We start from the raw sequence: 115,343 nt of genomic DNA, 5'->3' as shown, positions 1-115,343 counted from the left end.
GTGATCGAGAAGCCGTTTGGGTATAACCTGGAATCGGCCGAAGAACTTAACGAGCAGATCCGTCAGGTGTTCAAGGAAGAGGAGATCTACCGGATCGACCACTACCTGGGCAAGGAAATGGTGCAGAACATCGAAGTGATCCGGTTTGCGAATGCCTTTTTTGAACCGCTGTGGAACAACAAGCATATTGCCAATATCCAGATTACTCTTGGCGAGACCGTGGGGGTAGAAGAGCGCGGAGGATACTACGATCATGCCGGCGCTTTACGGGATATGGGCCAGAATCATATTTTGCAGCTGCTTACAATGATTGCTATGGAGCCGCCGAGCCGTTTGCTGGCTGAAGATATCCGGGATGAGAAGGTTAAGGTCCTGCGGTCGCTGCGTCCGTACGCTTCATCCGAGGAAGTTCGCGAGAACGTCGTTCGTGGCCAATATACCCAAGGCTTGCACAAAGGCAAGACGCTTCCGGCTTACCGCCAGGAGGATAAGGTTGATCCTGAATCCAATACGGAGACGTATTTCGCGGCTCGGGTGTTTGTGGACAATTTCCGTTGGGCGGGTGTTCCTTTCTATATCCGTACCGGCAAACGCCTGCCTGTGAAGACCACCGAGGTGGTTGTAGAATTCAAGGGAATGCCAACCAATGTTTATTTAGGTCAAAAGCATAAACTGGAGCCGAATTTGCTGGTTATCCGCGTGAATCCGATGGAAGGCATTTATGTGAAGATCAATGCCAAGAAGCCGGGATCGGAATCGGAAATCCAACCGCTGGCTATGGATTTCTGCCAGAGCTGCATGATTGGCATCAACTCGCCGGAAGCTTACGAGCGCCTGCTTCATGATGCTGCACGCGGAGATTCCACCTATTTCACCCGTTGGGATGAAGTGTCGTCTGCCTGGACGTTCGTCGACCGGATTGCGAAAGCATGGAAGGAAGAAGCCGGTGATCTGGCCTCTTATCCGGCAGGGTCATGGGGGCCGGTAGAAGCGGATCAAATGCTTGCGAAGGAAGGCTTCCACTGGTGGCCGGTGAATGGACAGGAAGAAGACAATGTGGTGTGGCGCGTGAACAGCTAAGCACATATAGATGAACCATAATCGCCCTGCAGCGGCTGCAGGGCGATTTTTGCTGTGGGCACAGGCTGGTGGAGTCTTGCGGGACGGAAAGTATATTTTTGAGAATCCGTATTTATGTAGATAATAAGTGCCGGATTTTGCTATACTGAGAAGGATGCTTTTACTTGAAGCGGAGCCGGGCAGGCCTAAGGGTCTGAACTATTTTAGGAATGAAGGGAAATTATACAATGAGCTATGCACCGATTTGATAAAAGACATGTCGACTGAAGCTGAAGGATTAATTTATAGATGAAGGGATATGTCTAATGAATAAAGCACTGGATCAGAAGCTGCAACAGGAAGTGAATCGCCGCAGAACCTTTGCCATCATTTCCCACCCGGATGCGGGTAAAACAACCTTGACAGAGAAGCTGCTGCTGTTCGGCGGAGCGATACGTCTGGCGGGCACGGTAAAAGCCCGTAAAGCAAGCAAACATGCTACAAGTGACTGGATGGAAATTGAGAAACAGCGCGGAATCTCCGTTACTTCCTCAGTCATGCAGTTCGATTATCAGGATCACCGGGTAAATATTCTGGATACCCCCGGTCACCAGGATTTCAGTGAGGACACCTACCGTACGCTGACTGCCGCGGATAGCGCAGTCATGCTGATTGACGTTGCCAAAGGGGTGGAGACCCAGACGATCAAGCTGTTCCAGGTCTGTGCCAAACGCGGTATACCGATCTTTACATTCATTAACAAGCTGGACCGTGAAGGTCAAAGTCCGTTTGATCTGATGGAGGAGCTGGAGAATGTGCTGGGTATCCGCTCGGTACCTATGAACTGGCCTATCGGCAGCGGACGTGAGCTCTGCGGCGTGTATGACCGGATGAAGAACCAGGTGGAGCTGTTCCAGGGCGATGACCACACCGTAATCAAGGTGCAGAAGGTTGAAGGCTACCGCGACCCGATAATCCGGGAGATGGCTGGAGAATATCTGCATGACCAGCTGTGCCAGGACCTGGAGCTGCTGGATGTGGCCGGCGATCCTTTTGACTACGATAAGGTGCTGCGCGGAGAGCTAACTCCTGTATTCTTCGGCAGTGCGATCAACAATTTCGGCGTACAGACCTTCCTGGACAACTTCCTGGATCTGGCACCGAAACCGGAGCCGCGCCGCAGTACGATAGGTATGGTAGAACCGATGAATGAGAAATTTACAGGGTATGTGTTCAAGATTCAAGCCAATATGAACCCGGCCCACCGTGACCGGATTGCTTTTCTGCGGATCGTGTCGGGTAAGTTCGAACGCGGCATGAGCGTGAAGCATGTCCGGGCAGGCAAAGACATTAAGCTGTCCCAGCCGCAGCAGTTTCTGGCACAGGACAGGGATATTGTCGAAGAGGCTTTCCCTGGTGATATTATCGGGCTCTTTGATCCGGGTATCTTCCGGATCGGGGATACGCTGAGCCAGGCGGGAGAGATGGAATTCGATGAATTGCCGACGTTCTCTCCGGAGATTTTTTCCAAAGTAAGCATTAAAAACGCATTGAAATCAAAGCAGTTCCAGAAAGGGATCGACCAGCTTACGGAAGAGGGCATGATTCAGGTGTTCCGCACGGCAAGCTTTGATGACACCATTCTGGGTGTTGTCGGTCAGCTCCAGTTCGAGGTGTTTGAATACCGCATGAAAGGCGAATATGGGGTGGATGTGCAGCTGCAGCGCATGAACTACCAATTCGCACGCTGGTTCGTGGACGAGAATAAGCCGGACCCGAGCAAGTTCCGGATCAACTCTACGCTGGTAACTGACAAAAAGGGCAACTACGTAGTGCTATTCGAGAATGAATACGCGATGCGTACGGCCATGGAGAAGAATCCGACAGCCAAATTCCTGGAAACTGCTCCTTAAGTTAACTAGCCGGGATACCCGGCGTATATATGAGTAAACGGTAAAACCTCCGCTCCCAACGTGCTGATGCATGAAGGAGGGCGGAGGTTTTTGAATAGACGATAAGTTGCTCCTGGCCTGGTTCTCCTGTGATTTAGGAGGTGATGGAGCCTGGGTTAATGGACTTCAACTGCTCATGCAGCAGGGTAACCAAGTTGTCCTGTTTGGCAGAGTCCAGGTGCTTCCAGATGATCTCGAACACCGCTCCGAGGCCCGGAAGCGCCGCTTCGGGTCCATCAACGGAACCCTCAATCATATGACGCAAATCGGCTTCGGACTGGCCATGCACCTTGTGAATAATCGCCTGGCGCAAATCGATGGTAACCGGCATGTTATACCTCCTTGGATTGGGCTGCGCTTTTTGCGCAAATGATTTTCTTTGTTAAGGTGCCCTGCAGGAGGAGTGGAAATTCAAGTTTTTGAGCCCATATGATATACTGTTTGAGATGTAAATTGCTTGCGGGAGGTACATAGTTATGGCCAAAAAACAATATGCCGTCATTGGTATGGGGCGTTTCGGGTCAAGCGTAGCCAAAGCGCTCAGCGGCATGGGGTTTGATGTGCTGGCAATTGATGCGGACGAGCAGCGGACACAGGAGATGTCGAGCATTGTAACCCATGCCGTATCTGCGGATTCGACGGATGAGGAAGCACTGCGTGCGCTTGGTATCCGGAATTTTGATGTAGTTGTCGTGGCAATTGGGGAAGATATTCAAGCCAGTATATTGACTACTTTGATTCTAAAGGACCTCGGGGTGCCGGCGATTCTGGTTAAAGCCAAAAGTGAGCTGCACGGCAAGGTGTTAAGCAAAATTGGTGCGGACAAGGTGATTTATCCTGAACGGGATATGGGTATGCGGGTGGCGCATCATTTGGCTTCTCCGAACATTCTTGATTATATAGAGCTGTCACCGGATTACAGCATCCTGGACATGAAGGTCTCCGGCCCGATGGTGGGCAAGAACCTGCAGGAGCTGAATATCCGGGCCAGATTCGGCTGCAACGTGATGGCGATCCGCCAAGGGGATGAGATGAACATTTCGCCCCGCCCCGAGGACCGGCTGATGGAAGGGGAAGTCCTCGTCATTGTAGGCCGGAAGGACAACCTGACGAAGCTGGAGATGGCTTACCCGTAGGAGCATCCCGCGGGTGCTGGTGGATTCTGATATACTTATTGCCGCCAAGGCAACGAAAGGTAGGACCTTTATGGAAATTATGTCTCCGCAAAATACACGGGTTAAGGAATGGGCCGGACTGCAGGAGAAAAAACACCGTGACAAAACCCGGAAATATATCGTTGAAGGTATTCATTTGGTGCAGGAGGCACTGCAAGCTGAAGCGGACGTGGAATGTCTGGCATATGACCTGGATAAAGGCATGCCTGCCGAGCTTAAGGGACTGCTTCAGGCTGTGCAAGGCATGGAGGTCATCGGCGTATCTGCAGCGGTCATTGCCAAATGCAGCAGCACTGGCACGCCGCAGCCGGTGTTCGCCATTGTCCGCAAGGATGAGCAGGGTGTGGAGACGATCCTGGCGCAGAAGGACAGTCTTGTTGTCGTGCTGGACGGCTTGCAGGACCCCGGCAATGTAGGCACAATTATCCGCAGCGCCGATGCTGCAGGAGCAGCCGGAGTCATTCTTGGACAAGGCTGCGCCGACCTGTACAACCCCAAGACCATCCGTTCCACCATGGGCTCGATGTTCCATCTCCCGGTAGTGGAGGGGGATCTGCGTGAGATCCTGCCGCAGGCCCGCGAACGCGGGGCTCTGCTGGTGAGTACTTCGCTGCAAGGCGAGGAGTCCTGCTATGAGCACGATTTTCATGGCAGCCAGTGGCTGCTGATCGGCAGCGAAGGCAAGGGCATCTCGCCGGAAACGGCGCAGATGGTCGATAAAAGCATCATCATCCCGATGGCCGGCCGGGCCGAGTCGCTGAACGCGGCGATGGCGGCGACGATTTTGTTGTTTGAGGGGATGCGGCAGCGGGGGTATCCACAGCAAATAAACCCATCCCACTGTGAGTTGTAATTCACTTTGGCACCGTTTGTAATTTAGTTTGGCACTGATTTGGAACGTAGTTTTGGCACAAGAATATCAGTCCTGATGACAAGAAAACCTTGATATATCAGGACTTTTTTTATAATCCTCACTTTACAAGGCGGAATTGCTCTGGCAACTATGACATTTATAGAGTGAATGATTCTAGAGTAGTTATGATTAAATTTGATCCACGAAAATCTGAATTCGCTTTTCTAATAAGATCTAGGTCGATGCTTCAAACAATTGCTTTACATATGATTGCTAGGCATCTTTCACCGGAGCGAACAGTCAGTCTGCATCGGTCTATAACTTATTATTCATAAGCAAAAGATTTTCTAATGGATGAAACGCGCAAGTAAAATCTCAGTCTATTACTTTTTTTCTTTGCACAATTAAAGCAGAACGCATCGGGCACCGATTAAAGGGGTGTTTATTTCTCTGATCATTCCTATTCTAACAGCAACTCGCGCAGAGGACGTTCGGGCAGTGGGTTCACAAATACCGCAGCAAAATCGTCATCGACTAAAGAGGCCCGGCATGTTTGAAGAAGAATGCTAATTTATCATTAATACGTAACCGCCAGGCAGTCACCAAACTGCCTGGCGGTTTTTTTTAAATCTAGTCAGCCCTCACGAAAATTCCACCCCCTAAAGTGCAGTATTTCCAAAGTCCAAGGGGGCGAAGGCCGAAAAAACCGGTGCTATAATGGCATTACCAACAGAAAGAAAGGGGCATGACCCATGAATTCCGGCAACAACAATCTGTCACTGCCGCATCCTTTACAGCTAATATTCCAGCGCTTCTTCTTCGGCAAAAGCATGAAAGGTAGGCTGGGCGCATGAGCAAGCTGTCCACAGAATCCAGGCTGGCCGGCGCATCAAGGCCTGTGGAGCAGCAGCTTCAAGGTGAAGGGCTTGTCAGCCAGCTGCCTCATAAAGGGGTAAGTGTGCGTGAAGTGAATGAGAAGCGTATCCGATATGTACGATATCCGGATGGCGATTGGAACGATGCTGGTTTACAATGGTGTACCTTTCATGACGGATAGTGATTACAACAAGCTTGTAACGATTGAAGAGCAGTACGAAAAAGCAGCTTCGGGAGGTGATCTGCTATTATGCTTGAAACATAATGGAATATTTCACAGTCTATCAATAATCTGGCATGGAATGGTGAAGCGGTTCACATTATTGACCAACACTGGGGGTTGATCGACAGCATGCGGTAAATATTCGTTTCGAATCGTAGCAACGATATTGTGAACGATCACCGGATGCTGCTAGAGGCTTTGAAAAACCGGGATGCGGAAGCTGCCGCTAACATCACAAGAAATCATGTGTCCAAGGCCAATATTAGGATGCGGCGGTCAGAAGTGGATCGTGCAAGCTACGAAGATTGGATTAGAAATAACTGCTTAAATACGACATGTTTCTTAGGGGTGTGGAGATGAAAATAACTGGTATTAATACGTTTGTCGTCGATTGTTACCGTACTAACTTCGTATTCGTCAAAATTGATACCGATGAAGGTATTACCGGGATTGGCGAGGCAACGCTGGAGTATAAAGAGAAGGCTGTAGTTGGAGCCATAGAAGAGTTAAAGCGTTATCTGATCGGTAAGAGCCCGCTGGATATTGAGGCTCATTACCATAATATCTACCGGGATGCTTACTGGCGGGGGGGGGCCGTTCTGATGTCTGCGCTTAGCGCAGTGGAGATGGCGATGTGGGACATCAACGGCAAATCGCTGGGGGTCCCTGTTCATAGGCTGCTGGGAGGCAAGGTTCATGAGAAGGTAAAGGTGTATGCCAATGGGTGGTTTGCCGGAGCAACGTGTGTGGAGGATTTTGGAATTAAAGCTAAGGAAGCGTTGAAACGTGGATTCAAGGGATTGAAGTGGGACCCTTTTGGCAAAGCATTTATGACCATCTCGAACGAGGAATTGGACAACGCCCTTAAATGTATCGGAATTGTGCGGGAAGCTGTCGGTAATGATATCGATTTGTTCATTGAGGGTCATGGCCGTTTCAATGTACCCACTGCGATCAAGATAGCTCAGGAAATTCAGTCCTTCAAGCCCGTGTGGTTCGAAGAACCGATTCCACCCGATAATTTGGATGCCATGGTTGAGGTAAGAATGAAATCCCCGGTAGCAATCGCAGGAGGGGAAAGATTATTCACCAGGCAAGCGTTCATCGAAGTATTCAATCGGAAGGCGCTGGATTTTGTGCAACCGGATATCAGTCATGCCGGCGGAATCATGGAATGTCGCAAGATTGCTGCTTGGGCTGAAGCGAACTACATACCATTTGCCCCGCATAACCCAAGCGGCCCCATCGCGAATGCGGCTACCTTGCAACTGGCTGCCTGCACGCCCAACTTTTTTTATCTGGAAATTATGGCAAGCGATGTGCCCTGGCGCAAGGACATTACGAATGAGCAGCTGCATTTCGCAGATGGCTACATGACGATACCTGATAAGCCAGGGTTAGGCATTGAGTTGAATGAAGATGCAGTCCTTGAGCATCCTTATGCACCGCATGATCTGAGACATTATAACGGGCAGCTCATCCATATTCGGCCTCAAGCAGCAGAAACTTATTTTTGAGTAAGCAAAGAAACCGGGGTGAAGAGAAAGATGTTTGATTTATCCGGAAAAGTAGTTCTGGTGACAGGATCATCGAGAGGTCTCGGACGCGGGATAATTCTGGGTATGGCTAAAGCCGGTGCCAATGTGATTATCAATGACCTTGAGGTGACGGAACATGCCATTCAGCTTGTTGATCAGGTCAAGGCATTAGGACGGGATGCCATCGCGATTCAAGCAGATGTCAGTCAAGAGGATGCAGTCCGAAGATTGTTTCATATGGCGATACAGAAGTATGGCCGCCTCGACGTACTGGTCAATAATGCGGGCACCTCCAGAGCAGAAGAAATTGGTGAAACATCGCTGCACAGCTGGAATGAAATTATCGGCAACAACTTGACGAGTACGTTCTTGTGCTCGAAATATGCTATGGACATTATGATGCCGCAAAAAAGCGGCAGGATTATTTCCATCAGTTCGGTTGTGGGGCATCAAGGAGCTATCTATGGTCATGTTCATTATGCTGCCAGCAAAAGCGGACAGATGGGATTCACGAAAACGCTCGCCCGCACGGCGGCCCCTTATGGCATTACAGTAAATGCGATCGCTCCCGGTATTATCGGAACCGAATTACTGTTTCAAACGCATGGGCCTGAGAAAGTACAGAAGTTAACGGAATCCGTACCTCTGGGCTTAGGAAAGCCTGAAGACGTTGCAGCGGCAGCGGTATTCTTGGCCAGCGAAGAAGCCCACTATCTAACCGGAGTTGTCCTGGATGTAAACGGCGGGCTTTATTTAAGATAAGGAAAGGACGGAGTGAGGATAATGACTCTATCGATTCAGGCAGGAAAATTGCAATTTGCTGTCGATCTGCAGGGGCGTTTTGGAAGCTGGTCGGCAGAGGGGCTCCCTTTGCGCGAAACTGCGGGAGCGGACTTTTGGAGAATTCAGTTGGACAATGGGGAGTTTCGCGATATGTCTGTCTGCTCAAGCCAGCAGAGCGGAACCGTAAGCGAGATTGAAAATGGATTGGTTATCCAATACCAGCAACTCGAAGCGGAGGACGGTCATATATATCCTGTACGGTTCCAAGTGCAGATCGTGGCAGTCGGAGACCAATTGCATTTCTCCTATAAGGTCATTAATCAAAGTGAAGCTAGAGTGAACGAGGTCAAGCTTCCGTTCGTAGATTTATCCGTCATAGGAGATGAAGAGCGCGCACGCGATGTCTTGTATCGCAGTGAGGGTCATGGGCACCGGCTTGTTGATCCTTGGACGGCCATTGACAAGGCACACAGTGAATACATGTTCAGCGATAACCATGAAATCTGGCTCGATATGACCTATCCGAGCTTCAGCAGCATGGCTTGGTTCGGTGTACAGAGCGGATCGCATTTTCTCTATGTAGGGCGGCATGATGATTGCTTCACGTCTTGCGTTCTGGCTGCCGGAATAGGACCCCGCAACAGTGACCCGCGTTTTCTTCTCGCTGTTTCTCAGTTTCCATTGGTGAAAGCCGGAGAAGAGGTGGGGTCGCCTGTCTCTGTAGTTGCTTTTGTTCCCGGTGATTGGCGGCAGGGTTCAGCCATTTATAGACAATGGGCAAATGGCTGGTTCAGCGAGCCCCAGAAGCCCGCATGGGTACAAGAGCTTCGTGGCTGGCAGCGAATCATCATGAAGCATCAGTTCGGCAAAATATATTTTCGATATGATGATCTGCCGCGAGTTTACGAGGAAGGCAAAGCGGTTGGCGTAGAAATGATCCTGCTCTTCGGCTGGTGGAAGGGCGGCTTCGATAACGGTTACCCCGTATATGAGCCAGATCCTGCACTTGGTGGAGAAGAAGGGCTCAAAGCTGCCATCGCAGAAGTACAGCGGCGGGGGGGACGCGTTGCTTTGTACACCAACGGGGTGCTAATCGATGTAAAGTCCGACTATTACAAGGAGACAGGGTACCGGATTTGTCGCAAGAATATTGATGACGTGGAGTACAGGGAGCATTACAAATTCAGCAATGATGGTATGCTGCTGCGCAATTTTGGTTACAAGAGCTTCGTTTCCGCCTGTCAGGCTACTGATGAGTGGAACGAGCAGCTTATCAAGGTCGGTCAACAGAAGCTTAGCTATAATCCGGACTCTATTTTCTACGACCAGATTGCCGGACATTTTCCTCTTCTTTGCTTTGACGCCTCCCATCATCACGGAAATCGGGGGGATAACGAAACGGTTTGGCGGCGGCATAACTTGAAGCAAATGCGTGAGCTATGCGAGGGTGATAAAGCTCTTGGCTCGGAATTTGTCGTCGACTGCTATGCTCCGTTCTTGGATTTCCATCATAGCTGCGGGTATGCCGCCTTCAAAGACGAGGATTCTTTCCCCGAGCTTTATCGGCAGACCTTTCCGGAGACAATTATGTCTAATCGGTTCATTCATGATGAGAGAAGTGATTTTAAGCGGCAGCTTAACTTCGCGTTTGTGTACGGGTATCGGTTTGACATCGCGATTTTCCGCAGCCGGGCAACGGTAACGGAGGTAGAGGCTTATGCCCGCCATATTCAGGGGTTGATCGCTTTACGCGAAAGCTACGCCGAATTTTTTTATCATGGCACTTTCTCACTGGACACGGATATGGAGCTGCCTGAGGGAATCATCAAGACGGAATTCGTTCATAAGGCAGGAAGGCTTCTTGTATTCTGGAATGATTCCATGGAGGAAAAGCAGCTTACTTACCAAAGCCGGATGATTCGGTTGGCTGCGAATGAATTGCTATGTGAGATCGTGAAGTAAGCCACCAATGCCAAGCCGCCAAGCGGTCCGCACGGACTGATTGGCGGCTTTTTTAATATATGTTTTACGCTATACTTTATCCTTATATTTCTCGCAGAAACGGATGCCGTCCTTTGTTAAGGACGGCAAAGCCGTTTCTTCTTGCATATTAACTTGAATCCGCTGTGAGGGGAGAAAATTCACCTCGTATTATGCAGTATATCTAAAGTTTAAGGGGGCGAAGGCGCAAAAAGCCGGTGCTATAATAGCGGTACCAACAGGAAGAAAGGGGAAATATCCATGAAATCCGGCGAAAAACAGTCGATTTCTGCACCGCCGTTTCCATTAAAGCGCTTCTCCCTAAGCTATGAAATGAAAGGGGGCAGAGAGAATGAGCAAGCTGGCCGCTGAATCCGAATTGGCCGTTCCTTCCCTGAACCCGGGGAACCGGCGCTCCTTCAAACGTTTCCTCCGAAAATATGGCCCCGCCTATCTGATGCTTCTGCTGCCCGTCTGCTTCTTCACCGTTTTTTCGCTGTATCCCATCGGGTGGGCATTGAAGTATGTGTTCTACTACTATGACGGCGTAAGACCGGAGCGGTTCACCGGGCTCGCCAATCTCCACCGGCTGATGGAGGATCAGATCTACTGGTCCAGTCTCTGGAAGCAGGGGCTGTTCTCCCTGAAAATATTCATCGAGCTTCCTCTGGCGTTTGTCCTTGCGTTGTTCCTGTATTCGCACCTGCGGGGCAGAAATATCTTCCGGGCGATGTTCGTAATGCCTTATATTTTGCCGGGCTCGACAATGGCCCTGGTGATGTACATCTTGCTGAATCCCTATAACGGCGGGCTTAATCAGCTGCTGCTGAAGCTCCACCTGATTGATCAGCCGATTCAATTTTTGTCGGGCGGCTGGACGGCATTTGCCAGCGGGATGGTGATGGATGCCTGGCAGAACTTCGGGATCAACATGCTGTTCTTCCTGGTCGGATTAACCAGCATTCCGAAGGATGTCTATGAAAGCGCCGACATGGACGGGGCCACGGGCTGGAAACGGATGCGGTATATCTCGATTCCGATGATGGGCCGGATTCTGCAGATGATTCTCTTCCTTTCGATTCTCGGTACGCTGAAATCGATGGGCCCCTTCCTCGTTCTGACTAACGGCGGACCCAACAATGCTACGGAATTGACGTTCCTGTATATTTTCCACCAGTTCTTTGGGGGCGATGCCGGCAGCAACTACGGGTATGGCGCAACGGTGGCGGTGGTCACCGCACTGATGCTGGTCGTCATCTCCATGGGGTATTTCAGACTGACCAAAAAAATGGACTATCATGAATGAGGAGGGGGCAAGATGAAGCAATTATTGCAGGGGCTGAAATACATCTTTTTGCTGGCGGCCGCGTTTTTGACGCTTGTGCCGGTATTGTATGTATTCTTTTATTCCTTTAAATCGAATCAGGAGCTGATTACCGGAGGCAGCCTGTTCCCGAAAGTGTGGACGTGGTCCAATTATTCCGAAGTGTGGCAGAAGCTCGATTTCTCGCTCTATTTTTATAACTCGGTCATTTTTGCAGTGGTAAGCTCAGGGATGTCGGTGGTCATGGGGGCCATGGCCGGCTATGTATTCGCCAGAACGCAGTTTCCCGGCAAACGCCTGCTGTCGATGCTGATTATCGGCGTCATGTTCGTCAGTCTCGGACCCATGACACTGTACCCGAAATTTAAGCTCGCGGTGGATTGGGGATTAACGGACAGTATTTACACGATTCCGCTCGTTGCCCTGTACGGTTTGGGGGCCAGTGTATTCCTGTACGAAGGTTTTGTTAAATCTCTTGGCCAGGACATGGACGAGGCTGGTATTATGGATGGAGCAGGCTACTTCACGCGATTCTTCCGTTTGACCCTGCCTTTGATGGCGCCGATTACGGCGACTTTCTTCTTATTGGAATTTATAGCAGAATGGAACAATTATATCCTGCCGCTAGTGATGAGCATCGGGAATCCCGATACGAAAACGCTGACCGTAGGGGTAGTTGAACTGCGCAATACAGGAACCGGAGCCGCCGCATGGAATCTGCTGCTGGCCGGATCGATGATTTCCGTGATTCCGGTATTGACTGTATTTCTTGTACTCAACCGGCAGATTGTCGGAGGACTCGCACAGGGGGCTGTAAAGGGCTGACAGATTGGGGGATGGGTATGTACAAGGTGTTGATTGTGGACGATGAGCATTTCATTCGGGAGAGACTGGTTACAATGATCCCTTGGGAAGAGTATGATCTGGAGGTTGCCGGTGTGGCGGAGGATGGGACGAACGCCCTGGAGCTGATGGCGCAGATTTCGCCAGATATTGTTATCAGCGACATCCGGATGCCGGATATGACGGGACTTGAGATGATTTCGAGGGCTGTCCTTCATCATCCCGATATCCGGTATATCATTCTCAGCGCCTACGGCGAGTTTGATTATGCCCGCCGGGCGCTGCAGCTCGGCGTGACCGATTATTTGCTGAAGCCGACCAGGCCGGAGGAGCTGCTGCAGGTTCTGCTGAAACAGGTCGATTATCTGGTGCAGCTGAAGGTGCAAAGGCAGCGTGTAAGGCGCAATCAATATTATGAGGAATCGATCCGTTCCCAGTATATCCAGGAGCTGATCCTCGGGAACCATCCGGGCTACGATTGGCAGGAGGAATGCGCCCATGTCGGGCTGGAATGGATGCTGAAAGGCGAGCTGAGGCTGTTTCTGGTGACGCTGGAAGGGCATATGACGATTGATAAAAGCGCTCAATTTGCCGTGCAGAATGTAATGCATGAGTTGTTGTCCGCCTATGAGGATATTTGCACGATCCGCCTGTCCTTCGGCAAATGGTTGCTGACCGTCGGGGGAAGCCGGACGGAGGAGGAGCTGATTGCCCTGGCAAGGCAGCTGTATGAGTGCATCGACCGGTTCACCAAAAAGAAGGTGCATATCATGATCTCCGAAACGGGCCAAAGCCCGCTTGAGCTGTCCAGACTGTTCTGGGAAACTGAGAAGATGATGGAGTATATGGGCGGCGATACGGAGGAGCCGATCCGCTTCCTGCTGCCGTCCAGCCGTGAGCTGGCCTATATGCAGTGGACCAAGTCGATGGCCGAGCTGATCCAGTGGATGGTGAAGGGGGAGACGGAGCAGGTGGTCCGCTGGCTGAACCAGCTGACGGTCTCATTTCTGGAATGGGAGCTTGGAGCCGCCCGGCGCTGGTGCTTCGAGTGGCTGACAACGATCAGGGAGCATGTCCAGACCGGAGGGGACAACGTCCTTCCGGATACGGAGGACCTGAAGATGCGCATTGCCGGACAGAACAAGATCAAGGATCTGCTGCAATTTTTCACCCATGAAATTCATCATTTGATCCACCGGCGGCACGGAAAAGGCGCGCACCGTCTGATTCGGATTGTGCTTGAGCGGATTGACCAGCAATATGGCCAGGATATTCAACTGACGACCGTTGCCGAGGAGCTTGGGATTTCGCCTGTATACCTGAGTGAGCTGTTCAAGCAGCAGACGGGGATTACGTTCCGGACGCATCTGCTTCAGGTCCGTATGGCCGCCGCGCTCAATCTATTGAAGGACCCGACACTCAAGGTGTACGAGGTGTCCTACAAGGTCGGGTATAACAAGGTGGAGCATTTTGTGAAGCTGTTCAAAAAAGAGTACGGCATGACTCCCTCCGAGTACCGGGGGGCTCTTGTATGAGAAGACAGCGCCTGCCGTTCCACCGTTTCCACCACAAGCTTTTTTTGATGATCCTGCTGCTGACTCTGGCTCCGATCCTGATTGTCGGGGCCGTGAACATCTTCGTCACCTCCAATCTGTTCACCCGTCAGCTGGAGGAAAGCTCGGACATGATCTTGTCGCGCACAGCCGCCCCGTTCGAACAACTGTATCAGGAGTTCGAAATGACGGAGCGGCTGTTTTTGCATGATGAAGAGCTGGTCCAGGCTTTTTTTAATACCTCGGAAAATTCCGTTATCCGCCAGACGGCGGTAGCCAACCGCCTGCTCCAGTACCTCACGAACATTAAGTATATCAACGCGGACTTCCGCATTTCTTTCCTGCTGCCGGATGAGCATTATTTGTCCCATTACGGTCTTCCGGTAAAAGCCGACCCCGAGTTTATTGAAGGTCTTTCTTTGGACCAGGGCGCGCTGGAGCAGGTGTATAGATTGTCCGGGAAAGATTCAGCGGATGAATTTACCTGGATTGTGCCAATCGGCAGCATTACCCACCATCAGCTGTACGGCAGCATGCTTATTTCTGTTCCCTACAGCTCCATAAAGGCCTTGCTAGGTGAGCCGCTGGAATCCGGGCAGCGACAGTATCTGCTCGCCGACAATGCCTTCGAAGGAGATGTGTTTGTCGGATATCAGGGCACGGAAGAGAATGCCGGGCTTCGCTCCGGCCTCTTGCTGGCAGCGGGAGAACCGGGCAGTCAAGCGGACTACAGCTATACCGAAGGCGAAAACTATTACTCCACGCGGCATGTCGGGGAGAACTGGACACTGCTTGGCATTGTGCCCCGCAAGCATGTGCTGTTTCCGCTCTATAAGGTCTATCAATGGACCGCCGGGGTGATGGGGCTGCTGCTGCTGGTGTCCACGATGGTATCGAGCCGCCTGGCCCACAATTTCTCCCGGCCGATTGAGCGGCTGGCTTCCCTTGTCGTGCGCAAGAAGAGTTATGGTGCCCATTTGAATATTCCGCCTTTGGTGCGGGGGGATGAAATCGGCATCCTGTATGACGGGATCCGCGAGCTGCTGATGGAAATCCGTGAGGAGCAGATTTTGAAGCGGGAATATCATCTGCGTCTGCTGCAGTATCAGATTAATCCCCATTTCCTGTACAACAGCCTGGATACGATTAACTGGAAGGCGCTTGAGCACAGGGACCGCGAGCTTACCGGCATGATCGAATATTTGACCGGCTTTCTCCGTGCGGGGCTGGATGGCCATGACGTGGTCACACTGGAGCAGGAGCTGAAGCATTTGAACAATTATATCGGCATGCAGCAGATCCGCTACAAAGAACAGTTCGCCATCACTGTAGAGATGGAGCCGGAGCTACTTCAGCAGACAATAGTTAAGATTTCCCTGCAGCCCCTGGTGGAGAATGCCATTATGCACGGAATGAGCCGTCAGGCAGGCGGGAACCGCATTGAAATCAAGGGTAGGCGGACAGGCGAAGACACCTACAGTATCGGGGTATTCGACAATGGACAGCTGCTGGATCTGCCGAAGGTGCAGCGCCTGCTCAGCGAGCGGGAGCCTGACCCTACGTCCTTCGGCATCCGCAATGTTCATGAACGCATCCGGCTGTATTTCGGTGAGGCCTATGGACTTCAGGTCAAACCGCTGGAGGATGGGAAATGCTTCGAATTGTTGATTCCATTTACAGAAAATGGAGTCAATCTGGCGGAAACGGATCCACCGCCGTCTGTATTTTGAAAAAGAAAGCGTTTTTGTTCAGTAAATATGAATTCCGAGGGGTTAGCTGGCCTCCTATTCCTTTTTATAATCAGGTTGTAATCAAAACAAAATAAGGGGTTGAAGAATTTGAGTGAAAAAAAAAGGAGTAAGCAGGGGATTCTGGCCGCGGCAGCAATGCTTCTGGTCCTGATGACCGGATGCTCTAACAATGGTGACGCTAGCTCGTCGGCAAACAGTAATACCACCGCACCCAAAGAAAAAGTATCGATCGAGGTATGGGTCAACTCGCGGCATGACCTGGAAGTGCGGGAAAGACTAGTCAAAAAATTCAATGAAACCAACCCTGACAATATCGAGATCAACTATAAAGTGTTCGCGGACAATTATGAGGAGCAGCTGAAGCTGGCGCTGAACGCCGGGAATCTGCCGGACATCGCCTATAATATTACCACCGATCTGGTGAATGCCGAATATCCGCTGGATTTGAACCCGCTGATTACGCCGGAAATTCGGGACCGCTTTGATGAATCCGCTCTCACGGTTCCGCCAAGCGCCAAAAACGGGGAACTGGACTATATCTTTGAGAATGTCACCACCTTCAAGCTGATCTACAACAAGGACCTGTTCAAGGCCTCGGGACTGGATCCGGAGAAACCACCGGCCACCTGGCAGGAAATGAGTGAATATGCCAAGCAAATTACGGCCAGTGGAGGCGGGCAGAAGTTTGGGCTTGGACTGCCTGTGAAGCAGACGGTATTCTGGAGATATTATGCGATTTATCCGGCGGCTGTCTCCGGCGACATCAATGGGCGTGATGGCTGGAATGCGGTAACCGGTAAATATGATTTCTCGCCGTTCGCCAAGTATGTGAAATGGTGGATTGATGTGAACAAGGAAGGAAGTGTCTTCCCGGGTGTCGGTACCTACGATAATGACATGATCCGTGCCCAGTTCGCGGAAGGAAATATCGGCATGCTGTCAGCGGCTACCTGGGATATCGGGGTGTTTAACGACCAATTCCCGGCCAAAATCGACTGGGCGGTTGCCGACTTTCCGACCTGGGACGGCAAAGTGCTGGGCGGCCCCGCTTATGAGACGGCCAGCGGCTTCAGCATCAACAAAAACTCGAAGCACCTGGAAGAAGCCAAGAAAGCGTGGGAATTCCTCATCTCTGATGAAATGTTCGTAGAGCTGGCCAAAAAAGGCCTCGGCTCCTTCACCAACCTTGCCGCTCAGGACAAAGCGATTCAACCGACTGACCGCAAAGGAGTGGACGGTTTCGTGATTGACGACAAATCCGTGGATTACCCGAGGGCTCCTCGCCTTGATTATTCGGTAGTGAATCCTCCGCTCAAGGTAGGCTCGCTGGATGTCAGCAAATCGGCTGTAGTGTACGATGTGATGAACCAGCTGTTCATGAGCAGCAAGGAACTGCCGGACATTGAGAAGCAGCTGGAGGAACTGGGCGATGCCTTCAATAAATTGGCTGAAGCCAATGTCGAAGCCGGAACGATTGATCTGGCCAAATACCAGAAGCCGGATTTTAAACCGCTGAAGCCTTAAGGGCTCGGCAAGGATGTGCCCCGGTCTGCTTACAGCGTAGGCAGACCGGGGCGGCTGTCAATCCGGGCCAAACGATCTTTAGCGAGGAGACATTCTGTGATGAGCATATCTGTAATGGAAAAGATACTGGAGCATAAGCTGGTTGCAATTCTGCGGGGAATTGACGCGGTGGCCATTGTGCCTGTAGTGGAGGCTCTGGTCGAAGGAGGAATCCGGCTGCTGGAAATTCCGTTCAACCAGCGGGGCGCAGCGGAAGCAAACGGTGCTTCGGCTATTATCGCCCAACTGTCCCGCCGCTTTGGGGGAAGCCTGTGCATCGGAGCGGGGACTGATTTCGGTTCCCGGAGCGGCGACACCGAGCGAGATGGCCGAGGCTTACAGCTATGGCACGGATCTCGTCAAGCTGTTTCCTGCCGGTGATCTGGGAATCGGCTACATGAAGTCCGTGCTGGCTCCGCTGAATCATATTCCGGTGATGGCTGTGGGCGGTGTGGACGAAGGCAATCTGCAGGACTGGCTGGGAGCCGGGGCTTCGGCTGTCGGAGCAAGACTGGTGCAGGAGAAATGGGTTAGCGAAGGCAACTACGAAGCGTTGGCTGCTCTGGCCCGGAACTATGTAGGCAGGACAAGGCAGACGGGGCAGGAAGAGAAATGAACATGAATGCTGAAAAGGATCGTTCACTGGAGCCGCCGGAAATTGTGCGGAGTCCGGGGAGTGAATATTTGAAGGAGAACAGGCAGTGGCAGGGAATCCCCGGGATTGAGGCGGTCCGTCCTGTCGGCGATCGTCAGGAAGGCGGATATGATCCTGGCGGGTGCAGGTGAAGGGGACTTCCTATACGCAACGAAGGATTGCGCCGAGTTGGCGAAGCATTTTCACCAGGACGGCCTGTCCCTTGCAGAAGCTGTAACCAGAGGCTGTGCGGTCGGACGATGGTGAATGGTGATATCGAAGGGCTGCCTGACCGTCTAGCCTTAACCTCCTTTCTTCAATCATCGCTTGAAGATGAGGTACAGCGCTATACAGTTTGCGAGGAGTGGTGATATGAGTACAGAGACAGGCATTCTTACAGGTATTCTTAATGAACAGGATTACTATCGAATCGTCTATGGCGGCTGGCTTGGCAAAAATATCGGCGGAACGCTGGGGGCTCCGGTAGAAGGCCGCAAAGAGCTGCTTCAGCTCGACTTCTACCCGGAGCTACCGGATGGACCGCTGGAGAACGACGATCTGGATCTACAGCTGGTGTGGCTGCATGCGCTGGAGCAGTATGGGCCGGGCATCACGGCGCGGCAGCTGGCGCGGGAATGGGTGGACCATATTTTTTTTCCGTTTGATGAATACGGCTATGCGTTGACCAATATGCGCAGAGGGCTTATGCCCCCGCTCGCCGGAAGCTTCAACAATCCCTTCAACAACTGCATGGGTTCGCCGATCCGCTCCGAAATCTGGGCTATGGTTGCTCCCGGAATGCCGGAGGTGGCTGCACGTTATGCCTACGAAGATGCGATTACGGACCATGCAGGCGGCGAGGGCGTATACGGGGAAATGTTCTTCGCCGCGCTGGAGAGCGCTGTATTCTTCGAGAAGGACAGGGATGCGCTGATCGCCATCGGCATGAAGTTCATTCCTGCGGACTGCCGCACTGCGCTGGCGGTTACAGATTTATTGCGCTGGCACCGGGAAGGCCGGGACTGGCTGACAGCACGCGAGCTGATTCTTCTGCATCACGGGCACCCTAATTTTACGGATGCGCCGCAAAATATCGCCTTTACCCTGCTGGGCTGGCTGTATGGCGAGGATTTCGAGGATGCCATTCTGAAAGCCGTGAACTGCGGCTATGATACGGACTGCACGGCGGCTACGCTGGCCTCCATACTGGGGATGATTATCGGACCGGAGGGCCTGCCCGCCAAATGGGTGGACCCTGTGGGCAACCGGGTCGTGGTCAGTCCGCCGATCAACGGTTTTCCGCATCCGGCTACGCTGGATGAATTGACCCGCAGAACCATTGCGGTTGGCAAGCAGGTGCTGGCCCATGCCGGTTCGCGGATTTCAGTCCTGCCAGAGGCCGCAACCCGGTTGATCCCTGAGGAGGAAGTCGGCGATTCCTTTAAAGAGCTATGGAGACGTGATCCCAACGTGGATATCCGCCTTCTGCCTGAAGGCTCCCAGAAGCATGCACTGCTGCAACTGGAGATCCGTTATGAAGACAATGACCCTTCTATCGGTGCAGGCTGCCGGAAGGAGCTGGAGTTCACGATTACTAACAGGACTGACGTTTCTCTGAACTTCCGCCTGGCCCTGCAGCTTCCGCAGGAGTGGCAGGGACCGGACGGAGAAACAATCACGCTGGCGGCAGGGGAAACACATATCTGGGAGGCGGCGGTCACCGCATCAAGCGGGCTGAAGGAATCCGCCTACCCCCTGCAGCTTCAACTGACCAGGCTGCATAACCATGTGGAATGGGCGGTATTTCATACATCGTTCACTCTGGTGCGGGGCCAGGGCTGGCGTGTCTCCGGTCCGGGAAGTTCGGAAAGTCAGCCTCTCTGGAACTCCGGGAATCGACTGCTGCTTGACGAAGCCATTGCTTCAGAGTCCGAGGGCTGGTATCTTGGCCGGACGATCCTGCGTAATCCGCTGGACCGCAAGGTCTGCCTGGCTGTCGCGGCCCCGGGAGCCGTCCGGTTGAAGCTGGACGGAAAGACCATTCTGGACTCCCCCGGAGCTGAGGATTGGCTGCCCTCCTATCATCGGGGAGCGGAGGGGCAGCGGATTGAGCTGCTGCTGACTGCCGGGGATCATCAGCTTGAGGTAGAAGCACTTCGGGGGGAGCAACCGCTGGAACTCTATGTGCTGCTGGTAGCGCCTACCGAAACCGAGGAGCCGGGATTTTGCTATAATCTGAATGATCTGCTGCTGGATCTGCCGGCTGGGGAATGAAATTTGTAAGATAAAAACCAGCTAATAGTATGTCAAGTCAAGCTTTTGGATACCCATGACAAAATAAACCTCCACCAAATGTGCAGATGCAGATGCTGAGAAAGTCATTGTCTTAGAATCAGATAGTCGAAAACACATAGTCACGGTTTGTGTCAATTTATGATCTGAAAAATAACGTCTTGTGCCAGGAGTCGTTACAGATTGTGCCAAAGCCACGTTACAGAATCGCCTGAAAAGGCTCTTTTAGTGCCAAAGTGAATTACAACTCACATCCATATTTCAAATTCCCGTCCCTGAATAAAAATAACTGTCTCTAATTGACCAAAGACTGGAACATGGTTGTCTTATCCAGTCTTTTTCCCATGTTTGCAGAAGCAGGAACGAGAGAGGTTAGAGAGAATAGTAGGATTATAGGAAAAATAAGGATGAAGGTGTATCCAGAAAAGGGAGTGAATGTTGTATGGGAATTGTAAAGTCACCAGGCGGATCCATCTATCCTTACGCTTACAAAGGTGGTGAAATTCATTGTCTGAAGTATGGAAGTTTCTTTGATAAACATGAGGCATTGTATGCACTGATGAAGGCAGAAGAAGATTTTATTATAAGTACAAATAGAAAGCTGAGGATATGGGTCGACTTCTATGAAACCAGATTAACCGATCAGATATGGATTGAATTTATGGAAAGTATGAACCGCTTGAAGGACCATATACGTAAGCTAGCCATCGTCGGCTTTTCCATTCGTCAGAAATGGTCGCTTAGAAAAGTATGCAGGCAGTTAAATGTAAAGTCTAACCTGCCCATAATAAAATTTTTTGATGATCCGGAAGATGCAAAAGCTTGGCTTGTAAGTGAATAATAACGTTTGTGCCAGGTGAGGGATTCATGATTGCAGGGCGGGGAAGATTCATAACAAAGACGGAAAAATTTCCGATTCGATCAGCTACGGCAATGATCCTTTTCCGCCTAAGGGAGGAGCTGCCCAGGATATAATTGCTCAAAAAATAAAGACTCCGCCTGAGCAGCAGGCGGAGTCTTCGTGGTCATTAGTCTGAAGCATCCTTAAACCTCGATAATGATCGGAAGGATCATCGGTCTCCGTTTGGTTCGCTCGTACAGGAATTTCCCCAAGGTGTCCTTGAGAGTCTGCTTCATGATACTCCATTGCCCCAGATCGGCCGGACTCAACTTCAGCAGGGTTGCCGTTACAAGCTGATTGATTTCTTCCATCAACGATTCGGAATTTCGCACGTATACGAATCCTCTGGAGATCGTATCCGGCTCATTCAGCATTTTACCATCCGTTTGGTTCAAGGTGATTACAGTAATCAGAATCCCGTCTGCCGACAGCTGGCGCCGGTCGCGGAGCACAACATTGCCGATGTCGCCAATGCCGAGGCCATCCACAAGCGTTTGTCCGGACGGAACCCGGCCGGATTGACGCACTTTGCCTGCGCTGGACTCCACAATATCCCCATTCTTCAGGATGAAGATGTTATCACGTTCGACTCCAACGTCCTCCGCCAATTGGCTGTGATGATGCAGCATACGGTATTCTCCGTGAATCGGAATGAAGTACTCAGGTTTCATCAAGGTCAGCATCAATTTTAATTCCTCTTGGCTGCCATGTCCCGAGACATGCAGTTCACTGCGGGAACCATAGATCACCCTTGCTCCCAAAATGTAGAGGTTATCTACAATTTTGGACACATTGCGTTCGTTGCCGGGAATCGCATTGGCTGCGATAAGAACGGTATCTCCAGCGTTAATCTGCAGCTGTCTGTGACTTGCGTTGGCCAAACGGGATAAGGCAGCCATGGGCTCGCCTTGACTTCCGGTGCACAGTACAGCAATTTTGTCAGAGTCAAGCTTGGCAGCCTCCGCAGGCTCAACCAGCATTCCATCGGGGATGTTCAGATAACCCAATTCCTGGGCTACCCCGACTACATTTACCATACTCCGGCCCAGTAAGGTGAGCTTGCGGCCGGTATGCTGGGCGGCATCCACGATTTGCTGCAATCGGTGGACATTCGAAGCAAAGGTAGAGACAAAAATCCGCTGGTCAGCCTTAAAGAATGCTTCCTCCATATGGGCGCCGACAAGCTTTTCCGAAGGGGTGAAGCCGGGGCGTTCGGCATTTGTACTTTCCGACAGCAGGAACTTCACTCCTTTTTTGCCGATCTCGGCCATCTTGTGAATGTCCGGGTATTGCCTGTTGACCGGGGTCATGTCAAACTTGAAGTCTCCTGTGTGAACAACGGTTCCCTCAGGCGTATCGAATACGATGCCCAGGCAGTCCGGTATGCTGTGGTTGGTATTGAAGAAGGTAGCTGTGATCGAGCCCAGCTCAAGGGTGGACTCTGCGTTAATGCAGTGCAGGCTGGTTTGCCGCAGAAGCCCATGCTCCTTTAGTTTGTTCTCAATCAACCCGATCGTTAAGCGGGAGGCATAGACCGGGAGGTTCAACTGTTTCAGCAGATAAGGAATGCCTCCAATATGATCCTCGTGCCCGTGCGTAACAACCAGTGCTCTAACTTTGTCTATATTATTCAGTAAATAGGTAACATCGGGAATGATTAAATCAATGCCCAGCAGGCTTTCATCGGGGAATTTGGAACCGCAGTCAATAACGATAATATCATTGGCATATTGCAGAAAATACATGTTTTTGCCGATTTCATGAACGCCGCCCAATGCCGCAATCGACAGGCGCTGTCCTGACATGTTCATAGAAGACCCTCCTTATTCGATTCCCCTATATTATGTATGGGTGCCCAATAAATTATCCGTATTTAACTTTATAAGTTCAATCTATATAGGATTATTTTCCTAGGAATTAACCTTAGTTAATTCTCTAGTCTGTCGAAATTTGATATATTTAAATTGAACTTATTTGAGGAAGGAGATTGATCCTTATGGTACCTATCCCGCCAAGCATTAAGAGAGACGGAGGCTCACGTCTGCAGAAAATGAGCATTCTGGAGCAGCTCAAAGTAAACGAGCAAATCAGAATGGCATCCGCTAAGTAAGCCGTAAGCCCTGACCCTAGCGTATGGGGTTCAGGGCCTATTTTTGCTGTGCAGTCTTTTACCAAAGGAGCTTTCCTCTAATGAATATCTACTGTTCCGTCTGTTTGACGGGCTTTTACCATGAAAAATATATCACCTTGCTGCTGGAGCACTACAATGATTTGAAGCTGCCCTACTCCTTTCCGGTGGCGCTCAGTTATATATCCAGTCCGGTCCTCCTGGGAAAAGAGGCCATTTTGGTTTTTGATGAAGAAGAGGATGAACCGATCGGTGCCGCAGGGTATATTCACGGAACGGGCCCCGGCGATTATTTGGATACAGATATCATTCAGATTCAGGCGGTGTTCCTGAAGCCTGCCTATAGAAAAACACGCGTGTTCCTGCAGCTGCTGCAATTTATCCTGCAGTATATGGAGCAATCCGAATCCAAAGTAACTGAGATCCGGTTTTGGATTCCCGCAGGCGGGGAGCTGAGCCGGCTGTGCGCGAAGCTGGGGGAGCGGGTGGACCAGTCAGAAACCGGCTTGGGGCAGGTAGAGGAGTACCGTGCCCAATACAGCAGCCTTTATGACTATGTGTTGACTTTGCGCACAAGCGGGGAGGCGGGAATCCGATGAAGATCGAATATGATTTTGGCGGCAGCGGAGAGAATTTAGCGGAGTTCTCCTTATACTTTATCCGGCACCGGAAAGCCTTCAGCCGCAATTTCACTCTGGAGAAAGCCCTGCTCCATTTATTGGAGACGCTCTCCGTGTCGGAGCTTTTGCTGCTGCGGGATGAACAGAGGGCAATTGTGGGTTATGCCAGCTTTCGGCGTCAGCAGCTGGACGGCCAGCCGGATCCCCAGGGTGAGGTTGCTTTTGTGGATTCGGTAGTGCTTGAGGAGGACCACCGCAGCAGCCGGGTGTTCGTGCGGAGCTTCAGGGAGCTGGTCCGATACATGCTGGAGAATTACCGCGGCGTACAATTTTTTCAATTTCATGCCCTGGCAGACCAACCTTATTTGAACCGGTTATACGGGAAATTCGCCGAGATCACGGGACAAGCCGAAGGAATACACGGACCGGAGAACATCTACACGGTTGATATAGCTAAACTTCATTCTTATCTGACAAGCTTTAAGTAGGCAACTAGGGCAGCAGTTGCAGCGCTTGGCGGGCTGGTCCTTCTGGTATATAGTAAAAGGGCCGTATTCCAAGCAGAGGAGAGATCAGCGAATGAAAGCATTAATCCTGGCTGCAGGTTATGCGACCCGGCTGTATCCATTGACCAGGCATACCCCCAAGCCGCTGCTGCCGATTCAAGGCAACCGGACGATACTGGATTTAATGCTGGACCGGCTGGAGGCGCTGGAGGAAATAACGGAAATTCTCATCGTGACGAATGACCGGTTCTTTCAGGCTTTTGAGCAGTGGTTAGCCAAACGAAGCAGCAGACTCCCGATCCGTATTATCAATGACGGTACTTCCTCGGTGGAGGGACGGCTGGGTGCGGTGGGAGATATAGCGTTTGTGATTGAGCGCGAGCAGCTTGACGATGACCTGCTTGTGCTGGCCGGTGACAATGTGCTTGGCTTCAGTCTTGCGGGGTATCTGCGTTATTTTCATACGGTAGAAAAAGACTGCATCCTGGTCCGGCCTGTCGACAGCCTGGAGGAATTGAGAAGCGTTGGCGTAGTAGAGCTGGACGGGGAGAGCCGGGTTATTTCCTTTGAAGAGAAACCCCGGGAACCGAAGACGAACATTGGGGTGTTCGCGTTATACCTTTATAAACGGACTACACTGCCGTTATTCTCCCGCTACCTTAGCGAAGGCGGCAACCCGGATGCCCCGAGTTATTTTCCAGAGTGGCTGCATTCCCACAAGGAGATCAGGGCTTATTTCAGTGAAGGCAGCATTTATGATGTCGGCACCCCTGAAGCGTATGCGGAGATAAGAGCCTTACTGGAAAACGAAAAACAACAGGATAAAGACTGGTAAGGGAAACAGGGCAGGCCCGTCATAAGCGGGTCTGCCCTGTTTCTGTTTAAGTGGTGTCGCCTTTAATCAAGGTAACATCAACGGTAGTGTTGTTCACATGCGGGTCGTCTTCCTCTGCTTCAATCATTTGAATGAGAGTGTTGGTCAACATGCTGCCGATGCGGTCACTGGGCTGCATGATGGTAGTCAGTTTGGGATTTTGGAGCATGCGTGTAAAGCTGTGATTGTCATAGCCGATGATTTTGAGCTGTTCCGGCACCTGCAGCCCTTGCTGCTGCGCGTAAATATACAGAGCGTAGGCGACAATATCATTACTGCAGAATATCCCGTCATATTTATGCAGTTCCTCCGGCGAGAGCTTTTCGGTGATGAAAGACCAGAAATAATCAAAGGTGAGCTTGTTATGGGCACCCTCGATAATATCATAGGCCACGCCGTACTTCATGCAGGTGATCACAAAAGCATCGCGGCGGCGGTTAGACAGAATATCTAGATCCAGCGGGCCCGAAATGTGCAGCAGCCGCTTGCAGCCCGACTGGATCAGATGCTCCGTAGCAAGCTCTCCGCCCCTGAAGTTATCCGATCCCACGCATGGAATATTCGGTGATATAAAGCGGTCAAAGGACACGATTGGAAAAGTAACCTTCTTGTAGCTCTCGATATTCATCGTATGGCTGCACATTATAATACCATCCACCTGATTCTGGCGGAGCATGCTGATATAGTTGGCTTCTTTCTCAGGATCTTCAAGAGAGTTGCAGATGAGCAGCTTATAATTCTTCTCATTGGCTCTCATTTCCACATACTTGATCAGATCGGAGAAAAAAGGATGGTTGGAATCGGGAACAATGATTCCGATGAAATAGGATTGGCTTCTCTGCAGCGCTCTGGCAATCTGATTGGGATGATAATCAATGGCTTCCATAGCCTTTTCTACTTTGCGGCGGGTTTCCTTGCTGATATATCCCCGGTTGTTCATTACTCTGGAGACCGTTGCCACCGACACTCCGGCCTCTTTGGCTACATCTTTAATACTGGCCATGCCCTCATCCTCGTTTCGTTAGAACTAAATATATATTCGCTATTAAGGATTTATTGTCCTGTAACACAATAATACAATGTGATAACGTTACCACAAAATTTATGTAATAACATCATAATATTATCACAATACCCTATATAAAAAGTAATATGTTATATGAAAACGTTTGACATATAAATGCGATGGTAATAAAATGAAACATGTTCATAGACATAAGGATTGTGCATGAGGGGATAACCTTCTTTCAGCCTAAGCCTTATGAAGCCAGAGTGTACAGTTTGATATAGAGGGGACATTCATCCATGCAGATTAAAAATGAAGCGATGCTAATTACCTATGCGGACAGCTTGGGCAGTAATTTGAAAGAATTGAATCAAGTGCTGGATAAACATTTGAAGGGCGTTATTGGCGGAGTTCATTTATTGCCGTTTTACCCTTCCTCGGGTGACCGGGGGTTTGCGCCTATGGACTATACGAAGGTGGACCCTGCTTTTGGCGGATGGGCGGAAGTGGAAGAGATGAGCAGCAAATTCTATATGATGTATGATTTTATGATTAATCATATTTCGCGGCAGTCTCCTTATTTTCAGGATTTCCTGGAGAAAAAGGACGATTCGAAATATGCAGATTTGTTCATCCGCTACAAGGATTTCTGGCCGGGGGGCGAGCCGACTGCCGAAGATGTGGACCTGATCTATAAACGCAAGCCGCGTGCGCCTTATGTTGAAGTTGAGTTCAAAGACGGTTCCAGTGAAAAAGTATGGTGTACCTTCGATGAGCAGCAGATCGATCTGGATGTGACTACGGAAACAACCCTAAGCTTTATCCGGGATAATCTAAAGTTCCTGGCTGAAAAAGGGGCTTCGATCATCCGGCTGGATGCCTTTGCTTATGCTAATAAAAAGATCGGGACCAACTGCTTTTTCGTGGAGCCGGAGATTTGGGACATGCTGAAATATTCGGAGCAAATGGTGGAGCCTTACGGCGTAACTGTGCTGCCGGAGATCCATGAGCATTACAGCATCCAGTTGAAGATTGCCGGGCAGGATTATTATGTGTATGATTTTGCACTGCCGATGTTGGTGCTGCATGCCTTATTCAGCGGGAAAACACACCGGCTGGCGCATTGGCTGGAGATTTGTCCGAGACGGCAGTTCACAACACTCGATACACATGACGGCATCGGCGTGGTGGATGTGAAGGATCTGCTGTCGGATGAAGAGGCGGAGATGACACGCGAAAGCCTGTATAGCCAGGGAGCGAATGTCAAGAAAATCTATAGTACGGAAGCTTATAATAATCTGGATATCTATCAAATCAACTGCACCTATTATTCGGCTCTCGGCAATGACGACCAGGCTTATCTGCTGGCACGGGCAATTCAGTGCTTCGCACCGGGCATTCCGCAGATTTATTATGTAGGCCTGCTGGCCGGGGAGAATGATATAGAGCTGCTTGAGCGCACTAAGGAAGGGCGCAATATTAACCGCCATTACTATTCTGCTCAAGAAATTGAAGCCGAGGTGGAGCGCCCGGTGGTTCAGGAGCTGTTCCAGTTGCTGAGATTCAGAAACAACTGTCCGGCTTTTGACGGAGATATTCATGTGGATCAAATGAATGAGAATGAACTCGTAATCACTTGGAACAAAGACGGCCATGAAGCTAAGCTGGAAGCCAATTTGGCGACCAAGGTTTTTACAGTTCTTGAAAGAGAGAACGGAGCAGAGTGGAAAAAACATTTCTAAGCTGCGAATGATGCGAAACGTAAAATGTACCTTATCACAGGCTGTTCAGGGCGAGCTGGTTTCCTTAGCGGGAATCCAGCGTCTGAACGGCCTGTTTTGTTGAATGGTGGCTGGGATTTAACGACACACAGATTGACCCCACTCTGCTATAGGGAAATCCGCCCGCTAAATCCTCAGACGGCTCCCTTTCAGCCCAAATAGGGGGAATCACACCCGTTAATCTCTCCAAAACACCCCAATTCACGCCTTTCCATTAAATTAACGGGTGGTTTTCCCGGTAACAATCCGGGCACAACCCCTATTTCATAGTTAGCGGGTCTCATTCCCTTTCGATGCTCGCGCTCGATCTCCTGCGAGAGATCTCTAGCCTGTCAGGTTAAAGAATCTGACGTTTATAGGCGGCGGGGGTAACCCCGGTGATCTTTTTGAATACCCGGTAAAAATGAGGCAGGCTCTCAAAGCCGCATAACACGGCGATACTGCTGACATTGCTGTCGGTCTGGCGCAGCAGCTCCTTAGCTTGGATGATCCGCTTGGTGGTGATATAGGTGGTTACATTCATCCCGGTTAATTGTTTAAAGACCCGGCTGAAATGGGCGGCGCTTACCGCCGCTTGCCTGGACAGGGACGCGAGTCCAATATCCCCGAACAGATGGCCATCGATGTCCCGCAAGGTCTGCTGCATCCAGAGCGGTCCATAGTCCGAGCTGGCCGGCTCCGGCTGATGTTCCGGGTCAGTCTCGCGGATGAGCCCGAACAGGATGTATTGGAGATGCAGGGTGACCGCATGGCGGTAGCCGCTGCGCTTGTCCAACATCTCCCGCTGAATCTGCTGCATATGCTGCTCCAGATCGTTCCGGAAGGCGGGCGGACATATGAGTTTATAGCTTTTACGCCGTTTGCTCTCTCTAAACGGGTGAAGATACGTGAATGTATCCCCGATGTAAGAAGGCCGGACAAACGACGGGTCAAAGAAAATAGCCGTGGACGTAACCGGGCGGACCCTATCTGGGAATGCGCGGTGAATGGTATCCTCCGGAATGATGAACAAGTCCCCCGGATGCATGTCATATAGCTTTTGGTCAATAAAAAATTTGCCTGTCCCGCGATAGACATAAATCAGCTCGCACCAGTCATGCAAATGATGGGGGAGCTCCTCCTGGGATTGTTTGGTGTCCTTGTAGACCATATCAAACGGGAATGTGGCGTCGGAATGAAACGGCTTGCGAAAAGGCTCCATAAGGGTGCTCCTCCCGTAATTTTCTTTAAAAATCATAGCAAATATCAAAAAAGAGTACAATCCTGCAGTAATAAGTTATTTTAATCTTTAATATTGCTGTTAATATAAAAGTACAAAGTATTCCCCCTATGGGCAGCTTAGCGAAGGAGGCTGGGAATTTGCGTATTGATTCACATCAGCATTACTGGAAAATCGCCAGGGGAGATTACGGGTGGATCACTCCGGAATTGCCGGTGCTGTACCGTGACTTTTTGCCGGAGCACTTGGAGCCCCATCTGGCCCGGCATGGGCTGGATGGAACAATAGTCGTTCAGGCAGCTCCGACACTTGCCGAGACGGAATTTATTCTGTCCCTCAGCGAGCAGACAACGAGTATCTGCGGGGTGGTGGGCTGGATTGATCTGGCGGCCCCGTCGTATCGGGAGCAATATGCCGCATTCAGCAAGCATCCCAAATTCATGGGTGTGCGCATAATGATTCAGGATATGAAGAACGCAGGCGATCTGTTGGAGCCGCCATTCATGGAAGCGTTTCACTGGATGGAGGAGCAGGGGATTGCTGTGGATGTGCTGGTTACTGCAGAGCAATTGGATGTGGTGGTGGAGCTGCTGGAACGTGTGCCCCGGCTGCACTGTGTCATTGACCATATAGCCAAGCCGCAGATTGCCGCGGGAATCATGGAACCTTGGCAGAGCCTGATTGCGGCCATAGCTGCGCATTCCGGCGTATATTGCAAGCTCTCCGGCATGGTGACCGAAGCGGAGCATCACGGGTGGAGGACAAGCGATTTTATGCTCTACATCCGCCATGTGATTGAGTGTTTTGGCCCAGAGCGGGTCATGTTCGGCAGTGACTGGCCGGTATGTCTGCTGTCGGCAAGTTATGCTGAAGTGGTGGATGTGCTGCAGCAGTGTCTGCCCGAAGGGTATACGGAAGAGGAGCAGGAGCGGTTATTCGGGCGCAATGCCATCGATTTCTATAGACTGCAAGACAGACTGGGCAGAAATGGAGCTGAAAAAGCATGAGTAAACCAGTACCGGAGCAGCATTTGAACCTCTCCATTTTGAAGGGCGGGAAAAGACAGAGTGCGGAACACATCCGGCAGAACCCGGTAAAAATCCTGCAAATCGGGGAAGGGAACTTTTTGCGCGGCTTTTTTGACTGGATGATTAACGAGTGCTGCAAACAGGAGAATTACCAGGGAAGTATTGCTGTCAGCCAGCCCCGGCCATCGGGAAGCGCAAAGCTGGCTAAGCTTAAGGAACAGGATGGGCTCTATACCCAGATCACCCGCGGACTGGAACAGGGCAAGCCGGTGGAACGTTCGGAGGTGATTCCGGTCATTTCCAGAACGATTGATCCGTATACGGAATGGGAGGAGTGGCTCAGCTTAGGTGTGAGCTCTGAGCTCCAGGTAATCGTCTCGAATACGACCGAAGCCGGTTTGCGTTACCACCCGGAGGAGCTGCAGGAAGGCATACCCGTATTATCTTTTCCCGGCAAGCTGGCGGTTCTGCTGTATAGACGGTTTCAGGCCGTGGCAGGTGACCCGGGCAAAGGCCTGCTGATCCTGCCGCTGGAGCTGCTGGAACGCAACGGAGATGAACTCAAGCGCCTTGTGCTGCAATACAGCCGGGACTGGAGGTTCCCGGAGGATTTTATCCAGTGGGTGGAGCGGCATAACCGGTTCCTCAATAGTCTGGTGGACCGGATTGTCACCGGATATCCGGAGGAAGAAGCGGAGGCCTGGTTCGCGGAGCTTGGTTACCGTGACCGGATGCTGAATGCGGCGGAGCCTTATCACTTCTGGGCCATTGAAGGGGAGCCGGAGCTGGATGAGCAGCTGCCGTTAAGGAAGTCGGGGCTGAATGTGCACTGGGTGCAGGATCTGAAGCCTTATCAGCTGCGAAAGGTTCGGATTCTGAATGGAGCCCATACCTTGATGACTCCGCTGGCTCTGCTGCATGGCCTGGGACATGTCCGTGAAGTGATGGAGCATTCTGAATTCCGCGCCTTTACAACCGGAGCTGTGGAACAGGAGATTATTCCGGTGATGGGGATGGACGCCGGGGAGCTGTTGCATTACGCGGAAAGTGTCTACGAGCGCTTCAGCAACCCGTTCATCCGTCATAATCTGGCCGATATCGCCATGAACAGCCTGTCCAAATTCAGGGTCAGACTGCTGCCTTCTCTTGAGGCCTATGTGGAGCAAGGCAAGGGTCTGCCTGAACGCCTGGTTCAGAGTTTGGGTGGACTGCTGCGTTACTGCAGAGTACGTGAGACAGAAGGAAGATATGAAGGAACTACGCTGCGCGGTGAACCGTACCAGGTGCGTGATGATCCGGCGCTGCTGGGGATTTGCGCAGAGGCATGGGAGGCCGGGGGAATGGAAGAGCGTTTGCTGGCAGACACGGTGGACCGCCTGCTCTGCAATGAAGACCTGTGGGGCCGGGATCTGACTCTGGTGGAGGGATTGGCCGGGAAAGTAACGGCTTATCTTGAAGAACTCGACAGACATTAGGAATGAAGGAGTGTGGTGACTGATGAAATACAGACCGCTGGGCGCAACCGGCCTGGATGTCTCTGTGCTGAGCTTCGGCGCTTCTTCGCTGGGCTCCGTATTCAGGGACATAAATGAAGCGGAGGGCATCCGTACGGTCCATACCGCTGTAGCACAGGGAATTAACTACATTGATGTTTCACCCTATTATGGATTGACCCAAGCCGAAACCGTACTCGGCAAAGCTATAAAAGACCTGCCCCGGGACCAGTTTCTGCTGTCAACCAAAGCGGGCCGGACCGGGGCGGATGAGTTCAATTATTCGGCAGGTCATATTGAGGCGAGCCTTGCGGCCAGCCTGAAGCGGCTGGAGACGGATTATGTGGATATTTTGCTGCTGCATGACATGGAGTTTGTGCCGTTTGAGCAGGTGATAGAAGAAGCGATCCCGGCGTTGTACCGGCTGAAGGAGCAGGGCAAGGCCAGGTTCGTCGGGGTATCCGGCCTGCCGCTGCATATCTTTGAGCAGACACTGGCGAAGACCGATCTGGACGTCATTCTCTCCTACTGCCATTATTCGCTGAACGATACGTCACTCCTGAAGCTGCTGCCGCTGCTGCATGACAAAAAGGTGGGCCTTGTGAACGCCTCCCCGATCTCGATGGGACAACTCAGCACCCGGCCTGTAGCGGAGTGGCATCCGGCACCGGAGGCGGTGAAGTTGGCCTGTAAACAAGCAGCCGCACACTGTGCCGCCAAAGGGGAGGATCTTTCCAAGCTGGCCATACAATTCTCTGTCGCCAATGAGCAGATTCCGACAACGCTGGTCAGCACAGGCAGTGTGGTGAATATTACCAACAACATTGCCTGGACGGATGAACCGCTGAATGAGGAGCTTTTGCAGGAGGTGCTGGAGATTCTGGAGCCGATTCACAATCTTACCTGGCCAAGCGGAAGACCGGAATACAATTTGCACTTGAAGTAATTTGAGGACAAAAGGAGGGTATGGCGTGAAAAGTATTGTGTGCGATGAACCCGAGCATTTGCGGTTCCAGGAGATCGATGAACCTGTGCTGACACAAGGAACGGCCGTGGTCCGGGTCCGGCGCATCGGGATTTGCGGGACCGACCTGCACGCCTATAAGGGGAAGCAGCCTTTTTTTAGCTATCCGCGAATTCTCGGGCATGAGCTGGCCGGGATCATTGAAGAAATGGATGAGAAGGGAACGGGCGGGACGGGCTTGCAGGTGGGCGATCAGGTGAGCATTATTCCTTATATGCACTGCGGCACCTGTATTGCCTGCCGCAACGGAAAAACCAACTGCTGTACCGGCATGCAGGTGTTCGGCGTACACATTGACGGGGGGATGAGAGAGCGGATATGCGTTCCGCTGAGCCATCTCATCAAGACGAAGGGTCTTACGCTGGATCAGACTGTACTGCTGGAGCCGCTAAGTATCGGGATGCATGCGATCCGCCGTTCAGAGCTGCGCGCGGGTGAGGTGGTGCTGGTGATCGGGGCCGGGCCGATTGGCCTGGGGGTGATGGCTTTTGCCAAGCAGCAGGGGGCTACCGTGATCGCCATGGATGTGAATGAAGAACGGCTGCAGTTTTGTAAGTCCTGGGCAGGGGTTGATCATACCGTGAATGCGCGGCTGGAAGCCTACGAACAAATCTTGGCGCTTACGGGCGGTGATCTTCCGGTAATCGTATATGATGCTACCGGGAACCAGAGCTCCATGACGGACGCCTTCCGTTATGTGGGACATGGCGGCAAGCTGGTCTATGTGGGGCTGGTACGCGAGAATATTTCTTTTAATGATCCGGAATTTCATAAACGGGAAATGACGCTGCTTGGCAGCCGGAATGCCGTCCTGGAAGACTTTGAGAAGGTGATGGCGGCACTGCGAAGCGGGGCGGTTGATGTTAAGCCGTATATCACACACCGCGTGCCGTTTGAAGAGATGATCGCCCATTTTGACCGCTGGCTGCTGCCGGAAGAGAGGGTCATCAAAGCTGTGGTGGAACTGTAACGGCATTAGCCGCCGGTCCCCTCCAAAGTTTCGGGGAAAATAACTTTAGTAAGTATCGGAACCGGGAAGTGCCGTGCTAAACTGCTCATGAAGTAGACTTCATACATAAGGGGCGGGAAACATGGTGCATCTTAGGGTCTGCAAGCAGAAAGAGGATATCGAATTATACACTCATTATATGCTGAGCAACAAGGCCAGACTGCATCCGGGTATGGATCATAGACTCATGTTCTTGTTGCTGAGCGCCCAGTTTCAGCATGGGGAGATGCTGATCGCCCTGAATGAGGATCACCGGGTAGTCGGCGCCGCAGGTTATTGCTACGGGACGGCAGACCAGCATTTTGCCAATAAAGAAACGGTCATGGTGGATAGGGTATATCTTGATGAGGACCGCAGGGGAAGCCGGCTGTTCGTACAAGGTCTTCAGGTATTGGCGGGGCTGCTGGAGCAGTCCCCGGTGCAGGTAACCAACATCCAGTTCTATATTCCTGAGCAGGATATGCGGCTATGCCGGTTATGCGACCGGTTTGCCAACAGGGTTCTGAAGCTGAGAACGCCTGCGGGGGTGGATGTATTGTATCTGGCTACGCCAGAGTCCTTATCCTCTTATAGCCGGACGCTGGTCGGTTCTCCATAAAGCTGCAGTGTCCACCTAACTAAATTGACAAGCAGCCAGCCCTCCGGTGATTGGGGGCTGGCTGCTTGTGTTTCTCCAGTTTGATTATATCTGTGAAACTCCTTATGATATTCCTAGGGCAGGCCCTCACCGAACGGCCGTGTTGGGGAACGTTGATATTTGGGAGGGGTGGAGAGATGGCCTGGAGAGGCAGAACGTTAATGATTACGGGGTTGGTTCTTGTGCTGCTGCTGTTGTCAGGTTGCGCAAAAGGAACGGCTCAGGTTACAGTGAACAACAATGGAAGTATAGACATCGCTGCGAATGTCCATCTGAATGCCAAAGCCGAGTCGCTGCTGGGCGGACGAATCGATGAGCTGCTGACGGACAGGCTTCAGCAGAAAGGAATCGAGCTGCAAAAGACACAGGACGGCAAAGCTGCGGATTATCAAATCATGAAGTCCTATGCGTCCATAGAAGAAATAAAGGCATTGTCCGGAAACTGGGATATTGTAAACTCCAGAGTCAAGACCACGGATTCTTTGTTTTATACCAAATATGATATCGAAACCCAGTTGAAAATAAACGCCTATACCGACCAAATCATTGAAAGCATCGGTTCGTTAAGCATACCGGAATCACTTGTCCGGATGCTGATAAACAGTTTTAGCTTTGACTTTAAGCTAACCTTGCCTTTCGATCTGTACGGGGCTAACAACGCAGCGGAGCAGGATGGGCGGACGTTGACCTGGCATATTGCACTGGCCGGTACAGAACCGGTTCAGTTGGTAGTATATGTCCCGCAGATCCGGAATATTGCAATTGCCGGAGGATTGGTGATCCTGGTTCTAACGGTCGCTGCAGTCTTTTGGGCCAGAAGCAGAAGAAGCAAAAAGCGGAAGGGGTAACGTCAAAAGGGGATTCGGCACTTCGCAAACCCGGCCCATTTCTCACCATGGGATGTAGCGGCACGGGTTGCGCTGTGCAGATTAGATTTGTTATAATTAGTACCAAGTACTAATACTAGATACTAAACATGAGGGGTGAAGGAAATGACAGGTGCAAAAATTACAGCCATCGGCTCTTATGTCCCGCTGCAAAAAATGACCAACGCGGATCTGGAACAAATGGTAGAGACAAATGATGAATGGATTGTGCAGCGGACCGGCATCAAGGAACGCCGGATCAGCCGCCCCAACGAATTCACCAGTGATCTGTGCGTTTCCGCTGTGCAGGATTTGATGAAACGTTACGATAAATCGGTCCACGATGTAGACATGGTTCTTGTGGCTACCAGTACGCCTGACTTAACATTTCCCTCAGTAGCCTCTTTAATACAACACCGTCTGGGCATTCCGTTGACGGCTGGAGCTATGGATCTGAACGCAGCTTGTGCGGGCTTCGTCTATGCTCTGCATACAGCCCATAGTTATGTGGCCTCTGGTCTACACCGCAAGGTGCTGGTCTTGGGGGCAGATACGATCTCCAAGATTACCGATTATACAGACCGCAGTACCTGTATTCTGTTCGGTGACGGCGCCGGTGCTGTATTGGTGGAGAGCGATGAGCTGTCCACAGGGTTCTTTGGTTACCACCTGGGCAGCGACGGCGGCGGCGGGCATCATGTGTACCGTACCGCCTTGTCCAGCCGAATCGAGGAGCTGGAGCTGCTGGACACCAAGCTGCTGGTGCAGAACGGCAGAGAAGTATTCCGCTGGGCAGTGCGGACGGTCCCGCAAGGCGTTCAGCGCCTCCTGGACCAGGCTGGTGTCAGCCTGGCACAAGTGGACTGGTTCATCCCCCACAGTGCCAACCTGCGGATTATTGAACCGATCTGCGAACGCTTGAACTATCCGATGGAGCAAGCCTTGTACAGTCTTGTCAACTTCGGGAATACTTCGGCGGCAACAATTCCGCTGGCGCTTGATCTCGGTGTCCGGGAAGGCAAGGTGCAGAACGGCCAGCGGATACTGATGTACGGATTCGGCGCGGGGTTGACCCATGCCGGACAGCTGGTCCAGCTGGATTTGGCTCCCCAGGTATCAGAATCTACGCCGCTGTAAACCGATCCCGAAAACGTTATCGGATCAAGTGGCTTCAGATTCGGGACATGTGCCCAGCTGCAATTTACGGATGCTTGCGGCTGCCGCAGGATTCGCGGACAACGAGGGCTGGCTCTACCACAAAGGACCCGCCTTCGGATTGGTTGTTAATGAGATCGAACAGCATATGGGCGGCGAGAACACCAAGCCGCTCTTTATTCTGGCGGATGGTGGTAAGTGTAGGGGTGGTGTATTTGCAGGCTTCGATATCATCGCAGCCGACAAGCGCGATATCCTCGGGAATCCGCAGGCCATGCTCCTTCAGTGCGCGGATGGCGCCAAGAGCCAGCAGATCGGAAGCGGCAAAGACCGCCTTGGGCAGAGGCCCGGATGCGATCAAGCGCTGCATAGCCTCGTACCCGCTGGGCTCAAAGAAGTCTTCGCCATGCACGAACCATTGCTCATTGACCGTCAGGCCAAAGCCTTCAATTGCCTTGATATACCCTGCTTCACGCAGATTGGAGATATCCGAATCAGCCGTACTCCCGATAAAGCCGAGCTCCCTGTAACCAAGCAGATAGAAATGCTCCACAACCTTGGAGGAGATCTGGTAATTATCGGACATCACATATCCGGATTTCTTGCCCTTCAGCTCAAGATCCACGCCAATACAAGGAATGCTGCTCATGTCCAGCTCGCGGATCGCCGACTCCATCTTCTGGCCGGATATAATGACACATCCATCCACATGAAAATGCAGGCAACGCGAAAAATAGTCACCGCTGCTCAGAAACTTCTCGTTGGAAAAGAAAATAAGATCATATCCGAGCACCCCCATCTGCTTCTTGAAAGAGTTCAGCACCTCCACAAAAAAAGGATGTGTAAAGTCCACATTCAGCTCACCCGCAAAAATAACGCCGATCAGGCTGGACTTCTTGGTAGCCAGCGTTTTGGCCGAATTGGACGGGGAGTATCCGGTCTGTTCGATGATCTCCAGTACTCTTTGTTTCGTTTTTTCGGAAACATCGCTATAGTTATTCATAATTTTCGAAACGGTCGATACCGACACGCCTGCCATCTCGGCAATCATTTTGATATTCAGCTGCAATGGAAAGCCACCCTCCGGTTAAAGTGAAATCTGGGGGAAACGCTGCAATACAGCGGTTTTTTAAGAAAAAGAACAAGAATAAAGACGGGAAACCCAGTTACTTTCAAGTTTATTCTTATTAGTAAAGCAAGTCAAACAGAATCGAAACCGGTTTCTTTACTATAGCTTCATTACGAAAACAACGAAATAGGTAAGGCAGGTTCAGAACGATAAGAAATGGAATAAACCAAAAGACGCTGGCGTCCTCAGTAAAGGAGCCGGCGTCTTTTTATTAACAAATATCAGGTGGGATCGTGTGGCGGAGCGTGGACTTATGTTTCTTTGGGAATAAAGTCGAAAATGGTGCCGTTCTCCAGCGTTTCAATCAATCTCAGCAGCCAACGGTAGTATTTCACCGCTTCTTCAATCTTGTGCTCATCGTTGCTCAGCAGCTGGGTCAGTCCTTCAACGGCACTGTATTCTTCCTTCAGGCCTCTGATCTCGTTCAGTGATTTGGTTAATGCGTTCATATTGCCTTCAACGGCTTTCCTCCATTTAATAGAGAAATAGTCGCTGAAATTCTGATGCCAGTCCGGTACCACCTCGAACAGATCCTTGCGAGTGCCTTTTCCCCAAACTTTATCAATCATCTTCAGATCAAGCAGGGTTCGAACTCCGGTACTCATGGATGTCTTGCTCATTCCCATGGTTTTGCTAAGCTCGTCCAGCGTGACCGGTCCTTGATTAAAATACATATAACCATATAAATGCCCAATGGATAAGGTGATGCCGTACAAATCCATGTTTTTGCCGATGGAGTCGATAACACGCTCTCGGGCTTTGCTGATTTTCTCAATTTGCTCGGGCGCAAGCCCTTCTAGATCATTCATGGTGCCCCTCCTGAGGAATAGACTTGAAAGACTGTAAACCTCTATTGTGTATTGTAATCAAATCCTACGCCATAAGTAAAGAATTCGTCTGTAAAGGAATATGGCGTTAAACAGAGCATGCTATACATAAAGTTTGTAAAGTTAAAACTGTACACTAAATTTTATCCGAATTTGGTGTTTGCATAGTTTTTCGTAACTCCGTTAAAATATTACGAGTGAGCTAACCCGTGGACATATCGGGAGAAGGAGGTCGGAACATGTCTATTATAGAGGTCAAACAACTAACCAAAGTATTCGGTCATGATACCGGACGCGCGCTTCCATTATTAGAACAAGGGTGGTCCAAAGAGAAAATCGCCCAGGAAGTTAAACTGACGGTAGGCGTGAACAAAGCTGAATTCAGTATTGAAGAAGGGGAAATATTCGTGATTATGGGACTGTCGGGCAGCGGGAAATCAACTCTGGTTCGTCTGTTGAACCGTTTGATTGAACCTACTGCGGGGCAAGTCCTTTTTAAAGGAAAGGACGTCGTGAAGATGAATGCCGAGCAGCTGCGGCAGTTCCGGCGCAAGAACATCGGTATGGTGTTCCAGAAGTTCGCTCTGTTCCCGCACCGTACGGTGCTGGCGAATGCAGAGTATGGGCTTGAGGTGCAGGGTGTAGAGAAAGAGACAAGAACCCGGCGTGCCATGGAAGCATTAGAGCTTGTAGGGCTGAAAGGGTGGGAGAATTCCCGTCCCGATGAGCTGAGCGGAGGCATGCAGCAACGTGTCGGGCTGGCTCGGGGACTTGCCAATGATCCGGATATACTGCTGATGGATGAGGCCTTCAGTGCGCTTGATCCGCTGATCCGCAAAGATATGCAGCAGGAGCTGTTGGAGCTGCAGTCCCGTGTGAAGAAAACCATTGTATTCATTACGCATGATCTGGATGAAGCGCTGCGCATTGGAGACCGGATTGCATTGATGAAGGACGGAGTCATTGTCCAGATCGGCACACCGGAAGAAATCCTGATCCAGCCTGCGAACAAGTATGTGGAGCGCTTCGTGGAGGATGTGGATTTGTCAAAGGTGTTGACCGCCTCACATGTTATGCGCAAGCCGGAATTGGTCAGACCTGAGCGCGGTCCCCGCGTAGCACTTCAACTGATGCGCGACAGTGGAGTATCCAGTCTGTATGTAGTGGATAAAGAAACGAAGCTGCAAGGTGTCATCACCGCTGAAGATGCTTTACTGGCGCTGAAAGAAAACAAAACAATTCTGGATGTCCTGCGGCGGGAAATTCCGCGTGTGACACCCGATACCTTGTTAAATGATCTGTTCGAGCTGATGTCGGAGACGCATTTGCCGGTAGCGGTCGTTGATGAGTCGGATCGATTGAAAGGCATTGTCATTAAAGGAGCCGTTCTTTCTGCCCTCGCCGGCAATGCGGTACCGGAAGGAGGAGCGAACTGATGGATATCCCAAAACTGCCATTAGGCCGCGGGGTTGAATGGTTGGAGAACTGGTTGACCACGTATTTTGGCCCGGTGTTTAAATTTATCTTGAATGTGATCAGCGGTATGGTGGAAGGCATCGAAACAATACTTACCGTTCCGCCTACGCTGGTGCTTATCGTTATTATTGCCGCTCTTGCTTACTGGATCGGCAAATGGCGCATGGCATTGTTCGCAGTGATTGGCCTGCTGCTAATTGATAACCTGGGTCTTTGGAACCCGTCGATGCAGTCGCTGGCACTCGTCCTGACCGCCTCGATCCTGGCTGTCATCATTGGGGTGCCGATCGGTATTTTATGTGCCCAAAGCAATGGCGTTAAAAATACAGTAACCCCGATTTTGGACTTTATGCAGACGATGCCCGCATTTGTGTATCTGCTGCCCGCGGTATCTTTTTTCTCGCTCGGTGTAGTCCCGGGTGTTATTGCCTCTATTATATTTGCAATTCCGCCTACGATTCGGCTGACTAACCTGGGCATTCGCCAGGTTTCCTCTGAGCTGGTGGAAGCTGCGGATGCTTTCGGTTCGACGCCAACGCAGAAGCTGATCAAGCTGCAACTGCCCATTGCGATGCCTACGATTATGGCCGGTGTGAACCAGACGATTATGCTGTCCCTGTCAATGGTCGTCATCTCCTCCATGATTGGTGCGCAAGGTGTCGGAGCACTTGTCTACCGCGCGGTATCCCAGGCTAAGACCGGAGCCGGCTTTGAAGCGGGGATTGCCATCGTTATTATTGCGATCTTGCTGGACCGTTTGACGCAAAATGCTTTGAAACCCAAAAAACGATAGGAGTGTTTGAATGAATAAGATGAAAAAAGGAATCAGTTTGTTGCTGCTTGTAGTGCTTGCCATTGCGGTTGCCGGGTGTTCCGGTTCCTCTGGCAATAAAGATACGGTGAAGTTGGCTTACGTGGCCTGGGATTCGGAAATCGCCAGCAGCTATGTGGTTAAGGAAGTCCTGGAATCGAAGCTTGGGGCTTCTGTGGAGATGCTTCAGGTCGATGCAGGCCCGATGTGGGCAGGCGTTGCTGACGGCAGTGCGGATGGTATGGTGGCCGCTTGGCTGCCAAGCACGCATGCCTCGTATCTCGAGAAATACGGGAATGAAGTCGAAGATCTGGGCGCTAATTTAGAGGGTACCAAGATTGGCTTGGCTGTTCCAGCCTACATGAACATGACTTCGATTGAAGATCTGACGAAGGCGGAGAACGGTACTGCGCTGGATCACAAAATTATAGGTATTGAGCCGGGAGCCGGCATTATGATGGCTACGGAAAAAGCGTTGGAGCAATATGCGCTGAGTGATTACACCCTGGTGGAAAGCTCTTCGGCCGCTATGGCGCAGGAGCTGCAAAAAGCGTATGACAACAACGAATCCATCGTGGTAACCGGCTGGACTCCACACTGGATGTTCGCCAATATGGATCTCAAATATTTGGAAGACCCCAAGAATGTATACGGCGGGGATGAACAGATCCATACTATGGTTCGTAAAGGGCTGAAGGAAGATATGCCGAAGGTATACAAGTTCCTGGATCAGTTCGAGTGGACACCGGAAGAGATGGCTGAAGTTATGGTGAAAATCCAAGGCGGAGCTTCGCCGGAAGAAGCGGCCAAGACTTGGGTGGAAGCGAACCAAGACAAGGTTAATACTTGGATTGCAGGTACTGAGTAAGAACAGTTGATTATTTTCTAACCATTTTACAGTAGATTTAAAAATGTGTTATGATGGAGTAAATATGGATACAGAACTGTAACTTATAAATGTTGGACTGTTTCCTAACATGAACACTTATAAACCCTTTTCATTTAATAAACACCCCGTAAGGGGTGTTTTTCTTGAAAATAAAAGTTGTTGACTTATGGTTTATGCGGGGAAAGAGCAGGCAGGTGCTGCGAGGAGTCCCAGAGAGGAGACTGCACCATGACAGAATTGATTAATTCATGGATTGATTGGCTGCTGCAAACACTTGGCCTTAGCGGCCCTTATATTCTGTTTGCCACAATCCCGCTCGCCCTGCTGCAAAGCTTGTTTGGATTCTTCCCTTTTGCCATATTGATCGTACTTCATGTCTCCGTATTTGATGTTATGGGAGGGATGCTGATCAGCTGGCTGGCTTGTAATCTGGGCGGAATTGCAGTGTTTATTCTGGCGCGGAGATTCTTCATGGACTGGTTCGACCGCAAATGGGGGAACAAGCTGAACCGGTATGACAAATGGCAGCGTTATATTAACCGGTATGGCATCTGGACCATCGTGCTGCTGCGCACGATTCCGATTATCCCCAACAATGTGATCAACCTGATGTCGGCGGTTTCACCGCTGTCCGTCTCCTCCTTTATCTGGGGCACGATTCTCGGCAACCTGTCCTATATCTGGCTTTTTGGAACAATCGGCTCGACACTTATAGTCCCGCGGGAGGAATGGAACGGTTTCCTGGCGTGGTATGCCGTATTTATTGTTGTACTCCTTGCCATTTTCATCCGCAGGCATTGGGACCATCTGCAGGAAGACAAACACAAGCGGTTGGGTTCCTGATTATATTCAGTCATGCAAGAACGTGTTCACGGTTAAGTTCTGCCGGTGGAAACGTTCTTCTTTTTTGTGTCCGTCCTGAATACCTTTATACAAGTGAAGGCGGCTTGGACGCCGCTGTAAGGCAGGAGGGACATTCATAATGGGCAGAATTAAAAAATGGGGCAGCCGCAAGCTGAGAGTACCGGACTTGGGGCGTTGGCGGCTGCCCAGAATAAGCGGGGAGCGCCATGTCCGGCCCGCTGGCCGAAGCGCCGGGTTCAAAGCCAAACCGGGGAAGACGGCCGCCCGGCCGCAGCAGGGAGCTTATTTTGCGGCCAAACGAAGCCGAACGCCTCTGCGGCTGTTCAGGGGAGGAGCAAGCGGGAAAGCCGCTTTGGCCGGAGAGCCGAGAAAACCCCGCAGCCGCCGCAGGTTCTGGCTGGTCTTTACGCTGGTAATGATTCTGCTGTTACTTCAGGGGGTGCGTTATGTAGAAAAGCATCTGAAGCCGCCAATTGTTCATTTGGCGCAGATCCGGGTGAAGCAGATTGCCACAGAATCCATTAATAAAGCCATTACCTCCCAAGTTGTGGATGGTGGAAATGCGGAAGAATTGATTGACTGGAAGACCGACAGCGGCGGCAAAATATCGGGCTTCATGCTAAATTACAGTGAGCATATGCGGATTACTTCACAAGCGGCAGAAGTGATTCAATCCACCTTGCAGGAGCTTCACAACCAGACTGAACGTATTCCCCTGGGCCAGGCGCTGGGCAGTCCGCTTATTGCCTCCTTCGGCCCCGATATTCCGATCAAAATCGAACCGCAGGGCGCCGTCAAGGTTGAACTGAATACCCGTCAGCAAAATGCCGGAATCAATATGATTCTGGTCGAGGTATACATCCATATTGTGACGGAGGTAGCTGTGGTCATTCCGTTTGATATAGAGCCGCAGGTGGTGGATACAGAAATTCCTGTATCGTATCTGATGGTTGTAGGCGATGTCCCGATGTACTATTACGACAACCAAGGCCAGCCTGTAGGAGAGAACGGTGCCAATGCACCGGGGATTGCGATTCCTGGACCTGCTGCAGGCGGGACGAAAGTGGAAGCTCCGCCTCTTCCGAGCGGTGATCCTGCAGGAAATGATGAGACTTCGGGCAACGGCGAGCTTCGAGAGGCTCCGGACTCCGGGGATACGCAAAACGTACCTGCGGAGGAGAATGCGGATAGCGGCAAGGCTGAGAACGGTACGCCTTAGTGTTCTTCTGGATTGGATTTCCTTAATATAGTAAAATCCAAGGTAAAACTAAAGGTTGGGAGGTCTATTCCTCCCGAATAGGAGGTTTTGCTGTGGATGTACGAAGGCAGGCGGGATATGTTATCCTTCTGCTGGTTATGCTGACAGGTTGTGATTCCGCTCTGCCGGAACAAACTGCCACGTCTGACCGGCCGCCGGTGCAGGAAGAGACGGTAAGCCAGCAGGAAGAAGCTGTCCGCTCCGCGCTAAGGGAAACCTTGAACCTTTCGTTTAGAATCTTCGATGCGATGGAACAGAAGGATTATGACTATTTACAATCTGTGGCAAGTACCGGTGTCACCATAAACAAAGATCAGAATATCATCAGCCACCGTTATGGTGACCAGATCATTGAGGTGAATTTCCTGAAAGATCTCCATCTTGGCAATCTGGAATACCGGTTCTATGACTTGGATGAGACGGGAACGAAGATGGAATTGGGATTTGCGGTACTCCGGGAATCCGCCAGCGAGGTCTACTTGAAATTTGTGCAGGGGGCAGAGGGCTGGTTGCTGGCTGGGATGATTACGAATTAGGGAAGAAGACCGCCAGGAAATTGGCGGTCTTTTTGGCGGTCAGGGGATGCTGCGGAACGTCTTGGGCGGTATGTGGTATATCACGGAGACAGACACAACTGACCAAAGGGGAGCATCTTGCGGAAATCAGGGAGATGCTGTTGACTGATTAGATTGTTAATCTTACAGTTCCCTGGTTTGAAGAGCTTCGCTCCAGAGTGCAAATTGTTATTCCAGGTAAAAGTTGACTACCCGGTACCATTGATTGTAATTTATCCCGCAGCAATTAACCTGTCGGTTTCTCTCCTGGAGCAAAAGACCGTTTCATTTATATATTTATTAATCTCATGCTGAATTTAAAAAACATCTGATTTTAGCGTTCAAAATCAGATGTTACTTAAAGGTATAAGTATCGCACTAGAATAAGTTACTTACCGCTACCGCCTTTGCTTGCGCCACTGCTCTTGGCACCAGCCGATATCCTTTAGCTGTTTGACCTGGAGTTATATTGCCTTTCGCAGGTTTCAACGGCTTTGCTGTATTGTTCCAGCGTGACCAGTCTTTACTGCCGGTTCTTTCTATCTTACGATTAGCTTGAGTATAATGTTAAGAAATAAACCAAACTTTCAAGATTTACTTTTCCTTCCATATACAAAATACAATATAACGGCAGATATGATCATCAAAATGACGGAATACACCAAAGTCAATGCTTTTGTGTCAGCCACAGCCTGTGCGTCTGTACTGTTTTTGATAACAATACCAAGGGGCTGATACAAAGGATGGTAAAGGAACACAGTAAGGTCATAATCAGCCAATATGCCATTGAAATTCAAGGCAAGCACTGCTAAAGTTGACGGGAGTATGATGGGCAGCAATACTTTTCTAAATGTATAAAAGGGTTTGGCCCCTAAATTTTTCGCTGCATCTTCAAGATTATTGTCTAAACTGAAAAAGGACGCTTTAACCATTCGAAGTGTAAAAGGAATGTGTATGATCACATAAGCAAGGAATAACATCCATACCGTTCCAACCAAAACGGTATTTCCAATTAACATTTTCGGTGTACTATAAGTTACGATTAGACCGATTGCTATTAATGTCGATGGCAGCATCCACGGGATGAGTAGAGAATACTCAAGGAAATTCGTCCATTTGTTCTTATATTTATGCAAAATTCGGGATGCAGTTAAAGCCAGGGCTACAACTGCTATTGATGCTCCTGCTGCATATAGGATACTGACCAAATAAGGTTTAAACGCGGCCATGCTGGAGAACACCTGAATATAATTATCGAAGGTGAATCTGCTAATATTCAGGGTTGCTGTAGATATACTTTGTGCATCGGTAAATGAAAAAATGACAATAAGCAGGACCGGAATGATATAGATTAAAAACAGGAAGTACGCTATCAAATGTACAGCAATATTACCGATTTTACTATTGATTTTTTGCTTAACAAGCACTGATTTCACTTTGGATACGGATATGAAATTCCCGTTTTTTTCGAACCTGATCATAATAGTCAATAAAACCAAAGTTGAAAGTCCAAGAATGAGTGCCAGAAGCGCCGCTAAATCTCTGGAAGCAAGACTTTTGGAAAAAGTAAGGATCATGGGTGTAATGGTCTGGAATTCTGTTCCGCCTAGAATCAGAGGAGCCGATGTTGCCGCCAGCCCTGTTAAAAAAAGGAGTATCGTTAACGCAAACATCGTTGGTTTTAATACCGGCAGAACCACACGCCAAAGAATATAAAAGGTAGAACCACCCATATTTTTTGCGGCTTCCACCGTTTGAAAATCTATTTTACGGATGGCATTACTTAGAAAGAGGACATGATTGGACGTACAGGCAAAAGTCATGACAAACAAAACGGCCCAGTATCCGTGAAACCATGTTGTATCAAAAGAAGGAAACAGATTCGCAAACAGCTTTGTCATATACCCGCTTTCACCATAAACAAACTTGTACCCGGACACTAACACAACACCGCTGTAGATAAGCGTTGTAAAATAACCAAGTCTTAATATTTTCGCACCTTTAATATCAAAATAATCCACGATTAGAACTAAAGCAACCCCTACAATGTTAACTGTAACCATAAGCGATATTGCTAATATAAAACTATTGTATAAACTCCTCATCGCGCGGTCGGATGATAACAGCTTGTTTACGGCTTCAAATGAGAAATTCCCATCGCTAAAAAAGATTTCATAGTAAACATTAATATTCGGATAAATCAGAAAGGTAATTACAAACCAGGCAATCAGACCATATAAAATAAAAGCTGATCCGTTGACCGGCGAACCAGCGGTTCTTATTTTTGTTGCTTTCAACCTACCTCCCTCCTTCCTTAGTATTGCAGAATATCGTTCGCATTTATATAAAAGTCAATTTCGTCACCCACCTTGTTATCATCAAACCCGTTATCTTTCTCAATGGTCTTTAGACATCCTCCTCCAGCAACTTCAATTAAATACTTTGTATACAGTCCATAAAATTCTTGATCCACTATTTTCCCCTTTAATTGAACAACATCTTTATGCTGAGGCAAGGCAGACAGACTCACTTTTTCATTTCGAATGTACGCTGTTTTGTAAGGATCGATGAAATTCTTTAATTGACTGTTTTGAATCACTTCCGCATCGATTTTGTTTATATCCCCGATGAAGTTACACACAAACTCCGATTGTGATCGATTATAGATTTCTTGTGGTGTACCGACTTGTTCAACTATTCCATTGTTAAATACAGCAATGCGGTCGGACAATGTTAAGGCTTCTTCCTGATCATGTGTCACATAAATGGTCGTAATTCCAAACTTCTTCTGCAGGTTCTTTAACTCATTACGCAGTTGTACTCTTAACTGGGCATCCAGATTGGATAAAGGCTCATCCAAAGCGAGAATACTCGGCTTTAATACAAGTGCCCTTGCAATGGCAACCCGTTGTTGCTGTCCACCGGATAACTCAGACACTTTTTTGCTGAGCTGGGCTTCTTTTAAATCCACTTTCTGGGCAATGTCCCTAACTTCCCGATCTATTTCGGATTTCGAGATTTTTTTAACCCGTAATCCAAAAGCAATATTCTCGTATACGTTTAGAGTAGGAAAAAGGGCATAGCTTTGAAACACCATGCTAATCCCCCTATTTTCGATGGACACATCCGTGATATCTCTGTCACTCAACAAAATCTGTCCGCTCGAAGGTTTAATAAAGCCAACCAAGCTGCGGAGGATGGTTGTTTTGCCGCAGCCTGAAGGACCCAAAAAGGTGAAAAACTCCCCTTTTTTGATGTTAAGATTCAGATTTTTTATCGCATGAAAATCACCGAATTTAATTTGTATATCCTTAAATGTAATCATATATGCTCCCTATTTCATAATTTGCAGTTCAATCTTCTCTACCCAATCTCCGATATGATCGGCAATAAATCCCCATTCCAAGGCTTGCGCTTTAAGTGATGAGTAGAGTTCCCTCACTGCGTCATTTGCTTGTGCGACAGCTTTCGTATTTGCTGGCATACTGTTGAACTGTGCAGCGAATTTCCCTTGAACCTCTGAGGAGCCGATCCACTCGATGAATCTTTCTGCTGTTTCCATTTTCTTCGTCCCGTTAATAATCGCCGCCTGTTCTACAATCATAGGAACTCCAACTTCAGGACTAACCGTTCCTGCTTTCACGCCATATTGCTCTTCTTTTGCGTCCAGCGTACCGGAAACGACAGTTCCAAGCGGTGTTTTGCCGCTTGCGAGATTTGCATAGAAATCTTCACCTTCGATGGCTCCAACACCATTGTCATACAATTTCTTGATTTCATCCCAACCGGCTTGTGAAATCCCATACTCACCTTTTTCATCTCTGTATCTGGTGAGGATACCTGCTACTACAAGTCGCGGGGTAACTTGACCAAGAAGAGTAGGAGCCTCATATTTACCGTGAAATTCAGGATTGTTATATAAATCCGTCCAGTCTTTCGGCGCAGTTTCTGCTGTGTAACTCGTTGGGTTGTATCCTAAGAGAATAGCTTGTTTAACAAGACCATGATAATATCCTTCAGGATCGTTTAAGCCTTCTTCAACTTCGCCAGCCCATGCCGGAACATATTTCACAAGGACATTTTCTTTCTTCAAGCTTTCATACAGCATGTTGTTGAGTCCAAATACGACGTCAGCAACCGGATTGCTCTTCTCGGCGATTAAGCGAGCCGTTGCATCAGCACCGCCTGCTCCAACAAGCTCGATTTCAAATCCGGCAGCTTTCGCTTGCTCGATTAACCACTCGCCTCGGCCGTCCGAATTTGCGTTCGTATATATGATAAGCTTTTCATTCTTAACGGGTTCATTCGCTGCTGGTTCATCTGCCGCCGAAGATTCAGGTTTTGCCGTATTGGCAGTATTATTGCCTCCGCAAGCCGTTACGATTAACCCTAATGTGATCGTTAGCAGAATCAAGTTCAATATTTTTCTCATAATTATTTGCTCCTCTGTATTCCCAATTTATTAAAACTCTACCACAGCCGTTACCGGAAAATGATCGGAAGGATACCTTCCATCAAAGCTGTCAACAACGGTTCTCGTCTTTAGGACATTTACATGCCGGCTCGCAAAAATATAGTCAATTTCCTTTAAATCTTCCCATGCAATACTGTAATCAAAGCCTGTAAAGGTACCGGTGGGCCCATAGTGTGCTGCGTTCGCAGCTTGTCTAGCATTTTGTAATATTCCAGTAATCACCTGATAGCATCTTTCTTCCGGGAAAGCATTAAAGTCTCCTGCCAGCACGACAGGCACATTAGAAGCATGCTCTTCAATCCAATCCTTAAGGAGCTGCACACTCTTAAATCTTGCTTCCTCACTCACGTGGTCCAAATGCGTGTTTAAGAATACAAATACCTTGCCGTTCCGGATGTCTTTTAACCTGACCCAGGTGCATATACGCTTACAATCGGAATTCCATGATTTCGAGGAATAATCAGGTGTTAAGGATAACCAAAAAGTACCGCCATCTTCTTTTTCAAACCTGTCCTTTTTATAAAGGACAGGTACATGCTCGCTAACGTTATCATTCTCTCGTCCAATGCCTTCGTAACTATATTCAGATAGTCTTGAAATATCCTCCAGCTGATTGCCGCAAACTTCTTGTAATCCTGCAACATCCCAAGAATAATACGACATCATTTCGAGAAAATGCTTTTTTCGGTAACCCCAAGCGTTTTCTTGATCAGCAGGATTATCAAAACGCACATTAACAGTGGCCAAACTATAGGATATTAGGTCCAATAAAATAACTCCCCCTCTGAGTTCTTTACAATCTGCTATCACTTCAACGTTAAATGAGCGATTTCTTTCTCTCTATTTCAACGCTTATATAAAAATACCTTACAAACATATTCCCTATGTTATCGGCAAGTAAATAAACATATATATTTATTTTCTACTGGAATTTATCAAAATGTAGTTAAGAACAAACGGATAAAAAAACCTCCCTGCGGTAGGGAGGTTCATACTTGGACTCATGTTGCAGTTGTCCTTTCTGGAAAGACGGCTACATATCTACCAGGACGCTTGAATCCCAAAAGCTTGGCGGCACCACCAACAATATGATCGGAAAAGGGCAGTCCGGATGATACGTTCAATGCTTCATTCACCGATTTAAGGAGCAAGCTGCCGGGTTATTCCTGTGTCGATAAATTCACCGATTTCCTCTTCCTGGACAAGGGAGAGCAACGTGCGGATAATAGCCTCACCCCAAGTTTGCTCGTTCTGCGAAATCACACACCAGAGTTTAAAACGGAGGCCCCCTGACAGGAGAAAAATTGTCTCCAACGGCATGGCGTCCGTTTTTCCACACATATAAATAGAGGCAGCGCAAGCAAGGGCAGGGAATACACTGTACATAAAGGAAATGAGCGCAGCTTTGATTATTATGTAAACGTTATCAACGGATGAGGGGATGATGACTTTGGTAAAACGGGGGGCGGCCGATGATATTGATTCTGCTGCTTGCAGGCTGCTGGAGTGGAGATAACGGGCCAGTGAAGACTTCTTCTTCACCTTCCGTTCCGCCGGATGTCTTGCTCAAATCTGAGATTCCGGTCGTTCCGCCTCCGTCCAAATCCTATGTGCTGGGGTTCTCCCAGCTCGGCTCGGAAAGCACATGGAGAGAAGCTAACACTTCTTCCATCGTAGAAGCCGCTGAAGAGGCGGGTATTTCCCTGATGATGAGAAATGCGGAGCAGTCGCAGAAGAAACAGTTCGAGGCCATTCGTTTCTTTATCCGGAACAACGTGGATGTAATCGCCATTGCGCCTGTCGTTCAGTACGGGTGGGAGCCCATTCTTAAGGAAGTGAAGCAGGCTGGTATTCCTGTTATCATTCTGGACCGCTCTGTCAATGTGAAAGACAGCTCGCTTTATGTCACCTTTATCGGCTCAGATTTTTATGAAGAAGGCGTCAAGGCGGCCAAATACATGCTGGATAAAATGCGCCATCGAACGGGTACGGTAAAAATTGCGGAGCTTCAGGGTACGGTTGGATCTACGCCGTCGATCGACCGCGGACGCGGCTTCCGCGAGACGATCGGCACAGCGCCGGACTTTCAGGTCAGCCTAAGCCAAGTTGCCGATTTCACGGTGGCGAAGGGGAGAAAGGTGATGAGTCAATTTTTGGAGCTGCCCCGGGAAGAATGGCCCCAGGTGCTTTTTTCGCATAACGATGATATGGCGATTGGAGCCGTAGAAGCCATTGAAGAGGCCGGACTTAGGCCCGGCGAAGATCTTGTTATCATTTCCATAGATGGGACCCGCCGTGCTTTCGAACAAATGAAAGAGGGGAAGATCAATGCCGTGGTCGAATGCAATCCGCTTCTGGGGCCCTTGCTGATGCAAGCAACCAATGAAATTATGGCTGGCCGGACACTCCCCAAACAGATGGTCCCGGAAGAAGACATCTTCACGCAAGAGATTGCCTCTGATGAAGTGGAGAAACGCAAATATTAATGGATAGGTAATATGGACCGTTATCGAAAGGGGCTGTACCCGAGTAACCTGAGAATATTGGGGCTGAACTCTCCCGTCTCTATGGGCATCTGTAACAGCGTTAACGCGAGATTTCGCACGTTTCCCGGGTTGTAGCAGAAAAAGCCCAAGTGGAAGGCAAAAATGCCTTAGGTTGAGCAGTTGTAGCGGAAAAAGTCCAAGTGGAAGGCAAAAATGCCTTAGGATGAGCAGTTGTGGCGGAAAAAGCCCAAGTGGAAGGCAAAAATGCCTTAGGATGAGCAATTGTAGCGGAAAAAGCCCAAGTGGAAGGCAAAAATGCCTTAGGATGAGCGGCTGTGGCGGAAAAAGCCCAAGTGAAGGCAAAAATGCCTTAGGTTGAGCGGCTATAGCGGAGATCAAAATTATCTCAACCGGACCGGTGTTGTGATTCCTCCAGAAGTGTGTGTGGTGCAAAGGTTTTCCATTCGCGTTGAGTCTAAGTGGAAGGCTCAGCGTTTCTGCAATATTGTCCTGTAGTGAACCTTGGCCTTATAGGGCTGAGGTTTATTTTGCGTGAAAAAAGAAATATAGTGGAAGTAAGGGATAAAAAGACAGGGGCTTGGCATTCTAGATCTAAGATGAAAGGAGGAGGATACGATGGACAGCTGTCTGTTCATACACGGCTTTACCGGTGGGGAGCATGAGATTTCACCCTTGTCACGATTTATGGAGCAGCACCATTACCGCTCGCGGACCTTTACACTGAAGGGACATGGGGGAAGCAAGGATGACTTGCGCAATTCCGACCGGCATGACTGGCAGCGCAGTGCGGAAGATGAATTGATGGAGCTGCTCCGCACGGAGGATGGGGTACACTTGATAGGATTTTCTACCGGGGCTTTAATTGCATCCCATTTGTCCGTGCATTATAAACCCCGGATCAAGTCGCTCACCCTGCTGTCCACTCCTGTCTTTCCGCTTAATCCGCTGGAGATTGTCAAGACACTCAGCAGTAAGGCGATGCTAAGAAATTACTGGAGGAAATTTGGCTCAACACCTCCCAAAGCTACCTGGGAGTTCCGGCGGCTTGTGCGGGAGAGCTTTGAGGTGTATCCGTTGATTGAGACGCCTACCTTGATTGTCCAAGGGCAGCGTGACCATCTGGTGCAGACCAAAAGTGCGAAGTATTTGCAGCGGACCATCAAGGCTCCGAATAAACGGGTTATGCTGATAGAGGGCAGCGGTCATATGGTTTGTCATTGTGAAGACAAAGACCGGATCATGAATGAAGTACTGCAGTTTATTCAGAATGCGGGAAGCAGATAACGGACCATCGAATCCGATAAGCAAGGCTCTTTCGTCAATGAAGGCGGCGGAGCCTTTTTTAGCGTGGGAAAAGCTCTAATTTGCAGGTTGACAATACATAAGAACCATGGTAATTTTTAGTAGGGAAACCGGTTTCCCGACTGTTTTTGTTAGTTCACCCTATTCTGATTCATCGATGTTCTTCGGCCGACACATGTGTCCACTCCGCTTTTAATTCATTCAGTCCATCCAATCTTCATTTCGTTGCCAGCCTTTACAGAGAATCACCACGCTATCGCCAGGACTAGCCCTTCACTACCGTCATTGCTTTGTAAGAACAGTAAGGCAGGAACATGAACAGTTTTGAATGCGCTTTATTTAAGAGAGGGAGATGAGGAATGAAACGTAAAAAATGGCTTGCGCCCCTTCTGATCACATCAATGATTCTTTCAATTGCCATCCAATTATTTGTAGCTGCCCCACAAACGGTTCAAGCAGCCAGTATCGGAACCGTTAACGAGAACGACACCATCTATCAGATTATGGTTGACCGCTTCCATGACGGAGATTCCTCGAATAATGCTACGGGGACCGCTATCCGGTATGGGGAGACTTCGGAAGAGGATTTTCGTTATATGAAAGGCGGGGACTGGCAGGGGGTTATCGATAAACTCCCCTACATCCACAATATGGGCTACACCGCCATCTGGATTTCTCCGGTCGCTGAACCGCAGGTAACCAGCCGGGACAATAACGGAACGGGGAAAAATACCGCCTACCACGGGTATAACGTCAAGGATCCGAATAAAGCGAATCCTTATTTTGGAACCAAGGAAAAGCTGAAGGAGCTGGTAGACGCTGCCCATGCGCTTGGCATTAAGGTCGTCATTGATGTGGTTCCGAACCATATCGGCGATTATATGCTGGGGACCCAGACTTATTATGATATTCCCAGCCTGCAGCCGGCCGCTCCGTTTAACAATCCGGCGTGGTACCACCATAACGGGGATATTAACTGGAGTCTCGCGGATGGCAGATATGACCAGTGGGCACAGGATTACATGGAGAACCATGATTTGGCCGGGCTGGATGATATCGATTTTGATGTGCCTGCGGCCAAAGCTGCAATATTCGGTTCCATTAAGAATTGGTTCGACTATACGGGAGCCGATGGCGCACGTGTGGATGCGGCCAAGCTGATGAAGCCGACGGATATCGGAGAGCTGCAAAATCTGCTCGGCGTGAACACCTTTGGCGAGAACTTTGACGGCAATGCCGAATTTGTCTCGCGTTGGGTCGGTCAGAACAAGGAGTGGGGGATGCTGGACTTCCCGTTGTTCTTCTCCGTGCTGAACAGCTTTGCCTATGGGCAATCTTTTGAATCTACTGTCAAAAGCACATTGGCCCAGGACTCCTACTATAACGGGAATGCGGGCCATATGGTCACCTTTATCGACAATCATGACCGCAACCGCTTCCTGACCGAAGCAGGCGGGAGTGTAGCCAAGCTCCAGAATGCGTTAACCTTTATCTTTACCGTGCGCGGCACGCCTGTTGTGTTTCAGGGGACGGAACAGAACAAAGGCAACGGCAACGGACAAATTATCACCGGCGGCATTGCCGATACCTGGAACCGGTGGTCGATGGTGAAGCGCGATGCAAACGGCAACGTGCAGGAGAATTATTTTAAGGAGGATACAAGCACTTATCAATACGTAGCGAAGCTGAACACCATCCGCAAAAATTTCGCCGCCCTGCGCACAGGCACCCAGCGTGAAATGTGGTCCGCGCAGAATCTGTATGCCTTCTCCCGCCGGATTGACAGCGGCACGAATGTCGGACAGGAGGTCATCTCCGTGTTCAGCAATGCTTCCGGCGGTACGCAGACGGTAACCATCCCACTGCGTGCGGAGAGCACACTTACGGCAGGAACAGTGCTGGTTAATCAGTTGAACACCTCGGATACGGTAACCGTACAGGCCGGCGGTGTAACCGGCAAGCAGATCACAGTAAGCGTAGGGGCCAATGCGGCTAAAATCTATGCCAAACAGCCTCAGATCACGGACACTGAAGCGCCGACAGTACCTTCCAATGTTACGGCTGTAGTGCAAAATGCATCCAGTGCACTGATCAGCTGGACCGCCTCCACCGACAACGTGGGCGTGACCGGATATGAAGTGTATCGCAATGGTGTAAAGGTTGGAACGACGGCTTCCACTTCTTACACCGACACCGGGTTATTAGGCAGTACAACTTACAGCTACACGGTAAAAGCTCTGGATGCCGCCGGCAACCTGTCGCTCCTCAGCGCCGCCGCTGCGATAATTACACCGGCAGGCAACAGTGTGACGATCTACTATAAACAAGGTTATGTTACGCCTTATATTCATTACCGTCCGGTGGGCGGTACCTGGACGACTTCGCCCGGAGTGGCCATCCCGGCTTCGGAAGTCGCAGGTTATAACAAGATCACCATCAACATCGGTTCAGCCACCCAGCTTGAAGCCTGCTTCAATAATGGCGGCAGTACCTGGGACAGCAACGGCGGCAGCAATTATCTGTTCGGCACCGGCACCTGGACCTACACGCCAACGGGCAACATCACCTCGGGTGGCCCGGTAACGCCAACGGCCTCACCGACTGCTACGCCAACGCCGACAGTAGCCCCAACGGCAACACCGACGGTAGCACCAACACCAACACCGACGGTAGCGCCGACACCAACGGCTACAGTAGCGCCGACGCCAACACCAACGGTGGCGCCAACGCCAACGCCGATTGGGAATACGGCCACGATCTACTACAAGAATTCCGCCTTTGGCAGCTCCTATATCCATTACAAGCTGGATGGAGCCACAACCTGGACTACAACACCGGGTGTACCTATGACTGCCTCCGCTTTCAGCGGATACAGCACAGCCACAGTTGAATTGGGCAGTGCAAGCGGACTGACCGCAGCCTTTAACAATGGGGCCGGCACGTGGGACAACAATGGCGGCAGTAATTATCATTTTGACGGCGGCACCTGGAGTCTGGTGAACAGCAGCATCAGTGCCGGAGAGCCGCAGGCCGACAGTGTTACGTTCAGGGTGAACGTCCCCGCTACGACACCAAGCAGCGGTCCGGTCTATCTGACCGGCTCGTTCAACAGCTGGAATGCGGCAGATGCCGCGTACCAGCTGACGAAAGGAAGCGACGGCGTATATTCGATTACGCTGAATCTCCCGGCAGGAACAGCCGTTCAATACAAGGTGACGCGCGGCACCTGGGCTTCAGTGGAGAGCACTTCAAACGGGGCAGACATTGCCAACCGTACGCTGACCCCCTCCGGCGGGGCACAGACCGTGAGTCTGACGGTGTTGCGCTGGAAGGATCAATAACTATACATTCGGGGAGTGTCAGGAGGATCTGAACACTCCCCGAGTATTAAATAACGACAAAACTACCACTGTCATGAAATCGAAAGGGGTTGAGGATTGCCGTGCATCCTTCCGGTCAATGGCGTAAAATTGCCGCCTCCTTGCTAAGTCTCTTCCTGCTTGCACAGACAACGGCTACTTTAGTCTCGGCAGATATTGCCGCAACGCATGTCTATCATAACCATATGCCGAATTTCTGGGCCTATTATGATGTGAACGCCTACAATTCAGCCGCTGTAGGCAGCCCGATCCGCTACACGTATGACGGGGATGTCATTCAGCTGAAGCAGAGTCCGCCGCCCTTATACCCCTATTATTTACCGAACGGTTCCCCGATGCCGCACGACGATCTGGTCTCGTATTATTCGCACCATGCCAAGACCGGCGCTTATCTAAGCTGGCCCTGGAGCGTAGCGAATACGCTGCGCAGCAACCATCCGCAGGCGCAGATGCATGTTACAATGTCCGGCTCTGTCGTGAATAATGTCAATAATATCATTCAACGCGGCAACATCAGCGGGTACAACAATCCTGCCTGGGGAACTCCCTGGAAGTCAGCCTATAATTCGCTTAAGACCAGCAATGGGAAAAACACCATGGATATGGTCCATTTCTCGGGCCACCATACCATGGGGCCGCTGGTGGGGAACGATTATCTGCTGAAGGATATGATCAATCATGGAGCTACGCTGGCTCAGCCGTATTTTTTGGGGAATGATTATAAGTCTTCCAAAGGTTTCTTCCCTACGGAACTGGGATTCTCCGAACGTATCATTCCGGTACTGGAGAAGCTGGGGATTCAGTGGTCGGTCATCGGCAACAATCATTTCTCCCGCACGCTGAAGGACTATCCGCTGCTGAACAGCCCCGGAGCGGATACCATGGTCTCCCCGCCCAACCGGAGTGATCTGCAGAATGTCAGTACCGCCGGCTCCTGGGTCAGTGAATCCATGTTCAATGAACAGCAGGTGGTGCATAACAAATATCCGTTTGCTTCGACCGCCCACTGGGTCCGTTATGTAGACCCGGGCACCGGCGCGGAATCGAAGGTGGTAGGTGTTCCGGTCGCCCAGGCCGAATCGTGGAAAGAGGGGTATCTGGGTGAGGTCAAAGCTGATGCGCTGAAGCCGTTTGAGAATCTGGTGGCGCAAAAACAAATTTTTGTGGTCGCCCATGACGGGGATAATTCCTCCGGCCGTGCCGGTTCTGAGGAGACTTGGCGTAATGCGGGAAATGTGACGTATGCCGACAGCGGCGTGACCGGGATGGGAATTGATGAGTATCTGAAGAGCAACACTCCGGCCGCTTCGGACGTAGTGCATGTACAGGATGGTTCCTGGATTGATACCCGCGACTCCTCTTCTGATCCGACCTGGTATCATTGGCATTTGCCGTTTGGGATATGGAAAGGGCAATTTGCTGCTTTTAATCAGGTGAATGGCACCACTTTGGCCCCGAAAAAAAACCTCTCGGGGATCGAAGACGGCATGACCGTTTCTTTTGAAAAAGGCTACCATTATCTGGAACGGAATTTTGCCCTGCTTCAGGCATCCTTGAACTATGCTCAAACCGCCGAGCAAATCTGGCTGGATGATCATCCCAACCACTGGAAGCCGACTACGGCGCTGGATAAAGAAATCACGTTTGACGGCAATCAGCTGAATCCTTGGATGCTGTCTTTTCCGGTGAAAGGCAATGTGGCGAATGATTATGCCGGGGGAGCCAATCCTGCAGAGCTGGCCTGGTATTTCCTGCTTCCTGCCATGGATTCGGGGTTCGGCTATTATGACGAGAATGTGGATGACAGTGTGAAGCCGGCGTTGTCTTTTAACCAATCCCTATTCTTCTCCAAACCTTATGTGAACCAGAATCTGGCTAAAGATAAGACCGCTCCGTCTGTATGGTGGCCGCAGCGTTATCCTTACAACCCTGGCAGTGCTAATGTCAGCAAGGCGGAAGGCTGGACACTCCAGCATTTCAATAATGTCTTCTCCATCTATACGTATGCCTATGACACCAGCGGCATCAGCGACATCAAGGTCAAAGTGAGGGCCCACCGCGATAAGACGGCGGATGCGGCCGACAATACCTTTAAGGTGTATGATCCTGCCGCTTTGGCTGCTTCGGGAGTATCCGGTATTGACCCGGACAAAGTAGGGGAATGGCAGACGTATCCGATGCAGGTGCGTGACCTCAGCGCAGATATCAATGGCGTGGATTGGCAGCCCGGCAGCAAAGTGATTATGGAAAAAGTGCCTGCCACCGACATCGGCAATCTCTATTTCAGTTATATTTCCGATTACCGTGATCAACTGCTTGATTACTATATTGAAGCAACGGATACCAAAGGAAATGTAACCCGCAGCGATATCCAGCAGGTGTTCGTTGGAGCGGGCAAATACAATCTGGAAAATGGGAAATATACCGAAAACGTGCAGGGGACCATTGAAGGAACACATCCATTTATTACGGATCAGCCTAACGTACCTGACACGGAAAATCCAAGTACACCGGCGAATCTGAGCGGCGCAGTTGTCAACGCCTCATCCGTCAAATTAACCTGGGATACCGCGACGGATAATATCCGGGTGGCAGGGTATGAGATTTACCGCAATGGCGTCAAAATCGGCACATCAACAGCCAATTCGTATACAGACAATGGCCTGGCTGCCAGCACTGCTTATGAGTATAAGGTCAAAGCGTACGATGCATCCGGCAACTTGTCCGGTTTCAGTATTGCCGCCTTGGCGACGACACCGGCCGGAAACAATGTGACGGTGTACTATAAGAAAGGTTATGCCACGCCTTATATTCATTACCGTCCGGCGGGCGGCACCTGGACGGCTTCGCCCGGAGTGGCCATCCCGGCTTCCGAAGTGGCCGGTTACCACAAGATTACTATCAATATCGGCTCTGCCGCCCAATTGGAAGCCTGCTTCAATAACGGCAGCGGAACCTGGGACAGCAACGGCGGCAGCAATTACCTGTTCGGCACCGGCACCTGGACCTACACGCCAACGGGCAACATCACCTCGGGTGGCCCGGCAACACCATCGGCCTCACCGACTGCTACGCCAACGCCAACGGTAGCACCAACACCAACACCGACGGTAGCACCGACGCCAACACCGACGGTAGCACCGACGCCAACGCCGACGGTAGCACCGACACCAACGGCTACAGTAGCGCCGACACCAACGCCGACGGTAGCGCCGACACCAACGCCGATTGGGAATACGGCCACGATCTACTACAAGAATTCCGCCTTTGGCAGTTCGTATATCCATTACAAGCTGGATGGAGCCACAACCTGGACTACAACACCGGGTGTACCTATGACTGCCTCCGCTTTCAGCGGATACAGCACAGCCACAGTTGAATTGGGCAGCGCGAGCGGACTGACCGCAGCCTTTAACAATGGGGCCGGCACGTGGGACAACAATGGCGGCAGTAATTATCATTTTGACGGCGGCACCTGGAGTCTGGTGAACAGCAGCATTAGTGCCGGAGAACCGCAGGCCGACAGTGTTACGTTCAGGGTGAACGTCCCCGCTACGACACCAAGCAGCGGTCCGGTCTATCTGACCGGCTCGTTCAACAGCTGGAATGCGGCAGATGCCGCGTACCAGTTAATGAAAGGAAGCGACGGCGTATATTCGATTACGCTGAATCTCCCGGCAGGAACAGCTGTTCAATACAAGGTGACGCGCGGCACCTGGGCTTCAGTGGAGAGCACTTCAAACGGGGCAGACATTGCCAACCGTACGCTGACCCCCTCCGGCGGGGCACAGACCGTGAGTCTGACGGTGTTGCGCTGGAAGGATCAATAACGGCACTCGGCAGCGGGTAGAGCATAGAATCAATTTCTTGTGGTCGATTCCCGCAGGATCAGCTCCGGCTCCAGCAGCAAATGCCGGGAGGGAAGCCCGCTTCCGCCGCTGATGCGCTCCATCAGTAGATGCCCGGAAGACACGCCAAGCTTGAAAGTATCAATATTAAGTGAAGTTAAAGGAGGGGTGGTGTAACGGGACAGCGGATACTCATCAAATGCAGCGATGCCTAACTCCGCTGGGACGTTGATGCCAAGCTCGCGGGCCGCCTGCAGTGCACCGAAGGCGGCGTAGTTGGTCATGCAGACGATGGCATCCGGCCGGTCGGGATTTTGCAGCAGCGTAAGCGCAGCCCGGTAGCCTTCATGCTCGTCGGCCTTGCCGTTTATAATCCGGTCTTGCGAAGCAGTAAGGCCGGATTGCTCCAAGGCCTGGGCATACCCGTTATAACGGCGGGTAAAAATCTTCTCGTCCCGCTGTCCGCCAATAAAAGCAATAGACGAATAGCGTTGGGTCAGCAAATGTTGGGTCAGCATCCGCCCGCCGAGTTCATTGTCGAAATCCACCCAGCTCCCCGGAGCCGGGATTTCGCCGATGGCGATATATGGGAACTGCAGACGGTCCAGCTCTGCAGCCAGCGCCTCTGTCAGCACAGAATTGTTGGCGATAATTCCGTCCACGCGTTTACTGTGCACGAGTCTGTTCAGGAAGTGGTCCTCCGGACTGCTGTGCTGGACATTTGCGATCGTAAGCTCGTATTTTAGGGAACCGATAACACTTTCGATTCCGCCGATGATGTTATAGAAAAACTGATTAAGGAATTCGCTTCCCTTGGACATGTCAACCAGCAGGCCAATATTATAGCTGCTTTGCCGGGCCAATCCCGTAGCGATGCTGCTGGGGGTATAATTCATTTCCTTCATGATCTGCCGGACCCTGAGCTTCGTTTCCCGGGAGATTTTGGGTGAATCGTTCAGCACCTTCGATACGGTGGATTTGGCCACATTGGCAGCTTTGGCAATATCCGAAATGGTAACTTTCATCGTAATCCCTCTTGACCTGGAAGCGGTATTTTATATCCATAATAACACAAATCTAGCAAGCCCTCTATCAGGCGGAAATACAAATCAAACGAACACAAGAATTAGATAAAAGGAGAATGGAATGTGATGTCCCACAAGTGGTTTATGGTTCATGCCAGTGAAGACCCGTTTGCCTTTCCGGTAGGAGAAGGTACGCTGAAGCTGAGGTTGTTTGTACAGGGGGGCCGCAGCTTGATCTGTACGGTGCTCCACGCAGACCGTTATGATTCACCGGGCAGCGAGCTGCCCACACCTATGGAGCGGATAGGCTCAGCCGGTGCTTATGAGATTTATGAGGCTATACTTGAGACAGCTGCAAGAAGAAGCAGGTATCTCTTCCACGTGGCGGGCGAGGCCGGAGAATTCGTATGGTTTGGTGAGAGGGGAATATCCGGGAACCGCGAACGTGCAGGTTCTTTTCAATATGCGTACATACATCATCCCGAGGCCTTAAAGATTCCTTCCTGGGCCCCGGGTTCGGTTGCGTATCAGATCTATCCCAGCAGCTATCATCAGGGTCATTTGCAAGGAATATCGGCCAAAATTCCGTATCTCCAGGAACTGGGCGTTACTACCGTCTATATGACACCGATTTTTGCTTCTCCGTCCGAGCATAAATATAATACCTCGGATTATTATAGCGTTGATCCTGCTTTTGGGGATTTACATGACTTGAAGGAACTGGTGAATCATGCGCACGCCCATGGCATTAAGGTCATATTGGATGCGGTGTTCAACCACTCGGGGGATACCTTTTTTGCTTTTAGAGATGTGCTGGAAAAAGGTGAAGCTTCTGCCTACAAGGACTGGTTTTTTCTCCGGGATTACCCGGTTGTGCAGACGCCTGCACCCAATTACGAAACGTTCGCCAAAGCGGAAGCGCATATGCCCAAGTTGAATCTGAATCACCCGGAGACTGCCGACTATATGATTGCTGTGGCCAAATATTGGGTGCGGGAAGCCGGAATTGACGGTTGGCGGCTGGATGTGGCCAATGAGGTCAATCCGCAGTTCTGGACCCGGTTCCGGCAGGAGCTTAAAGCGAGCAATCCCGAATTGCTGCTGATTGGCGAGATCATGCATGCTTCCGGTCCCTGGCTAAGGGGAGACCAGTTCGACGGCGGAATGAACTATTTGCTCCGTGATGACATGCTGGAGTTTTTTGCGGCGCAATCGACGGGGCCTGTTCAGTTCATGGAGCAGCTGCTCCACCATGAAGCCCTTTATAACGACCAGGCCAACACGGCGATGTTCCAGCTGATCGGCAGCCATGACACCCTGCGGTTTCTGACGGCATGCAAGCAGGGAGGACGGGGCTGGGACCATGAACACACAGCCGTGCGGCGGATGCGTCTGGCTGTATTTTTTCAAATGACTTATATCGGGATTCCGATGATCTATTACGGTGATGAGGTCGGCATGGAGGGAGCCACTGATCCGCACTGCAGAAAGCCGATGATTTGGGAGGAGCAGCACCAGAATACGGGATTGCAGCAATGGTACCGGAAGCTGATCGACTTAAGAAAGAGTTATGAAGTGCTGCAAAAAGGTTCATTCCGGCCCTGGTTCACCGATGAGCACCGCAATGTGCTTGGATATCTGCGGCGCAATGAACAGGACAAAATGGGATTGATTCTGAACAACTCCCCGAATCCCTATCATCTGGAGCTGTGCCGTTACCGTACGGATAAAAATGTACTGACCGATCTGCTGTCCGGGATGACTATCCGGAACACTGACAGGCTGATCGTGGAGATTGAGCCATTTGGCTGCCTGATGTTGTGGTGAATAGTTGTTACCGCCGGGACAGCCAGTTTGGCCGGCTGCCGCTCCAGTGTATTTAGTACAACCAAATCGCTCCGGGAAGGGCTCGAAAGTCGTTCTGATGCATTTTGTACATCGGAAACATCGGAAACTACCGAAATACAGCCCGTTCTGCCTTTCCTGATGTACAAAATGCAGCCAAATCGAAAAAAATCCAGGTTTGCCCGCGTTCTGATGCACAAAATGCAGTCAAAAGTCCAAAAATGGGAAAGCAGCGATTCTCCGGGGAACGGGGGAATCGCTGCTCTGCTGTCTTTTTTCGGTTTTTAAAATTTTCATTTATGGGACAGACTCAAAGCTTACGACGGCTCACTTTTTCTTTTTATTCTTCAGCGCCCGGTACTCCTGATTCTCCCACTGCTTTAGCAGCGGATAGGGATCAAAGGCCCATTCCGTAAGGCCACGGTCCTTGTAGAGGCCAAAATGCAAATGCGGCGGGAATTTGCCCTGTGTTCCCGGTTTGCCGTAACCCGAGCTGCCGACCCAGCCAATGGTTTGGCCAGGACTTACAATATCCCCGCGGGAGACCGTTTTGTCGTACCCTGTCAGATGGGCATAATAATGGTAGCGGTTCTCAATATCGCGAATTCCGATCCTCCAGCCCCCGTAGCGGTTCCAGCCTTTGGTTTCCACAATACCATAGCAGGTGCTGCGGACCGTCAGGCCATGCGGGGCGAACAGGTCGGTACCTTCATGGATGCGGGCACCGCCCCAGCTTCGGCCGGTCCCCCAGGTACTGCGGTACGAATATAAATTTCCCAAAGGCAGAGGAAAGGCGCTGCCCGACAGGTCAAGCCGGCCGAAATGCTCATACAGCTTGGCGAACTGATTGATGCGCTGGGCCGCGCGGCCATTATGATAATATTCCCAGACCGCTATGCTGAAGTCGCTCGCGGAATTTCCATAGCTCAGCAGATGACCGGCTACGCTATATAGAACATCTGCATCATTCTCCGGTTCGGCCAGCCCGTCTCCCGAACCGTCGCGGCCAAGGCCCCCGAAGAATCTGATTGAAGCTGGCGAGGTGTCGGACTGGTCGGGATTGAGGGGCCCGTTCCATATAGGGTCAGGAATCCGAATGTCCGTCAGACGGGCGGATGCAGCGGGAGAGGGTGCGGGTGTATGTTTCGCCTTTTTGGCAATGGTGCGTTCATACTGGTCGATGGCCGCGAACCGAAACCAGGGAATTCCGGTAGCTGCGCTTATTTGCTCGTATAGTTCTCGGCGTGCAGGCAGCAAGGCCTCCTTGCTGAGCGGGGCGGATGCAGCTTCGGCACCGTATGCCTCTCTAAGGCCGGTTACCCGGGCGGCTTCTGCGGCTGGGCTTCCAATGCCGCACCACAAGAGGGCGGCTGCCGACAGACAGAGCACAGTTCTCCGTTCTTTCATATTCTGGAACAGGGACAGCATGGGAACAACCTCCTATATCCGGGCGTATTGTCGCAGATACTTTTCCTATAGATTGAAGCAAAAGCGTGTTTTTTATCCCTTCTTGCCTAAAGGTTCCAAGGCTTCCCCGCTGATTTGCTTATACCGTTTTTTATCCAGATTTTTCACAAAAACAGGCAATTGTCAACTGCACATGCTATAATATGAGGCAACAACTTTAATGCAGCAAAGAGTTCAATTTTCAGGGTGAAAGCGGGGGTTACCACTTTGTCTAATAAAGCAGCCAAACAACCTAAGCCGGACTGGATCAAGATCAAGCTTACTGCCGGTGACAATTACCAGGAAATCAAAAGTATGATGAGATCCAAAACTTTACATACCGTCTGTGAGGAGGCGCGTTGCCCGAATATTTATGAATGCTGGGCCAACCGTACGGCCACATTTATGATCCTGGGCGATATTTGTACACGTGCTTGCCGTTTCTGTGCAGTCAATACCGGGCTGCCTACAGAGCTCGATTTGCAGGAACCGGAACGTGTAGCGGAAGCAGCCGAGGGTATGAACCTGCGCCACTGTGTTGTAACCAGTGTAGCCCGTGATGATCTCAAGGACGGTGGTGCAACCATCTTTGCCGAGACGGTTGCGGCGATTCGCAAGCGCCTTCCGCTGTGCAATGTGGAAGTGCTGATTCCCGATTTTCTCGGAGACCGTGACAGTCTGGAGATTGTCATGAACAGTAATCCGGATATCCTGAACCATAATATTGAGACTGTTGAGCGCATGTCTGACCGCGTCCGGGCCAGAGCGAAATACCGGCGTTCCCTTGAACTGCTGCGCAGAGCCAAGGAGATCAAGCCGGACATTCCTACCAAATCCAGTATTATGCTCGGTGTCGGTGAAGAATGGGATGAGATTCTGCAGGCGATGGATGATTTGCGTGCAGTGGATTGCGATATTCTGACATTAGGCCAATATCTGCAGCCTTCGCCCAAGCATTTGAACGTGGAGAAATATTATCCGCCGGAGGAGTTTGCGGCACTTAAGGAAGAAGGCCTGAGACGCGGCTTCAGCCACGTGGAATCCGGTCCGCTTGTCCGCAGCTCTTACCATGCGCATGAGCAGGTTAAATCTGCCGCACAAGCCCGCGAGGGTCGTACGGCTACGGTTTAATGAAGGGGACAAATGAAGGCCAGAGGCATAATGAGCGCCCATGAACATGGGGTTCGTCGCCCGGAGAGTCCCTTCAGGACGATCGGGCCTTCATTAGAGGGTACCAGCGTTAGCAGGCCCATTTCACGTCCCAATTTATTTTGAAAGGCAGGCGACAAAAAGCTTGATCGTTATAGGCGGAAAAGGTTACGAGCTGGTGCTCGATCATAAAGACGGATGGAATCCGGAGGCATTTCGCGGAAGATACAGCGAGGTTCTGGACCGTTATGACTATATTATTGGAGACTGGGGCTACAGCCAGCTGCGTTTGAAGGGCTTTTATCGGGATAATCACCCTAAAGTGAACCGGGATACGGCGATTTCAGGCATGGTGGATTACATTAATGAATACTGTAATTTTGGCTGTGCTTATTTTGTATTGCATAAGTTAAAAGAAGTGCCAAAAGAAGGTACATTCAAGGATATCCTGATTAAAGAGGTACCGGAGCCCGTTGCTATGGATGTTGAGGAGCAGGAGCTCCCCGAAGACGGAACGGCTTCCCTAAAAGAGAATCCCATCCGGGAATCCAGACAGACCTCTGCCAAAGAAACCCCAGGCAAGGATAATCAGGTAAAGGACAGGCCGGTGCGGGAGCATCAGAGCAGAAATCACCGCAACCGGGACTCCCATGGCAAGAAACCAGGCAGGGATTCCCAAAACCGGCCACCGCAAGGACAGCAAGGCCAAAAACAGGGCCAGCAACAAAAACCGCAAAACCAACAGAACCAACCAAAGCCGCAGAATTAAAATAAGGACAGCCCCGGGAAGAATAATTCTACCGGCGCTGTCCTTTTTGATTATAGGAATTTCTAATGCGGGAATGCGGCCTTCTGCCCCCCGTTTATTTAACGGATAATTTCAGCTGGTTCTGTTTGGTATCATAACTCCAGACGAGTGCCGGGAATTTCTGCTTAAAGGCGTTCAGGTCGATGAAGGTTTCACCGTTACGGGAAATCGCTTCTTTGGAAGCGATCGCGAAGCCTGAGCTTTTGCCGGCTCCGGTAGTGACCAGAACCTTTTTGTTCTTGGGATCCCATGAGACATCACTTTCCAGAAGTGAGGCGAGCACCCGTGCGGAAGCATAAATATGGTTCCCCTCTTTTACAAGGCCCACATTTCCGGCAAAGGCACTGCCATTGATGTTCAAAATGTGATTGTCTCCGGAAGCCTCCATCCGGGTCATCCCGGCAATTTGCAGCGCGGTGATCAGCTGAGCGGTTTTGCCTTTAACCTCAATGTCCGGCGCAAGCCCGATATGGTTGAAGTCCTCTTTGTTCGGAGTCAAATATTTCTGTGTAGTCAGTTTCAGCATATCTCCGTTAGACATCGGCAGCAGGCTTTGGATGCGCGCTTTGCCGAAAGAACGAAGGCCTACAACTGTGGCAATGTTATTGTCACGAAGGGCGCCCGTCAGGGCCTCCGAGGCACTGGCCGAATACTCGTTGGTCAGAACGACCACAGGTACACCGATCTTGCTGCCGTCGGTGATGGTTACAGGAGTCAAGGCGCCGGTCTGGTCGGAGGTATACATCATAATGCCTTTATCGATAAATTGGGAAGCGATATTGTAGGCCGAATCCATGTAACCGCCCGGATTGTCCCGCAAATCCAGCACCATGGATTTCATGCCTGCAGCGCGCATTTTTTTCAGTGCGGCACTGAATTCTTCATCGGCGGTTTGGGTGAACCCGCTTAAGGAGATATAAGCAATCTGCGATCCGATCAGCTTGCTGGTCACGGACACGCTGGCAATGGCGTTGCGGGTGATGCGATAGGATTTAGTAACCCCGTTTCGCTGCACAAGCAGCGTAACCTTGGTCCCCGTGGCCCCGCTAAGCTCGTCCCCTTTGGTATCTTCAACGGCTACACCATTGATTTTTAGAATCGTATCTCCGCGTTTCAGTCCGGCTTGCTCAGCCGGTGATCCCGGCAAAACTTCCTCAATGTACAATTCCGTAGGAGTATACTGCATTCTGATGCCGATACCCACGTATTCAAGATCGACCGAATGCTCAAATTCGGAAGCTTCAGCCTTGTCAAAATACTGGCTATACGGGTCTTCCAGTGTGTTAACCATTCCGTCGATAGCCCCGCGGATCAAGGCTTCTTTATCGACTTCGGAAAGATTGTAGGTCTCAAGGTAATTCATGACTTCATTAATGATATCGGTATTGGACTGCTCCTGGGCCTCGGCAGCAGAGGCAAGAGGAGCAACAGCGATGGATAAGGCCAGACAACCGCTAAGGAGAGCGGTCATTATTTTTGCAGATTTCATTCCTTCATACACCCTTTTATTCGATTTTTAGACTTCGTTGTAGGAGACAGAGTACGTTTCATCGATAGTCCAGGCACCACTCTCCGATTTGGACAAAATGAAAATCAAGGCCTGCTCATAGGTTTCGTCTTCGCTGGCATCCTTGTCCTTGGCTTCTACATAAACGGCAGCATCCTTGTCACTGTAGTGGAAGATGTTGGTTGCTCCGAGGGTATAAGTAAGGTCATAGGAAGCAAAAAAATCTTCATAATCGGTTTTAACCGAAGCATCGTATTCTTCCCCGTAAGAGGTCATGGTAGAGAGTACACCAGCTGTGTTCTTCTCGTTCATATATTGATAGTATTTGCCGACATTAGCGATAATCGCAGAGGATTCTGTCTGGGGAACCGTCGCTGCTTTCATGCCTTGGGCCCGGGTCAGGAGCACCTTGTTAGCCTGGCTTTCCAGGTCGACAATTTTCCAGGTGCCGTTCTTGCGGACCAGGGTATACATATATTCGTCCAGCTCGTCAGGGATATAATACCCGCCTTTCCACAGCGTTCTTTCTACCGTGTACACTGTGGCTTCGTCGCCCTTCAGGTTCACAATCTCCATACTTTCAATAATACTCTTGATATCGTACGTTTCAAAGGCATTATTCATATCGCTTACCGATTCGGCAAAGGAGGCTTCAGAATCCATCAGCGAGTAGAAGCTGATCGCTTTCTCCTCATTATAATATTGGTTGGACAGCTGGATCAGGGCTCTGATGGCTGCTTCATCCGAGGCTGAGGAGGCAGGTGTCTGGATCTTTACCGTGCGGTTTGTCGAATTCCAGGAAGCCGTGCCGCCGGTAGCTTCGGCAATAAAACGCAGAGGTATGTATGTAGTGCCATTGGCAGAGACGGGAGCGATGGCCAGTTTTTTGACGGTACCGTTGACGGTGGCACGGTTGCTGCCTATTTTGAGGCTGATTTTAAGAGTAGGGCTTGTACCGGTTACAGTGCCGGTTGCGGCATCCCACAGGACATTAAGACCCAGTTCCTCAAAAATAACCCGGAAGGGTACAAGTACAGAATTGTTCTCTAGATAAGGAGCTCCGGCGGTAAAAGAGACTTTACTGCCATTAATATACACATTAATCGGTTTTGTCGCTGCAAAAGCCGGGACGGCCAGAATCAGGGCCAGCAAGCTCATGCCAATCAGGGATAAAAATTTCTTCAACAATGTTCTCTCCTTTTCGGTTACAACTCTTTGTAAAATAGGCTCATTATACCATTTGACTTCTCTCTCTGTCTATGGATTCTTCCAAGCGTCAATACATATAAAAAAGCCGGAGATCTCATAATCTCCGGGCCTGATTCTACACCAAAAAAGCTTCCCGCACACGATTCCAGAACGGAAACGGGCGGTATCTGGCGAAACTGATTTTTTTGTCCGAAACCTGGCAGCGAACCGAAATGAGATCGTCCACCGGAATGTTGTTATGGTCAATGGTCAGTAAGAGACGCTGTTCCTTCCGTGAAAAAATATCGCAGTGATGATGCTTGGGCAGCAGCAGCGGCGAGCCCATAGTACGAAATACCCGGTTATTAATAGAAGCAATCTCGGCAATCTGCAAGGCTTCAATGGAAGGATGGACCATAGCACCCCCAAGACTTTTGTTGTAGGCAGTACTGCCGGAAGGGGTGGAAATGCAGATGCCGTCCCCGCGGAACATTTCAAAGGTAACGTCATTAATGTCGATCTGGATCACTACGGTCCCATCCACGCCTTTAAGCGTAAATTCATTCAGGGCAATATGGGAGGTAGTGCCGGATTTCTTGTGGATCTCCAGCTCCAGCAGCGGATATTGCACAATACGCGGCTTATGCGGCTTGATATCACCGATTCCGGCCATATAATCGACAAGGGTCGACAGTTCTTCCGCCTGCCAGTCTGCATAGAAGCCCAGATGGCCCGTATGCACACCTACGAAAGCCAGGTTCGGAATCTGATCAATAAACGTATGAAAAGCGTGCAGCATAGTGCCGTCCCCGCCAATGGATATGACGATTTCCGGAGACTTCGCATCAAGTTGCAGGTCCCGCTCGGCCGCCAGCTTGTGAAATTTCTCCGCAAGGTTGATAGACAATGGGTCACCGCGGTCCAGAACATAATATCTCAAGATGTACAGGCTCCTTTGTATGATTCAGTCATACACCGATCATAATCAATCTGGACCCGGAACACAATATGAGAAGCTGTAAAATCCCGAAGAATCCCGGGGAAAGCGCTTTTTTGCAATACTTCCGCCTCAGGATTCCCGCCGGATGGTCCTGATCAGCAGGGCAAAGGCTGTAATCAGCAGGGTCAGCAGCAGCCCGAAAGCCAGGACCAGTCCAAGCAGGCTAAGGCTTGCTGCAAAACCGGGAGCCCCCGGAGTAAAGGCAGCCGCGGCCGGAAGCGAAGGCCATGCCGAAGCCAGGCCTGTAGTGATGAGAGGTTTCCACAGCAGCAGGGCCATTCCGGCGGCAAGAACGGCATGAATCACACGCGCAGCCATAAATGGCAGATAGCGGAGGCCTGTGCCATTCAGAATGCTGGCCACCTGCGCATGCACGGACAGGCCGCCCCAGGAGAGAATGAAGGCTGCGGCGGCAATCTTGAACTGAAGCGGCAGCGCTGAGCCGGCAGCGCCGGCCGAACGGGCCCCCAGGGTCACTTCAAAGAAACCGTTGATCAGAGCTTGGCCGAGTTCTGGCGGAAATCCGGCTGCAGACAGCAGCAGGCCCGTGATATTGAATAACGAGGAGAGGATACCCGCCTTGTTGAGCAGTTCCATCAGCACATTGAAGAATACAACCAGGCCTCCTACGACAATAATAAGCTGGAGGGAGGACTGGACAGCGCCCTTCATCAGTTCGCCCAGATTACGCCCGTCCTTGCGGCGGGCCTCAGCCATCGCGGAGAGAGCGGCCTGAAGGCGGCCACCTTGTCCCTTGTTGGGAGGGGTTGTTCCGGCGTCCGTTGAGTTATTGAGGGCAAGTTCTTCTCTGCGCCCGTAAAATGACATCAGCAAGCCTACAATCAGTCCCGCTCCATAATGGGAGAGTGCAAGGATCAGCCCAAGTGAAGCGTCATGAAAGAAACCGACAGACACGGCTCCAAGCAGAAAAATCGGATCGGAGGAAGTTGTAAAGGCAACCAGCCGTTCCCCCTCCACCCGGCTGATTAAATTCTGTTCCCGCAGCTTCGCGGTTAATTTCGCTCCTACTGGATATCCTGATACATATCCCATTGCCAGCGCGAAGCCGCCGCTCCCCGGAATACGGAAAAGAGGGCGCATCAGCGGGTCAAGCAAAGCGCCGAAAAGATGGACCACACCGAAGCCGAGCAGCAATTCGGAAATACAAAAGAATGGAAACAAGGAAGGGAACAGCACATCCCACCATACGGCCAGTCCGCGCAGGGCGGCCTGCAGCGAGGCCTCGGGATGAACCAGCATCAGCAGCATGCAGCCTGCCAGTGCAAAGGCCAGCACGGGGCCGCCAAATTTTCTCAAAGTCATATATACGCCTCCCGGTCTATGGTAAGATGTATGCGCAAATAGGGACAAACAGCACAAAAAAGTAGGGAAAGCGGTTACAAATGCCTGTTTTTCGGCTGAAATTGTGATATTATAAAATTAATTAATGCACACCTCTGTTACAAGATAATTAGGGATGGAGTGATGGTGATGAGCATAGTTGCCGGCGTTCTCGTATGTGCTTTTGTATATGTTATTCGGGTCTCTCTCGTCCCTCCAGGTGATGAGGAATTCAGAACCTATTAAATATGCTCTAAAGACGCTAAACAACGGTTTAGCGTCCAGGCTGTCGAGAAAGTCTCGACAGCCTTATTTATATGTAATTAATTTAAGACGACACCGCGTTAATGTTATATAATATAGGTAACTATTTATAGAACGGATGGTGTCTTGTATGCTACGTTCCAACCGAGAAAAACAACAATCCTACGAATTTGTTTCCATTGAAGATTTAGTGCCACAAGACCATTTGCTACGCAAAGTAGATAAATATATCGATTTTTCCTTTATCGATGAGAAAGTTCGACCGTTATACTGTGCGGATAATGGTCGTCCTGCCATTGATCCTGTCGTCTTATTTAAAATGATTTTTCTCGGTTACTTTTACGGTATTCGTTCAGAGCGTCAATTGGAGCGTGAAATCCAGACTAACCTCGCCTACCGCTGGTTTTTGGGACTGGGATTGACCGATAAGGTTCCCGATCACACCACGATTAGCTGGAACCGAAGAACGCGGTTTAAAGATACAAACATCTTCCAGGATATTTTCGATGAGATTGTTCTCCAAGCGATTTCACACCGAATGGTCGGCGGGCGTGTTCTTGTTACGGATTCAACCCACGTCAAAGCCAATGCAAATAAGCACCAGTACACTAAACAAATGGTTTTGCAAAATACAAAGGATTATGTGGACGAGCTCAACGCTGCCGTGGCCGAGGACCGGAAGGCGCATGGAAAAAAGCCCTAAAACCTAGAGAGGAAGTGAATGAAGAAAAGGAAATTAAAGTGAGCAAGACCGATCCCGATAGCGGATATATGATTCGCGATGGCAAACCTGAGGGCTTCTTTTATCTGGACCACCGAACGGTGGATATGAAATACAATCTCATAACAGATGTGTATGTTACGCCCGGAAACGTGCACGACTCCGTGCCCTATCTGTCACGTTTGGATCGCCAGCAAAAACGATTTGAATTTAAGGTCGAAGCCGTAGCGCTGGATTCGGGTTATTTAACAACGCCTATTTGCCGAGGATTACAGAGCCGAAAGATTTTTGCGGTGATTGCTCACCGGAGATTTCATCCCAAGCAAGGATTGTTTCCGAAGTGGAAGTTTACCTTTGATGCCGAGCGAAATCTGTATGTTTGTCCAGCGAGTCACGAATTGAATTACCGAACCACAGACCGAAAGGGCTACCGGCAGTATGCTTCCGATCCAGAACAGTGCAAGAATTGTCCGCTGCTGGGTCAATGCACGCAGTCCCAAAATCACCGAAAGGTGGTAACACGGCACGTGTGGGAGGACAGCAAAGAATGGGTCCGTAATAACCGGCTAAGTACGCCCGGCAAGAAGTTATACCGCAAACGAAAAGAAACGATTGAGCGAAGCTTCGCGGATGCTAAAGAGCTCCATGGGTTTCGCTATTGCCGTTTGCGCGGACTTCCGAACGTCAGGGAACAAGCACTGATGACGGCTGCCGTGCAGAACATGAAGAAGATGGCGATCCACCTGGATCGCCTGGAAAAGCGGGGGTAGTCCCCTTCTTTTCCCGATTTCACTTCTGCCTAAACGCAAAAAGAAACCCAAGGTCTTAAAAATGACCTGGGTTTCTCGACAATCTGGACGCTAAACAACGGTTTAGCGTCTTTTTTTCGCCGGGAGGCTGCGTGCTGGATGGGCACTAAGGTCGCATATCCGTACCGTCCTCTTTTTTGGTATAATAAAAAAGCCGTTACATTAAAATGGAAGAAAGCTGGTACCCTTCAATGAATCCAAATAACAGCATATATGATAACCTGGGGGGCGCAGAAAGCCTTCACCGGTTGGTGGAAGTGTTCTACAGCAAGGTGCAGATTCACCCGGGCCTTGGGCCTTTGTTCCCTGAGGACATCGGTCCTGTCATGGAGAAGCAGTATCAATTTCTCAGTCAGTTTTTCGGCGGCCCTACGCTCTATTCGGAACTTCATGGCCATCCCATGATGAGAGCGCGGCATATGCATATTCCGATTACACCGGAGCGTGCGGAAGAATGGCTGCAGTGCATGAAAGAGGCGCTGGAAGAGACGGGTGTGGAGGAGCCGCTGCGTTCCTTTGTATTGAATCGTCTGGCGGGTCCTGCCCATCATTTCGTCAACATGCCCCAGGAATAAGAGTGATGTGTTCAATGTGAAAGGAATGAGGGCATTTGTCGGATTTAATACCCCTGTACTCCATTAAAGTCCAGTGCTGCAACTGTGAGCATGAATTCTCCACCTCACGGGTACGGCCCAGCCTCAAAAAAGCCTCGCGCCGCGATGCTGATTTCTGCTCCTATTACAAAAATGAGAATCCTGATTATTACGTTGTGCGTGTCTGTCCGGAGTGCGGATTTGCTTCTACGGAGAACTCGGCGGACAAGCTGGCCGACTGGCAGCGCAAAGCTTTTCATGAGCAAGTGGGGAAACGCTGGAAACCCCGCAGCTTCGGCGAACAGCGCAGCTGGGAAGTGGCACTGGAGACCTACAAGCTGGCCCTGCTGTGCGCCCAGAGCATCAATGACAAGGACCGCATTATTGCCAGCCTTCTGCATCACATCGCCTGGCTGTACCGTTACGAGGGACAAACGGAACAGGAGCAGCGTTTCCTGCGTTACTCTCTGGAGGCCTATATCAAGGTCTATGAGCGGGATGGAATCGGTGGGAATGATGCCCGTCTGCTGTACCTGATCGGCGAGCTGAACCGGCGTATCGGCCAATTTGGCGATGCCGTCATGTGGTTCTCGCGTCTGATTAATGATCAGAAGATCATGGATGCCGCCATGATCCGTGCGGCGCGTGAACAGTGGGCCCTTCTGCGCGAACAAATGCGGGGAGAAGAGGTTGACCCTGACGGCCTGTCTTCAAGAGGGTGAGATTAGAACAAACCAAAAAGCTGTCTTCAGCAGCTTCTGCTGTTGAAGACAGCTTTCATAAGGGACTAGCGGACAGCCCGATCAAACAACAGGTAGTCCCCATCCGTGTCGACCACAGTCAGGCTGGTCTTGCAGCAAGGGAAGACCAGCAGCTTTTTTTTGCCGTCGTGTACGATCTGCAGTTCCTTCGGTTTCATCGGCAGAAGAATGTTCTCACGGTTGCAGAACGGACAATATTGTAAATACATGTCTCCGAGTAGAATGTCATAAGGCCAAGTGTGGCTAAAAGGAATCATTGCCCGTCCTTCTCGGAGGGGGAAGATTCCGGGCTCTTTTTGGATAACTCGGCTATTTTTTGCAGCAGAATATGTTGTGGCATATGCATCAAGTGCTCCAGGGGAACGCCTAGTTGTTTGGATAGGGCAATCGCTGTTTCCGGTGAAATTTGCAGTGGCTTCATAAGGATCTCCTCCTCAAAATGGGTCAGCATGGGAGCTTTTCGCTGCCGCTACCACTTTACCATGGCTGCAGGTCAATACACAAGAAAACCAAATGATAATAAAGGAATGGTGAATACATATGAAAAAGCCTTTATCGCTGACATGGGATCTCGAGTCCATATATCCGGGAGGGTCCTCCTCTCCTGAATTAGCAAGCTTCCTGAAGAAGCTGGAAGGTGATATCGAGAGCTTGCAGCAGCTGGTCAAGACCTCCGTGCCGCCAGTACAAGCGGAGGCTAGCGCCGAACTGGATAAGGTTATTGAGCTGCTGCAGAGCTGCACAGGACGCCTTGTACAGGCGTATGAGTTCGCCACCTGCCTTGGAGCGCAGAACCAGCAGGATAAGGAGGCTGTCCGCGTTGCTTCCAAGGTAATGGGCCTCCGGGCGCGTTTTGAGGGCATCAGTTCACAGTTCGACAATGTGCTGCGCCAGACATCGGATGAGGTATGGGCAGGCTGGATGGAACGTCCGGGAATTGCCCCGCTTCAATTTGTATTAAGCGAGAGACGTAATCTGGCCCGGGAAAAAATGAGTCCGGAGCTGGAGAGCCTGGCTCTAGAGCTTGCAGTGGACGGGTATCACGGCTGGAGCGAGCATTATGAGACGATCGTCGGCTCCATTCAGATTCCTTTTGAGGATGAAGAAGGCAGCAAGCTGCTGTCAGTTGGCCAGGCCTTCAACAAGCTGGATGATTCCGACCCGAACGTGCGCAAGGCCATGTTCCGCAAGTGGGAAGAGGCTTGGGGCGGAGCTGCCGAATATTGCGCGGATACTCTCAATCACCTGGCCGGTTTCCGCCTGAAGCTTTATGCCGGACGGGGCTGGGAGGATGTGCTGAAGGAACCGCTGAGCTTGAACCGGATGTCGCATGACACGCTGAATGTAATGTGGGATGTCATTAACCAAAGCAAGCCGGCCCTCGTGTCCTACCTCAAGCGCAAGGCGAAGCTGCTGGGGGTCGACTCCCTTTCATGGGTTGATGTAGGGGCTCCGCTGGGAGAATCTACAGAGAAAATCCCATACGAACAGGCTGCCGCGGACATTGTTAACCAGTTCCGCAAATTCAGTCCTAAGCTTGCAGAATTCTCCGAGCAGGCCTTTGACAGCAATTGGATCGAAGTGGAGGATCGTCCCGGCAAACGGCCAGGCGGCTTCTGTGTCTCTTTTCCGGAGAGCAAGGAATCACGGATTTTTATGACTTACAGCGGTACAGCTTCCAGTGTGTCGACACTGGCCCATGAGCTGGGGCATGCGTATCACTCCTATCTGCTGGATGACCAGCCTTTTTTCAATCAGAATTACGCCATGAATGTGGCCGAGACGGCTTCAACCTTTGCGGAAGTCATCGTATCCGACGCCCAGGTGAAGGCAGCGGGCAGTGCGGAGGAGAAAATCGCGCTTCTGGAAACGAAGATTCAGAACAGTGTGGCTTTCTTTATGAACATCCATGCCCGGTTCCTGTTCGAAACCCGGTTTTATGAGAAACGCAAGGAAGGTCTGGTCAATGCCGAAGAGCTGTCAGAGCTGATGGAAGAAGCGCAAAAAGAAGCTTTCTGCGGTGTCCTGTCCGAATATCATCCTCATTTCTGGGCGTCGAAGCTGCATTTCTACAGTACAGATGTGCCTTTCTACAATTTCCCGTATACCGTCGGGTATATGTTCAGTACCGGCTTGTACCGTCTTGCGTTGCAGGAAGGCGCCTCCTTTGCGGATAAATACGATGATCTGCTGCGCGACACGGGGGTAATGACCCTGGAGGATCTGGTATCGAAGCATTTGAATGTAGATCTGACCCAGCCGGACTTCTGGCAGGGAGCTGCAGATTTGATTGTCGAAGACATCAATGAGTTTCTCAGTATGACAGAGCATTTAGCCTAGAATTTATGTCGGAATCAAGGCGAATGAGATCTTAACGGCAAATGTAGTATTTTACATTTTTCGAGGTGAGCATTTGAAAATTATTGAGTTGGCAATTGTATTAGATGAGGATCCGCGCGCTGAACATTCTGATCTGGTTGCGTTGCCGTTCATTCCAAGAACAGGCGAGCTGCTTCTATGGAATAGCAAGCTCTATCTTGTGACAAACGTTATGTATAGTTTTGACACAAGCCCGGCGGATTATAATTATGACGCAGATCCCAATAAACAAAGCACTGTTGCCCATGATATATGCTATAAAGTTTTTTTGAAGCCTGCTAGATAAAAACTTGTCCTCCGACAGCCGCCCATGTTTATGGACGGCCTTGTCCGCGAGCTGGGATCCGAGCGCCTGGCCGTACTGCTCGCCTTTGCTTCGCATATGGACGAGACCGGCAGCTGCTACCCGAAACAGGAACAGATCGCGGATATGCTCGGGATCAGCCGCACGACGGCAACAAGCGAATAAAATAGCGACAGTCTAGGGAACTTTATTTCGTCCTTTGCTGTCGCTGTTTCAGTTGCTAGGGTCATTTTGTTGCAGGTTCGTCTATGCGTGGCACTTAGGCACTTATTATGTGACAGTGACCTAACAGATAAAAAATAATCGTACGATTTTAACTTCCAAATTAAGACAAATTTAGTTTACAACTTAACAGGTAATATTGTTTACGACCCAGGGCCATCTTGAGACAGAGAATCTGACCCAGCCGGACTTCTGGCAGGGAGCTGCAGATTTGATTATCGAAGACATCAATGAGTTTCTCAGTATGACAGAGCATTTAGCTTAGAATTTATGTCGGAATCAAGACAAATCCCCTTTTCAGCTCCAAAGATCCTTTTACCGAGTTGGTGTGAATACGCAAAAGACCCTTAACTAAGGGTCTTTTTTGGCTGCATATTGTCGAAACAGATCGATTTAGCAAAGGTTATATACAATAAGATCATGAAAATGACGCATATATAGGGATAATCACCCATTTATGTTGTAAATTGTTGAATGAGGTAGACTCCTGACCTATAATGAGTCTAAAGCCTTATATAAGTCGTGCCAGGACCGGCGGAAGAGCGCAGCAATTCCGTATGTCCGAAGCCTGCTGCAGGATATAACGCTCATAAAATTATAGGAGGAAGTACATGCTTAAGTCTGAACAACTTTCACTGGCGAGACAGATGGATTTGGTATTTAGGGAATTGCAGGAGGAATTATCAGGGTTGTCTTCAGGAACGGTATTTGTGCAAATACGCAATAACGTGATCGGGAAGTTCGGCATCCGCCACAATCCCCTTTCGGGCCGCAGTGGTACTTTTGCAGCAGATAAGGAGGGCTTGACTTTGAGCCAGCAATCTTCTTTTCGGCTGATGGCGCTGGAGAGTCTGAATTATAAACGCCGCTGGACCCATGGGGAGATTAGCTACGAGTTTGCTGTCCGTCAAGGAATGGTCGCCGTGGATGCCACGCTGGAGTCCAATTACAATATGGCGAACCTGATGATCCGGTACCCGAGGGCTTCCCATTCCGACAGCTCTGACCAGTCCTATGGCTGATGGCTGCTAGCGGGGCTTCACAACTGCGTATACATAATCCTGAAAGCCAAAAGCTCCCCTCACGCATCCATAGAGAAGCGGGAGGGGAGCCCAAGATATTACGCGGTATCGGACAGGCAATCATCCAACCGTTTAGAGCATTCAAAAATTAAAGTTACTACTAGTTCGAACGACCGGACAGTTGTTGCTCTGCCAGTTGTACGAGACGTTTAGTGATGTAACCTCCCAAAGAACCGGTTTCGCGGGAAGTGTAGTTACCGTAGTAACCATCTTGAGGAATAGTTACTCCAAGCTCTTGAGCTGCTTCGAATTTCAATTGTTGCAGCGCTGCATTCGCTTGAGGCACTACCAGGTTATTGGAACGGCTGCTACGACCTTGGCGTTGACCTGCTTGACCCATGTTTGTTCACCTCCTTCACCCGTTGTGAAGATAGTATGAGCGCTATAGGCCAAATTCATGCACCTTATCGAAAGGTTTCTAGGATGGTAATTATTAGTCGATGGCAGGGAGTCCGGTTTCCGGTTCAGGCAAGAAAGGAACACATAGAGAAGCGGCCTATCCAGCCGGGTTACGGATAGGCCGCTTGTTTGTATAATGAATGTTATCGATCCGGATAGATCATTTCAAGAGCGGTCGACAGCTCCACTGTCTGACCCGGGTCCAAAGCAATCAAGCCGGTGAAGTTTGAATCTGCAGGAATATTAGGCGCATTCGGCAGCCAGGTATAAGGCTCAAGACATAGGAATTGCTCCGCTGGGCCTTTGGTATAAACCACCCAGTGGCGGAAGTGCTCCTTGTCTGCGGTATAGCGGAAGCCATAACCATCGTCACGTTGCAGCAGCGCCTCGGCAGGCTGCTGCGGTCCAATTCGCAGCGCCGTATCCAGGTTGGTACCCTGCAGGTGCATTCCCCGGTTCAGCGGCGCAAGCGGTCCAAGTGGAAGCAGCTTGCCGCTGGGCAGCAGCTCTTCGCTGAGCTCATACATGCTTTCGACAGGCAGGGTGAGATTCCAGCGCTGCGGTTCACCATCCAGCATAAACCAGGTGTGATATCCGATGCCAAAAGGAATGCGGTGTTCCCCCAGATGAGTCACCTTCAGAATCTGCCGCAGCCGGGCATCCTGCAGCCGGAAGGTCATTTCGAGCTTTAACGGTACCGGGAATTGCTCCATCCAGCGGGGATCATCCGCTGTATTGAATTCTGTGGTTACAGCACAGCCTTCCTCATCCTCTTCGATATCACTGACACACCAGGATTGGGTGCGGTGCAGACCGTGGATATGGTTATCTCCGGTGGTATTTGGGTCGAACTGATAATTTACACCGTCATAGTTAAATTGTCCTTTGCGTATACGCCCGGGCGGAATCAAGAGCGGAATGCCGAAATGATAAGGTTTTTGCATATAAAAGGCCTGGTCGCTTTCATCGGGTCGTCGCAGAATTTGCCGTTCCTCCTTGAGGTCATACAAGGAAATCACGTTATTTCCGAGCCGCGGCAAAAGTGTGACTTCCAGTTCGCGGCTGTGCAAAATATAGGTATCATAACCGCCCCACTGCCCTTTGGTCACCTGTTTCATGTGTCATATGCTCCTTTATCGTAACTGTAATCGGGTAGAACACGGATAACCTTATCATACCAGATTTATGTTCAAGTAGATAAGGGATTTGACAACTTCCCCGGAAGGTTCTATGATGTATGCATTCGTGAATGATCACAACGCAATGACGGAGACAAGTAAGCAGTAGCGGGACCTTCAGAAAGCCGGTGGTTGATGTGAACCGGTGGAACCCTTCTGGCGAATGGACTCCTGAGTGCCGCGCTTGAACGGGAGCAGCAAGCCCTAATAGACCGGCCGGTTCTTCCCCGTTACCGGAAGCATAAGGCTGCTTTAACACTTCGGACTACCGGAGGGAAGCGGCGAATAAGGGTGGCACCACGGTCTCACGTCCCTTGCGGACGAGGCCTTTTTTGCGTTGTCCGATATGAAGCGTGAAGCCGCAAATACTTAGTGCGGAGGGATAGATTATGGTTAAAAAAGTATTGTCAGGTATACAGCCCAGCGGTAATCTGACGCTCGGCAATTACATCGGCGCGATGAAGAATTTCGTCAAATTGCAGGATGAGCATGAATGTTATTTCATGGTCGTGGATTTGCATGCTATTACTGTGGCCCAGGACCCTGCTGCACTGGGTGAACAGTCGGAAGCGGTAGCTGCGCTGTTCATTGCGGCCGGAATTGATCCGGCCCGTTCCAATGTGTATCTGCAATCCCATGTCCCGCAGCATGCCGAGCTGGGCTGGATTATGACCACGCTGACTGCGATGGGCGAGCTGGAGCGTATGACCCAGTTCAAGGATAAGTCTTCGGGAAAAGATTCTGTCGGAGCAGGCCTGTTCGTCTATCCGTCGCTGATGGCTGCTGACATACTCATTTATAATGCCGATCTTGTTCCCGTTGGGGAAGACCAGAAGCAGCATTTGGAGCTGACACGCGATCTGGCAGGACGCTTTAATCATCGGTTTGGCGAATTCTTCACCATTCCCGAGCCTTTTATTCCGGAGGTAGGAGCACGGATCATGTCCCTGGATGACGGCACCAAAAAAATGAGCAAAAGCAGCCCCAATGCCGGGAGCTTTATTGCACTGCTCGACCCGCCGGATGTAATCCGCAAAAAGATCAGCCGGGCAACAACCGACTCCGGGCGCGAGGTGATTTATGATCCGGCGAACAAACCGGAAGTCAGCAACCTGATGAGTATTTATGCGGAATGCTCCGGAATGACGCTTCAGCAGATTGCCGACCGGTTTGAGGGGCAAATGTACGGCGGATTCAAAAAAGAGCTGGCCGAGGTTGTCGTGGCCTCCCTTGAGCCGCTGCAGCAAAGATATCACGAAATCCGCAGCTCCGGTGAGATTGCCGATATTCTGGCACACAGCGCCGAACGAGCCCGTGTGGTGGCCGCACAGACGCTGGCAGGGGTCAAAGAGCGGATGGGCTTCCTGCCGGTTCGTTAAAAAGATTCATAATAGCAGCTTATTGTTCCAGCCGGCGTCTAAGCCGTGCCTTGACGATAAAACCCCATCCAATGTTCAGCACGCATAAGAGCCCGAGCAGCAAGGCCAGCCAGACATTGTAGCTGATCGCGATAGAGCCTGCCGTGAGCAGCAGGATGGAGGAGCAGGCAAACCACAGTGAAAGTCCTTTACCCATAAATGACAGTCTTCCTTTCTGAGGAAACTGAAGGATTCCCGGAGCGATTGGTGCTCCGGGAATTCTGCATATTCTGAGGCTAGTACGTGTTTGCTTCAGTTTCTGAATAAGAGTGGGAACGCTTTATGGTGATTGTGCCTTATGCACGGGGTGGGAGTCAAGCGTTAGAGTTTCATGGAGCGGGGTCGATGGCAAACCGTTCATCAAGCTTTTCGCTGCTGAGCCAGCCCACATACGTATTTAAAGGATGATATTCATGATCCATTACAAGCACTGCCACGAATGGGAATTGCTTGCGGTGCAAATAACGCACATCTCCCCAGCGTACAATATAGCCTGAGGGCAGTTCCTCCACCTCTGCGACAGCATAGGAGGTGAGATACAGGAAAGCCTGAATATCAGGATGGGATTTGGAATGCTCAACCGCCGGATGCTTGGAGCTTACGGCATGTTTGAACCATTCCAGCCGTCCGTAAAGGAGCTGGCCGACATCATAGCTGCCGTCAACTTTGACTTTGACGATATTCCATCTTCTGGTGGAAATCGTCGGGATTACAATGTAACGGTCGCTGGCGTCATGCCGGACATCCTTGGCTTTGATATTTCGGGTAAGCCTGGCGTGTACCACTGTGCGCCAAATGTAATAAAGCACGGTGCAGACATACAGGGTGATGAACAGCGGTGCCGGCGGAACAAGTCCGCTGATCCAGAGAATAATGGCCGCCGTATGGCTGCCAAAGATAAACGGATCAAAGATATGGATAATGTTCCAGGCAATCCATTTCTCGGTGAACGGCCGGGCTGCCTGTGTGCCATAGGCGTTGAAGAGATCGCTGAATACATGGACGGCCACACCGATGAAGCTCCAAAGTGCAATATGCCCCAAAGGCGTCCAGTCTGTGAATCCGAAGATCGGTCCAAAAACCAGTGTAATCAATGCCGGCCAGATGATTAGAAATGGCAGGGAATGGGTGATTCCCCGGTGATTGCGGATATACTGCGCATTGTTTTTGAGGCGCAGGGCGGTATCGGCATCGGGGGCTTGAGAGCTTACTACGGTTGCGAGCATGACAGCTCCGGCCAATGCCGGGTTTCCGGCGACTACAGGGTCTACAAAGGACAGACCGGCCAGTCCGATGCCCATTACCAAATGTGTTGCGGTATCCATAGTTCAGATCTCCTTTATGCGAAGGTTCTCTATATAATAACTACCCAATTTCCTGTCCAGTTATTTAAGGGGATAAAAATAAATATCGTCACGTAATTGTCGAATTCATGAACATCAGAGTCAATGATTGTCAAAGTCTTTGACGGTTTGTTATGATAAAGTTAACAGCGGAACACTATTTGTTCCCGGCGGAAACGTTAGAGGACGTAAGAAGGAGGATCACTGAGCGTGGACAATCATTTGAGATATCAAGCTTCTTCCGATTCCGCAGCCATGTCTGCAAAATCCCCACCGGAAGGTGCAAACTGGCGTGATTTTATTACTGTAACCAAACCCGGGATTATCCGGTCCAATCTTTTGGCGGCATTTACCGGTTATTGGCTTGCTTCGGGCTGGGACGTCGAATACGGCAAGCTGATTCTAACCTTGCTTGGAACTATGCTGGTCATGGCTTCGGCCTGTGTTTTTAATAACTATTTCGACCGTGATCTGGATATGAAAATGGAAAGAACTCGTGAACGCGGCTTGCCGACAGGACGGCTGAAACCGCAAACGGTACTGATCTACGCCATAGGGCTGGGCATTGCCGGAATGATTGTGCTGTTTGCATTTTGCGGCATGCTTGCCGGATTATTCGGCATCGTGGGCGTCTTTGTCTATGTAGTAGTATACACGCTTTGGCTCAAGCGGACATCTACCTGGAGCACTTCTGTCGGAGCAATCTCAGGAGCAATGCCCCCTGTAATCGGTTACGTAGCGGTGACTGGCAAGGTGGATATGGGTGCGTGGCTGCTGTTCGCTACGCTTTTTCTATGGCAGCCGCCCCATTTCTGGGCTTTGGGCATTCGCCGCAAGGAGGAGTACCGGGCTGCGGGATTTCCGCTGCTTCCCGTAGTTAAGGGAGTCCGGCGCACCAAGTTCCAGATGATTCCTTATGTGGCTCTGCTAATTCCAGTGCCGATTCTGATGTATATGTACGGGTACGCCGGAATCTTTTATCTCGTTATTTCAACAGCTTTATCATTAATGTGGTTATATTTGAACCTTAAAGGCTTCAGAGCCAAAGATGATGAAGCGTGGGCGAAGAAAAGCTTTTTCTTTTCGATTAACTACTTGATGGTCAGTCTGATTGTGCTTGTGCTCAATACAGTTCACATATAGTGGATGGGAGGGGAGACTGTTCTTGCAAACGTTGAAGCGTTATAAATGGACCTGGATACTGCTTCTGCTCGCCTTGGGGATGGCGGGATATCTGCTTTGGAGTACCCTGGATCTCGGAAAAAAAGAGCTGCCGGTGATAGGGGCTGTTCAGGATTTCTCTCTGGAGAACGTGGAGGGTGAACAGGTGACTTTGGCAGACACGCAGGGGAAAGCACGGCTGGTGTATTTCTTCTTTACGGAATGTCCCGATGTCTGCCCGATTACCACATTTATGCTGTCGCAAACGCAGGATTTGCTGGTGAAAGAAGGCAGCTTCGGAAAGGATGTGGAGTTTGTCTCCATATCCTTTGACCCGGAGAATGATACCCGGGAGGCCATCAAGACCTTTGCCGACCGGTTCCATGCCGATTATAGCGGCTGGCATTTCTTGCGCGGGGATCAGGAAGAGGTGCGGAAGCTGGCAGCCGAGTCTTTTAAGGTGATGATTGCCGGCAACAACAAGGACAATTTTGCCCATGCCAACCTCATTGGTCTGGTGGACCGGGATAATAACCTGCGGGCGCTCTATGACGCCGGTGATTCCGAGAATGTGACTCCGGAGTTTCTGGCAGAGACTGTGCAGGAGCTGGCCCGGGAATAAACAGAAGTCTGATTAACCAAAAACGCCTTGGCCGATACTTCTCCAAAGAGAGGAACGGCCAGGCGTTTTTATTTGTGCCGGAACGGCGGCTGCCCTTCAAAACGGCAGCGGCTTCGGATAGATGATGAATTCTTCCAATCCTGCTTTTTCAAGCTGGGTGATGAGATATTCCTCAGGGGTTCCTTCAACTCCGGCATAGCCGCGGCGGGTATAGAGATGGCCGGCATCCGGAAAAGCGTCACGCAAAATCCCTCTGATTCTTTTGCCTGAGCTGTCATTATCCATGTACAGATAGATCTCATCATCTCCGGCTTTGCGCCGCAAGGACTCCAATTTGAGGGTGTTCAACGTACCAAAGGTGCATAGAATGTCAACTTCCGGTGCCAGGAGACGTCTCAATCTGCTGCGGTCGTTTTTCCCTTCGACAATAATAGTGATAGTCATTCAGACTGTCACCCCCTGGAAGTAATGTGCGATGTAAATGATTGTAACTGGCGTAAGGCTGCTTTTTCTTATTTTACCTAAGGTTCGTCATTTTTAATAGTGGACAACGCCAGGTTGTATTCATTCCCCGGGAAATGTCGCAAAAAGAAATAATCACCCGGCTGGAGATGGCCGGGTGATTGCTGGCTTGGCGAATGCTGAAGGAGGGCCCGTAAGAACCCGGATACATAAGCGGATGGAACTGCCCGGCTGCTCATGGCTCAGGCGGCGGGTCTGCTCCAGCCGGGAAGGTAGGCGGACAGCTTTCCCGTATTTTTGGGGGGCAGCAGCAGAAGGGCTATCATCAGCAGCAAAAAGGCTATGAAATACGGCGAGACGATGTCCCGCAGCTGTCCGGCTGCTACAGGACCGGCGAAAGCGCCGAGCGACATGGCAATGGACTGCAGGGAGAATGTCCGGCCCATTCTGCCGGGACCGCCGAGACTGATGAAGAGTGAAGCCATGGCCGGGAACAGCACGCCTTTGGCCGCCCCGAGTATAAACAGTATGGCACCAGCAGGTATGCTCTGGAAAGCGGCCAGCGCAAAGAAGCAGAGGGCCATGGACAAAAGAGCAACTGCGATTCTCCCGCCGGGCGTCCGGCGGTTGAGGAAAAACATGCTTAGTGTGAGCAGTGCGCCCAGGCTGAGCAGCGACAGTAATATGCCGGTGGACATAATGCTGTTGCTGCCAGTCTGGGAAAGCGGAAGCTCAAAGAACAATACGCCCTGCGAGCAGGAGACGAAAAAGGGCAGCAAATAATACCGTTTGGAGACCCGGGTGTCTGCTGCCGGAGTCAGGTTTGGCTCCAGTGGCGGCGTGACAGCCTGTATGGACTCCTGACTGGCAAGTGTGTCTGTACTGCGCACATGCTTAGGCACACTGAAGAAAGCCATAATACCCGTTGCAATCAGCAGCCAGCCCAGACTGCTGAAGGTGCCGGTATATCCTGTTTTGGCTACGATAAATGCACCCGCGGCCGGGGAGACCACCGAAGCCAGCGTGTGGACAATGCCGTGGCCTGACATGTATTTGCCTTGAACCGCGGGATCTGAAGAGAGTGAGGCCAGGAGCGTCATGCAGGCCGGTGAGAGAAACGCCAGCACGAAGCCGCTTAAGGCACGCAGCAGCAGCAGATGCCAGGGTAGCTGGACATGTGCTTGCAGCAGCAGGATTATACCGGCTGCGGTAAGACTGAAGACGATATAGCGGCGGCTGCCATTGCGGTCCACCAGGACTCCGGCAAGCAGGTTTCCGGGAAGATGCGTCAGCGAATACATCCCCATCATCCAGCCGATAAAGGCCGGGGCCGCGCCAAGGGATATGGCAAAAGGGGTAAGGATGGGATATTGGGCATGCAGATCAAAGAAAGCAAGAAAAAGAAACAAATATAGCCAAAGCGCGGTTTTCACAGCAACACCTCCGAAATTCTGCCGTAACGCGGCGCGGCGCAGGGCCGGCTTAAGGAATAGGATAGGAATCTGGAACAGCAGCTACTTGTACTTTACGTGGGACGGGTTGGGCTTATACCGTTTTTTTAAATTTCCTGAAGAGGGTGAGCTATAAAGCCTATGCGGTGGCTGGGAAACCATGAATTATAGTGGTTATTCATGTATAATAATTAATATTTACGAAATTAGGCGATAGGGGTGTTATGGAAGTTGATGGAACCAGAGGTGTGGTCACAGTTTATTAAAGAGAATTGGCTGGTTATTGTTATTGCGCTTGTCCTGCTGTTTGCTGTAGTAAACCTGGTCAAGACGGTGATTAAATGGGCGATTGTTATTGTGATCGTGGTCGGATTATTTATTTACAGCGGTGTTACGATGGATCAGATCGGCAATGCTGTGAATAAAGTGGCGGACGGAACATTAAGTACATTAAAGGCCGAGGCGCAGGAAGTGATGCTAAATGAGGCGAAGGAGGCCAAATATACTTCAGGCGAAGATGGGACGTTCACCATTACCACTCCCAATATTGAGATGAAGGGAAAAGCCGGGGAGGATAAAGTGGAAGTCACCTTCCGCGGGGTGAGTCTCGGGAAGTGGAGTATTACGGATACTACTAAGACTTTTATCGAGGAAGCCAAGAAGTAATAGGCGGCTGACAAGAATGTTACAGTATACATGCAGAAGGAAATTAGCCGGAGCGCGGGAGGGAGGAAACGGATATGCTCAATGAATGGGCAGCAAGTCTGGGGGAGGCCAATATGATTTCAATCCTTTTGCTGGCGGTTGTGGCCTTCTCGCTGCTGCAGGGCTGGAGCCGGGGGTTCTTTCGTTCTGCCGGAAGACTGTTTGGACTGCTGGGTTCGGGACTTTTCGCGATAGTGGCACTGCTTCTGGCCATTCCCGCCGCGGCTTTTCTTTCCCCTTATGTTCAAGTTTGGGCAGCGGGCAATGCCCTGCCGGATAAGCAGCTGACACAGTGGCAGCAGATGTATTATACGGCAGTATCCGTCCTGGCCGGTTCACCGCTGGTCCGGTTCCTGCTGCTCATGCTGCTGGCCTATGGCTTTATCCGGATGCTGCTCGGACTGTTGGCGTGGCTGCTGCCTCTTCGCCGTACGCGCCGCGCCGCCAAATTTGCCGACCGGAGAATAACTGCCTTTAGCCGTCTGGGCGGTGCTGTGGTGGGACTTGTTATTGGCCTCGCGCGCGGCCTTTTTATTGTTTTTGTGCTTTTTATCGGCGTGGGGCTGAATCCGGACAGCGGCTTTAGCCGGTATGTCGAGGCCTCACCTTTTTATCGGGACAGTGCAGCCGCCGTACTTGAGCCTTTTGCCGGGGAGTCGGTTCAGAAGAAGCTGCCTGTGCTGACGCAGGCGGTTGCCGCGGAGATGAACGATATCCTCCGCCGCAAGTATGAAGTGATTGATCATGATATTTCGGCGGACATTACCGGCGCGGCGGCAGATATTGCAGGACAGGCCCAAAGTGACGAGAAAAAAGCCAGGCTTTTGTATGATTGGGTGGGGTCGCGGATTTCCTACGATAACTCCAAAGCGGACAATTATGTGCAGAACCGGATATGGCATGAGCAAACCCCGCAGGATACGTTCGACACGAGGCTGGGTGTATGTATCGACTATGCCCGGCTGTATGCGGTGATGGCCAGGTCGCAGGGGCTTCAGGTGCGCGTGGTGACCGGACAGGGATATGACGGCCGGGGAGGCTACGGCGCCCATGCCTGGAATGAGGTCTACATCCCTGACCGGCAGGCCTGGATTCCGCTCGATTCCACCTGGGCCGGCAGCGGGGACTGGTTTGACTCCAAGGATTTTGAGAAAACGCATCTCCGCGAGGATGTGCTGTAACAAGGCGCAGCAGTGTTATCTGTGGTAAAATAAAACGAGGCTGACAAGAACTCCTACATCTTTAGAACACGCGCGAATGGCTGAGACAGCCAAGCCTTATTCTATCAGTATTAAGGAGAGAATGCTGTGACCTTGTTTGGAAGCAAGCCGTTCAATAAGGAACAGGAACCTGACAAAAGCTCACTGAACCTGCGGATTAATTTATTTTTCTTCAGCACTTTTGTGATCTTTTGCGTCATTATCGTGCGGCTTGCCGTGATCCAATTTGTCGAAGGGCCGAACCTGACGGAGGTTGAGACGAGCCGGGATACCAAAAATGTACCGCTGGCTTCCATACGCGGGATTATTTATGCTGCCGGCGGGGAGGAAATCGCCTATAATACTTCTGTTCAATCCATCTATATTACCTTGACTAGTGAATATACGGCAAAGGTGACTGACAAAGCTACCCGCAAAACAACGCTTACCGAAGAGGCCAAGGCTAAATCCGATGCCCTGGCGGCACAATTGGCCGCAGATTTCGCCGCTTATGGCGACAAGCAAGCCCCTCAGCTGTCACAGCAGGATATCATCGATTTGCTGGATTTGGACTTCAAGAAATATTCGGGCTATATGGCACGGAGGATTAAAGCGGGCTTAACGGAGCGGGAAGTAGCTTATTTCATGGAGCATAAAGATAAGTATCCCGGTCTTTCCATCGTTGAGGAGAGCCAGCGTCACTATGACAAGGATACCGTCGCCGTGCAGACGGTAGGTTACATCAAGCCTTTCAGGTCATCGGACAGTCTTTCCATATATCAGAACATTCGTAATGCTATGAAGAACAATCCAGTGGCCGGTCTTAGCTATAAGGATGATGAGTTCGTCGGATTCTACGGGCTGGAGCTGCAATACCAGCGTGAGCTGCGGGGACAAAACGGCTATCAGGTCATCTCTGTCAATCCGCAGAACATGGCGGAAAAGATCGAGAAGGTGGTTCCTCCCGTAAAGGGTAATAACCTGTGGATGACTATCAACAAGAGCATTCAGCTAAAGACCGAGCAGGCCATTACGGAGCAAATACGCTGGCTGCATTCGCATGCCGTTCAGGGAAAAACCCATCCCCATGCCTTAACCGGTTATGCAGTAGCCATGGAAGTGGACACCGGAAATATTGTCGCTATGGCCAGTATACCTGACTATGACACCAACGTTTGGACGGCTGACAAGCTCGATCCCGCTGTGTGGAAGCAAATTGAGACAAATTATCTGAATGGAACCATTACCGCCATCTCCTCAGGCAGTTCGGGTCATGATATGCGGTCTGTGCTGTTTCTGGGGTCTACAATCAAGCCGTTAAGCGTTCTGATTGGTCTGAAGGAAGGTTTCTTTACTACTACAAGTACTTATATCGATAAAGGGATCACTTATTTCGGCAAAGATGACAAGTCGTCGGTGCGCAATTCTTCAAGTCATGTGTACGGGCCGATGGATCCTGCGGAGGCTATTGAGAAATCCTCCAATGTGTTCATGATAGATATGGTAGGCCAAAAGCTGTATGAGAAATACCCGGACCAAGGTCTGCAGGTCTGGGATAAATATATGAAGGAATTTGGTCTCGGGGTATCTACCCAAAGCGGGCTTCCGAAAGAGTCCGAGGGTCAGATTAACTACATGAATATCAAGGCTGCAGGGAGTGCGCAAGCTGCCCTGGTCTATGCTTCCTTCGGACAGCAGGGAAGTTATACCGTATTGCAGCTGGCACAATATGCTTCCACACTCGCCAACGAGGGGGAGCGGATCAAACCGCAGCTGGTCAGCAAAATAACAGATGCAGCTGGCAATACTGTCAAGGAGTTTGGACGTGAGGTCCTGAATACTGCTTCTTTTGATAAAGCCTACTGGAACGAAGTCATCAAAGGGATGAGCAGCAAAGTCAGCGCCTTTGAGGATTTCCCGTATGACTTTGCCCGCAAGACAGGGACTTCCCAGCAGCAGGCCAAGGGAGTTTTGCGGGATAACGGCGTATTTATCGCTTTTGCTCCCCGGGAGAATCCCAAGCTGGCCGTAGCTGTGGTTATACCCGAGGGTGGCTTCGGTTCCAACAGTGCAGCCCCGGTCGCGCGCAAAATATTCGACGCCTATGATTGGGAATACGGATTGGACGGAGTGCCCAAGAAGAACGTCAAATCCCCTGCAGGTGAACAGGATACTGCAGTGCAATAATATTTATTTCCAGTTAAAGGAGTGAACAGCTTTGAGTTTCTTCCGTAAGCAGGCCCGGCCGCAAGACAATTCCAATAGCAAGAGCTCTATGGGCCTGCGGATCAATGTGTTTTTCTTCAGCACCTTTGTTATCTTTTGTGTCATTATCATTCGGCTTGCCGTGCTGCAATTCGTGGAAGGACCTACACTAACCGAGGTGGAGACCAGCCGGGATACCAAAAATGTGCCTTTGGCTGCCATGCGCGGAGTGATCTATGCAGCCGGCGGCGAGAAGCTGGCGTATTCCACTCCGGTCCAGTCGCTGTATATAACACTCACCAAGGAATACACTGCCAAGCAGGAAGATGAAGCTACCGGCCGGGCGGTTCTTACCCCGGAGGCCATGGCTAAATCGGAGGCTCTTGCCGCCAGGCTGGTCGCGGACTTTGCGACCTATGGCAGTCCGGATGTCCCGGCAATGACCCAGGAGGATGTTATTGACGCCCTGGATTTATATTTCAAGAAATATACAGGTTATATGGCCCGCAGGATCAAATCGGGACTAACCCCTCAGGAAGTCGCTTATTTCATGGAGCATAAGGGTGAATATCCGGGCCTGGAGGTCGTCGAAGAAAGCGCACGCCATTATAATACCGATACCATCGCTGTACAGACGGTGGGCTACATCAAACCTTTTAAATCGTCGGACAGCCTCGATATTTATCAGAATGTCCTGAATGCCATGAAAAATAATGCAGACCCCGGTCTGACCTATAAAGAGGATGAGCTGGTGGGCTTTGACGGTCTGGAGCTTCAATACCAGAGGGAGCTTCGCGGACAAAACGGCTATCAGGAGGTAGCGGTCAATCCCCAGAACATGGCCGAAAAAATCGAAAGGGTGGTCCCCCCTGTTAAGGGCAACGACATTTGGACTACCCTTAACAAGAACATCCAGCTGAAGACGGAAGAAGCGATTCTGGATCAGATCAGATGGCTGCATTCCAACTCGGTACAGGGCAAAGTCCATCCGGATGCTTTAACCGGCTATGCTGTGGCGATGGAGGTGGATACCGGCAACATCGTAGCGATGGCCAGCATGCCTGATTATGATACCAATGTCTGGGCCTCCGGCTCTATTTCACCGGAGAATTACAAGAAGATCATGAGTAATTACCAGAACGGGACCATCACACCGTTTTCATCCGGGAGATCCGGGCATAATTTTGAATCCACCGTATTGCTTGGCTCTACGATTAAGCCGCTTACGGTGCTGATTGGACTTAAGGAAGGTTTTATAAGTACTTCTACATCCTACACGGATACCGGCAGCGCCAAGTTCGGGAAAGCCGGTTATGAAACAACAGTCAGAAATGCCGGAGGACACCATTATGGTTATTTTAGATCACCGGCCGTAGCTATTGAGAAATCATCCAATGCATTTATGATTGATAAAGTGGGTAAAAAGCTGTATGACCAATACGGTGCCAAAGGTGTGGATGTCTGGGATAGATATATGAAGGAATTTGGTCTGGGCGTTTCGACCGGCATTGGGCTGCCCAAGGAATACAAAGGTAAGCTTAACTACTTTGAAGAAGCGAAGTTAGGGAGTTCTCAATCGGCGCTTGTGTACGCGTCATTTGGCCAGCAGGCGAGTTATACAGTCCTTCAGCTGGCGCAGTATACATCCACGATTGCCAACAAGGGGGTCCGGATCAAACCCCAGCTCGTGAGCAAAATCACCGATTCCACCGGCAAAGCTGTAAAAACCTTTGGCCGTGAAGAATTAAACAAGGTTGATTTTGAATCGTCATATTGGAACGAGGTCATTAAAGGGATGAAAAGTAAGGTTACTGCTTTTGACGATTTCCCGTATGATTTTGCCCGTAAGACAGGAACCTCCGAGCAGACGGACAGCAGAAATATCAACCGCGACAACGGGGTGTTCATTGCCTTCGCACCGCGTGAGAATCCCAAGCTTGCCGTAGCTGTAGTTATTCCTGAGGGAGGATTCGGTTCCAACAGTGCCGCACCTGTGGCACGTAAAATATTTGATGCTTATGATTGGGAATACGGACTGGATGGCGTGCCGAAGAAAAATGTTAAGACAGATGAAGCAACGACGGATGGCCAAGCAACAGATGAGCAATAAAAATACACAGCTTCTCTGACTAGAGAGCATACAAGAATGGAGGGGTGGCACATGATTGCCAAATACCGCCTGCTTGCTTTGGATATGGATGGAACCCTGCTGAATGATGAACAGATCGTTACTCCGAAGACAGTACAGTGGATTCAAAAGGCGGTGGACGCCGGCGTCCACGTCTGCCTTTCGACCGGAAGATCATTTATTACGGCGCTCCCTTATGCGGAGCAGTTGGGCCTGGAAACACCGATGGTTACAGTGAATGGCAGTGAAGTGTGGCGCGCTCCACATGAATTATACCGCCGTTCCCTGATGGACCCTGTGCTGGTCAAGCAGATGTACGACCTGGCCCGGCATTATGATATTTGGTTCTGGGCCTATTCTACTGAAGCCGTCCATAAGCAGGCGAATTGGGATGGAGAGACAGAAGGCCGCGAATGGCTGAAATTCGGTTACCATACAGAAGATGATGAGATCCGCCATCAGCTGCTGCTGCAGCTTCAGGATATGGGCGGACTTGAGATTACGAACTCATCTCCTTACAATCTGGAGATTAACCCGCAGGGTGTGAACAAAGCAGCCGGGATCAAGGAAGTCTGCCAGTTGCTTGGCATCAACATGTCAGAGGTCGTTGCCGTTGGCGACAGCCTGAATGATCTGGCGGTCATTCAGCAGGCTGGACTAGGCGTGGCTATGGGCAACGCCCAGGACACGGTTAAGCAGGAAGCCGATCAGATAGTTGCCTCCAACAACGAGGACGGGATTGCGGAAGTGATCCAAAAGTATATATTGAATGAAGTACAGGCATCGGCAGGCGGATTGACGGGCAACTAAAATCCGCCTTCGCACACGGGTCTGCTTTCGCAAAACTGGCTTAGGCATGTGAAGCCAGTTTTGCTGTGAAGGGAGCCGCCGGCTGCTGCATCACAAACCTTTTAGGAGTTGAAGCACTTGACGATCTTGGGTTGGACTCTGATTATTGCTTTATTTGCTGTCGGTCTGGCCGGTGCAGTTTACCCAATACTACCGGGCGCGCTGGCCATTTACTTTGCCTTTTTTGTCTATGGCTGGTTCTTCTCCTTTGAGCCTTTGACGGTCTGGTTCTGGATAGTTCAGACGCTGATTGTCGTGGTGCTGTTTGTGGCTGATTATGTGGTAGGAGCCTGGGGAGTCAAGAAATTCGGCGGTTCACGGGCATCCGTGATCGGCAGCACGATAGGACTGATTGCCGGACCTTTTGTCATCCCGGGATTCGGGCTGCTTATCGGTCCGTTTGTGGGTGCCTTTGTAGGAGAATTGATTGCGGGTTCAAAGGCGGACAAAGCATTCAAGGTAAGTCTGGGCTCGCTGCTCGGCTTATTCAGCAGTACTGTCGTTAAAATTATTCTGCAAATTGCGATGGTCATCCTCTTTTTCATCTGGATTGGCCGGTAATAAATTTACAGCGAAGAAGGCGAAACAGTTTGTCCAAGAAAGAGTCTTTTGTCAAAGGCACGCTAATTCTGGCTGCCGCAGCTTTAGTGGCGCGTGTGCTTGGGCTGGCCCAGCGCGTGCCGCTCGATCATATCTTTGATGATATTGGGAGAGCATCCTTTGGGGTCTCCAACAATATCTATTTAATGCTCTTGACCGTAGCCACGGCGGGGATTCCAAGTACACTCAGTAAAATGGTCTCGGAACGTTATGCCCTGAACCGGCCGGAAGAAGCGAGACAGGTATACCATGCAGCACTTTTGTTCTCGGCGGCGGCCGGGGTGATTATGACTGCGCTCCTGTATTTCGGAGCTCCATTCTATGCAACACATATTGCGGATGTCCCGGAATCGGCGATGGCGGTAAGAGCCATAGCGCCTGCGCTGCTGCTATTTCCGGCCATTGCCATGATGCGGGGCTACTTTCAGGGCCGGAATAATATGATGGCCGGCGGCATTTCCCAGATCGTGGAACAGGTAGCCCGCGTCGTTACCGCCATTATCCTTGCTTATATCCTGTTGCAGCAGGGCTACAACAATACCGTTATTTCTGCCGGGGCCTCTTTCGGCAGCGTGCTGGGCAGTATTGCAGCTTTTGGTGTGATGATTTATTTCGCCCTGAAGCTGCGCCGGGCAGATAAAGCTTTGAACCTGAATTACAATTCCAGTCAAAAGCTGCCGCAGTGGAGTGTGTACAAGGATATTTTTACCCTATCCATCCCCATTGTCCTTGCCTCCCTTACGATTCCGGTGGTAAATGTCATTGATACCTCGCTGGCCGTTCCGCTGCTGATTGATCAGATCGGACGGGAGAACGCAACCGCTGCACTTGGAATACTGACTACCCGGGCCCAGAGTGTGGCAGGTATACCGCCAGTGCTGGCGATCGCGCTGGGAACCTCGCTGATCCCGGTCATCTCGGCTGCCTATGCCCGCCGGGATGAGACCCATCTCAAGCGCCAGGTTACCCTGGCCTTGCGTATTTCCATTCTGACAGGCATGCCTATCGTTGTCGCTTTGGCTGTGGCGGCCTATTCCGTAAACGGACTGCTGTTCAGCGGCCTTGAAGGAAGCGGAATTGTGGCCATGCTGACTCTTGGGACCATCTTCCAGATTACGATGATGACTACCAACTCCATCCTGCTGGGGATGGGGAAATCCCGGATATCCATGTATTATGTACTGGCAGGTATTATGGTGAAGCTGGCGGGAAGTTTCCTGCTTAGCAAGGTGTTTGGGATTTACGGCATCATTGGAGCAACGGCGCTGTGCTTCATCGTGATCACCTGGCTCAATCTGCGCATGCTGAAATCCATCGTAAATTTCGAGATCATGGGCAAACGTTGGGGCGGCTTTGCCCTTGCGGTACTGATTTCCGGAGGAATCGGTTACGGGCTGAATCAAGCCGGTATCAAGCTGACAGAGGTAATGCCTGAACGTTTGGCTTATCTCATTGTATGTCTCGTTGTAGGGACTGTGGTGGTCATCGTCTACCTGGTGCTGCTGGTTGTACTGGGGGTAATTAGCCGCCAGGAGATTGCCGGCTACCCGCGCGCTTTGCAGAAAATACTGAATCCGTTAATGAAATTGCAGCCTGCCCGGGTGCGGATGAGAGAATAACGCAATGAATTTTGTCTCATTCGGTCATTTTGTTTGACTTCCGCGGCACATTTTGCTTCACTTAAGAAACAGACAGCAAATTGCTAAACCAAGAAGGGAATGAACATATCCATGGATAAGATTAGTTCTCCGGCTGAGTTTCAGGTCGCTATACAATCTCCCCGGCTAACGGTGGCGGTTTTTAAAGCAGACTGGTGTGTGGATTGTAAATTTATTGATCCCTTTATGCCTGAGCTGGAACAGAATTATAACGGTCGGCTGACCTTGGTCGAAGTTGATGTAGATGCTGTAGGTGACGTTAGCCAGGAGCAGAATATTCTGGGCATTCCCAGCTTTGTAGCGTATACCGACGGACGTGAATTGGTCCGGTTCGTCAGCAAGCTCCGCAAATCCCGGGAAGAGATTGAGGGTTTCCTGGATAGGGCGCTAGAGGTTTATCAGAGTATCCACAAGTAACAATGGTACCCGACAAGTAACAGAAGTTCACCGCTTTCGCCCGTTTGAGCAGAAGCGGTGTTTTTTTAACAACGGTTATGAAAACGCATAACTTAGTGGTTTACCTTCCTTCATTTCTATATACTGCGGGTGATTATATTGACGACAATTCAGTTGAAATGGCTTAGTTACATAACTTGCCTGATCATGTTCATGGCTTTGCTTGGAGGAGCTGTGGTCACGAAGACAGGCTCGGGTCTGGAATGCGGAAATGAATGGCCGCTCTGTCACGGTAAATTAATACCGGCCTATACGGTGGGGTCCATGATTGAATATACCCATCGGCTGTTCAGCGGGCTGGCGGGTCTGCTGTCGCTTGCCTCTATGTATGCCTTCAGACGTTATGCGCGGGGCCAGCGTGAGCTGCAGGTCTATGCCCTGTTGACGCTGGTGTTTGTAATCGTGCAAGGGGGCATGGGGGCGCTTGCGGTGCTGCAATCCCAATCCGCCGCCGTGATGGCGCTGCACATGGGTTTCTCGCTGATTGCCTTTGCCAGCTCGGTCATGCTGGCGCTGGGAACGAAGCGGTGGGCTATGGACGGAGCAGATCTTAGAGCGATCTCCGGGCCGCCTGTCAGTAAGGCATTTCGCAACTTAACGTGGTTTACGGCGTTATACTCTTATATCGTTGTTTATATCGGCGCTTATGTCAGCCATACGGATTCCCGGGGCGGGTGCTCCGGTTGGCCTCTCTGCAACGGAGAACTGATACCGGAGCTCTCGGGGGGAGTTGGCATTGTATTTACCCACCGGCTTGCTGCACTCCTGCTGTTCATTCTGACGGCAGTGCTGGGGCATCTGGCATTCTGGAACCATAAGGAACACCGTGAGCTGAGGGCGCTTGGCGTCTCTGCGGTTCTGTTGTGCCTAATGCAGGTATTCAGCGGTGCGGCCGTAGTCCACACCTTAAATAACGAAAGATTGTATATCTTTGCTGCGCTGGCCCATATTTTGCTTATAGCCGGTCTGTTCGGTGTGTTGTGTTATATGAGCGTGCGGGTATGGCAGCTTAGCCGGGTGAGCGGCCATCATTTCAAGGATAAAGGAAACACCGACTGGAGCACAGGTCCATGAAGGTAGGCTTAAAAGACAGGATGTTGTCATAAGCCGCGATGACCGGACACAGTCGGCGGAGGAGGAACATAGTTTGGGATACGGTAATTTACGACAATGGATCGAAGGGCTGCGCAAGGATAAGGAGCTTAGGGTCATTGAGACGCCGGTGGATCCTTATCTTGAGCTTGCGGAGATTCATCGGCGTGTAATGCAGGAGGAAGGGCCTGCCTTGCTGTTCACAAATGTAAAAGGGAGTGCCTTCCCCGTAGCCACCAATTTGTTCGGTACGGCAAACAGAGTGGACCGGGCATTCGGGACCCGGCCCGAGCGTTTGATGCAGTCCTTGCTGGGTTCGGTAGAATCGCTGGTGCCGCCTACAGCGGCTGGGATTTGGAAGGAAAAAGGCTTGATCTATGATCTGCTCAAGATCGGAACTAAAAATGTGCCTCAGGGGGAAGCGCCGGTGCTGGGGATTTGCCGAAGTAGTGATCCGCTCAAGGAGCTGCCGCGGATTACAGGCTGGAAGCAAGAGGGAGACCCCAGTATCAGCTTGGCGCTGGTATACACCGAGAAGCTGGACAACCCCAAGGAATACAAGATTGGTCTGAACCGTCTGCCTCTATATGACGACCACACCGCCGGGGTCCATTGGCAGAACCATACAGGTGCCGGTTCGCACCATTATGAAGCCGAAGTTCGGGGAGAGACGATGCCGGTTTCCGTATTTATTGGAGGCCCCCCGGCGCTTATGGCGGCAGCGTCTGCCCTAATTCCTGACCGTTTTCCCGGGCTGCTGCTGGCATCGCTTATTCTGGGCGGTAAATTGCCGATGGTCAAAGACCCGATGGGCGGACACCGTATTCCAGCCGAGGCGGAATTCGCCATTCGCGGCCTGGTGCCCCCTTATGACCGGCGGCCTGAAAATACTCCGGGTGGGTACTACGGGTATGACCCGCTGCAGCCGCAGTCTCCAGTGATGCATGTACAACGGATATGGCACCGTAAAGATGCTATTTTTCCGGCGGTTATCAGCGGTAAGACAAGGCATGAGGATGTTTACCTGAGTCAATCTTTACAGCGCCTGCTGGCTCCTGCCTACCAGTATGTCATGCCTTCGGTTCATTCGTTGTGGACTTACCCTGAATCCGGCCCGTATCCCTTGACTGCAGCCGTAGTTCAGGAAAGCTACTCCCGGGAAGCCATGGCAGCGGCATTCCGTATTCTTGGGGAAGGCCAGCTCTCAAAAACAAAGCTGCTGCTCCTTACCAACGAGCCGCTTGATCCAGCGGATTTCCCCAAGCTTATGGAAGCCCTATTGGAACGTTTCAACCCGGCTACCGATCTGTCGGTATTCCAGACTCTTTCACAGGGTTCGCATCCGTTTACGCCAGAGCAGCTGAATCACCGCAACAAAGCCGTGATGGTAGGCATCGGCGATCCCATTCGTGAGCTCCCGCGGAGCTATGAGGAAGGACTGGTTCCCGGAATTCATCAGGCGTTGCCATTCTGCGGGGGATGTTTAACCGTTTCCGGTGCATCCTATGAAGAGGATCCTGAGCTTCCGGGCAGGCTGGTTGCAGCGTTGAGCGAGAAGGAGACCGCCTGGCCGCTAGTTATTCTGGCCGATCATGCGGCGGATACGGTCCAGACTTCAGCTTCGTTCCTGTGGACGGTGCTCACACACTTCAATCCGGCGACCGATCTATACGCCAACTCCGACGTGAGGAATCACCACATTGAGTACAAGCTGCCGCTCATTATCGATGCCCGCACCAAGCCGGGCCATCCGGCGGAGCTGATTCCGGACCCGGAGACAGTAGAGCTGGTGGACCGGAACTGGAAAAGTTATTTTCGGGGTGCATAACATTTGGAAGCTGAACACACTTAAGTAGGAGGAAGGTTATGCTGCGTATCTTACTCGGAGAGCCGCCCCGCCAGAATAGCGGCGTATTGGCTGAGGCTATGGACAATATGGGCACAATGGCCGCGCTGCTGCGCCATGAAATGAACCGGCTTGAAGACCAGGACCATGAATTCCGCAAGCTGGAAATCTGGACCCGCGGGCTGATCTCCTCTCTGGATGAACTCGAGCAGAGCTGGTTTGCCGCAGCTTTTTACCGGAAGCTGGTGATTGCCGGTTTTATGGACGATATGACCCCTCAGGAGCAGGGGGACTATGCGCGTTATGTCTATTTTTACAAAAATGGCTTCATCCGCGTATTTTCGCTGCTGGACAAATTGGGCACCGTGCTCAACAGTCTTTATGATCTGAATACGTCCAAAGTCAAAGCGCATTTTTCTTATTTTACGGTATTGCGGCAATTCCATGTGCTGAAGGAGCATATGTTTTTGGCGGATCAGCTGGAGCAAATCAAGAGTTCATACCGGGAACCGCTGCAGAATCTGCGCAAACGCCGGAATGCCGAAATTCACTATATGAATGCCGAAATGCAGGACGATCTGTGGCAGCGCCACCGGGGTTTGCATGACAAGATACAGCTGGAGGATCTGGACGGTCATCTGGAGGATCTTCAGCAGGGCCTGGATATGGCCTGTAAATCACTAACTGCAGCCTTCGGCTATAGCAATAAACAATGGCGCAAAAATGCCAGAGCGTGATGAAAGCCCTTGTGGAAATTTTCCTTTGACAATGAAAGCGAAACTTACTATACTTATGCTTGCATTCCAAGTTTTCATGGCCTGACATTCAATTTCATAGGTAGTTCTTATCGAGAGCGGCGGAGGGATAGGCCCGATGAAGCCCGGCAACCGATTTATAGAGCAGTCCCCAACCCGGGTACGTTCTTTAAATGTCATGGTGCTAATTCCTACAATGGCGCAGTATTGCGGTCGTTGGCAGATGAGAAGGCAGAGTTTATATACGTACAGCCTCTTGCGATCTGCACCCGATCGCGGAGGTTTTTTGTTTTATTCGAAACTAGGGTAAAGGGGGGTGGAGCCATTGATAGAGTTAAGAGGGCTTACCAAGAGATATGGGAAAGGAAACAAAACGGCAACCGCACTCTCGGATCTGAACCTTTCGATTCAAAAGGGTGAAATCTTCGGAGTCATCGGCCATTCCGGCGCAGGAAAAAGTACGCTGATCCGCTGCATCAACCTGCTGGAGCGTCCAACAGAGGGCGAAGTCTGGGTGGACGGAGTGGAATTAACCAAGCTCGGCAAGGGCCGGCTTCAAGAGAAGCGGCGGAAGATCGGGATGATTTTTCAGCACTTCAACCTGCTATCGTCTGCAACGGTATATGATAATATTGCTTTTCCGCTGCGGCTGGCAGGGACTCCGGATTCAGCTGTAGAGGAGAAGGTTAAGGATCTGCTTGCTCTGGTGGGACTGGAAGGCCACCGGAATAAATATCCGGCTCAGCTGTCCGGCGGTCAGAAGCAGCGGGTGGGCGTGGCCCGGGCTTTGGCCAATGATCCGGATGTGCTTCTCTGCGATGAAGCGACTTCGGCACTTGATCCCCAGACCACGGATTCGATTCTGCGTCTGCTGCTGGACATTAACCGCCAATTTAATCTGACCATTGTGCTGATCACCCATGAAATGCATGTCATCCAAAGGATCTGTGACCGGGTGGCCGTCATTCATGGCGGCGGGATTGTGGAGCAGGGAGCAGTGACGGAAGTCTTTCTGAAGCCGAAACATGAGATTACGCAGGGATTTATCCGTGGTGAAGCACAGAATGACGGTCAACTGCAGGCGGCAATGCGTACGGTACCCGGAGAGTCGTCCCAGGCGGTCAAGATTACGTTCCTTGGCGAAAAAACCTACGGTTCTACTTTGTCCAGGGTGGCCCGGGAGACAGGCGTGAACTTTGCTATTTTGCAGGGTACTATTTCCACGATCAAAGATGTGCCTTTTGGACAGCTGATTGTGCGTTTTGAAGGTTCAGCCGAAGCCATAACTTCAACGGTTCTGGAACTAAAGGCTCAGGGCCTGGATGTGGAGGTGTTGTCTTAATGGGCGGCTTGAATTTTAACGAGGTCAATTGGGAAGAAATGATGGATGCCATGCTGGCAACCTTACAAATGCTGGCTATTTCTGGAGTGTTCACAATAATCCTTGGTTTACCACTCGGAATTGTGTTATATTTATGGGGAAGATCACAAGAGCCTGTAATTCGGTTCATTTATTCGGTTTTATCGTTTCTGGTCAACATCCTGCGTTCGGTTCCTTTCATTATTCTGATGGTGGCGCTGATCCCTTTCAGCAAGTCGATCGTAGGCACTTCCATCGGGGTGCTTGGCACGATTCCCGCGCTTGTGATTGGTGCGGCACCGTTTTTTGCCCGGCTGGTCGAGACTGCGCTGCGTGAGGTGGACCGCGGAGTCATCGAAGCCGCTCAAGGAATGGGGGCATCCACTTCTCAGATCGTACTGCGGGTGCTGCTTCCCGAGGCTCGGCCGGGTCTGTTGGCAGGAGTGACGATCACACTGGTGACCCTGGTCTCCTATACGGCTATGTCGGGTATGGTAGGCGGCGGCGGTCTTGGCGACCTTGCCATCCGCTACGGTTATTACCGGTATGAGATGGAAGTTATGCTCATTGCGGTAGCGCTCATGATTATCCTGGTGCAGCTGCTGCAAATGATCGGGGACCGATTGGTCAGACATTTTACACGGAAATAAGGTACATCCATATAGATAGCCTTTTTCATAAACAATCATATTGTATAAGGGGGATTCATAATGAAAAAAGTACTACTGACATTGTTTAGCCTGACACTGGTAATGGTGCTGGCTGCTTGCGGGAACAATAATACCGCGAATAACCAGGCTGCAGGACAAACACCGGCAAAGAGTGGGACAGCTGAGCCGGCAGCGGATGCAACGACTGAACCGGCTGCAGAACCGGTTACCCTGGTAGTGGGAGCTTCAGCTAAGCCGCATGCCGAAATCCTGAAAGCTATTGCTCCGCAGCTTGAAGCCCAAGGCGTGACCCTGGAAATCAAGGAATTTACCGATTATGTTCAGCCCAATGTGCAGCTCGCCGAGAAGCAGCTGGACGCTAACTTTTTCCAACACCAGCCTTATCTGGATGCCCAAAATAAAGACAACAAAACTGATCTCGTATCGGTTACAGCAGTTCATGTCGAACCGTTTGGTGCCTATTCCCAAAAAATCAAATCCATCGATGAACTGGCTGACGGCGCAATGGTAGCGATTCCGAACGATGCTACAAACGGTGGACGGGCACTGATCCTGCTGGCCAAAAATGGTCTGATTACCTTAAATGATGATACCAATATCACTTCCACCAAAGCGGACATCAAAGAGAACAAAAAGAACCTGGAGATTATTGAGCTGGATGCAGCGATGCTGCCCCGTCAATTGGGTGAAGTCGACCTGGCGCTGATCAACACCAACTTTGCTCTTGAAGCAAAACTTGTTCCGACGAAGGATGCCTTGTTTATTGAAGGCACGGATTCTCCATATGCTAATATTTTGGTATCGAGACTGGATAACAAGGATTCCGAAGCCATCCAGAAGCTGGCTGCAGCTTTGACTTCTCCTGAAGCCAAAACCTTTATTGAAGAGGAATACCAAGGTTCGATCATTCCTGCATTCTAAATCCATGCTTGGGATAGCCCTTATTTTGGAGTAGGATCTACGTGAGTGATTGGTGAGGACGCTGCGCGAACGGACTGTTGTTCCAATCGCTGTTATATCCAGATTTTATTTATTTGCTTTAGCGGTAAAAATCCGGATATAAAGGCGACCGCTACCGCTTTTTCACAATCGTTCCGTCCTCTCCGCTGTTTAAGCGGGAATCGTATCTACAATTCTACTGAAAATCAAAAAAGAAACCTTTCTTTGGTAAAATGGGAGTGCGACCAACCATTTCGAAAGAGAGGTTTCTTTTGTACATTCAATATAATATGGACCAAATTTGCTTGCCATTGGATTTAACCGAAACAGCTTCAGCAGGACGGACCGGAAAGCGACCTTCATGCCTGGGAACTACTGGGTAGACTTCCACGGACCGGGCTTGTGGCTGATTATCAAATCCTCTATAATTAAAAAAAATCCCGTTCCTTCTGCGAACAGAAGGAACGGGATGGTTATTAAACGGGATTAGAATACTTGAATTACTTCTTCAACGCCTTCGACTTCTTCGACGAGGGCACGTTCAATCCCGGCTTTGAGTGTGATAGTGGAGCTTGGGCAGCTGCCGCATGCACCCATGAGCTTTAACTTCACAATGCCGTCTTCAACGTCAATCAGTTCCACGTCACCGCCATCGCGCTGCAGGAACGGACGAAGTTTATCAAGCACTTCCAGTACTTCATCATACATGGTGGCGCTTTGTACATTCTCACTCATTTCTAGGGTCACTCCTTTCGTATGTTTATTATAGTACAAAAAGTTAAAAAATAAAATGGTTAGGACAGAATAAGGAGATCATTATGAGGCCAATTATTGAATTTTGTGCCAGCAACATCGGTCATGGCACTGCAGCATTAATGAAAAAACTCGAACAAAACCCCGATTACGACACCTTGGAATACGGCTGCCTGAACAATTGCGGCCAATGTTATCTGATGCCCTTCGCCATGGTTGACGGCGAAATTGTAGAGGCGGCCACTCCGGAAGAGCTGGAAGCCGCCATTGAAGCCAAGATCAAGGAGCTGGAAGCCTGGGACAATCTGGAGCTTGATTAACGCACGCGCCTGACCTCTAACCGAAGTGGCGTTTGGACATCCACAGCACACCGCTCTTCAGCAGGCGGGGCACCCGGCCCATAACGGACCGGCGGCCCATCAGGCCGAAGCCGGCGTTTTTGCCCAGGGACCCGAGGGTGCCCTTGAGGCGGATCTTGTGCAGCTTCGGGGTATCGCCGCGCCATAAGGCCTGAAGGATCTGCCCCACCTGCTCACCTTGTGCCCCCGCCGCCTGTGCACTCGGGGCGAAAGGAAGGCTGGCGCAGTCTCCGATCACATACACCTCTGGATAGTCAGGCACCTGGTAATGCCCACTGAGGAGAATCCGGCCTCCACGGTCCTTGGGGAGCTCCAGCTTCTGTACCACCTGAACAGGCTGAATGCCTGCGGTCCATACTGTAACATCAGTAGCGATAGCTTGTGTACCATTATAGATGGCATCCTTTTCAACATGAGAGACGGAAATATTCCCCCGCGTCTCCACGTGATGCTCATTAAACCATTCCTCAACATACTTTGACAGTCTGGCCGGAAAAGAGGACAATACCCGCTCTCCCCGGTCCAGAATGGCAATATTCAGATCCGGTCTGCTCTCACGCAGCTCTGCCGCAAGCTCTACTCCGCTAAGCCCCCCGCCTACAATATTAACCGTACCATAAGGCTTCACATTATTCAGATTCCGGTAAGTTTCCCGTGTGCCGGCAAGACTCTGAATGCTGCAAGTATACTGATCTGCGCCGGGGATATGATGATAATTATCCGTACAACCCAGTGCAATAGCGAGGATATCGTAAGAAATCGGCTCACCCGATTCCAGGAACACCACTCTGCTGTCCAGTTCGATCGAGCTCACTTCTCCATAACGGACCGACATCCGGGGATGTACCGGGAATTGAATCCGCAGATGATAATCGGCAACCGTACCTGCGGCAAGCGCATAATATTCGGTCTTGATCCCTTGATAAGGCATGCGGTCAATCAAAATGATTTCCACATCCGCGGGAAGATGGTTGTCCAGCAATTCTTGTATGAGGGCTAGGCCGCCATAGCCGCCGCCGAGAACAAGCAGTGTTCGCATACTGACCGATCATCCTTTCGAATAGAAACTATAACCGGAGATTCCGGCTGGCATTATTCGTATACTTTGATCTCATTATAGAATGTGTCACGCTCAACCGGTATCCGCCCGGCTCCTTTGACCAGCCAAATCAATTCGTCGCGGGTCAGGCCTTCCGGAGTTAAGGCACCGGCAGCGTGGCTGATACGCTCTTTCAGGATGGTGCCGTGGACATCCGAAGCGCCAAAGCTGAGGGCTACCTGGGTCAGCTGTGCTCCTATGTTAATGAAGTAAGCTTTAATGTGGTCAAAGTTGTCCAGCATGAGCCGGCTTACCGCAATGGTCTTCAAATCCTCATAGGCCGAGTTACGGCGCATGATTCCGGCATTTTTGTTCTTGGGCTGCATGGATAATGGAATGAATACCATAAAGCCGTTTGTCTCATCCTGCAGCTCGCGGATTTGCAGCATATGGCGGATGCGGTCCTCACGCGACTCAATGGAACCGTAAAGCATCGTGGTGTGCGTCTTCATGCCAAGCTTGTGCGCTGTCCGGTGGACTTCCAGGTACTCTTCGACATTGGCCTTGTCGACACGCATTTTTTTGCGGTATTGGTCGGATAAGATCTCTGCACCGCCGCCTGTAAGTGTCTTAAGGCCCGCTGCCCGCAGCTGCTCCAGGACTTCACGAATGCTCAGCCCGCTGATCCGGGTGAAAAAGTCGATTTCAGCCGCCGTATATGCTTTGAGGGTCACATCCGGAAAACGTTCATTTAGTGCTTTTAGTGAATCAACATAGTACTGAAAGGGGACGTTATCATTATGTCCGCCGACGATGTGGAATTCGCGCACGCCGGGATGAATATGCTGTTCGACATATTGCACCATTTCCTGACCGGAAAGGGTATACGCGCCTTCTTCTCCCTCATCTTTGCGGAAATTGCAGAAAGCACAACGCGACTCGCAGACATTGGTGAAATATAGGCTCATATTTTCGATAAAATATACCTTGTTTCCGTTCTTGCGCTGGTTCACTTCGTTTGCGAGCTGACCTATGGTAAGCAGATCGTTGCTCTCATATAAATAAACGCCGTCTTCCAGATTTAATCGTTCGCCACCGCGAACTTTTTCAATAATAGTCGCCATTCTGGCGTCGGTAGGGGGGGTAATCAGAGTAGACATATTATTTCCTCCTGAAGTTTTACATGGCAAAAAGGCATTGCGGGATGATTCCGGGACGAACTCCGAAGCGGGCAGCCGTCCAACTTATGGACAAAAGGTTACAATAACCTCCGTGACAAAATTCCGAATTTTTACCGGATGCAGCTTTTCCTATTATAAACCTCTCTCAGAAGGGGAGCAACAGTTGCAGCCCAATGAAGGGGTTTGGAATATTTGACTCCGGGGGGCGAAGTTATCACTTGAGGGCAAAGGAATAGTGGAGTATACTTATTTTTATATAGAAAATAACTTTTGGCCGGAAGGCCCTATAATACGGAGCCTGGTTTGTGACTGGGAAGCGGGCTCACATCATTTTCAGGAGGGTTCAGATTATGATTACTATCAGCGAAACGGCGGCGGGACAACTGAAATCCATGCTGGCCGAACAAGAAGTGCCGGACATGTTCCTCCGTATTGGCGTAACGCCGGGCGGCTGCAGCGGTTTCTCCTATGCAATGGGATTTGACGATAATGAGAGCGACCAGGATGTGTACATGGACATCGAAGGCATGAAGGTTGTGGTGGAGAAGGAGAACCTCCGCTACCTGGATGGGCTGGAGATCGACTTCGAAGAATCCGGCATGACCGGCGGCTTCACCATCAACAACCCGAACGCCACAGCAACCTGCGGTTGCGGCTCAAGCTTCAGAACGGCGCTTGATGCCGGCAAGCCGAATGAGGAGCCTTGTTAAGAGGTGAATATCTAAGGATTATAGAGGGCTGTCTCCAACGCCATGTAAATGGCTGCTGAGACGGCCCTTTTATTTATTAGGTGGGAAGTTCCAGCCGTGCCTGGGTGGAAGCAGCGCGACCGCTGAACAGGGTACCCCCAAATAAAAAAGTGCCCCGCAGCCACATGGCTTGCAGGACACCCCTCAGTAATGCGCTTACAATCAGGCCGGGATAATGAACTTGTAATTAATCATGAATACGACCATAGCTGCTGCGCCAAGCGAGAAGGCGATACAGCCTGCCCCCAGTAATCTGCGGCGGTCCTTGATGAACTTGAAGCCGATGGCGCAGACCAGGATGGTAACTCCGGCCAGGACGACAGACATGCCCACCATAGCCACCCAATATAGAACCTCGAAAAACTCAGCCACGTGGAAGTACCTCCCTAAGTATGCGGATGCTCCTGTTTGTTCCGCAAGTCATATAACTTTACTATACGATACCCTTTTCGGTTTGAAAAGCAAGAAATCGGGGAGGCGGGCTCTGAACGTATTGCATTTGCTGTCGTCTCCGCCCGAATACGCGAACGCCGGAGATAAATGCGGTATTTAGGCGAAGGCCTAAGGGCGAACGGTGCCCCGCGCATCTGCCTTTTTTTGCGGGAGGCCCGGATTGAGGGACAATCATACAGGAGGGCGCGGCCTTCTCTGAGTAATCTATACGGTAGGTCGTGCAAACTGAAAGGAGAGGGAGGAAGATGGCGGGAAGACAACTGGCCAGCAAGTGGCTGAAAACCGAAGCGCTGCTTAGCGATGCAAGGGTTGCCGGTTACATTCCGAGAACGAAGGGATACAGTGCAGCAGGATTGCTGGCGATGCTGAGCAGATATGGAAATGTGGTCATCAAACCGGTGGTTGGAGGCGGAGGTTACGGGGTCATTAAGGTATTCCGGGACCGGCGCGGATATGGCTTTACTTACATGGACAGAACACGGGTGTACCGGGATTTTCGCTCGATGCGCCGGGCGCTTGATGCTGTGAAGGTAAGAAGAAGATACTTGATTCAGCAAGGGATATCCCTGGCCCGCATTTCAGGGCGTCCGATTGATTACCGGGTCAAAGTAGTGAAGAATGGCGGGGCGTGGGAATTTCGTTCCATGGTGGGCCGGCTGGCCCGTCCCGGACTGTTCGTCACCAATTTGTGCAAGGGAGGCTCCATGCTGACCTGCCGCCAGGGCCTGCGGCAATCATTGCCCAGCATTAGAGCCGGGGCGAAAAAAGCGGAGATGCGCCGGCTCACACGGGTCTGTATCGAATTGATGGAGAGACACTTTCCGGGAGTGGGAGAACTGGGCTTCGATTATGCCGTGGACCATACAGGAAAGATATGGATTTTGGAAGTAAATACCCGCCCGCAATAATTACACATTTTTTAAGATTTGACGATAATAACAGTAGTAGGCTAAAATAGCGTTTAGTTGTGTTTCAAACCTCGTAATAATCTGTAAAATATGACAAATATCAAAATATTTTTGTGGTTTAGTAGAGGACGCTGACCTGTGTATAACTATTATCCCCATTGTTCACCGCATAGCTGTAGCCTTCTTAACCCTTACTCACATATTATGCACAGGATCTCCACATCTGCTTGTGGATAATGGGAACGCTTGTTCGAAAGTTGATAGTTTGCTATGATAGAAAAGGATCCAAATAAAGGAAAGGTAGGTGAACGTTATGGTTGAATTGTCTGATGAGATGCTTCTTGACTCTTACCACAGAGCGATAGAACTGCAGTTAGAGCATGATTTCATCGCTCTTTTACTCGTTGAAATTCGCAAACGGAACTTACACTCTCCAGTTCATGCGGTTCTTCATTAAGGCTGCAAGAAAGGGTCTTTACAGCAGCTGTATATAATCAAACCGCAAAGAAACACCAATAGGGTGCCCTCCCAGTGTGACGCGAAGTCAGCTGTGAGGACACCCTTTTATTTGTTGTGCAAGCACTGGTTATAAATCCGGTATTAGAGCTTCAGATTGCTGCTGTGTCCCGGTGACAGCTTGGCATCAGGGTCAAGATAGACCTTGGCGTTGTTGACAGCGGTTGGGGCTTCGCCAAATCCTACAGCGATCAGCTTCAGCTTGCCGGGATACGTAGTGATGTCGCCGGCGGCAAAGATACCGGGTACATTTGTCTCCATACGTGAATCCACCACGATGGAGTTGCTCTCAATCTTGATGCCCCACTCTGCAATGGGCCCGAGGGAGGAGATAAATCCGAAATTGACGATTACACTATCCACCTCAAGCTCCTGTGTTTCTTTGGTCTTGATATGGGACAAGGTCACCTTGGTAATGAATTCCTCCCCGTGCAGTTCGGTGATCTCGGTGGGGGTAACTACATTCACTTTGGAAGCCATCAGCTTCTCCACACTGTGTTCATGTGCACGGAATTTATCCCGGCGATGGATCAGGGTGACTTGCTCGGCGATGGGCTCCAGCATAAGTGCCCAGTCTACGGCAGAGTCGCCGCCGCCGCTGATCAGCACCTTTTTATCTTTAAACGCATTGAGGTCGCTGACAAAATAATGCAGATTGGCTTTCTCGAAACGCTGAGCCTCAGGCAGTTCCAGACGCCGGGGTTCGAAGGCGCCCACCCCTGCAGTAATGATGACCGCTTTGCTGTGGTACTCTGCTTTATCGGTAGTCACCACAAAGTGGCGTTCATCGCGTTTTTGGACCGATACCACCTTCTCTTCCAGGCGGATATCGGTCTGGAACAGATCCATTTGCCGGGACAGATTGTCCACAAGCTCCTGCGCCGTCACTTTGGGGAAACCGGCTACATCGTAAATATATTTCTCGGGATAAAGAGCAGCGAGCTGTCCTCCCAGTTGGGGCATGCTTTCAATAAGTGTTACCGAAGCCTGACGCATTCCACCATAAAATGCGGCAAACATGCCGGCCGGACCGCCGCCTATAATTAGCATATCGCTCATAGGGACGTTGGATTCCTCTAATGTCACGGGATACTGCACCTCCAAGTTGATAGTTTCAATTTGCCGTACTTGTATACCTACTCATTATAAACTTAGAGGCATGTGCCTGCAAAGGCTTTGCTTTTCCTAAAATTGTGACGTTTTTTTGTATTATTTAATTTGATTAAAACCACACTAAGGTTTACAATAGATATGGTCATTTTAGATTTCCTTTAAGTTTGATTGGAAATTCCTCTATATTTAAGTGTATAATTTCACAAAAAGATTCACAAAAAATAACACATAGACAGATCCACCTGTTGGAAGGAGCCGGAAGATGAGCAGTATTCCCAAAATCGTAATCTTAGGCGCCGGGTACGGAGGTATTTTAACCGCCCAGCGTTTGCAAAAGGCCTTGAACTACAATGAGGCTGATGTGACACTAGTGAACCGCCATGAGTATCACTATTTCACTACCCACCTGCATATGCCTGCAGCCGGAACGGACAGCGTTGAGCATACAAGGGTGTCCATTTCCAAGCTGATTGATGAATTCAAAATTGATCTGGTTAAATCATCCGTACAGGAAATCCGTACCCAGCAGAAGAAAGTAATTCTGGAGGACGGTACCCTTTCCTATGATTACCTGGTTATCGCACTTGGCGGAGAACCGGAAACCTTCGGTATTCCGGGTCTTGATAAATATGCAATGACCATCCGCAGCATCAACTCTGTGCGTCTGATCCGTGAGCACATCGAATATCAGTTTGCCAAGTATAAGAACGACAACAGTGCCCAGGAGCACATCAATTTTGTCATCGGCGGCGCCGGTTTCAGCGGTATTGAATTCGTAGCCGAATTAGCGGACCGGGTTCCGGGCCTGTGCAAAGAATATGATGTTGATCCAAGTATGGTAAATATATATAACGTAGAGGCTGCTCCTACCGCTCTGCCGGGCTTTGCTCCTGAGCTGGTTGAACATGCCATGAACGTGCTGACAAAGAAGGGTGTTACCTTCAAGATGGGCGTAGCGATCAAGGAGTGTCTGCCGAACGCTGTAATTCTGGCAACCGGTGAAGAGATCAAAGCCTCGACCATTGTCTGGACAGGCGGTATCCGCGGGAACCGTCTGATTGAAGCCGCAGGTTTTGAAGCTATGCGTGGGCGTGTGAAAGTGGATGAGTTCCTGCGCGCGCCTGGACATGACAACATCTTCATTATTGGAGACGGCTCCCTGATGATTAACCCGGAAGGACGCCCTTATCCGCCAACCGCCCAAATTGCGATGCAGCAGGGTGAGTGCTGTGCGCATAATCTGGTCGCCTCAATCCGCAACCAGCAGCCGAAGAAATTTGTCTTCAGCAATAAAGGAACAGTAGCTTCCCTGGGCAAGGGACAAGGTATTGCTGTTGTCGGCGACAAGACGTACAAAGGCTGGACAGCGGCTCAATTGAAGAAAGTCGTGGATATGCGCTATCTGTTTATTATCGGCGGCATTCCGCTTGTACTCAAAAAAGGCAGATTCCGTTAAGATGCGTCATTGCAGCGTACAGGTACGGGGCCTGCTGACACGTGAAGAGCTGGACCGATATAACGGTCTAATCGAGGTGGGCTCCTATCTGGAGGATCAAAGCCGTTACGATTTGGCTTATACGATTCAGAAAGAGATCGACCTGCTCATTCTTCCGGGGATTGAACGGCTGAAAGAAAAAGGACGGGCCCGTGACCGGGCTACGGCGGATTATCTGGAAAGCCTGCGCAAGAATGATGATGACAGCGAAGACGATGATTGAGCAGGGCACTTCTGCGGTGTACCGAACGCAAGAAATTGTAATTTAAAAAGGCTATTCCACGGTCCCCGACCGTGGAATAGCCTTTTTTTTTGAACTGTACTGAACCTTTTTCGGACTCGGGACGAATACATACATGAAATCACGCATGAGGAGGGAAGAACCTTGAGAGAGCTGGACATCACTCCTTGGGTGGAAGGGCTGGCCGCAGGCGATCAAGAGGCGTTTCGCCGGGTTTACGAGGCGACGGTTCAAGATGTATACCGGACGGCAACCTTTCTGCTCGGGAATCCGCGGGATGTGGAGGATGTCATGAATGAAGTATATATGAAGCTGTGGACCTCGATTGCAGGGTATGATTCAAACCGGCCGTTCCGGCATTGGCTGCACGGGATTGTGGTGCGGCAGGTGCAGGACTGGAGGCGAAAGACGTGGAGAAGATTCCGCCTTTTTGAACGCAAAGCGATGCTCGAAGTGGAAAGAGTGCAGATGGCCCCCGATACCTCCATTGTCCTTCATGAAACAAGCAGGGAGATGCTGGAGGCGATTCAGGGCTTATCCTATAAACTGCGTGTAGTTGTGATCTTACGCTACTACCATGATTACAGCCTGAACGAGATTGCAGGCATCCTCGACATTCCTCTGGGAACCGTGAAATCAAGACATCACCTGGCGTTGAAGGCATTACGGGAGCACGCCGTGTTGTTAATGGATGATAAGGAGGAGCCGTATTATGTCCATTGAAGAACAGATGAGGCACCGTTTGCAGCAGACGGCAGCAGATATGAAATGTCCGGATGATCTGTATGAGCGGGTCTGGGCTTCAAGCGGGAAGCATATCCCGAAGCGGCTCTCCCGGAAAGAGGCTGCCCGCAGAGGCCGTATTTACCGTAAACCGGTGGTAGCCCTGATAGTGGCGGCAGCCCTATTTCTAATCGTGGTCGCTTCGGGTTTTGTGTCCCCGGTGATGGCCAAATCGCTGAAATCGATTCCGCTGGTGAACGGGATTTTCAAGCTGGCTGGCGATCTGGGGCTTAAGACAGCGGCCGAGAAGGGACTGACAGAAGAGGTGCACTACAGCGATTCCCATGACGGAATTACTGTAAATGTGAAGGAGGTGATGTATGACGGAATCCGTGCAGTGGTTGCTATTCAGAGGGAGGCGCCCGGAACTGAAAGTTACTTTCATGGGAATTATAGGGGTGCGGATGGCACAATAGTTGTGGAACCGGAAGGCACAAAAGCGGTGCTAAGGAATGTAAAGCTGTATGCAAACGGAGAAGCCTTGAATCAGACTCTAGATGATCCTGCAAACCCATCACCGGAGCGGGGTGCTGTGACTTGGGTGGATGGGGGGAATGCCGACTCGGTTCTGATCAATTTTATGGAATTGTCCAAGCCGGGACAGGAACTGCCGAAGCTGCCGGAATCTTTCGGGCTGACATTGGAACTGACCCTGAGCGGAGTTGAAGAGGTTTATACCATAGAGGTCCCTGTTAAGAAAAATACAAACAATGTGGTCGTATCCCCGGAAATAAGCAAAGAATACGATGGGATTCAGATCACGTTAGTGAAGGCGGAATTATCGCCGATCTCAACGAAAATCACTTTGGCTGCCAAAGCTGCGGACCATGAATCTGCAGAGTATACGGGTCTGGGAGCAGGGGGAGAGCTGAGCAAAATTCAGTATGAGCTGTTCGATGAGCAGGGCCAAATGCTTGGTCAGCTTTCCAGTCAAGGGGAATACAGGCAGAAGGCACCCGTTCTGTATCAGGATCTGATCTATGAGCCGTTTGCTTCCACACCCCGGCAGTTCACCATTAGACCCTACCTGTATGTGTTCAAAGACGGCAAGGCCAGCGGGGAGTTCAAGCTGGATGAACACGGGATGCCGCTCAAAAATTACATTAAGGAGCTTGAGATGACCGTGCAGGTCCCTTAATCTCTAAATTCAACGGAATGCTGATAATTATACTACTTAGGAGGAAACAAATAATGAAGAAAATGAAAATGGCTTTAACTTCTGCTATGGCGGTCAGCTTATTGATGGGTACAGTCTCTTATGCGGCAACAGGCGCAGTCTCTGGTCAATCCGTCATCCCTACTGCCACAGCTTCAGCGGCCGCCAAGACCCCTGCAACTGCTAAAGGTTCTTTCCTTACTGCCGGTGATCTGGGGCTGCAAATTGCCGAGACCAAAGGACTGGCCGCCGTATCCGGCCTGAGCGATACCCAAAGCGGAATGACCGTCAGTGTATCCCAGCTTCTGTACGACGGAACACGTCTGGCGGTGACGCTCAACCGGAATGCTACGGAAATGCTCACCCATTTTGCAGGAAGCTACAAGGATTCCAAAGGTAACATAGCAGTGGAGCCGGAGGGTGCCAAGGGCGTCATTAAAAAGCTGGAATGGTTCATCAATCAACAGACGCCGGATGGCCGGACCGAAAGTTATCCATTGGATTCCGTGTATACCGCAGGCGCGGACAATCAGTCTGTTTTGGTGAGAGTCACCGATTATTCCAATTCCGGACTGAACGGGCAAGTCCCGCTGCCGGAGAAATTTACAATTAAATTGAAGCTGACGGTTGCAGGGATTGAGGAACCGTTCAACATCAGCATTCCCGTTACCAAAATAGGCAACAGTATTGTGCTGAAGCCGGCTGCCACCAAAACCTTCGATGGAGTGGGTGTAACCTTCAACAAAGCAGAATTAACTCCTTTTACTACAAGGGTAGCCATTTCAGCCCAGGGATTGCCGGGGAAAGTATCCAAACGTTTCGGGACCGGCGCTGCAGCCCTCTCTGCTATTGGGTATGATGTATTTGATGACCAAGGCAAGGCGCTTAAGTTTATTGGCGGCCAGGGAAGCCCTGAGCTAAGCACAAGCAACAAATCTAATCAGGACTTGTTATTCGAGCCTTTTATTACAACACCTAAATTCATTACGGTTAAACCGTATCTCAACGTATTTAAAGACGGGAAACAAACCGGGGAGTACCTGCTGGACAGCAAGGGTATGCCAGTGAGGGAGTACATTAAAGAGCTGGAGATCAAAGTGCCGGTGAAGAAATAAGCCGTTCCGAAAAAACGATCTGAAAAAAGGGATGTCCCGTGGCCGTAATGGCTTTGGGGCATCCCTGTTTATGTCAGCATGGTGCAGCTTGGACTAAAGCTTTAGAAACTCCTCAAAGCTCTCCGGCGTCAGCAGGTTCCCCACATAGAAAGGCCCGAACTCGCCGTAACGGGCGCTGACTTCGTCAAAGCGCATCTCGTACACCAGCTTCTTGAACTGCAGTGCATCCTCGGCGAAGAGCGTCACACCCCACTCCCAGTCGTCGAAGCCAACGGAGCCGGTAATGATCTGCTTGACCTTGCCGGCGTAGCCGCGTCCGATTAGGCCATGGGTTCTCATCAGCTCGCGGCGCTTGTCCATATCAAGCATGTACCAGTTATCGGCCAGCTCGCGTTTCTTGTTCATCGGATAGAAGCAGATATGCGCCGCTTGCGGCAGTATCGGCTTCAGTCTGGAGATTACATGCGGATTCTGCATCGGATCTCCGCCGTCGCCTCCGGCTGCAAGATAATTGCTAAGCTCAACAATACTCACGTAGGAGTATGCTTTGGTGGTGTATTGGGCAAAGGCTGTTTT

At 50.6% G+C, this 115,343-nt stretch carries 108 protein-coding genes and 1 riboswitch (2 of these 109 only partly in view); of the genes, 77 read left to right on the top strand and 31 right to left on the bottom strand.

Going from position 1 to position 115,343, the window contains the following annotated elements; all coding sequences use genetic code 11:
* Both zwf and IEY53_RS01505 read left to right on the top strand, forming a co-directional pair.
* Positions 1–1,080 carry the 3' portion of a glucose-6-phosphate dehydrogenase gene (gene zwf / locus IEY53_RS01510; RefSeq protein WP_189021843.1) on the top strand. 471 nt of this gene lie to the left of the window's left edge, so only the last 1,080 of its 1,551 coding nucleotides appear in the window; its start codon lies beyond the left edge, outside the window; it ends in the stop codon at positions 1,078–1,080.
* Between the two features lie 305 nt (positions 1,081–1,385).
* Complete coding sequence (locus IEY53_RS01505; RefSeq protein ID WP_189021842.1) at positions 1,386–2,972, top strand: peptide chain release factor 3; 1,587 nt, start codon at positions 1,386–1,388, stop codon at positions 2,970–2,972.
* 133 nt (positions 2,973–3,105) lie between these two features.
* On the opposite strand, the gene IEY53_RS01500 is transcribed toward IEY53_RS01505, so the two are convergent.
* Positions 3,106–3,342 (bottom strand): small acid-soluble spore protein SspI, encoded by a 237-nt coding sequence (locus tag IEY53_RS01500; RefSeq protein WP_189021841.1) that lies wholly within the window; start codon positions 3,340–3,342, stop codon positions 3,106–3,108.
* A gap of 145 nt (positions 3,343–3,487) precedes the next feature.
* Here IEY53_RS01500 and IEY53_RS01495 point away from each other — a divergent pair, with 145 nt between their 5' ends.
* The 17 genes from IEY53_RS01495 (at position 3,488) to IEY53_RS01415 (ending at position 21,240) form a co-directional block, all read left to right on the top strand.
* A complete protein-coding gene (locus IEY53_RS01495; protein ID WP_189021840.1) occupies positions 3,488–4,147 on the top strand; it encodes a potassium channel family protein in 660 nt (219 codons plus the stop codon).
* 70 nt (positions 4,148–4,217) lie between these two features.
* Positions 4,218–5,039, top strand: coding sequence for a TrmH family RNA methyltransferase (locus IEY53_RS01490; RefSeq protein ID WP_189021895.1), 822 nt, complete (start codon positions 4,218–4,220; stop codon positions 5,037–5,039).
* Between the two features lie 850 nt (positions 5,040–5,889).
* Positions 5,890–6,096 (top strand): hypothetical protein, encoded by a 207-nt coding sequence (locus IEY53_RS01485; protein ID WP_189021839.1) that lies wholly within the window; start codon positions 5,890–5,892, stop codon positions 6,094–6,096.
* A 180-nt stretch (positions 6,097–6,276) separates the two neighbouring features.
* A complete protein-coding gene (locus tag IEY53_RS35980; protein WP_373293776.1) occupies positions 6,277–6,498 on the top strand; it encodes an FCD domain-containing protein in 222 nt (73 codons plus the stop codon).
* Positions 6,495–7,655: a galactonate dehydratase gene (gene dgoD, locus IEY53_RS01475; RefSeq protein ID WP_189021837.1), complete on the top strand. Its 1,161-nt coding sequence runs from the start codon at positions 6,495–6,497 to the stop codon at positions 7,653–7,655. Before IEY53_RS35980 ends, dgoD begins: the two co-directional genes overlap by 4 nt.
* Before the next feature lie 18 nt (positions 7,656–7,673).
* Positions 7,674–8,438: an SDR family NAD(P)-dependent oxidoreductase gene (locus IEY53_RS01470; protein ID WP_229695907.1), complete on the top strand. Its 765-nt coding sequence runs from the start codon at positions 7,674–7,676 to the stop codon at positions 8,436–8,438.
* Between the two features lie 21 nt (positions 8,439–8,459).
* Positions 8,460–10,421 (top strand): DUF6259 domain-containing protein, encoded by a 1,962-nt coding sequence (locus tag IEY53_RS01465; protein ID WP_189021836.1) that lies wholly within the window; start codon positions 8,460–8,462, stop codon positions 10,419–10,421.
* 370 nt (positions 10,422–10,791) lie between these two features.
* Complete coding sequence (locus IEY53_RS01460; RefSeq protein ID WP_189021835.1) at positions 10,792–11,745, top strand: carbohydrate ABC transporter permease; 954 nt, start codon at positions 10,792–10,794, stop codon at positions 11,743–11,745.
* Positions 11,746–11,757: 12 nt separating this feature from the next.
* On the top strand, positions 11,758–12,588 hold the full coding sequence (locus tag IEY53_RS01455) for a carbohydrate ABC transporter permease (protein WP_189021834.1): 831 nt from the start codon (positions 11,758–11,760) through the stop codon (positions 12,586–12,588).
* A gap of 17 nt (positions 12,589–12,605) precedes the next feature.
* On the top strand, positions 12,606–14,141 hold the full coding sequence (locus IEY53_RS01450; protein WP_189021833.1) for a response regulator transcription factor: 1,536 nt from the start codon (positions 12,606–12,608) through the stop codon (positions 14,139–14,141).
* On the top strand, positions 14,138–15,889 hold the full coding sequence (locus IEY53_RS01445; RefSeq protein ID WP_189021832.1) for a sensor histidine kinase: 1,752 nt from the start codon (positions 14,138–14,140) through the stop codon (positions 15,887–15,889). Before IEY53_RS01450 ends, IEY53_RS01445 begins: the two co-directional genes overlap by 4 nt.
* A gap of 108 nt (positions 15,890–15,997) precedes the next feature.
* Positions 15,998–17,434 carry an ABC transporter substrate-binding protein gene (locus IEY53_RS01440; RefSeq protein ID WP_189021831.1) on the top strand — a complete coding sequence of 479 codons (1,437 nt, stop codon included), beginning with the start codon at positions 15,998–16,000 and terminating at the stop codon, positions 17,432–17,434.
* Between the two features lie 99 nt (positions 17,435–17,533).
* Positions 17,534–17,854: a beta/alpha barrel domain-containing protein gene (locus IEY53_RS34880; protein WP_229695915.1), complete on the top strand. Its 321-nt coding sequence runs from the start codon at positions 17,534–17,536 to the stop codon at positions 17,852–17,854.
* Entirely contained in the window at positions 17,763–18,089 is a 327-nt protein-coding gene (locus IEY53_RS01430; protein WP_229695914.1) for a bifunctional 4-hydroxy-2-oxoglutarate aldolase/2-dehydro-3-deoxy-phosphogluconate aldolase, read from the top strand. The genes IEY53_RS34880 and IEY53_RS01430 overlap by 92 nt, the downstream gene beginning before the upstream one ends.
* 2 nt (positions 18,090–18,091) lie before the next feature.
* On the top strand, positions 18,092–18,259 hold the full coding sequence (locus IEY53_RS01425) for a hypothetical protein (protein WP_189021828.1): 168 nt from the start codon (positions 18,092–18,094) through the stop codon (positions 18,257–18,259).
* Between the two features lie 220 nt (positions 18,260–18,479).
* The gene (locus IEY53_RS01420; protein ID WP_189021827.1) at positions 18,480–20,381 is read left to right on the top strand and encodes an ADP-ribosylglycohydrolase family protein; all 1,902 of its coding nucleotides are present in this window, start codon (positions 18,480–18,482) and stop codon (positions 20,379–20,381) included.
* A gap of 460 nt (positions 20,382–20,841) precedes the next feature.
* Positions 20,842–21,240, top strand: coding sequence for an STAS/SEC14 domain-containing protein (locus IEY53_RS01415; protein WP_189021826.1), 399 nt, complete (start codon positions 20,842–20,844; stop codon positions 21,238–21,240).
* A 203-nt stretch (positions 21,241–21,443) separates the two neighbouring features.
* Here the strand turns inward: IEY53_RS01415 and IEY53_RS01410 are convergent, their stop codons facing one another.
* A complete protein-coding gene (locus tag IEY53_RS01410; protein WP_189021825.1) occupies positions 21,444–23,111 on the bottom strand; it encodes a ribonuclease J in 1,668 nt (555 codons plus the stop codon).
* 379 nt (positions 23,112–23,490) lie between these two features.
* On the opposite strand from IEY53_RS01410, the gene IEY53_RS01405 reads away from it, so the two are divergent.
* The 3 genes from IEY53_RS01405 to IEY53_RS01395 all read left to right on the top strand — a co-directional run bounded on the left by IEY53_RS01405 (position 23,491) and on the right by IEY53_RS01395 (position 25,389).
* Positions 23,491–24,027, top strand: coding sequence for a GNAT family N-acetyltransferase (locus IEY53_RS01405; protein ID WP_189021824.1), 537 nt, complete (start codon positions 23,491–23,493; stop codon positions 24,025–24,027).
* Positions 24,024–24,536 (top strand): GNAT family N-acetyltransferase, encoded by a 513-nt coding sequence (locus IEY53_RS01400; protein ID WP_189021823.1) that lies wholly within the window; start codon positions 24,024–24,026, stop codon positions 24,534–24,536. Before IEY53_RS01405 ends, IEY53_RS01400 begins: the two co-directional genes overlap by 4 nt.
* A gap of 91 nt (positions 24,537–24,627) precedes the next feature.
* A complete protein-coding gene (locus IEY53_RS01395; RefSeq protein ID WP_189021822.1) occupies positions 24,628–25,389 on the top strand; it encodes a nucleotidyltransferase family protein in 762 nt (253 codons plus the stop codon).
* A 46-nt stretch (positions 25,390–25,435) separates the two neighbouring features.
* Here IEY53_RS01395 and IEY53_RS01390 read toward each other — a convergent pair whose 3' ends face one another.
* Positions 25,436–26,431, bottom strand: a complete 996-nt coding sequence (locus IEY53_RS01390) for a LacI family DNA-binding transcriptional regulator (RefSeq protein ID WP_189021821.1) — start codon at positions 26,429–26,431, stop codon at positions 25,436–25,438.
* 302 nt (positions 26,432–26,733) lie between these two features.
* Between IEY53_RS01390 and gtfA the strand changes: the two genes are divergently transcribed.
* On the top strand, positions 26,734–28,176 hold the full coding sequence (gene gtfA, locus IEY53_RS01385; protein ID WP_189021820.1) for a sucrose phosphorylase: 1,443 nt from the start codon (positions 26,734–26,736) through the stop codon (positions 28,174–28,176).
* Positions 28,177–28,552: 376 nt separating this feature from the next.
* Here gtfA and IEY53_RS01380 read toward each other — a convergent pair whose 3' ends face one another.
* Complete coding sequence (locus IEY53_RS01380) at positions 28,553–29,416, bottom strand: AraC family transcriptional regulator (RefSeq protein WP_189021819.1); 864 nt, start codon at positions 29,414–29,416, stop codon at positions 28,553–28,555.
* A gap of 158 nt (positions 29,417–29,574) precedes the next feature.
* Here IEY53_RS01380 and IEY53_RS01375 point away from each other — a divergent pair, with 158 nt between their 5' ends.
* The 7 genes from IEY53_RS01375 to IEY53_RS01345 all read left to right on the top strand — a co-directional run bounded on the left by IEY53_RS01375 (position 29,575) and on the right by IEY53_RS01345 (position 36,628).
* The gene (locus IEY53_RS01375) at positions 29,575–30,441 is read left to right on the top strand and encodes an amidohydrolase family protein (protein WP_189021818.1); all 867 of its coding nucleotides are present in this window, start codon (positions 29,575–29,577) and stop codon (positions 30,439–30,441) included.
* Positions 30,438–31,937 (top strand): tagaturonate reductase, encoded by a 1,500-nt coding sequence (locus IEY53_RS01370; RefSeq protein WP_189021817.1) that lies wholly within the window; start codon positions 30,438–30,440, stop codon positions 31,935–31,937. The genes IEY53_RS01375 and IEY53_RS01370 overlap by 4 nt, the downstream gene beginning before the upstream one ends.
* A gap of 22 nt (positions 31,938–31,959) precedes the next feature.
* Complete coding sequence (locus IEY53_RS01365) at positions 31,960–32,901, top strand: aldo/keto reductase (RefSeq protein ID WP_189021816.1); 942 nt, start codon at positions 31,960–31,962, stop codon at positions 32,899–32,901.
* Between the two features lie 25 nt (positions 32,902–32,926).
* On the top strand, positions 32,927–33,949 hold the full coding sequence (locus tag IEY53_RS01360) for a zinc-binding alcohol dehydrogenase family protein (protein ID WP_189021815.1): 1,023 nt from the start codon (positions 32,927–32,929) through the stop codon (positions 33,947–33,949).
* 178 nt (positions 33,950–34,127) lie between these two features.
* Positions 34,128–34,586 (top strand): hypothetical protein, encoded by a 459-nt coding sequence (locus IEY53_RS01355; RefSeq protein ID WP_189021814.1) that lies wholly within the window; start codon positions 34,128–34,130, stop codon positions 34,584–34,586.
* Positions 34,587–34,762: 176 nt separating this feature from the next.
* Positions 34,763–35,473 (top strand): hypothetical protein, encoded by a 711-nt coding sequence (locus tag IEY53_RS01350; protein WP_189021813.1) that lies wholly within the window; start codon positions 34,763–34,765, stop codon positions 35,471–35,473.
* Positions 35,474–35,617: 144 nt separating this feature from the next.
* Positions 35,618–36,628: a ketoacyl-ACP synthase III gene (locus IEY53_RS01345; protein WP_189021812.1), complete on the top strand. Its 1,011-nt coding sequence runs from the start codon at positions 35,618–35,620 to the stop codon at positions 36,626–36,628.
* Positions 36,629–36,692: 64 nt separating this feature from the next.
* Here IEY53_RS01345 and IEY53_RS01340 read toward each other — a convergent pair whose 3' ends face one another.
* Entirely contained in the window at positions 36,693–37,709 is a 1,017-nt protein-coding gene (locus IEY53_RS01340; protein WP_189021893.1) for a LacI family DNA-binding transcriptional regulator, read from the bottom strand.
* A 317-nt stretch (positions 37,710–38,026) separates the two neighbouring features.
* Entirely contained in the window at positions 38,027–38,584 is a 558-nt protein-coding gene (locus IEY53_RS01335) for a GbsR/MarR family transcriptional regulator (protein WP_189021811.1), read from the bottom strand.
* A gap of 257 nt (positions 38,585–38,841) precedes the next feature.
* Between IEY53_RS01335 and IEY53_RS01330 the strand changes: the two genes are divergently transcribed.
* The 6 genes from IEY53_RS01330 (at position 38,842) to IEY53_RS01305 (ending at position 44,436) form a co-directional block, all read left to right on the top strand.
* Complete coding sequence (locus tag IEY53_RS01330) at positions 38,842–40,038, top strand: quaternary amine ABC transporter ATP-binding protein (RefSeq protein ID WP_189021810.1); 1,197 nt, start codon at positions 38,842–38,844, stop codon at positions 40,036–40,038.
* Positions 40,038–40,871, top strand: a complete 834-nt coding sequence (locus IEY53_RS01325) for an ABC transporter permease (RefSeq protein ID WP_189021809.1) — start codon at positions 40,038–40,040, stop codon at positions 40,869–40,871. The genes IEY53_RS01330 and IEY53_RS01325 overlap by 1 nt, the downstream gene beginning before the upstream one ends.
* A 10-nt stretch (positions 40,872–40,881) precedes the next feature.
* Positions 40,882–41,757 (top strand): glycine betaine ABC transporter substrate-binding protein, encoded by an 876-nt coding sequence (locus IEY53_RS01320; protein ID WP_308424197.1) that lies wholly within the window; start codon positions 40,882–40,884, stop codon positions 41,755–41,757.
* Positions 41,758–42,006: 249 nt separating this feature from the next.
* Entirely contained in the window at positions 42,007–42,621 is a 615-nt protein-coding gene (locus IEY53_RS01315; RefSeq protein WP_189021808.1) for a TVP38/TMEM64 family protein, read from the top strand.
* A gap of 139 nt (positions 42,622–42,760) precedes the next feature.
* Positions 42,761–43,861 carry a sporulation protein YunB gene (gene yunB / locus IEY53_RS01310; protein WP_189021807.1) on the top strand — a complete coding sequence of 367 codons (1,101 nt, stop codon included), beginning with the start codon at positions 42,761–42,763 and terminating at the stop codon, positions 43,859–43,861.
* 92 nt (positions 43,862–43,953) lie between these two features.
* Positions 43,954–44,436, top strand: coding sequence for a hypothetical protein (locus IEY53_RS01305; protein WP_189021806.1), 483 nt, complete (start codon positions 43,954–43,956; stop codon positions 44,434–44,436).
* A 605-nt stretch (positions 44,437–45,041) separates the two neighbouring features.
* On the opposite strand, the gene IEY53_RS01295 is transcribed toward IEY53_RS01305, so the two are convergent.
* The 5 genes from IEY53_RS01295 to IEY53_RS35690 form a co-directional block, all read right to left on the bottom strand.
* Complete coding sequence (locus tag IEY53_RS01295; RefSeq protein WP_189021805.1) at positions 45,042–46,751, bottom strand: ABC transporter permease; 1,710 nt, start codon at positions 46,749–46,751, stop codon at positions 45,042–45,044.
* Between the two features lie 17 nt (positions 46,752–46,768).
* On the bottom strand, positions 46,769–47,779 hold the full coding sequence (locus tag IEY53_RS01290) for an ABC transporter ATP-binding protein (RefSeq protein WP_189021804.1): 1,011 nt from the start codon (positions 47,777–47,779) through the stop codon (positions 46,769–46,771).
* Between the two features lie 9 nt (positions 47,780–47,788).
* Complete coding sequence (locus IEY53_RS01285) at positions 47,789–48,886, bottom strand: extracellular solute-binding protein (protein WP_189021803.1); 1,098 nt, start codon at positions 48,884–48,886, stop codon at positions 47,789–47,791.
* A gap of 30 nt (positions 48,887–48,916) precedes the next feature.
* The gene (locus IEY53_RS01280; RefSeq protein ID WP_189021802.1) at positions 48,917–49,675 is read right to left on the bottom strand and encodes an endonuclease/exonuclease/phosphatase family protein; all 759 of its coding nucleotides are present in this window, start codon (positions 49,673–49,675) and stop codon (positions 48,917–48,919) included.
* Positions 49,676–50,068: 393 nt separating this feature from the next.
* Positions 50,069–50,191, bottom strand: a complete 123-nt coding sequence (locus tag IEY53_RS35690) for a hypothetical protein (RefSeq protein WP_268240740.1) — start codon at positions 50,189–50,191, stop codon at positions 50,069–50,071.
* Positions 50,192–50,400: 209 nt separating this feature from the next.
* Here IEY53_RS35690 and IEY53_RS01275 point away from each other — a divergent pair, with 209 nt between their 5' ends.
* The 4 genes from IEY53_RS01275 to IEY53_RS01260 all read left to right on the top strand — a co-directional run bounded on the left by IEY53_RS01275 (position 50,401) and on the right by IEY53_RS01260 (position 59,947).
* On the top strand, positions 50,401–51,414 hold the full coding sequence (locus IEY53_RS01275; RefSeq protein WP_189021801.1) for an ABC transporter substrate-binding protein: 1,014 nt from the start codon (positions 50,401–50,403) through the stop codon (positions 51,412–51,414).
* 636 nt (positions 51,415–52,050) lie between these two features.
* Positions 52,051–52,719, top strand: coding sequence for an alpha/beta hydrolase (locus IEY53_RS01270; RefSeq protein ID WP_189021800.1), 669 nt, complete (start codon positions 52,051–52,053; stop codon positions 52,717–52,719).
* Positions 52,720–53,096: 377 nt separating this feature from the next.
* On the top strand, positions 53,097–56,078 hold the full coding sequence (locus IEY53_RS01265) for an alpha-amylase family glycosyl hydrolase (protein WP_189021799.1): 2,982 nt from the start codon (positions 53,097–53,099) through the stop codon (positions 56,076–56,078).
* A gap of 89 nt (positions 56,079–56,167) precedes the next feature.
* Complete coding sequence (locus IEY53_RS01260) at positions 56,168–59,947, top strand: carbohydrate binding domain-containing protein (protein ID WP_229695906.1); 3,780 nt, start codon at positions 56,168–56,170, stop codon at positions 59,945–59,947.
* 29 nt (positions 59,948–59,976) lie between these two features.
* Here the strand turns inward: IEY53_RS01260 and IEY53_RS01255 are convergent, their stop codons facing one another.
* On the bottom strand, positions 59,977–60,990 hold the full coding sequence (locus IEY53_RS01255; RefSeq protein WP_189021798.1) for a LacI family DNA-binding transcriptional regulator: 1,014 nt from the start codon (positions 60,988–60,990) through the stop codon (positions 59,977–59,979).
* A 126-nt stretch (positions 60,991–61,116) separates the two neighbouring features.
* Between IEY53_RS01255 and IEY53_RS01250 the strand changes: the two genes are divergently transcribed.
* Positions 61,117–62,817 carry an alpha amylase N-terminal ig-like domain-containing protein gene (locus IEY53_RS01250; RefSeq protein ID WP_189021797.1) on the top strand — a complete coding sequence of 567 codons (1,701 nt, stop codon included), beginning with the start codon at positions 61,117–61,119 and terminating at the stop codon, positions 62,815–62,817.
* A 345-nt stretch (positions 62,818–63,162) separates the two neighbouring features.
* Here the strand turns inward: IEY53_RS01250 and IEY53_RS01245 are convergent, their stop codons facing one another.
* Positions 63,163–64,263: a M23 family metallopeptidase gene (locus IEY53_RS01245; RefSeq protein ID WP_189021796.1), complete on the bottom strand. Its 1,101-nt coding sequence runs from the start codon at positions 64,261–64,263 to the stop codon at positions 63,163–63,165.
* Between the two features lie 246 nt (positions 64,264–64,509).
* On the opposite strand from IEY53_RS01245, the gene lipA reads away from it, so the two are divergent.
* Positions 64,510–65,412, top strand: a complete 903-nt coding sequence (gene lipA, locus IEY53_RS01240; protein WP_189021795.1) for a lipoyl synthase — start codon at positions 64,510–64,512, stop codon at positions 65,410–65,412.
* Between the two features lie 163 nt (positions 65,413–65,575).
* Positions 65,576–66,199, top strand: coding sequence for a YutD family protein (locus IEY53_RS01235; RefSeq protein ID WP_189021794.1), 624 nt, complete (start codon positions 65,576–65,578; stop codon positions 66,197–66,199).
* 94 nt (positions 66,200–66,293) lie between these two features.
* Here IEY53_RS01235 and IEY53_RS01230 read toward each other — a convergent pair whose 3' ends face one another.
* The 4 genes from IEY53_RS01230 to spoVV all read right to left on the bottom strand — a co-directional run bounded on the left by IEY53_RS01230 (position 66,294) and on the right by spoVV (position 71,256).
* Positions 66,294–67,727: a S41 family peptidase gene (locus IEY53_RS01230; RefSeq protein ID WP_189021793.1), complete on the bottom strand. Its 1,434-nt coding sequence runs from the start codon at positions 67,725–67,727 to the stop codon at positions 66,294–66,296.
* Between the two features lie 27 nt (positions 67,728–67,754).
* Positions 67,755–68,930 carry a stalk domain-containing protein gene (locus IEY53_RS01225; protein WP_189021792.1) on the bottom strand — a complete coding sequence of 392 codons (1,176 nt, stop codon included), beginning with the start codon at positions 68,928–68,930 and terminating at the stop codon, positions 67,755–67,757.
* Positions 68,931–69,069: 139 nt separating this feature from the next.
* Positions 69,070–69,873: an NAD kinase gene (locus IEY53_RS01220; protein ID WP_189021791.1), complete on the bottom strand. Its 804-nt coding sequence runs from the start codon at positions 69,871–69,873 to the stop codon at positions 69,070–69,072.
* 129 nt (positions 69,874–70,002) lie between these two features.
* Complete coding sequence (spoVV, locus tag IEY53_RS01215) at positions 70,003–71,256, bottom strand: dipicolinic acid transporter SpoVV (protein ID WP_189021790.1); 1,254 nt, start codon at positions 71,254–71,256, stop codon at positions 70,003–70,005.
* A gap of 412 nt (positions 71,257–71,668) precedes the next feature.
* On the opposite strand from spoVV, the gene IEY53_RS01210 reads away from it, so the two are divergent.
* The 3 genes from IEY53_RS01210 to IEY53_RS01200 all read left to right on the top strand — a co-directional run bounded on the left by IEY53_RS01210 (position 71,669) and on the right by IEY53_RS01200 (position 74,383).
* Positions 71,669–73,029, top strand: a protein-coding gene (locus IEY53_RS01210; RefSeq protein WP_229695905.1) for an IS1182 family transposase whose coding sequence is annotated in 2 segments (ribosomal slippage) — positions 71,669–72,239 and positions 72,239–73,029 — 1,362 coding nt in all. Because the reading frame shifts where the segments join, the coding sequence is not laid out codon by codon here.
* Positions 73,030–73,259: 230 nt separating this feature from the next.
* A complete protein-coding gene (locus IEY53_RS01205) occupies positions 73,260–73,643 on the top strand; it encodes a globin domain-containing protein (protein WP_189021789.1) in 384 nt (127 codons plus the stop codon).
* 35 nt (positions 73,644–73,678) lie between these two features.
* On the top strand, positions 73,679–74,383 hold the full coding sequence (locus tag IEY53_RS01200) for a DUF2225 domain-containing protein (protein ID WP_189021788.1): 705 nt from the start codon (positions 73,679–73,681) through the stop codon (positions 74,381–74,383).
* 65 nt (positions 74,384–74,448) lie between these two features.
* On the opposite strand, the gene IEY53_RS01195 is transcribed toward IEY53_RS01200, so the two are convergent.
* Positions 74,449–74,679, bottom strand: a complete 231-nt coding sequence (locus tag IEY53_RS01195) for a hypothetical protein (protein ID WP_189021787.1) — start codon at positions 74,677–74,679, stop codon at positions 74,449–74,451.
* Positions 74,676–74,843 (bottom strand): YycC family protein, encoded by a 168-nt coding sequence (locus IEY53_RS01190; RefSeq protein ID WP_189021786.1) that lies wholly within the window; start codon positions 74,841–74,843, stop codon positions 74,676–74,678. Before IEY53_RS01190 ends, IEY53_RS01195 begins: the two co-directional genes overlap by 4 nt.
* Before the next feature lie 119 nt (positions 74,844–74,962).
* On the opposite strand from IEY53_RS01190, the gene IEY53_RS01185 reads away from it, so the two are divergent.
* The 5 genes from IEY53_RS01185 to IEY53_RS01170 all read left to right on the top strand — a co-directional run bounded on the left by IEY53_RS01185 (position 74,963) and on the right by IEY53_RS01170 (position 78,349).
* The gene (locus IEY53_RS01185) at positions 74,963–76,762 is read left to right on the top strand and encodes a M3 family oligoendopeptidase (protein ID WP_189021785.1); all 1,800 of its coding nucleotides are present in this window, start codon (positions 74,963–74,965) and stop codon (positions 76,760–76,762) included.
* Positions 76,763–76,835: 73 nt separating this feature from the next.
* Entirely contained in the window at positions 76,836–77,087 is a 252-nt protein-coding gene (locus IEY53_RS01180; RefSeq protein WP_189021784.1) for a hypothetical protein, read from the top strand.
* Between the two features lie 24 nt (positions 77,088–77,111).
* A complete protein-coding gene (locus IEY53_RS01175) occupies positions 77,112–77,270 on the top strand; it encodes a helix-turn-helix domain-containing protein (protein WP_189021783.1) in 159 nt (52 codons plus the stop codon).
* 196 nt (positions 77,271–77,466) lie between these two features.
* A complete protein-coding gene (locus IEY53_RS35685; RefSeq protein ID WP_268240739.1) occupies positions 77,467–77,592 on the top strand; it encodes a hypothetical protein in 126 nt (41 codons plus the stop codon).
* 346 nt (positions 77,593–77,938) lie between these two features.
* Positions 77,939–78,349 (top strand): O-methyltransferase, encoded by a 411-nt coding sequence (locus tag IEY53_RS01170; RefSeq protein ID WP_189021782.1) that lies wholly within the window; start codon positions 77,939–77,941, stop codon positions 78,347–78,349.
* A 160-nt stretch (positions 78,350–78,509) separates the two neighbouring features.
* Here IEY53_RS01170 and IEY53_RS01165 read toward each other — a convergent pair whose 3' ends face one another.
* Together IEY53_RS01165 and IEY53_RS01160 are read right to left on the bottom strand one after the other, a co-directional pair.
* Entirely contained in the window at positions 78,510–78,749 is a 240-nt protein-coding gene (locus IEY53_RS01165) for an alpha/beta-type small acid-soluble spore protein (protein WP_189021781.1), read from the bottom strand.
* 202 nt (positions 78,750–78,951) lie between these two features.
* Entirely contained in the window at positions 78,952–79,926 is a 975-nt protein-coding gene (locus IEY53_RS01160) for an aldose 1-epimerase (protein ID WP_189021780.1), read from the bottom strand.
* A gap of 449 nt (positions 79,927–80,375) precedes the next feature.
* On the opposite strand from IEY53_RS01160, the gene trpS reads away from it, so the two are divergent.
* Positions 80,376–81,365, top strand: coding sequence for a tryptophan--tRNA ligase (trpS, locus tag IEY53_RS01155; protein ID WP_189021779.1), 990 nt, complete (start codon positions 80,376–80,378; stop codon positions 81,363–81,365).
* A 19-nt stretch (positions 81,366–81,384) separates the two neighbouring features.
* Here trpS and IEY53_RS01150 read toward each other — a convergent pair whose 3' ends face one another.
* A complete protein-coding gene (locus tag IEY53_RS01150; protein ID WP_189021778.1) occupies positions 81,385–81,561 on the bottom strand; it encodes a hypothetical protein in 177 nt (58 codons plus the stop codon).
* A 172-nt stretch (positions 81,562–81,733) separates the two neighbouring features.
* On the bottom strand, positions 81,734–82,729 hold the full coding sequence (locus IEY53_RS01145) for a metal-dependent hydrolase (RefSeq protein ID WP_189021777.1): 996 nt from the start codon (positions 82,727–82,729) through the stop codon (positions 81,734–81,736).
* Positions 82,730–82,957: 228 nt separating this feature from the next.
* Between IEY53_RS01145 and cyoE the strand changes: the two genes are divergently transcribed.
* Both cyoE and IEY53_RS01135 read left to right on the top strand, forming a co-directional pair.
* Positions 82,958–83,890 carry a heme o synthase gene (gene cyoE, locus IEY53_RS01140; RefSeq protein WP_189021776.1) on the top strand — a complete coding sequence of 311 codons (933 nt, stop codon included), beginning with the start codon at positions 82,958–82,960 and terminating at the stop codon, positions 83,888–83,890.
* Between the two features lie 22 nt (positions 83,891–83,912).
* Positions 83,913–84,530 (top strand): SCO family protein, encoded by a 618-nt coding sequence (locus IEY53_RS01135; protein ID WP_189021775.1) that lies wholly within the window; start codon positions 83,913–83,915, stop codon positions 84,528–84,530.
* A gap of 96 nt (positions 84,531–84,626) precedes the next feature.
* Here IEY53_RS01135 and IEY53_RS01130 read toward each other — a convergent pair whose 3' ends face one another.
* Positions 84,627–84,974, bottom strand: coding sequence for a toprim domain-containing protein (locus IEY53_RS01130; protein WP_189021774.1), 348 nt, complete (start codon positions 84,972–84,974; stop codon positions 84,627–84,629).
* Positions 84,975–85,234: 260 nt separating this feature from the next.
* Entirely contained in the window at positions 85,235–86,425 is a 1,191-nt protein-coding gene (locus IEY53_RS01125; RefSeq protein WP_189021773.1) for an MFS transporter, read from the bottom strand.
* A 252-nt stretch (positions 86,426–86,677) separates the two neighbouring features.
* On the opposite strand from IEY53_RS01125, the gene IEY53_RS01120 reads away from it, so the two are divergent.
* The 14 genes from IEY53_RS01120 (at position 86,678) to IEY53_RS01055 (ending at position 102,888) form a co-directional block, all read left to right on the top strand.
* Positions 86,678–87,109: a hypothetical protein gene (locus tag IEY53_RS01120; protein ID WP_189021890.1), complete on the top strand. Its 432-nt coding sequence runs from the start codon at positions 86,678–86,680 to the stop codon at positions 87,107–87,109.
* 74 nt (positions 87,110–87,183) lie between these two features.
* A complete protein-coding gene (locus IEY53_RS01115) occupies positions 87,184–88,329 on the top strand; it encodes a transglutaminase domain-containing protein (RefSeq protein WP_189021772.1) in 1,146 nt (381 codons plus the stop codon).
* Positions 88,330–88,455: 126 nt separating this feature from the next.
* Positions 88,456–90,534 carry a peptidoglycan D,D-transpeptidase FtsI family protein gene (locus tag IEY53_RS01110; protein ID WP_229695904.1) on the top strand — a complete coding sequence of 693 codons (2,079 nt, stop codon included), beginning with the start codon at positions 88,456–88,458 and terminating at the stop codon, positions 90,532–90,534.
* 88 nt (positions 90,535–90,622) lie between these two features.
* Entirely contained in the window at positions 90,623–92,662 is a 2,040-nt protein-coding gene (locus tag IEY53_RS01105; protein ID WP_189021888.1) for a peptidoglycan D,D-transpeptidase FtsI family protein, read from the top strand.
* A gap of 51 nt (positions 92,663–92,713) precedes the next feature.
* The gene (locus IEY53_RS01100; protein WP_189021771.1) at positions 92,714–93,490 is read left to right on the top strand and encodes a Cof-type HAD-IIB family hydrolase; all 777 of its coding nucleotides are present in this window, start codon (positions 92,714–92,716) and stop codon (positions 93,488–93,490) included.
* 117 nt (positions 93,491–93,607) lie between these two features.
* On the top strand, positions 93,608–94,090 hold the full coding sequence (locus IEY53_RS01095; protein ID WP_189021770.1) for a DUF456 domain-containing protein: 483 nt from the start codon (positions 93,608–93,610) through the stop codon (positions 94,088–94,090).
* Positions 94,091–94,119: 29 nt separating this feature from the next.
* Positions 94,120–95,748 carry a putative polysaccharide biosynthesis protein gene (locus tag IEY53_RS01090; protein ID WP_189021769.1) on the top strand — a complete coding sequence of 543 codons (1,629 nt, stop codon included), beginning with the start codon at positions 94,120–94,122 and terminating at the stop codon, positions 95,746–95,748.
* A gap of 111 nt (positions 95,749–95,859) precedes the next feature.
* Entirely contained in the window at positions 95,860–96,204 is a 345-nt protein-coding gene (locus IEY53_RS01085) for a thioredoxin family protein (RefSeq protein WP_189021887.1), read from the top strand.
* Between the two features lie 138 nt (positions 96,205–96,342).
* Complete coding sequence (locus IEY53_RS01080; RefSeq protein WP_189021768.1) at positions 96,343–97,317, top strand: COX15/CtaA family protein; 975 nt, start codon at positions 96,343–96,345, stop codon at positions 97,315–97,317.
* A gap of 73 nt (positions 97,318–97,390) precedes the next feature.
* A complete protein-coding gene (locus tag IEY53_RS01075) occupies positions 97,391–99,163 on the top strand; it encodes a UbiD family decarboxylase (protein ID WP_189021767.1) in 1,773 nt (590 codons plus the stop codon).
* A gap of 38 nt (positions 99,164–99,201) precedes the next feature.
* Entirely contained in the window at positions 99,202–99,918 is a 717-nt protein-coding gene (locus IEY53_RS01070; RefSeq protein WP_189021766.1) for a Cthe_2314 family HEPN domain-containing protein, read from the top strand.
* Between the two features lie 104 nt (positions 99,919–100,022).
* A riboswitch (SAM riboswitch) is annotated at positions 100,023–100,166 on the top strand.
* 95 nt (positions 100,167–100,261) lie between these two features.
* The gene (locus tag IEY53_RS01065) at positions 100,262–101,278 is read left to right on the top strand and encodes a methionine ABC transporter ATP-binding protein (protein ID WP_189021765.1); all 1,017 of its coding nucleotides are present in this window, start codon (positions 100,262–100,264) and stop codon (positions 101,276–101,278) included.
* Entirely contained in the window at positions 101,278–101,946 is a 669-nt protein-coding gene (locus IEY53_RS01060; RefSeq protein WP_189021764.1) for a methionine ABC transporter permease, read from the top strand. The genes IEY53_RS01065 and IEY53_RS01060 overlap by 1 nt, the downstream gene beginning before the upstream one ends.
* Positions 101,947–102,006: 60 nt before the next feature.
* A complete protein-coding gene (locus IEY53_RS01055) occupies positions 102,007–102,888 on the top strand; it encodes a MetQ/NlpA family ABC transporter substrate-binding protein (protein WP_189021763.1) in 882 nt (293 codons plus the stop codon).
* A gap of 504 nt (positions 102,889–103,392) precedes the next feature.
* Here IEY53_RS01055 and IEY53_RS01050 read toward each other — a convergent pair.
* A complete protein-coding gene (locus IEY53_RS01050) occupies positions 103,393–103,641 on the bottom strand; it encodes a NifU family protein (protein ID WP_039307240.1) in 249 nt (82 codons plus the stop codon).
* Between the two features lie 83 nt (positions 103,642–103,724).
* Between IEY53_RS01050 and IEY53_RS01045 the strand changes: the two genes are divergently transcribed.
* Positions 103,725–103,979, top strand: coding sequence for a YuzB family protein (locus IEY53_RS01045; protein ID WP_189021762.1), 255 nt, complete (start codon positions 103,725–103,727; stop codon positions 103,977–103,979).
* 16 nt (positions 103,980–103,995) lie between these two features.
* Here IEY53_RS01045 and IEY53_RS01040 read toward each other — a convergent pair whose 3' ends face one another.
* Positions 103,996–105,057 (bottom strand): NAD(P)/FAD-dependent oxidoreductase, encoded by a 1,062-nt coding sequence (locus IEY53_RS01040; RefSeq protein ID WP_189021761.1) that lies wholly within the window; start codon positions 105,055–105,057, stop codon positions 103,996–103,998.
* Positions 105,058–105,110: 53 nt separating this feature from the next.
* Entirely contained in the window at positions 105,111–106,217 is a 1,107-nt protein-coding gene (gene mqnE, locus IEY53_RS01035; RefSeq protein WP_189021760.1) for an aminofutalosine synthase MqnE, read from the bottom strand.
* Between the two features lie 371 nt (positions 106,218–106,588).
* Between mqnE and IEY53_RS01030 the strand changes: the two genes are divergently transcribed.
* Positions 106,589–106,948: a HesB/IscA family protein gene (locus IEY53_RS01030; protein WP_189021759.1), complete on the top strand. Its 360-nt coding sequence runs from the start codon at positions 106,589–106,591 to the stop codon at positions 106,946–106,948.
* Positions 106,949–107,149: 201 nt separating this feature from the next.
* Here the strand turns inward: IEY53_RS01030 and IEY53_RS01025 are convergent, their stop codons facing one another.
* Positions 107,150–107,359, bottom strand: a complete 210-nt coding sequence (locus IEY53_RS01025; protein WP_189021758.1) for a hypothetical protein — start codon at positions 107,357–107,359, stop codon at positions 107,150–107,152.
* A gap of 326 nt (positions 107,360–107,685) precedes the next feature.
* Here IEY53_RS01025 and IEY53_RS01020 point away from each other — a divergent pair, with 326 nt between their 5' ends.
* On the top strand, positions 107,686–108,348 hold the full coding sequence (locus IEY53_RS01020; RefSeq protein WP_189021757.1) for a YheC/YheD family protein: 663 nt from the start codon (positions 107,686–107,688) through the stop codon (positions 108,346–108,348).
* Between the two features lie 313 nt (positions 108,349–108,661).
* A complete protein-coding gene (locus IEY53_RS01015; protein WP_036685584.1) occupies positions 108,662–108,805 on the top strand; it encodes a sporulation histidine kinase inhibitor Sda in 144 nt (47 codons plus the stop codon).
* Between the two features lie 143 nt (positions 108,806–108,948).
* Here IEY53_RS01015 and IEY53_RS01010 read toward each other — a convergent pair whose 3' ends face one another.
* Entirely contained in the window at positions 108,949–109,923 is a 975-nt protein-coding gene (locus IEY53_RS01010; RefSeq protein WP_189021756.1) for an NAD(P)/FAD-dependent oxidoreductase, read from the bottom strand.
* Positions 109,924–110,239: 316 nt separating this feature from the next.
* Between IEY53_RS01010 and IEY53_RS01005 the strand changes: the two genes are divergently transcribed.
* The 5 genes from IEY53_RS01005 to IEY53_RS00985 all read left to right on the top strand — a co-directional run bounded on the left by IEY53_RS01005 (position 110,240) and on the right by IEY53_RS00985 (position 114,767).
* A complete protein-coding gene (locus IEY53_RS01005; protein WP_189021755.1) occupies positions 110,240–111,433 on the top strand; it encodes an NAD(P)/FAD-dependent oxidoreductase in 1,194 nt (397 codons plus the stop codon).
* 1 nt (position 111,434) lies between these two features.
* Positions 111,435–111,695: a hypothetical protein gene (locus tag IEY53_RS01000; RefSeq protein WP_189021754.1), complete on the top strand. Its 261-nt coding sequence runs from the start codon at positions 111,435–111,437 to the stop codon at positions 111,693–111,695.
* 162 nt (positions 111,696–111,857) lie between these two features.
* Complete coding sequence (locus IEY53_RS00995) at positions 111,858–112,436, top strand: sigma-70 family RNA polymerase sigma factor (protein ID WP_189021753.1); 579 nt, start codon at positions 111,858–111,860, stop codon at positions 112,434–112,436.
* On the top strand, positions 112,426–113,634 hold the full coding sequence (locus tag IEY53_RS00990) for a DUF4179 domain-containing protein (RefSeq protein WP_189021752.1): 1,209 nt from the start codon (positions 112,426–112,428) through the stop codon (positions 113,632–113,634). Before IEY53_RS00995 ends, IEY53_RS00990 begins: the two co-directional genes overlap by 11 nt.
* A gap of 53 nt (positions 113,635–113,687) precedes the next feature.
* Positions 113,688–114,767 carry a DUF5643 domain-containing protein gene (locus tag IEY53_RS00985; RefSeq protein ID WP_189021751.1) on the top strand — a complete coding sequence of 360 codons (1,080 nt, stop codon included), beginning with the start codon at positions 113,688–113,690 and terminating at the stop codon, positions 114,765–114,767.
* A 93-nt stretch (positions 114,768–114,860) separates the two neighbouring features.
* On the opposite strand, the gene hemQ is transcribed toward IEY53_RS00985, so the two are convergent.
* Positions 114,861–115,343, bottom strand: partial view of a hydrogen peroxide-dependent heme synthase gene (gene hemQ / locus IEY53_RS00980; RefSeq protein WP_189021750.1) — the 3' portion only. 270 nt of this gene lie beyond the right edge of the window; 483 of the gene's 753 nt are visible here — the last part of the coding sequence; its start codon lies beyond the right edge, outside the window; its stop codon occupies positions 114,861–114,863.

It is taken from the genome of Paenibacillus albidus, from assembly GCF_014644435.1.
GTDB classification, from domain to species: domain Bacteria; phylum Bacillota; class Bacilli; order Paenibacillales; family Paenibacillaceae; genus Paenibacillus_AQ; species Paenibacillus_AQ albidus.
The sequence above is the reverse complement of the archived record's forward strand: the minus strand, read 5'-3'. Positions and strand labels throughout refer to the sequence as shown.

Bases quoted from the DNA above. Each gene is read 5' to 3' on its own strand.
- dgoD (WP_189021837.1), top strand. From the start codon at position 6,495: ATGAAAATAACTGGTATTAATACGTTTGTCGTCGATTGTTACCGTACT.
- IEY53_RS01455 (WP_189021834.1), top strand. From the start codon at position 11,758: ATGAAGCAATTATTGCAGGGGCTGAAATACATCTTTTTGCTGGCGGCC.
- IEY53_RS01270 (WP_189021800.1), top strand. From the start codon at position 52,051: ATGGACAGCTGTCTGTTCATACACGGCTTTACCGGTGGGGAGCATGAG.
- IEY53_RS01105 (WP_189021888.1), top strand. From the start codon at position 90,623: ATGGGCCTGCGGATCAATGTGTTTTTCTTCAGCACCTTTGTTATCTTT.
- IEY53_RS01490 (WP_189021895.1), top strand. From the start codon at position 4,218: ATGGAAATTATGTCTCCGCAAAATACACGGGTTAAGGAATGGGCCGGA.
- IEY53_RS01370 (WP_189021817.1), top strand. From the start codon at position 30,438: ATGAGTAAACCAGTACCGGAGCAGCATTTGAACCTCTCCATTTTGAAG.
- IEY53_RS01485 (WP_189021839.1), top strand. From the start codon at position 5,890: ATGAGCAAGCTGTCCACAGAATCCAGGCTGGCCGGCGCATCAAGGCCT.
- IEY53_RS01085 (WP_189021887.1), top strand. From the start codon at position 95,860: ATGGATAAGATTAGTTCTCCGGCTGAGTTTCAGGTCGCTATACAATCT.
- IEY53_RS01390 (WP_189021821.1), bottom strand. From the start codon at position 26,431: ATGGCCAGTATTAAAGATGTAGCCAAAGAGGCCGGAGTGTCGGTGGCA.
- IEY53_RS01400 (WP_189021823.1), top strand. From the start codon at position 24,024: ATGAAGATCGAATATGATTTTGGCGGCAGCGGAGAGAATTTAGCGGAG.
- IEY53_RS01175 (WP_189021783.1), top strand. From the start codon at position 77,112: ATGTTTATGGACGGCCTTGTCCGCGAGCTGGGATCCGAGCGCCTGGCC.
- IEY53_RS01345 (WP_189021812.1), top strand. From the start codon at position 35,618: ATGACAGGTGCAAAAATTACAGCCATCGGCTCTTATGTCCCGCTGCAA.
- IEY53_RS00990 (WP_189021752.1), top strand. From the start codon at position 112,426: ATGTCCATTGAAGAACAGATGAGGCACCGTTTGCAGCAGACGGCAGCA.
- IEY53_RS01285 (WP_189021803.1), bottom strand. From the start codon at position 48,886: ATGAGAAAAATATTGAACTTGATTCTGCTAACGATCACATTAGGGTTA.
- IEY53_RS01425 (WP_189021828.1), top strand. From the start codon at position 18,092: ATGAATGCTGAAAAGGATCGTTCACTGGAGCCGCCGGAAATTGTGCGG.
- spoVV (WP_189021790.1), bottom strand. From the start codon at position 71,256: ATGACTTTGAGAAAATTTGGCGGCCCCGTGCTGGCCTTTGCACTGGCA.
- IEY53_RS01230 (WP_189021793.1), bottom strand. From the start codon at position 67,727: ATGAAATCTGCAAAAATAATGACCGCTCTCCTTAGCGGTTGTCTGGCC.
- IEY53_RS01505 (WP_189021842.1), top strand. From the start codon at position 1,386: ATGAATAAAGCACTGGATCAGAAGCTGCAACAGGAAGTGAATCGCCGC.
- IEY53_RS01050 (WP_039307240.1), bottom strand. From the start codon at position 103,641: ATGAGTGAGAATGTACAAAGCGCCACCATGTATGATGAAGTACTGGAA.
- mqnE (WP_189021760.1), bottom strand. From the start codon at position 106,217: ATGTCTACTCTGATTACCCCCCCTACCGACGCCAGAATGGCGACTATT.
- IEY53_RS01290 (WP_189021804.1), bottom strand. From the start codon at position 47,779: ATGATTACATTTAAGGATATACAAATTAAATTCGGTGATTTTCATGCG.
- IEY53_RS01445 (WP_189021832.1), top strand. From the start codon at position 14,138: ATGAGAAGACAGCGCCTGCCGTTCCACCGTTTCCACCACAAGCTTTTT.
- IEY53_RS01330 (WP_189021810.1), top strand. From the start codon at position 38,842: ATGTCTATTATAGAGGTCAAACAACTAACCAAAGTATTCGGTCATGAT.
- IEY53_RS01405 (WP_189021824.1), top strand. From the start codon at position 23,491: ATGAATATCTACTGTTCCGTCTGTTTGACGGGCTTTTACCATGAAAAA.
- IEY53_RS01130 (WP_189021774.1), bottom strand. From the start codon at position 84,974: ATGACTATCACTATTATTGTCGAAGGGAAAAACGACCGCAGCAGATTG.
- IEY53_RS01015 (WP_036685584.1), top strand. From the start codon at position 108,662: ATGGTTGAATTGTCTGATGAGATGCTTCTTGACTCTTACCACAGAGCG.
- IEY53_RS01450 (WP_189021833.1), top strand. From the start codon at position 12,606: ATGTACAAGGTGTTGATTGTGGACGATGAGCATTTCATTCGGGAGAGA.
- IEY53_RS01465 (WP_189021836.1), top strand. From the start codon at position 8,460: ATGACTCTATCGATTCAGGCAGGAAAATTGCAATTTGCTGTCGATCTG.
- IEY53_RS01040 (WP_189021761.1), bottom strand. From the start codon at position 105,057: ATGCGAACACTGCTTGTTCTCGGCGGCGGCTATGGCGGCCTAGCCCTC.
- IEY53_RS01100 (WP_189021771.1), top strand. From the start codon at position 92,714: ATGATTGCCAAATACCGCCTGCTTGCTTTGGATATGGATGGAACCCTG.
- IEY53_RS01275 (WP_189021801.1), top strand. From the start codon at position 50,401: ATGATATTGATTCTGCTGCTTGCAGGCTGCTGGAGTGGAGATAACGGG.
- IEY53_RS01365 (WP_189021816.1), top strand. From the start codon at position 31,960: ATGAAATACAGACCGCTGGGCGCAACCGGCCTGGATGTCTCTGTGCTG.
- IEY53_RS01250 (WP_189021797.1), top strand. From the start codon at position 61,117: ATGTCCCACAAGTGGTTTATGGTTCATGCCAGTGAAGACCCGTTTGCC.
- IEY53_RS01395 (WP_189021822.1), top strand. From the start codon at position 24,628: ATGAAAGCATTAATCCTGGCTGCAGGTTATGCGACCCGGCTGTATCCA.
- IEY53_RS01410 (WP_189021825.1), bottom strand. From the start codon at position 23,111: ATGAACATGTCAGGACAGCGCCTGTCGATTGCGGCATTGGGCGGCGTT.
- IEY53_RS01195 (WP_189021787.1), bottom strand. From the start codon at position 74,679: ATGATTCCTTTTAGCCACACTTGGCCTTATGACATTCTACTCGGAGAC.
- IEY53_RS01185 (WP_189021785.1), top strand. From the start codon at position 74,963: ATGAAAAAGCCTTTATCGCTGACATGGGATCTCGAGTCCATATATCCG.
- trpS (WP_189021779.1), top strand. From the start codon at position 80,376: ATGGTTAAAAAAGTATTGTCAGGTATACAGCCCAGCGGTAATCTGACG.
- IEY53_RS01350 (WP_189021813.1), top strand. From the start codon at position 34,763: ATGGCCTGGAGAGGCAGAACGTTAATGATTACGGGGTTGGTTCTTGTG.
- IEY53_RS01380 (WP_189021819.1), bottom strand. From the start codon at position 29,416: ATGGAGCCTTTTCGCAAGCCGTTTCATTCCGACGCCACATTCCCGTTT.
- IEY53_RS00985 (WP_189021751.1), top strand. From the start codon at position 113,688: ATGAAGAAAATGAAAATGGCTTTAACTTCTGCTATGGCGGTCAGCTTA.
- IEY53_RS01460 (WP_189021835.1), top strand. From the start codon at position 10,792: ATGAGCAAGCTGGCCGCTGAATCCGAATTGGCCGTTCCTTCCCTGAAC.
- IEY53_RS01420 (WP_189021827.1), top strand. From the start codon at position 18,480: ATGAGTACAGAGACAGGCATTCTTACAGGTATTCTTAATGAACAGGAT.
- IEY53_RS01170 (WP_189021782.1), top strand. From the start codon at position 77,939: ATGCTTAAGTCTGAACAACTTTCACTGGCGAGACAGATGGATTTGGTA.
- IEY53_RS01205 (WP_189021789.1), top strand. From the start codon at position 73,260: ATGAATCCAAATAACAGCATATATGATAACCTGGGGGGCGCAGAAAGC.
- IEY53_RS01060 (WP_189021764.1), top strand. From the start codon at position 101,278: ATGGGCGGCTTGAATTTTAACGAGGTCAATTGGGAAGAAATGATGGAT.
- IEY53_RS01150 (WP_189021778.1), bottom strand. From the start codon at position 81,561: ATGGGTAAAGGACTTTCACTGTGGTTTGCCTGCTCCTCCATCCTGCTG.
- IEY53_RS01160 (WP_189021780.1), bottom strand. From the start codon at position 79,926: ATGAAACAGGTGACCAAAGGGCAGTGGGGCGGTTATGATACCTATATT.
- IEY53_RS01070 (WP_189021766.1), top strand. From the start codon at position 99,202: ATGCTGCGTATCTTACTCGGAGAGCCGCCCCGCCAGAATAGCGGCGTA.
- IEY53_RS01020 (WP_189021757.1), top strand. From the start codon at position 107,686: ATGGCGGGAAGACAACTGGCCAGCAAGTGGCTGAAAACCGAAGCGCTG.
- yunB (WP_189021807.1), top strand. From the start codon at position 42,761: ATGGGCAGAATTAAAAAATGGGGCAGCCGCAAGCTGAGAGTACCGGAC.
- IEY53_RS01320 (WP_308424197.1), top strand. From the start codon at position 40,882: ATGAATAAGATGAAAAAAGGAATCAGTTTGTTGCTGCTTGTAGTGCTT.
- IEY53_RS01000 (WP_189021754.1), top strand. From the start codon at position 111,435: ATGCGTCATTGCAGCGTACAGGTACGGGGCCTGCTGACACGTGAAGAG.
- IEY53_RS01500 (WP_189021841.1), bottom strand. From the start codon at position 3,342: ATGCCGGTTACCATCGATTTGCGCCAGGCGATTATTCACAAGGTGCAT.
- IEY53_RS01030 (WP_189021759.1), top strand. From the start codon at position 106,589: ATGATTACTATCAGCGAAACGGCGGCGGGACAACTGAAATCCATGCTG.
- IEY53_RS01045 (WP_189021762.1), top strand. From the start codon at position 103,725: ATGAGGCCAATTATTGAATTTTGTGCCAGCAACATCGGTCATGGCACT.
- IEY53_RS01005 (WP_189021755.1), top strand. From the start codon at position 110,240: ATGAGCAGTATTCCCAAAATCGTAATCTTAGGCGCCGGGTACGGAGGT.
- IEY53_RS01415 (WP_189021826.1), top strand. From the start codon at position 20,842: ATGGGAATTGTAAAGTCACCAGGCGGATCCATCTATCCTTACGCTTAC.
- IEY53_RS01265 (WP_189021799.1), top strand. From the start codon at position 53,097: ATGAAACGTAAAAAATGGCTTGCGCCCCTTCTGATCACATCAATGATT.
- IEY53_RS01325 (WP_189021809.1), top strand. From the start codon at position 40,038: ATGGATATCCCAAAACTGCCATTAGGCCGCGGGGTTGAATGGTTGGAG.
- IEY53_RS01495 (WP_189021840.1), top strand. From the start codon at position 3,488: ATGGCCAAAAAACAATATGCCGTCATTGGTATGGGGCGTTTCGGGTCA.
- IEY53_RS01190 (WP_189021786.1), bottom strand. From the start codon at position 74,843: ATGAAGCCACTGCAAATTTCACCGGAAACAGCGATTGCCCTATCCAAA.
- IEY53_RS01010 (WP_189021756.1), bottom strand. From the start codon at position 109,923: ATGAGCGATATGCTAATTATAGGCGGCGGTCCGGCCGGCATGTTTGCC.
- IEY53_RS01355 (WP_189021814.1), top strand. From the start codon at position 34,128: ATGCTGAGCAACAAGGCCAGACTGCATCCGGGTATGGATCATAGACTC.
- IEY53_RS01245 (WP_189021796.1), bottom strand. From the start codon at position 64,263: ATGCTGTCCCTGTTCCAGAATATGAAAGAACGGAGAACTGTGCTCTGT.
- IEY53_RS01335 (WP_189021811.1), bottom strand. From the start codon at position 38,584: ATGAATGATCTAGAAGGGCTTGCGCCCGAGCAAATTGAGAAAATCAGC.
- IEY53_RS01120 (WP_189021890.1), top strand. From the start codon at position 86,678: ATGGAACCAGAGGTGTGGTCACAGTTTATTAAAGAGAATTGGCTGGTT.
- IEY53_RS01315 (WP_189021808.1), top strand. From the start codon at position 42,007: ATGACAGAATTGATTAATTCATGGATTGATTGGCTGCTGCAAACACTT.
- gtfA (WP_189021820.1), top strand. From the start codon at position 26,734: ATGCAGATTAAAAATGAAGCGATGCTAATTACCTATGCGGACAGCTTG.
- IEY53_RS01055 (WP_189021763.1), top strand. From the start codon at position 102,007: ATGAAAAAAGTACTACTGACATTGTTTAGCCTGACACTGGTAATGGTG.
- IEY53_RS01165 (WP_189021781.1), bottom strand. From the start codon at position 78,749: ATGGGTCAAGCAGGTCAACGCCAAGGTCGTAGCAGCCGTTCCAATAAC.
- IEY53_RS01145 (WP_189021777.1), bottom strand. From the start codon at position 82,729: ATGGATACCGCAACACATTTGGTAATGGGCATCGGACTGGCCGGTCTG.
- IEY53_RS01255 (WP_189021798.1), bottom strand. From the start codon at position 60,990: ATGAAAGTTACCATTTCGGATATTGCCAAAGCTGCCAATGTGGCCAAA.
- IEY53_RS34880 (WP_229695915.1), top strand. From the start codon at position 17,534: ATGAGCATATCTGTAATGGAAAAGATACTGGAGCATAAGCTGGTTGCA.
- IEY53_RS01115 (WP_189021772.1), top strand. From the start codon at position 87,184: ATGCTCAATGAATGGGCAGCAAGTCTGGGGGAGGCCAATATGATTTCA.